Annotated in this window: 96 protein-coding genes and 6 pseudogenes (2 of these 102 cut by a window edge); 61 read left to right on the forward strand and 41 right to left on the reverse strand. The window is 53.6% G+C overall.

Translation table 11 applies throughout. From position 1 onward, the window contains the following. The 8 genes from sad to HWQ15_RS19465 form a co-directional block, all read left to right on the forward strand. Positions 1-786 carry the 3' portion of a succinate-semialdehyde dehydrogenase gene (gene sad / locus HWQ15_RS19430; RefSeq protein ID WP_063148879.1) on the forward strand. It extends 597 nt beyond the left edge of the window, so only the last 786 of its 1,383 coding nucleotides appear in the window; the start codon falls outside the window, past its left edge; it ends in the stop codon at positions 784-786. A 127-nt stretch (positions 787-913) separates the two neighbouring features. Further along, positions 914-2,503, forward strand: a complete 1,590-nt coding sequence (locus HWQ15_RS19435; RefSeq protein ID WP_063148880.1) for a methyl-accepting chemotaxis protein — start codon at positions 914-916, stop codon at positions 2,501-2,503. Between the two features lie 86 nt (positions 2,504-2,589). Beyond that, the gene (gene glsB, locus HWQ15_RS19440) at positions 2,590-3,492 is read left to right on the forward strand and encodes a glutaminase B (protein ID WP_015570529.1); all 903 of its coding nucleotides are present in this window, start codon (positions 2,590-2,592) and stop codon (positions 3,490-3,492) included. Beyond that, a complete protein-coding gene (locus tag HWQ15_RS19445) occupies positions 3,492-3,854 on the forward strand; it encodes a DUF4186 domain-containing protein (protein WP_048965757.1) in 363 nt (120 codons plus the stop codon). Before glsB ends, HWQ15_RS19445 begins: the two co-directional genes overlap by 1 nt. A 58-nt stretch (positions 3,855-3,912) precedes the next feature. Continuing rightward, positions 3,913-4,878, forward strand: a complete 966-nt coding sequence (locus HWQ15_RS19450) for a sensor domain-containing diguanylate cyclase (RefSeq protein ID WP_063148881.1) — start codon at positions 3,913-3,915, stop codon at positions 4,876-4,878. 82 nt (positions 4,879-4,960) lie between these two features. Further along, on the forward strand, positions 4,961-5,488 hold the full coding sequence (locus HWQ15_RS19455; RefSeq protein ID WP_063148882.1) for a GNAT family N-acetyltransferase: 528 nt from the start codon (positions 4,961-4,963) through the stop codon (positions 5,486-5,488). Between the two features lie 116 nt (positions 5,489-5,604). Continuing rightward, positions 5,605-7,056 carry a tagaturonate reductase gene (locus HWQ15_RS19460; protein WP_063148883.1) on the forward strand — a complete coding sequence of 484 codons (1,452 nt, stop codon included), beginning with the start codon at positions 5,605-5,607 and terminating at the stop codon, positions 7,054-7,056. Between the two features lie 201 nt (positions 7,057-7,257). Next, positions 7,258-8,172 carry a bestrophin family protein gene (locus tag HWQ15_RS19465; protein WP_063148884.1) on the forward strand — a complete coding sequence of 305 codons (915 nt, stop codon included), beginning with the start codon at positions 7,258-7,260 and terminating at the stop codon, positions 8,170-8,172. Here the strand turns inward: HWQ15_RS19465 and HWQ15_RS19470 are convergent. After that, the gene (locus tag HWQ15_RS19470; protein ID WP_058646625.1) at positions 8,160-8,708 is read right to left on the reverse strand and encodes a GNAT family N-acetyltransferase; all 549 of its coding nucleotides are present in this window, start codon (positions 8,706-8,708) and stop codon (positions 8,160-8,162) included. The genes HWQ15_RS19465 and HWQ15_RS19470 overlap by 13 nt on opposite strands. Positions 8,709-9,982: 1,274 nt before the next feature. Between HWQ15_RS19470 and HWQ15_RS19475 the strand changes: the two genes are divergently transcribed. The 8 genes and pseudogenes from HWQ15_RS19475 (at position 9,983) to HWQ15_RS19510 (ending at position 18,874) form a co-directional block, all read left to right on the forward strand. Next, a complete protein-coding gene (locus tag HWQ15_RS19475; RefSeq protein WP_023300106.1) occupies positions 9,983-10,627 on the forward strand; it encodes a CPBP family intramembrane glutamic endopeptidase in 645 nt (214 codons plus the stop codon). A 14-nt stretch (positions 10,628-10,641) separates the two neighbouring features. Then, on the forward strand, positions 10,642-11,895 hold the full coding sequence (locus tag HWQ15_RS19480) for an HlyD family secretion protein (protein ID WP_032624257.1): 1,254 nt from the start codon (positions 10,642-10,644) through the stop codon (positions 11,893-11,895). Then, positions 11,895-14,102 (forward strand): peptidase domain-containing ABC transporter, encoded by a 2,208-nt coding sequence (locus HWQ15_RS19485; RefSeq protein WP_017382355.1) that lies wholly within the window; start codon positions 11,895-11,897, stop codon positions 14,100-14,102. Before HWQ15_RS19480 ends, HWQ15_RS19485 begins: the two co-directional genes overlap by 1 nt. 38 nt (positions 14,103-14,140) lie before the next feature. Further along, positions 14,141-14,341 (forward strand): annotated as a pseudogene (locus HWQ15_RS19490) (GNAT family N-acetyltransferase); the annotation flags it as partial. 134 nt (positions 14,342-14,475) lie between these two features. Further along, on the forward strand, positions 14,476-15,471 hold the full coding sequence (locus HWQ15_RS19495) for an alpha/beta fold hydrolase (RefSeq protein WP_063148885.1): 996 nt from the start codon (positions 14,476-14,478) through the stop codon (positions 15,469-15,471). Between the two features lie 44 nt (positions 15,472-15,515). Next, entirely contained in the window at positions 15,516-16,256 is a 741-nt protein-coding gene (locus HWQ15_RS19500; protein WP_023300109.1) for a response regulator, read from the forward strand. Next, the gene (locus HWQ15_RS19505; RefSeq protein WP_032624255.1) at positions 16,253-17,548 is read left to right on the forward strand and encodes an ATP-binding protein; all 1,296 of its coding nucleotides are present in this window, start codon (positions 16,253-16,255) and stop codon (positions 17,546-17,548) included. Before HWQ15_RS19500 ends, HWQ15_RS19505 begins: the two co-directional genes overlap by 4 nt. A gap of 135 nt (positions 17,549-17,683) precedes the next feature. Continuing rightward, on the forward strand, positions 17,684-18,874 hold the full coding sequence (locus tag HWQ15_RS19510) for a cytochrome c biogenesis protein/redoxin (RefSeq protein ID WP_063148886.1): 1,191 nt from the start codon (positions 17,684-17,686) through the stop codon (positions 18,872-18,874). A gap of 6 nt (positions 18,875-18,880) precedes the next feature. Here HWQ15_RS19510 and tam read toward each other — a convergent pair whose 3' ends face one another. Both tam and HWQ15_RS19520 read right to left on the reverse strand, forming a co-directional pair. After that, a complete protein-coding gene (gene tam / locus HWQ15_RS19515; protein ID WP_032624253.1) occupies positions 18,881-19,639 on the reverse strand; it encodes a trans-aconitate 2-methyltransferase in 759 nt (252 codons plus the stop codon). 84 nt (positions 19,640-19,723) lie between these two features. Continuing rightward, positions 19,724-20,308, reverse strand: a complete 585-nt coding sequence (locus HWQ15_RS19520) for an NUDIX domain-containing protein (protein WP_022648128.1) — start codon at positions 20,306-20,308, stop codon at positions 19,724-19,726. Positions 20,309-20,394: 86 nt separating this feature from the next. Here HWQ15_RS19520 and HWQ15_RS19525 point away from each other — a divergent pair, with 86 nt between their 5' ends. The 3 genes and pseudogenes from HWQ15_RS19525 to HWQ15_RS23490 form a co-directional block, all read left to right on the forward strand. Then, positions 20,395-21,153 (forward strand): DeoR/GlpR family DNA-binding transcription regulator, encoded by a 759-nt coding sequence (locus HWQ15_RS19525; protein ID WP_022648129.1) that lies wholly within the window; start codon positions 20,395-20,397, stop codon positions 21,151-21,153. 104 nt (positions 21,154-21,257) lie between these two features. Further along, positions 21,258-22,550 carry a glycoside hydrolase family 28 protein gene (locus HWQ15_RS19530; protein WP_063148887.1) on the forward strand — a complete coding sequence of 431 codons (1,293 nt, stop codon included), beginning with the start codon at positions 21,258-21,260 and terminating at the stop codon, positions 22,548-22,550. A 204-nt stretch (positions 22,551-22,754) separates the two neighbouring features. After that, a pseudogene (locus HWQ15_RS23490) lies at positions 22,755-23,282 on the forward strand (hypothetical protein); the annotation flags it as partial. 123 nt (positions 23,283-23,405) lie between these two features. Here HWQ15_RS23490 and HWQ15_RS19535 read toward each other — a convergent pair. Together HWQ15_RS19535 and avs4 are read right to left on the reverse strand one after the other, a co-directional pair. Then, positions 23,406-23,585: pseudogene (locus tag HWQ15_RS19535) on the reverse strand (transposase); the annotation flags it as partial. Between the two features lie 179 nt (positions 23,586-23,764). Then, positions 23,765-28,486 carry an AVAST type 4 anti-phage nuclease Avs4 gene (gene avs4 / locus HWQ15_RS19540; protein WP_237765802.1) on the reverse strand — a complete coding sequence of 1,574 codons (4,722 nt, stop codon included), beginning with the start codon at positions 28,484-28,486 and terminating at the stop codon, positions 23,765-23,767. 333 nt (positions 28,487-28,819) lie between these two features. Between avs4 and HWQ15_RS19545 the strand changes: the two genes are divergently transcribed. Continuing rightward, complete coding sequence (locus HWQ15_RS19545) at positions 28,820-29,068, forward strand: antitoxin Xre/MbcA/ParS toxin-binding domain-containing protein (RefSeq protein WP_080454250.1); 249 nt, start codon at positions 28,820-28,822, stop codon at positions 29,066-29,068. 107 nt (positions 29,069-29,175) lie between these two features. On the opposite strand, the gene HWQ15_RS19550 is transcribed toward HWQ15_RS19545, so the two are convergent. Continuing rightward, positions 29,176-30,318 (reverse strand): helix-turn-helix domain-containing protein, encoded by a 1,143-nt coding sequence (locus HWQ15_RS19550; RefSeq protein ID WP_063148891.1) that lies wholly within the window; start codon positions 30,316-30,318, stop codon positions 29,176-29,178. Between the two features lie 127 nt (positions 30,319-30,445). Here HWQ15_RS19550 and HWQ15_RS19555 point away from each other — a divergent pair, with 127 nt between their 5' ends. The 4 genes and pseudogenes from HWQ15_RS19555 (at position 30,446) to HWQ15_RS19565 (ending at position 32,345) form a co-directional block, all read left to right on the forward strand. Further along, positions 30,446-30,982 (forward strand): hypothetical protein, encoded by a 537-nt coding sequence (locus HWQ15_RS19555; protein WP_063850159.1) that lies wholly within the window; start codon positions 30,446-30,448, stop codon positions 30,980-30,982. Between the two features lie 522 nt (positions 30,983-31,504). Beyond that, positions 31,505-31,645, forward strand: coding sequence for a hypothetical protein (locus tag HWQ15_RS19560; RefSeq protein ID WP_162269090.1), 141 nt, complete (start codon positions 31,505-31,507; stop codon positions 31,643-31,645). After that, a pseudogene (locus tag HWQ15_RS23320) lies at positions 31,638-31,886 on the forward strand (hypothetical protein); the annotation flags it as partial. The gene HWQ15_RS19560 and the pseudogene HWQ15_RS23320, both read left to right, overlap by 8 nt. 15 nt (positions 31,887-31,901) lie before the next feature. Beyond that, the gene (locus HWQ15_RS19565; protein ID WP_139153383.1) at positions 31,902-32,345 is read left to right on the forward strand and encodes a hypothetical protein; all 444 of its coding nucleotides are present in this window, start codon (positions 31,902-31,904) and stop codon (positions 32,343-32,345) included. A 170-nt stretch (positions 32,346-32,515) separates the two neighbouring features. Here HWQ15_RS19565 and HWQ15_RS19570 read toward each other — a convergent pair whose 3' ends face one another. The 3 genes from HWQ15_RS19570 to HWQ15_RS19580 form a co-directional block, all read right to left on the reverse strand. Further along, positions 32,516-33,007 (reverse strand): GNAT family N-acetyltransferase, encoded by a 492-nt coding sequence (locus HWQ15_RS19570; RefSeq protein WP_063148892.1) that lies wholly within the window; start codon positions 33,005-33,007, stop codon positions 32,516-32,518. After that, positions 32,995-33,261 (reverse strand): DUF1778 domain-containing protein, encoded by a 267-nt coding sequence (locus tag HWQ15_RS19575; protein ID WP_003857131.1) that lies wholly within the window; start codon positions 33,259-33,261, stop codon positions 32,995-32,997. The genes HWQ15_RS19570 and HWQ15_RS19575 overlap by 13 nt, the downstream gene beginning before the upstream one ends. Before the next feature lie 63 nt (positions 33,262-33,324). Next, the gene (locus tag HWQ15_RS19580) at positions 33,325-34,254 is read right to left on the reverse strand and encodes a LysR family transcriptional regulator (RefSeq protein WP_063148893.1); all 930 of its coding nucleotides are present in this window, start codon (positions 34,252-34,254) and stop codon (positions 33,325-33,327) included. A gap of 129 nt (positions 34,255-34,383) precedes the next feature. On the opposite strand from HWQ15_RS19580, the gene HWQ15_RS19585 reads away from it, so the two are divergent. Further along, a complete protein-coding gene (locus HWQ15_RS19585; protein ID WP_063148894.1) occupies positions 34,384-35,772 on the forward strand; it encodes an MFS transporter in 1,389 nt (462 codons plus the stop codon). Here the strand turns inward: HWQ15_RS19585 and HWQ15_RS19590 are convergent. From HWQ15_RS19590 to HWQ15_RS19615, 6 genes and pseudogenes are all read right to left on the reverse strand, one after another. Continuing rightward, on the reverse strand, positions 35,751-36,308 hold the full coding sequence (locus HWQ15_RS19590; RefSeq protein WP_023300131.1) for an OmpH family outer membrane protein: 558 nt from the start codon (positions 36,306-36,308) through the stop codon (positions 35,751-35,753). The genes HWQ15_RS19585 and HWQ15_RS19590 overlap by 22 nt on opposite strands. 120 nt (positions 36,309-36,428) lie before the next feature. Continuing rightward, on the reverse strand, positions 36,429-37,565 hold the full coding sequence (locus HWQ15_RS19595) for a type 1 fimbrial protein (RefSeq protein ID WP_063147317.1): 1,137 nt from the start codon (positions 37,563-37,565) through the stop codon (positions 36,429-36,431). Between the two features lie 23 nt (positions 37,566-37,588). Continuing rightward, positions 37,589-38,167, reverse strand: coding sequence for a fimbrial protein (locus HWQ15_RS19600; RefSeq protein ID WP_063215923.1), 579 nt, complete (start codon positions 38,165-38,167; stop codon positions 37,589-37,591). Then, positions 38,167-40,748 (reverse strand): annotated as a pseudogene (locus HWQ15_RS19605) (fimbria/pilus outer membrane usher protein). The gene HWQ15_RS19600 and the pseudogene HWQ15_RS19605 overlap by 1 nt, the downstream one beginning before the upstream one ends. 38 nt (positions 40,749-40,786) lie before the next feature. Then, a pseudogene (locus tag HWQ15_RS19610) lies at positions 40,787-41,469 on the reverse strand (fimbria/pilus periplasmic chaperone). Between the two features lie 44 nt (positions 41,470-41,513). Next, the gene (locus tag HWQ15_RS19615) at positions 41,514-42,041 is read right to left on the reverse strand and encodes a fimbrial protein (RefSeq protein WP_022648149.1); all 528 of its coding nucleotides are present in this window, start codon (positions 42,039-42,041) and stop codon (positions 41,514-41,516) included. 367 nt (positions 42,042-42,408) lie between these two features. Here HWQ15_RS19615 and HWQ15_RS19620 point away from each other — a divergent pair, with 367 nt between their 5' ends. From HWQ15_RS19620 to HWQ15_RS19635, 4 genes are read left to right on the forward strand one after another with little or no spacing between them, the layout of a single operon-like run. Further along, positions 42,409-43,020: a fimbrial protein gene (locus HWQ15_RS19620; protein WP_022648150.1), complete on the forward strand. Its 612-nt coding sequence runs from the start codon at positions 42,409-42,411 to the stop codon at positions 43,018-43,020. Positions 43,021-43,079: 59 nt separating this feature from the next. Next, positions 43,080-43,748, forward strand: a complete 669-nt coding sequence (locus tag HWQ15_RS19625; protein ID WP_063148895.1) for a molecular chaperone — start codon at positions 43,080-43,082, stop codon at positions 43,746-43,748. A gap of 41 nt (positions 43,749-43,789) precedes the next feature. Beyond that, a complete protein-coding gene (locus HWQ15_RS19630; protein ID WP_223862007.1) occupies positions 43,790-46,294 on the forward strand; it encodes a fimbria/pilus outer membrane usher protein in 2,505 nt (834 codons plus the stop codon). Between the two features lie 15 nt (positions 46,295-46,309). After that, positions 46,310-47,383: a fimbrial protein gene (locus tag HWQ15_RS19635; protein WP_022648153.1), complete on the forward strand. Its 1,074-nt coding sequence runs from the start codon at positions 46,310-46,312 to the stop codon at positions 47,381-47,383. A gap of 3 nt (positions 47,384-47,386) precedes the next feature. Here the strand turns inward: HWQ15_RS19635 and HWQ15_RS19640 are convergent, their stop codons facing one another. Genes HWQ15_RS19640 through HWQ15_RS19650 form a run of 3 tightly spaced genes read right to left on the reverse strand, consistent with a single transcriptional unit; the run spans position 47,387 to position 50,097 of the window. Then, positions 47,387-48,382, reverse strand: coding sequence for a DUF2891 domain-containing protein (locus tag HWQ15_RS19640; RefSeq protein ID WP_063215924.1), 996 nt, complete (start codon positions 48,380-48,382; stop codon positions 47,387-47,389). A gap of 9 nt (positions 48,383-48,391) precedes the next feature. Further along, the gene (locus HWQ15_RS19645) at positions 48,392-49,378 is read right to left on the reverse strand and encodes a DUF979 domain-containing protein (protein ID WP_063148897.1); all 987 of its coding nucleotides are present in this window, start codon (positions 49,376-49,378) and stop codon (positions 48,392-48,394) included. After that, the gene (locus tag HWQ15_RS19650) at positions 49,375-50,097 is read right to left on the reverse strand and encodes a DUF969 domain-containing protein (protein WP_023306222.1); all 723 of its coding nucleotides are present in this window, start codon (positions 50,095-50,097) and stop codon (positions 49,375-49,377) included. The genes HWQ15_RS19645 and HWQ15_RS19650 overlap by 4 nt, the downstream gene beginning before the upstream one ends. 223 nt (positions 50,098-50,320) lie before the next feature. Here HWQ15_RS19650 and HWQ15_RS19655 point away from each other — a divergent pair, with 223 nt between their 5' ends. Then, positions 50,321-50,869: a winged helix DNA-binding protein gene (locus HWQ15_RS19655; protein ID WP_022648157.1), complete on the forward strand. Its 549-nt coding sequence runs from the start codon at positions 50,321-50,323 to the stop codon at positions 50,867-50,869. Here the strand turns inward: HWQ15_RS19655 and glgX are convergent. The 3 genes from glgX to treZ are packed head-to-tail and all read right to left on the reverse strand — an operon-like array spanning position 50,866 to position 57,209. Next, on the reverse strand, positions 50,866-52,941 hold the full coding sequence (gene glgX / locus HWQ15_RS19660) for a glycogen debranching protein GlgX (RefSeq protein WP_063148898.1): 2,076 nt from the start codon (positions 52,939-52,941) through the stop codon (positions 50,866-50,868). The genes HWQ15_RS19655 and glgX overlap by 4 nt on opposite strands. Before the next feature lie 15 nt (positions 52,942-52,956). After that, positions 52,957-55,425 (reverse strand): malto-oligosyltrehalose synthase, encoded by a 2,469-nt coding sequence (gene treY / locus HWQ15_RS19665; RefSeq protein ID WP_063148899.1) that lies wholly within the window; start codon positions 55,423-55,425, stop codon positions 52,957-52,959. Further along, positions 55,422-57,209, reverse strand: a complete 1,788-nt coding sequence (gene treZ / locus HWQ15_RS19670) for a malto-oligosyltrehalose trehalohydrolase (protein ID WP_063148900.1) — start codon at positions 57,207-57,209, stop codon at positions 55,422-55,424. Before treZ ends, treY begins: the two co-directional genes overlap by 4 nt. 131 nt (positions 57,210-57,340) lie before the next feature. Here treZ and HWQ15_RS19675 point away from each other — a divergent pair, with 131 nt between their 5' ends. From HWQ15_RS19675 to HWQ15_RS19690, 4 genes are all read left to right on the forward strand, one after another. Continuing rightward, entirely contained in the window at positions 57,341-57,868 is a 528-nt protein-coding gene (locus HWQ15_RS19675; protein WP_022648161.1) for a GNAT family N-acetyltransferase, read from the forward strand. Positions 57,869-57,979: 111 nt separating this feature from the next. After that, the gene (locus tag HWQ15_RS19680) at positions 57,980-58,864 is read left to right on the forward strand and encodes an SDR family oxidoreductase (protein WP_063215925.1); all 885 of its coding nucleotides are present in this window, start codon (positions 57,980-57,982) and stop codon (positions 58,862-58,864) included. 107 nt (positions 58,865-58,971) lie between these two features. Continuing rightward, a complete protein-coding gene (locus tag HWQ15_RS19685) occupies positions 58,972-59,949 on the forward strand; it encodes an MBL fold metallo-hydrolase (protein WP_063148901.1) in 978 nt (325 codons plus the stop codon). Position 59,950: 1 nt separating this feature from the next. After that, positions 59,951-60,859: a LysR family transcriptional regulator gene (locus tag HWQ15_RS19690; protein ID WP_045622684.1), complete on the forward strand. Its 909-nt coding sequence runs from the start codon at positions 59,951-59,953 to the stop codon at positions 60,857-60,859. On the opposite strand, the gene HWQ15_RS19695 is transcribed toward HWQ15_RS19690, so the two are convergent. Next, a complete protein-coding gene (locus HWQ15_RS19695) occupies positions 60,850-61,734 on the reverse strand; it encodes a LysR substrate-binding domain-containing protein (RefSeq protein WP_063148902.1) in 885 nt (294 codons plus the stop codon). The genes HWQ15_RS19690 and HWQ15_RS19695 overlap by 10 nt on opposite strands. A gap of 111 nt (positions 61,735-61,845) precedes the next feature. On the opposite strand from HWQ15_RS19695, the gene HWQ15_RS19700 reads away from it, so the two are divergent. The 3 genes from HWQ15_RS19700 (at position 61,846) to HWQ15_RS19710 (ending at position 65,041) form a co-directional block, all read left to right on the forward strand. Continuing rightward, positions 61,846-63,327, forward strand: a complete 1,482-nt coding sequence (locus HWQ15_RS19700) for a UbiD family decarboxylase (RefSeq protein ID WP_063148903.1) — start codon at positions 61,846-61,848, stop codon at positions 63,325-63,327. A gap of 129 nt (positions 63,328-63,456) precedes the next feature. After that, the gene (locus HWQ15_RS19705) at positions 63,457-63,744 is read left to right on the forward strand and encodes a VF530 family DNA-binding protein (RefSeq protein WP_023300148.1); all 288 of its coding nucleotides are present in this window, start codon (positions 63,457-63,459) and stop codon (positions 63,742-63,744) included. A 7-nt stretch (positions 63,745-63,751) separates the two neighbouring features. Further along, complete coding sequence (locus HWQ15_RS19710) at positions 63,752-65,041, forward strand: glycoside hydrolase family 10 protein (protein ID WP_022648168.1); 1,290 nt, start codon at positions 63,752-63,754, stop codon at positions 65,039-65,041. Between the two features lie 37 nt (positions 65,042-65,078). Here HWQ15_RS19710 and dsbG read toward each other — a convergent pair whose 3' ends face one another. From dsbG to HWQ15_RS19765, 11 genes are all read right to left on the reverse strand, one after another. Then, entirely contained in the window at positions 65,079-65,855 is a 777-nt protein-coding gene (gene dsbG, locus HWQ15_RS19715; RefSeq protein WP_022648169.1) for a thiol:disulfide interchange protein DsbG, read from the reverse strand. A gap of 41 nt (positions 65,856-65,896) precedes the next feature. Beyond that, positions 65,897-66,463, reverse strand: coding sequence for an RNA polymerase sigma factor (locus HWQ15_RS19720; protein ID WP_058677847.1), 567 nt, complete (start codon positions 66,461-66,463; stop codon positions 65,897-65,899). Beyond that, positions 66,460-66,873: a hypothetical protein gene (locus tag HWQ15_RS19725; protein ID WP_063148904.1), complete on the reverse strand. Its 414-nt coding sequence runs from the start codon at positions 66,871-66,873 to the stop codon at positions 66,460-66,462. Before HWQ15_RS19725 ends, HWQ15_RS19720 begins: the two co-directional genes overlap by 4 nt. 191 nt (positions 66,874-67,064) lie before the next feature. Then, a complete protein-coding gene (locus tag HWQ15_RS19730; RefSeq protein ID WP_063148905.1) occupies positions 67,065-68,615 on the reverse strand; it encodes a methyl-accepting chemotaxis protein in 1,551 nt (516 codons plus the stop codon). A gap of 95 nt (positions 68,616-68,710) precedes the next feature. After that, positions 68,711-69,727, reverse strand: a complete 1,017-nt coding sequence (locus HWQ15_RS19735; RefSeq protein ID WP_017693400.1) for a LacI family DNA-binding transcriptional regulator — start codon at positions 69,725-69,727, stop codon at positions 68,711-68,713. A gap of 28 nt (positions 69,728-69,755) precedes the next feature. Then, positions 69,756-71,162: a sucrose-6-phosphate hydrolase gene (locus tag HWQ15_RS19740; RefSeq protein WP_063148906.1), complete on the reverse strand. Its 1,407-nt coding sequence runs from the start codon at positions 71,160-71,162 to the stop codon at positions 69,756-69,758. After that, positions 71,162-72,532: a sucrose-specific PTS transporter subunit IIBC gene (locus tag HWQ15_RS19745; protein ID WP_038416083.1), complete on the reverse strand. Its 1,371-nt coding sequence runs from the start codon at positions 72,530-72,532 to the stop codon at positions 71,162-71,164. The genes HWQ15_RS19740 and HWQ15_RS19745 overlap by 1 nt, the downstream gene beginning before the upstream one ends. A 66-nt stretch (positions 72,533-72,598) precedes the next feature. After that, a complete protein-coding gene (locus HWQ15_RS19750; protein ID WP_063148907.1) occupies positions 72,599-74,116 on the reverse strand; it encodes a carbohydrate porin in 1,518 nt (505 codons plus the stop codon). Between the two features lie 171 nt (positions 74,117-74,287). After that, entirely contained in the window at positions 74,288-75,184 is an 897-nt protein-coding gene (locus tag HWQ15_RS19755; protein WP_176587409.1) for an aminoimidazole riboside kinase, read from the reverse strand. An 88-nt stretch (positions 75,185-75,272) separates the two neighbouring features. Beyond that, entirely contained in the window at positions 75,273-76,484 is a 1,212-nt protein-coding gene (locus tag HWQ15_RS19760; RefSeq protein WP_063148909.1) for a diguanylate phosphodiesterase, read from the reverse strand. 66 nt (positions 76,485-76,550) lie between these two features. Further along, positions 76,551-78,047 carry a carboxylesterase gene (locus HWQ15_RS19765; RefSeq protein ID WP_063215927.1) on the reverse strand — a complete coding sequence of 499 codons (1,497 nt, stop codon included), beginning with the start codon at positions 78,045-78,047 and terminating at the stop codon, positions 76,551-76,553. Between the two features lie 267 nt (positions 78,048-78,314). Here HWQ15_RS19765 and HWQ15_RS19770 point away from each other — a divergent pair, with 267 nt between their 5' ends. The 7 genes from HWQ15_RS19770 to HWQ15_RS19800 are packed head-to-tail and all read left to right on the forward strand — an operon-like array spanning position 78,315 to position 85,143. Continuing rightward, a complete protein-coding gene (locus HWQ15_RS19770) occupies positions 78,315-79,169 on the forward strand; it encodes a MurR/RpiR family transcriptional regulator (RefSeq protein WP_023300159.1) in 855 nt (284 codons plus the stop codon). A gap of 12 nt (positions 79,170-79,181) precedes the next feature. Next, on the forward strand, positions 79,182-79,754 hold the full coding sequence (gene ddpX / locus HWQ15_RS19775) for a D-alanyl-D-alanine dipeptidase (protein ID WP_023306242.1): 573 nt from the start codon (positions 79,182-79,184) through the stop codon (positions 79,752-79,754). A gap of 15 nt (positions 79,755-79,769) precedes the next feature. Beyond that, the gene (locus HWQ15_RS19780) at positions 79,770-81,302 is read left to right on the forward strand and encodes an ABC transporter substrate-binding protein (protein ID WP_063148911.1); all 1,533 of its coding nucleotides are present in this window, start codon (positions 79,770-79,772) and stop codon (positions 81,300-81,302) included. A 23-nt stretch (positions 81,303-81,325) separates the two neighbouring features. After that, positions 81,326-82,348, forward strand: coding sequence for an ABC transporter permease (locus tag HWQ15_RS19785; RefSeq protein ID WP_155019801.1), 1,023 nt, complete (start codon positions 81,326-81,328; stop codon positions 82,346-82,348). Further along, the gene (ddpC, locus tag HWQ15_RS19790; RefSeq protein WP_022648185.1) at positions 82,345-83,241 is read left to right on the forward strand and encodes a D,D-dipeptide ABC transporter permease; all 897 of its coding nucleotides are present in this window, start codon (positions 82,345-82,347) and stop codon (positions 83,239-83,241) included. The genes HWQ15_RS19785 and ddpC overlap by 4 nt, the downstream gene beginning before the upstream one ends. After that, positions 83,238-84,224: an ABC transporter ATP-binding protein gene (locus tag HWQ15_RS19795; RefSeq protein ID WP_063148912.1), complete on the forward strand. Its 987-nt coding sequence runs from the start codon at positions 83,238-83,240 to the stop codon at positions 84,222-84,224. The genes ddpC and HWQ15_RS19795 overlap by 4 nt, the downstream gene beginning before the upstream one ends. Next, complete coding sequence (locus tag HWQ15_RS19800; protein WP_058646568.1) at positions 84,217-85,143, forward strand: ABC transporter ATP-binding protein; 927 nt, start codon at positions 84,217-84,219, stop codon at positions 85,141-85,143. The genes HWQ15_RS19795 and HWQ15_RS19800 overlap by 8 nt, the downstream gene beginning before the upstream one ends. 30 nt (positions 85,144-85,173) lie before the next feature. Here the strand turns inward: HWQ15_RS19800 and HWQ15_RS19805 are convergent, their stop codons facing one another. After that, positions 85,174-85,602: an OsmC family protein gene (locus tag HWQ15_RS19805; RefSeq protein WP_003857069.1), complete on the reverse strand. Its 429-nt coding sequence runs from the start codon at positions 85,600-85,602 to the stop codon at positions 85,174-85,176. A 69-nt stretch (positions 85,603-85,671) separates the two neighbouring features. Beyond that, the gene (locus HWQ15_RS19810) at positions 85,672-86,559 is read right to left on the reverse strand and encodes a LysR family transcriptional regulator (protein ID WP_023306246.1); all 888 of its coding nucleotides are present in this window, start codon (positions 86,557-86,559) and stop codon (positions 85,672-85,674) included. A 111-nt stretch (positions 86,560-86,670) separates the two neighbouring features. On the opposite strand from HWQ15_RS19810, the gene HWQ15_RS19815 reads away from it, so the two are divergent. The 9 genes from HWQ15_RS19815 to adhP all read left to right on the forward strand — a co-directional run bounded on the left by HWQ15_RS19815 (position 86,671) and on the right by adhP (position 95,337). After that, positions 86,671-87,522: a Vmh family MBL fold metallo-hydrolase gene (locus tag HWQ15_RS19815; RefSeq protein ID WP_063148913.1), complete on the forward strand. Its 852-nt coding sequence runs from the start codon at positions 86,671-86,673 to the stop codon at positions 87,520-87,522. 51 nt (positions 87,523-87,573) lie between these two features. Next, positions 87,574-88,095 carry a VOC family protein gene (locus HWQ15_RS19820; protein WP_063148914.1) on the forward strand — a complete coding sequence of 174 codons (522 nt, stop codon included), beginning with the start codon at positions 87,574-87,576 and terminating at the stop codon, positions 88,093-88,095. Between the two features lie 141 nt (positions 88,096-88,236). Next, positions 88,237-88,452: a biofilm-dependent modulation protein gene (bdm, locus tag HWQ15_RS19825; RefSeq protein WP_022648192.1), complete on the forward strand. Its 216-nt coding sequence runs from the start codon at positions 88,237-88,239 to the stop codon at positions 88,450-88,452. Positions 88,453-88,547: 95 nt separating this feature from the next. Then, on the forward strand, positions 88,548-88,685 hold the full coding sequence (gene sra / locus HWQ15_RS19830; protein ID WP_023300167.1) for a stationary-phase-induced ribosome-associated protein: 138 nt from the start codon (positions 88,548-88,550) through the stop codon (positions 88,683-88,685). 176 nt (positions 88,686-88,861) lie between these two features. Further along, on the forward strand, positions 88,862-90,559 hold the full coding sequence (locus tag HWQ15_RS19835; RefSeq protein WP_022648194.1) for an NAD-dependent malic enzyme: 1,698 nt from the start codon (positions 88,862-88,864) through the stop codon (positions 90,557-90,559). Positions 90,560-90,860: 301 nt separating this feature from the next. Next, positions 90,861-91,346: an Hcp family type VI secretion system effector gene (locus HWQ15_RS19840; RefSeq protein WP_063148916.1), complete on the forward strand. Its 486-nt coding sequence runs from the start codon at positions 90,861-90,863 to the stop codon at positions 91,344-91,346. Next, positions 91,343-91,825, forward strand: coding sequence for a DUF2778 domain-containing protein (locus tag HWQ15_RS19845; RefSeq protein ID WP_022648196.1), 483 nt, complete (start codon positions 91,343-91,345; stop codon positions 91,823-91,825). Before HWQ15_RS19840 ends, HWQ15_RS19845 begins: the two co-directional genes overlap by 4 nt. A gap of 586 nt (positions 91,826-92,411) precedes the next feature. After that, positions 92,412-94,121: an ABC-F family ATP-binding cassette domain-containing protein gene (locus tag HWQ15_RS19850; RefSeq protein WP_063148918.1), complete on the forward strand. Its 1,710-nt coding sequence runs from the start codon at positions 92,412-92,414 to the stop codon at positions 94,119-94,121. Positions 94,122-94,326: 205 nt separating this feature from the next. Next, positions 94,327-95,337 (forward strand): alcohol dehydrogenase AdhP, encoded by a 1,011-nt coding sequence (gene adhP / locus HWQ15_RS19855; RefSeq protein WP_022648199.1) that lies wholly within the window; start codon positions 94,327-94,329, stop codon positions 95,335-95,337. 39 nt (positions 95,338-95,376) lie between these two features. Here the strand turns inward: adhP and HWQ15_RS19860 are convergent, their stop codons facing one another. Then, positions 95,377-95,886, reverse strand: coding sequence for an Rrf2 family transcriptional regulator (locus HWQ15_RS19860; RefSeq protein WP_022648200.1), 510 nt, complete (start codon positions 95,884-95,886; stop codon positions 95,377-95,379). A gap of 130 nt (positions 95,887-96,016) precedes the next feature. Between HWQ15_RS19860 and HWQ15_RS19865 the strand changes: the two genes are divergently transcribed. Further along, positions 96,017-97,219 (forward strand): NAD(P)/FAD-dependent oxidoreductase, encoded by a 1,203-nt coding sequence (locus HWQ15_RS19865; RefSeq protein WP_063148919.1) that lies wholly within the window; start codon positions 96,017-96,019, stop codon positions 97,217-97,219. A 39-nt stretch (positions 97,220-97,258) separates the two neighbouring features. On the opposite strand, the gene araJ is transcribed toward HWQ15_RS19865, so the two are convergent. Next, on the reverse strand, positions 97,259-98,434 hold the full coding sequence (gene araJ / locus HWQ15_RS19870) for an MFS transporter AraJ (RefSeq protein WP_063148920.1): 1,176 nt from the start codon (positions 98,432-98,434) through the stop codon (positions 97,259-97,261). Positions 98,435-98,595: 161 nt separating this feature from the next. Between araJ and ppk2 the strand changes: the two genes are divergently transcribed. After that, a complete protein-coding gene (gene ppk2 / locus HWQ15_RS19875) occupies positions 98,596-99,414 on the forward strand; it encodes a polyphosphate kinase 2 (protein WP_022648203.1) in 819 nt (272 codons plus the stop codon). Between the two features lie 59 nt (positions 99,415-99,473). Here the strand turns inward: ppk2 and fdnI are convergent, their stop codons facing one another. Genes fdnI through fdnG form a run of 3 tightly spaced genes read right to left on the reverse strand, consistent with a single transcriptional unit; the run spans position 99,474 to position 104,066 of the window. Next, positions 99,474-100,130, reverse strand: coding sequence for a formate dehydrogenase-N subunit gamma (gene fdnI, locus HWQ15_RS19880; protein WP_023300174.1), 657 nt, complete (start codon positions 100,128-100,130; stop codon positions 99,474-99,476). After that, complete coding sequence (fdxH, locus tag HWQ15_RS19885; protein WP_063148921.1) at positions 100,123-101,007, reverse strand: formate dehydrogenase subunit beta; 885 nt, start codon at positions 101,005-101,007, stop codon at positions 100,123-100,125. Before fdxH ends, fdnI begins: the two co-directional genes overlap by 8 nt. 11 nt (positions 101,008-101,018) lie before the next feature. After that, positions 101,019-104,066, reverse strand: a complete 3,048-nt coding sequence (fdnG, locus tag HWQ15_RS19890) for a formate dehydrogenase-N subunit alpha (protein ID WP_139153384.1) — start codon at positions 104,064-104,066, stop codon at positions 101,019-101,021. 220 nt (positions 104,067-104,286) lie between these two features. On the opposite strand from fdnG, the gene yddG reads away from it, so the two are divergent. After that, entirely contained in the window at positions 104,287-105,165 is an 879-nt protein-coding gene (gene yddG / locus HWQ15_RS19895) for an aromatic amino acid DMT transporter YddG (RefSeq protein ID WP_063148923.1), read from the forward strand. Positions 105,166-105,789: 624 nt separating this feature from the next. Beyond that, positions 105,790-106,863 (forward strand): porin OmpC, encoded by a 1,074-nt coding sequence (gene ompC / locus HWQ15_RS19900; protein ID WP_063148924.1) that lies wholly within the window; start codon positions 105,790-105,792, stop codon positions 106,861-106,863. Between the two features lie 44 nt (positions 106,864-106,907). Here ompC and HWQ15_RS19905 read toward each other — a convergent pair whose 3' ends face one another. After that, entirely contained in the window at positions 106,908-108,398 is a 1,491-nt protein-coding gene (locus tag HWQ15_RS19905; RefSeq protein ID WP_063148925.1) for an MFS transporter, read from the reverse strand. Positions 108,399-108,514: 116 nt separating this feature from the next. Here HWQ15_RS19905 and HWQ15_RS19910 point away from each other — a divergent pair, with 116 nt between their 5' ends. The 4 genes from HWQ15_RS19910 to narH all read left to right on the forward strand — a co-directional run. Then, on the forward strand, positions 108,515-109,090 hold the full coding sequence (locus tag HWQ15_RS19910) for a TetR family transcriptional regulator (RefSeq protein WP_038416103.1): 576 nt from the start codon (positions 108,515-108,517) through the stop codon (positions 109,088-109,090). 210 nt (positions 109,091-109,300) lie between these two features. Then, on the forward strand, positions 109,301-110,686 hold the full coding sequence (locus HWQ15_RS19915; protein WP_023300179.1) for a NarK family nitrate/nitrite MFS transporter: 1,386 nt from the start codon (positions 109,301-109,303) through the stop codon (positions 110,684-110,686). A 67-nt stretch (positions 110,687-110,753) separates the two neighbouring features. After that, a complete protein-coding gene (locus HWQ15_RS19920; RefSeq protein WP_023306262.1) occupies positions 110,754-114,494 on the forward strand; it encodes a nitrate reductase subunit alpha in 3,741 nt (1,246 codons plus the stop codon). Next, positions 114,491-115,343, forward strand: partial view of a nitrate reductase subunit beta gene (narH, locus tag HWQ15_RS19925; protein ID WP_022648212.1) — the 5' portion only. It continues 692 nt past the right edge of the window; the window shows 853 of its 1,545 coding nt (coding positions 1-853); the start codon lies at positions 114,491-114,493; its stop codon lies off the right edge, out of view. The genes HWQ15_RS19920 and narH overlap by 4 nt, the downstream gene beginning before the upstream one ends.

Consider the following 115,343-nt stretch of genomic DNA (forward strand, 5'->3'; position numbering starts at 1 on the left):
GATCGGCGTATCGCGGCGGTGACTGTAACCGGCAGCGTTCGGGCTGGTGCGGCAATTGGCGCGCAGGCGGGCGCGGCGCTGAAGAAATGCGTGCTGGAGCTGGGCGGCTCCGATCCGTTTATCGTTCTGAATGATGCCGATCTGGATCTGGCTGTCAACGCGGCCGTGGCCGGACGTTATCAGAATACCGGACAAGTTTGCGCGGCGGCGAAACGCTTTATTGTGGAAGCGGGCGTGGCGGACACCTTTACCCAACGCTTTGTTGACGCGGTCAAGGCGCTGAAAATGGGCGCACCGGATGAGGAAGATAACTATATTGGCCCGATGGCGCGATTTGATCTTCGCGATGAACTGCATCAGCAGGTACAGGCTACGCTGGCGGAAGGGGCGACCCTGCTGCTCGGCGGCGAGAAGCTTGCCGGGACCGGTAACTTTTATGCGCCAACCGTACTCGGCGACGTCACCCCACAGATGACGGCCTTCCGTCAGGAGCTGTTTGGCCCGGTGGCTGCGATTACCGTCGCCAATGATGCGTCGCACGCGTTGCAGCTGGCTAACGACAGCGACTTTGGCTTATCAGCGACGGTCTTTACCGCGAACGATGCGCTGGCTGAAACCTTCTCTCGCGAGCTGGAGTGCGGCGGAGTCTTTATCAATGGCTACAGCGCAAGCGATGCGCGCGTTGCGTTTGGCGGAGTGAAGAAGAGCGGCTTCGGGCGAGAGCTTTCACATTTCGGTCTGCATGAGTTCTGTAACGTTCAGACGGTCTGGAAGGATCGCGTGTAATGTTGATGCCGGGTAGGGCAAGGCCGCTACCCGGCAATTCACGTTTCCTGTCATTATTTTGCAATGGTTCTGTCATTTTCGTTTCGTAGACTCGCTCGCGTCTAACGTATTGTTACAGAAGAAAATTATGAACCTAACGCAAATTTTTCGTCGTCTTGCGCAGCGCTTTTTTCCTCGTCAGTTTGGCCTGCTGACCGGCATCTTTTGTATTATCGGCCTTTTCTCCGCCCTGCAACTTTCATCCTCCTTCCTGCTTACCGCTTCCCTGAATCAAGCCCAGCGTAACGAACAGCGCAATCAGCTGGCCTGGCAGCAACAGAGCAGACTGGATCAGGCGCGTATTTCGCTGCTTGCGGCGAGCGATCTGCTCAACCGCTCCGGGGTGTACTTTATGCAGGATAAAGAGACCGGTTCGGAAGGGAGCTGGCATAGCCTGATGGACGAGGCGCAAAAATCCCTGGCGGCGTCTCAGCAGGCATGGCAAGCCTGGCTCGCGCTTAATCCTCCGCAGGACGAGGGGCTTGTTAATAGCTATCAGCTGTTCTTCGGTGCCATTAGCGAGCAGGCGGAAGGGCTGGTGAAAACCAACAGCATCGACCTCTTTTTCGCCGTACCCGCCCAGGCGTTTCAGACCGATTTTAATGACAACTTTGCACGTTATCAGCAAGGGAGTGAGAAGCAGGCGATACAGGGGCGTCAGTCGCTCATGGAACAACTCTCAGGCCTGCAACGGCTGTTCCTGTTTGCGCCGCTGGTGCTGCTGGCTATTGCCATTGCCGTCTGGTTTGCAATGGCGAAATGGGTGATATCCCCGCTACGCCGTCTGATTGTCCATATTAACCAGCTTGCGGCAGGGGATTTGTCGGGAATACCCCCTGACGTTGTGCGTTTTAACCGTGAAATCAGCCAGCTCAGCGGCAGTATTACCGCCATGCAGCGCGGGCTCCAGCAACTGGTGACTCAGGTCAGCGAGGCCACTACCTCTATGGTCGAAAATATCGGGTCACTTGCGCAGGGGAACCAGAAGCTTTATCAGCAGTCCACGCGACAGGCCAAAGAGCTGGAGGAGGTGACCGCGCATATCGCCGATCTCGAAACCCACGTTGAGGGGAACACGGGTTATGCAAAACTCGCCCGCTCGCGCGCGGATGAAGCCCGACAGGCTGCCGTCGGCGGGGAGCAAATGATGACAGCGGTAAATGGCTCAATGCAGACGATCGTCGACCGATCCTCAGAGATGCGTGGGATTGTCGCCATGATCGACAGCGTGGCGTTTCAGACCAATATTCTGGCCCTCAACGCTGCCATTGAAGCCGCCCATGCGGGAGAACAGGGGCGCGGGTTCGCGGTGGTCGCCCGTGAAGTGGGGCTGCTGGCCAGAAAAAGCAGTCACTCTACGCAAACCATCCAGTCGCTAATTAACCACTCGCTACAGGGCATTGAAGAAGGTTCTCAGGTGGTAAACCGTCTGGAAGAAAATCTCCAGCAGGTCACCGGGCTGGTGGCCAATCTGAGTAGCCTGCTCAATGATATTTCGCTGGCCACTCTAAATCAGGGGGAAAGCATTCATCAGATGACGCGCCAACTTCAGGCGCTGAATCAGGTATCGCGTCAGACAGATGTGCTGGTTAGCGAAGCGTCGAATGCCTCTGAGCGCCTGCATCGGGAGTCAGATCTTTTGTTGCAGGCCGTCTCGCGTTTTCGTCTCCCTGCCTGACGTGACGTATAAGCCTCTGTTATACTCGCAGCCCGTTTTAGCCTGAGGGCAAGGAGCAAAGTGTGGCTGCGGTCATCCATAATGAGATGCTGGACGAGATTCTGGCGCAGGTTCGTCCGTTACTGGGGCAGGGTAAGGTTGCCGATTACATTCCCGCGCTGGCCTCGATCAGCGGTAATAAGCTCGGCATCGCCATTTGTACTGTCGACGGGCAGCGTTTTCAGGCGGGAGATGCACTGGAGCGCTTTTCAATTCAGTCGATCTCAAAAGTGCTTAGCCTCGTTGCCGCCATGCGCCAGTATGACGAGCAGGAGATCTGGCAGCGGGTGGGCAAAGATCCCTCCGGTCAGCCCTTCAACTCCCTTCTCCAGCTTGAAATCGAACAGGGTAAGCCGCGCAACCCGTTTATCAACGCCGGGGCGCTGGTGGTGTGCGATATGCTGCAAAGCCGTCTGAGCGCGCCGCGCCAGCGTATGCTCCAGATTGTGCGGCAGCTTTCCGGCGTGCAGGACATCGCCTACGATCCGGTGGTAGCGCGCTCTGAGTTTGAACACTCTGCACGTAACGCCGCCATCGCCTGGCTGATGAAGTCCTTCGGCAACTTTCATAATGATGTCGCCACGGTTCTGCAAAACTATTTTCATTACTGCGCCCTGAAGATGAACTGCGTTGAACTGGCGCAGACTTTTCTGTTTCTGGCGCATCAGGGCCATGCCCCGCATCTGGGCGAGGACGTTGTCTCCCCGATGCAGGCCCGGCAGATCAACGCCTTAATGGCAACCAGCGGAATGTATCAGAACGCCGGGGAGTTTGCCTGGCGCGTGGGGCTGCCGGCTAAATCCGGCGTTGGCGGCGGCGTTGTGGCCATTGTTCCGCACGAGATGGCGATTGCCGTCTGGAGCCCGGAACTGGACGAGACCGGCAACTCACTGGCGGGCGTCGCGGCGCTGGAACAGCTGACCAAACGCCTTGGACGGTCCGTATACTGATGTCCACGTTAGATCCTCTGTTCACGCGCCTGGCTCGCTCCACGTTTCGTTCACGATTTCATTTAGGGATGAAAGAGCGGCAATACTGCTGGGATAAGGGCGCGGACACTATCGATAAGCATGCCGCTGATTTTATCGCCGCGCGGCTGGCGCCTGCACACCCGGTGAATGACGGTAAGCAGACGCCGATGCGCGGCCATCCGGTTTTTATCGCCCAGCATGCCACGGCAACCTGCTGCCGGGGCTGTCTGGCTAAGTGGCATGCTATCCCGCAGGGCGTGCCGCTGAGTGCGCAGCAGCAACAGTATATCGTCAACGTGATCCATCATTGGCTGGTCATTGAGGTAAATCGTGCCTCCTGAACTGACAATGTCTCTGTTTAAGCTACGCTTTTACTAATGCTCAGCGTCAGGAGACGTCATGAAAGCACCTCTAATTCCCGTGAATGAAACGGAGCGCATGAATGCGCTGCGCGAGTCCGGTCTGCTTGAGATCGACAATTATCCCGCGTTTGATCGTCTCACGCGGCTGGCAACACGCTTTTTCAGGGTGCCGCTGGCGATGATTACGCTGGTGGATGACCACGCTGCGATCGTGAAATCTGCCGACGGGCGGGCACTCGCCAGCCAGCCTCGCGATCTCTCGTTTTGTGGTCATACGATCCTGGGTGACGCGCCGCTGGTGGTGGCTGACACGCTGCTGGACGAACGCTTTGCGGATAATCCGCAGGTGGCGGGAGATCCGGGCGTGCGCTTTTATGCCGGTTTCCCGCTGCGTTTACGTGACGGGGCGTGCGTAGGATCGTTGTGTCTCATTGATTACGCACCGCGTGAGTTTACCGCTGCGGATTCCGCCGTACTGGCCGATCTCAGCGCGCTGGCAGAAGATGAATTTGCAGCCGTTAGCGCCGCCACGACCGATGAACTCACGGGCCTGTTTAACCGACGCGGGTTTAACCAGTTTGCGCAGTTTGCACTGTCGGTTTCGCAGCGTAGGGCAGAACCGTTAACGCTTAGCTGGCTGGATCTGGACCATTTCAAAACCATTAACGATCGCTTCGGGCATCAGGAGGGCGACAAAGCCCTGAAAGCGATGGCCGCCCTGATGCGCTCCTCATTCCGCGAGGCCGATATGCTGGTACGTTTCGGGGGAGATGAGTTCGCGGTGCTGTTTGCGGATACCGATGAACCTGGCGCCTGGATCGCCATGCAGTATCTTGTCGAACAAACGGAGAAGTATAACGCGCGTCAGCTGCATCCCTGGTCGTTACAGTTCTCCTGGGGGCTGAGCGAGTTCGATCATCACCGCAACGATATGCAGGCATGGTTAAAACACGCGGATGCGCAAATGTACGCCATGAAGCGGCAACATCACGGCGAAAAATGACATAACGAAATCCTATGTCATCGCTTATTGCGTAACAAAAATGTTAATAGCAAAGTGGAGAGATTCAACCTAAGGACGCGCAATGAACTCTCCCATGCTGATTAAACCTCTCTCCCGACAGGACATCCTCACCCACATTGATGCCCTGAGCGATATCCTCGTCAACTGTGTCAACGGCGGCGCCTCCGTCAGCTTTATGCTGCCTTTTTCTCCCGAGAAAGCCCAAACCTTCTGGCTCGGCGTCGCTGACAGCGTCGGGCGCGACGAGCGTACCGTCCTGGGCTGTTTTGACGCGGAGCAGGGGCTGGTTGGCACGGTCCAGCTGATCACCGACCAGCCGGAAAACCAGCCGCACCGCGCAGATGTCGCGAAACTTCTGGTACATGAGAAGGCGCGCCGTAAAGGTGCGGCAATGGCGCTGATGGAAGCCCTGGAGACGGTTGCGCGTGAAAAAGCGCTTACGGTGCTGGTGCTTGATACCTCGACCGGCAGCGGCGCGGAGACATTTTATCAGAGAGCGGGCTGGCAAAAGGCGGGGGAGATCCCACGCTACGCCCTGATGCCGAACGGGGACATGACGGCGACCTCGGTGTTCTATAAATTTCTTTAATATTTTTCACCATCGCGTCCTGAGTTGATCCAGACAGGGGTTCTGGTCCTGAAGTTTTGATAAGTTATCACACCAATCTTATCAGGCTGTATGACTAATCATAAAGGACCTCCATTGTGAACACACTCAACCGTCGTGATTTCCCCGGTGCGCGCTACCCTGAACGTATCATCCAGTTTGGCGAAGGTAACTTCCTCCGCGCGTTCGTTGACTGGCAAATCGACCTCTTAAACGAGCATACCGATCTCAATGCAGGTGTGGTGATTGTACGGCCGATCCAGAGTGATTTTCCGCCGTCGCTGAGCACCCAGGATGGTCTGTATACCACGATTATTCGTGGTCTGAATGAGGAGGGGGAAGCGGTAAGCGATGCGCGTCTTATTCGTTCCGTGAATCGTGAAATCAGCGTCTACAGCCAGTACGATGAATTCCTGAAACTCGCCCATAATCCGGAGATGCGGTTTGTCTTCTCTAATACCACGGAGGCGGGGATCGGCTATCACGCGGGCGATAAGTTTGACGATGCGCCAGCTGTCAGCTATCCGGCCAAACTGACGCGTCTGCTGTTCGAACGCTTTACCCACTTTAACGGGGCTGCGGATAAAGGCTGGATCATCATTCCTTGTGAGCTTATCGACTATAACGGCGATGCCCTGCGTGAACTGGTGCTGCGTTATGCACAGGAGTGGGCGCTGCCGGCGGCATTCATTGCGTGGCTGAATAACGCTAACACCTTCTGCTCGACGCTGGTTGACCGCATTGTTACCGGCTTTCCGCGTGATGAGGTGGCAGAGCTGGAAGCCGGGCTGGGCTATCACGACAGCTTCCTCGACACGGCAGAACATTTCTACCTGTTTGTTATTCAGGGGCCAAAATCACTTTCAGCTGAATTGCGCCTGGATAAATACCCGCTCAACGTCCTGATTGTTGACGATATCAAGCCTTATAAAGAGCGTAAGGTGGCGATCCTCAACGGCGCACACACGGCGCTGGTTCCGGTCGCTTTTCAGGCCGGGCTGGATACGGTAGGGGAAGCCATGAACGACGGGGAGATTTGCGCGTTCGTAGAGAAGGCTATTTATGAGGAGATTATTCCGGTCCTGGATCTGCCGCGCGATGAGCTGCACTCCTTCGCCAGTGCCGTAACGGGGCGTTTTCGTAATCCGTATATTAAGCATCAGCTGCTGTCGATTGCACTGAACGGGATGACCAAGTACCGCACCCGCATTCTGCCGCAACTGCTGGCAGGGCAGAAGGCGACCGGTGAACTGCCAGCACGTCTGACCTTTGCCCTGGCGGCGCTGATTGCATTTTACCGTGCCGAGCGCAACGGTGAGCGCTATCCGGTGCAGGACGATGCGCACTGGCTTGAACGTTACCAGCAGCTGTGGACGCAACATCACGACAAACAAGTCACTACCCGTGAACTGGTATCGTCGGTGTTAAGCGTGAGCGAGCACTGGGAACAGGATCTCACTCTGGTGAACGGACTGGTAGACCAGGTTGCCCAGGATCTGGATGCAATTTTAAGCAAAGGCATGCGCGAGGCGGTGAAACCGCTCTGCTAATCATAATGCCCGGCGTTTGCCGGGTTTTTTACAGACCATTATTAGTTACAACATACTATACGTCCTTTTTTTAAAAAGCTCAGGCAGCACCGTGCGGTCAGGGCTTAACAGGTCAGAAAATGCAATGAACTATTAACATGCTTGCAACCGTGATGAGGATCACGTTTAATAGCCGCGCTCTTTACTTTTCTGAAGCTGATTATGATTGTTCGTCCTCAACAGCACTGGCTGCAACTGATTTTTGTCTGGCATGGTTCGGTACTTCCCAAAATTTATACCCGACTGCTGCTTAACTTCCTGCTATCCATCGCCGTGATTGTCATGCTGCCGTGGTACACCTCGCTGGGTATCCGCTTTACCGTCGCGCCGTTCAGCATTCTGGGCGTGGCTATCGCCATCTTCCTGGGATTTCGCAATAACGCCTGTTATTCGCGCTACGTTGAGGCGCGTCTGCTTTGGGGGCAGTTGATGATAGCGGCGCGCTCGCTGTTTCGCGAGGTAAAAAACACCTTGCCGGATGATAAACATCTTGGAGAGTTTGTACGCCTGCAAATCGCGTTTGCTAACTGTCTGCGTATGACACTGCGCAGAGAAACCAATGCCGATCAGCTGTCCCGCTATCTGGCTCCAGACGATTTACGCAAAGTGATGGATGCCAACTCGCCGGCGAACCGTATCCTGCTGATCATGGGGGAGTGGCTGGCCGTACGGCGGCGCAGCGGGCACCTTTCAGACATCCTGTTTCACAGCCTCAACAACCGCCTGAACGATATGTCCATCGTGCTGGCAGGCTGTGAGCGTATCGCCAATACGCCAGTCCCGTTTGCCTATACGCTGATCCTGCACCGGACGGTGTATTTGTTCTGCATCATGCTGCCGTTTGCGCTGGTTGTTGATCTGCATTACATGACGCCCTTTGTCTCTGCGCTGATTTCCTACACTTTTATCTCGCTTGATACGCTGGCGGAAGAGCTGGAAGATCCGTTTGGGACGGAAGATAACGATCTGCCGCTGGACGCCATCTGCAACATGATGGAGCGCGATCTGTTGCAGATGAACGATGAAGAGAACATCCCTGAAAGGCTAATGCCGAATAAGCATTATCAGCTGACCTGACGGGCATTCCACTCGTCGCGGGTGATTTCCCACAGCTCCGAATCCAGCAGGCCGCTGACATAGGCTTTCTTCTCTGTCCTGATGAGTCGCATGCCGCTGCTGTCTGAAATACGTCGGGAGCGGCTGTTGGCCGCCGCTTTCGGCGCGCGTAACACCGCTTTGTTAAGCGTATTGAACCAGAAATCCGTTGCCGCGATACTCGCCTCACGCATATATCCCTGTCCCTGAAATTCCGGCGCGAGCCAGAAGCCCCGGTTGTTGTCTTCGACGTCGTACAGGCAAATTAACCCCATCAGTTCATCCGGCGCTTCACGGCTGCGAATCGTCCAGAACCACGCAATCCCTTTGGCCATATCGGGTAGTGCAACGTTATTAACATAATTTTCTGCACCGTTTTCCGGGTAGGGCCAGGGGACTGAAGCCACCATATAGCGGACAATTTCCCAGCGCGGATAGCGTTGCTGGATCTGGACGGCATCGGCGGCAACAAGGGGTTTAAGTAATAAGCGTTCTGTCGTAAGCGTGGGTATCGTCATCCGGTGATCTCCATATTTGAGCGTTATCATTTGTTTGGGTTCTGATATTTCATCAATATCACATTCCAGTTGGTCGTGCTTTTGTTATTCAGATTTATCCATAAAGGAGTATGTAATGCCAAGAAAAGCCAGGCCCGAAGAAGCCGAAACACTCTGGCACGTCCGTAACGAAGCGATGCGCCATGGCTGTAAAATCTGTTACGACGCAGAAGTGATTGCGCGCTGGACGTCAGAAAAGATGCCTGAACATTACCTTACCTCCAGGTCGATTTCGTGTTATAGGCCTGCCCATGCAGGAGCTGAACTGCTCCCAAATGGAGCTACGGTTTACGAAGTTCAATAGCATATTTACATTTGCTTACATAAATACACTTTCTTTACATTAAGTAATGTAAGATATTTTTTTAGCACAAAATGCAAAACTAAATTAAATGGAGATGATTTAAGTCGAATATAAGAGCATTAAGCCTTAATGAGATAGCATTAGTAAGTGGCGGCAATGGAAGCGGTAATTATGAAGGTGCCGGTAGTCGTAACACCAGCTCTAAATCTGGTAATTCAAAAGGAAACAATGGCTCTATTTACAAGGGCGTTGACTCATGCGGCGCAGGAATCATCGGTGGTCTAATCGCCGGCTCTCCTGGGGGGCCAGTGGGTATGACCGATGGGGTAATTGGTGGAGCTATAGCTGGCCAGTGCACAAAAGATAGTTTTTCAGATCGTGGTAGTAAAGATAAAAGTAATAATTACAACGGCCCCGGACAATGCCGTTGGTAAGTAATTTGAGTTGTGTGTGATAATAATTTAAAAGCTCATTATAACTGAATGTTATTCTAGGTGTTTCGATATTTAATGATTATTCGAAGTAGTCATGATGAGCTATTATTTTTGATAAAGTTAATGTAATCACAAGTATCGGGTTAAGCATGAAACAATTTTTAAATTTCCTAATTTACTTATTTTTTTTCATTATCGCATTTACCCTTTTGAAATACGCTGAAGTTCTTGAGTTTGACGAAGTATCACGGCCAGGGATTATATCAAGGTTTCTTATTGCGTTGATTGTATTAATAGCAGTAACTCGATGGGGCGTTAACTTGATGAATAGGTTTAAAAGTAAATAAAGTACACTCCGATAAAAATTGTTGTGTTGCAGAATGGAATCATTACAAATGTTCACTGAAGTTAAAGTGCATGATATCAAAAAATGATTACGATATCATAACCATATTTGTTGATTCTTATATAAAATATGAATTAATAATAGGTTGAACATGATAATCTTTAGGCATGTCTATCCATTCATTTATAGTAAGAAAAACGTAATTGTTCTTTTTATCGCGTCTGTTATCTCAATAATAATTACGTTATCGCCATCCATAACCCTCCGCTATCTTACTCTCGATGTGTCATTTTTCTTATTGTTTATTGCGGAATTTTCAATTGCATTTTTCTTGTATATTTTTTACTTAAGGAAGTTGGATGGTTTTAAATTACGCCCAAGTAGAGATTTAACTTCAATAAAATTTTCTATTGTTGTGTTGTTTGTCATTTTGCTGGTTCAGTATAATGTTTATCTTTACAGGGATAATTTATATCATTATGGACCTTCCCATATTAGTTTTATAGCATTTATAATAGCCACCTTCGTAGTCCCATATTATGAGGAGATTATATACAGGGGCTGTATCTTCGGTGTTTTCCACTCAATTTTTAATAAAAAGTATATTATCCCATGTATATTGACTTCATTGTCTTTTTGTCTGATGCATGGACAGTATTATAACATTTTAGATCAATCCATTCTTTTTTTGGTGTCAATATTGCTATTAATAGTTAGAATAAGAAGCAGAGGGCTTTTTTATCCTATTATAATTCATTCGTGCATGAATGCTTTTGTTTTGTCGTTAAATTTTTGAAGGGTATTTGGGATATGAATATCTTCAGGGAAGAGGCTTTAAATCATCAAACAGATTCTGATTATGGTGAGATTGTCTTACCTGCGTCATTCGGTTTATCAGTAAGCGCACTCACAACGTTATTCATATTTCTGTGCCTGATACTCTTTATTCTTTATGGTAGCTATACACGTAAGGCTCACCTTTCCGGAATCGTTATGCCCTCATCCGGGCTGGTAAAAATCACTCCTCAATATGCTGGCTACGTAACCAAATTGACCGCCTCAGAAGGTCAACACATTATTGCCGGTGAGACTCTTTATCATATCAGCGGTGAACATTTCAACGAACAGGGGGCAGGTACACTCGCTGCTATAAGACTTTCCCTACAAACTCAGTTTACAATGCTGACTTCTCAACAGACCCTGGAATTGCGTGACAACAGTCAGCAGCAGCATGCCATACAACAGCGAATAGTTTCCCTGAAACCTCAGGTTAAAAGTGCAGAAAAGCGTCTGTCACTTGCCGTGCATCAGGCTGCGCTGGCCGTGTCTGTTATGGAGCGCTATAAGAAACTTGCTGATACGCATTACGTATCAGATATCGAATACCAGCAGAAGCAGATTGACGTTTCAACGTCACAGCAAAACGTTGAGGATCAGCGTCAGGGGCTTCTGCAACTGCACACCGCGATGGAGGCTGCTAAAGACGACCTTGACCATCTCATCGTTCAGGGTGAAAGCCGGAAGGCTGAAATGGACAGGCAGTTGCAGGTTATCAGGCAACAGCAGGACGAACTGGCAGGTAAGGAAAATTTCACGCTGACTTCACCGGTATCCGGAACCGTTGCTGCCGTGCTGGTCAGACAGGGACAGTCTGTCAGGGCATCTGAACCTGTCATGACCCTCATTCCCGACAATGCCCGTTTGCAGATAGAACTCTATGCTACCAGTCAGAATGCTGGCTTTATTCAGGCGGGGCAGCGTGTTGCCCTGCGGTTCTCTGCCTTCCCCTATCAGAAGTTTGGTGTGCAGTACGGGACTATCCGTGAAATAAGCCATACAACGCTGACATCTTCTGATTTACTCTCCGTATCTCCTGTGACCTGGAAGGAGAATGAAGGTCATTACCGCGTCATCGTTGAACCTGAAAATACTTTTATTCTGGCTTATGGGAAACAGGAAGCCCTGCGCCCCGGCATGGTTCTTGAGGGGGATGTCAGCCTGGATACCCGCAATTTGTGGGAGTGGCTGACTGAGCCGCTCTGGAGCCTGAAAGGAAAGCTGTGATGGATACACTCAAATGGACCGGGAGAAAACAGCTTCCTCTCACCCGACAGACAGAGTCAGCGGAATGTGGTCTGGCATGCCTGGTCATGATGGCCTGCTGGCATGGTCTGCAAACAGACTTACCCACACTGCGCGAACGTTTCAGTATCAGCTCACAAGGGATGACCCTGCAGAGACTGACTGAATGTGCGGCCGGTATCGGATTATCCAGCCGGGCAGTTCGGCTGGAGCTTGAGGACCTAAGATCCCTTTCTCTCCCGTGTATTCTCCACTGGAACATGAATCATTTTGTTGTGCTACATAAAGTTCGCGGAAGCAGGCTGGTTATTCATGATCCGGAAAAGGGAAAAGTAACGCTCTCCCTACAGGATGCTGGAAAACATTTCACCGGCGTCGCGCTGGAGCTGATGCCAGCCAGTGATTTTACCGCTCGGGATGAAAGGAAAAAAATCCATCTGCGCCAACTGACAGGTAAAACACCGGGTCTGTTGTCGGCAATGTCGCGAATTATCGTTTTTGCCGTGGCACTCGAAATCCTGACACTGGGAAGCCCGCTTCTCAACCAGCTGGTGATTGATGAAGTCCTGGTGGCTGCCGACCAGAGTTTGTTGACCGTCATTATTATTGCGCTTCTGCTGATGTCACTGACCCAGATGCTGCTGTCACTGGCCCGCCAGTGGGCGAGTATTACACTGTCCGTCAATTTTAACATGCAGTGGACAGCACGGGTTTTCCATCATCTGGTCCATCTTCCTCTGGCCTGGTTTGATGCACGCAGTAAGGGGAGTATTAATGCTCGTTTTGAGGCGGTAGATACCATCCAGCAGGCGCTGACTACGCAAGTGCTGGAAGGTATTCTGGATGTGTTGCTCGTGGTGACTGCGCTTTGCATGATGCTGCTGTACAGTCCTGAAATGACATTGATCGCCGTACTTGCAGCCATTTTCTATGGTGTGTTGAGGGCACTGTGGTATCCGTCCCTTCGACAGTCGGCAGAAGATGCCTGGGATGCAGGTGCCAAGGAGTCCGGGCATTTTCTTGAAACACTCAACGGGATCCTCAGCCTGAGAATTAACGGTGTGACGGCACATCGTGAGGCCGCCTGGCTGAATCTCAACGTTGCCCGCAGAAATACGCAGTTGCGTCAGAGCCGTCTGCTGATGTGCTATGACATTGCTCACACTCTTACCGGCAGCGTGGTATCAGCAATCATTTTGTGGAAAGGCGCCGGGGAGGTATTGAATGGTACCTTCACCGTCGGCATGCTGGTTGCTTATTTATCCTATCAGACGCGTTTTTCTTCCAGTATCAGTAGCCTGACTGATAAGTTTTTTTCCTGGCGTATGCTCGATGTTTACAACGAACGACTGGCTGATATTGTACTGACCCCGACAGAAGGCCTTCAGCAACAGCCTTTTCGTGAGCATAACAACGCTTCGCACATTCCTTCTGTATCCCGCAGGGAGATGGATGAATATGCTCATGCTCCTCTAGTACTTGAGCACATTATCTTCAGCCACAAGGGAGGGGAAAATCCGATAATCGGCGGGGTGTCGCTGACACTCAATCCCGGAGAAGTCGTTGCCATTACAGGTAAATCCGGATGCGGGAAAACGACACTGGTGAAGCTTATCCTTGGGATCCACATCCCTGATGAGGGCAGGATCAGGGCATTTGGCATATTGCATACGCATCCGGATTATTTTCAGGTTCGTCAGCGTATCGGTACCGTACTGCAGGATGACCATCTTTTCAAAGGTTCTGTAGCAGATAACATTATTTTTTTCAGTGATGACCGAAATTATGAACGAATGATCCAGTGCGCAAGACTGGCACTTATCGACAGCGATGTTATGGCAATGCCGATGGGGTATCAGACGCTGATTGGTGAAACCGGCGGAGGGCTTTCCGGAGGACAAAAACAACGCATTCTGCTGGCAAGGGCGTTGTACAAGAAACCGGGATTCCTGTTACTGGATGAAGCGACCAGCCACCTTGATGTTGAGAGTGAAATCCGGATAAGCCAGACCTTACGTCAACTGGGGCTTCCTGTTCTGCTGATAGCCCATCGCCCGGAAACCATAGCCTCTGCAGACCGGGTTTTGTATCTGGCAGACGGCTACTTAACGGAGCTGAATCTCCAGCATACAGTCAATAATGGCGAGTCTGTTTGTGAATATACTAATGACGTGATGGCAAAAAATTAACCTTAACGTACATAATTTTCGATATCCAAACTTACCCCTATCTGGAAGATCTATTTGTTGACGCTGCCGAACGTGGCGCAGGGGCGGGTAAAGCGCTTATCGACGCCCTGATCGATGAAGGGAAGCGGGAAGGGTGGTCAAAACTCTACTGGGTAACCCGCATGAACAATCCGGCGCGTAAGCTGTATGATCACTATGGTGAAGCCGACGATTACGTCCGTTACCGAATCACCCTTTAACCGGATTTGTATCACACTGTATCTGCCTCTGTGATGCATACACAGGTATGCAATAAAACCGCCTCCGCACACATCCCCTATACAAACCCATGGTGTTATATCTCCGTCAACTGAACTCACCCGGAGATAACATCATGTTTAACAAACTCGCATATTCAGCAGTCGCACTGACCGTTTCGCTTGGCACCTTAATGTCCTGTCAGGCAGAAGCGACGGGTAAGGATTACGCGTCGGCTTTTAACCAGGTAAAACAAATTAACGCCGGCGATCTGAACGTCGGTTATGTCGATATCGGGCCGAAAGACGGGCAACCAGTGATCCTGCTGCATGGCTGGCCGTACGATATTCACAGCTACGCGGAAGTTGCCCCCGCGCTGGCCGCGAAGGGGTATCGTGTCATTGTGCCATCCCTGCGCGGGTACGGCACCACGCGCTTTATTTCTGATAAAACGCCGCGAAACGGCCAGCCTTCGGCAATGGCGAAAGACATCGTCAACCTGATGGACGCCCTGGATATCAAACAGGCGGTGTTTGCCGGTTATGACTGGGGTGCACGTACGGCGGATATCGTTGCGGCGCTCTGGCCGGAACGGGTGAAATCGCTGGTCTCGGTAAGTGGCTACCTGATCAGCAGCCAGGCGATTGGCAAACAGCCTTTACCGCCGAAGGCAGAAGTTCAGTGGTGGTATCAGTTCTATTTCGCCACGCCGCGCGGGGCGGAAGGCTATGCTAAAAATACACACGATTTTGCCCGGTTGATCTGGTCCCAGGCTTCGCCTGACTGGAAATTCAGCGATGCCACCTTCAATGCGAGCGCCAAATCCCTCGATAACCCGGACCACGTTGCCGTCACGCTCAGTAATTACCGCTGGCGTCTGGGGCTGGAGAAGGGTGAGCAGAAATATGACGCCTACGAACAGAAACTGGCTACGCTACCGAACATTACGGTGCCGACCATCACCATCGAGGGCGGTAACAACGGAGCACCACATCCTGCACCCGCAGCCTATGCGGGGAAATTCACCGGAAAATATGTGCACCGTACTTTCGGCGCAACAGTTGGCCACAACCCGCCGCAGGAAGATCCGCAGAACTTTGTTAAAGCCGTTGTCGACGCGGATAAGCTCTGATATGTGCTATTTTCAATCCGTTACCTCTTAATCAGGAGCCTGCGGTGGAGCATATTGATCACATCCTTGTCGTCGATGACGACAGGGATATTCGTGAACTGATTGTCGATTACCTCGTGAAATCCGGCTACCACGCCTCTGGCGCGGCGAACGGGAAAGAGATGCGCGTAGTGCTCGACAAACAGCATATCGACCTGGTGGTGCTGGACGTGATGATGCCCGGTGATGATGGCCTGACGGTGTGTCGACAGCTGCGCAGCAGCAGGCATAAGGATCTGCCGATCCTGATGCTCACCGCGCGCAACGAGGACATGGACCGGATCCTGGGACTGGAGATGGGCGCCGACGATTATGTGGTAAAACCGTTTGTGGCCCGCGAACTGCTGGCGCGTATCAAAACTATCCTGCGCCGTTTTCGTACTATGCCGCCTAATCTTCAGGTGACCGAGGCAGGGCGCCTGGTGGTGTTCGGTGAATGGCAGCTGGATACCGTGGCGCGTCATCTGATTGATAACGAGGGGATGGTTGTGGCGCTCAGCGGGGCGGAATATCGCCTTCTGCGTGTATTTCTCGATCATCCTCAACGGGTGCTGACCCGCGATCAACTGCTGAACCTGACGCAGGGACGTGATGCCGAGCTGTTTGAGCGTTCGATTGATCTCCTGGTGAGCCGCGTGCGACAGCGCCTGAATGAAGATGCCCGCTCGCCAGCCTACATTAAAACCGTTCGCAGCGAAGGCTACGTTTTTACTATGCCGGTGACCATCGTCGAGGCCAATGAATGACGCTGTGGCCCCGCACCTTACTGGCCCGGCTGCTGATCATTGTGCTGCTTGGACTCTTGCTGGCTAACGCGCTCAGCCTGACGCTGGTCATGGTTGAGCGAATGCACAGCGCGCGCACGGTTATGCTGGGCAATCTTGAGAATGACGTGGCGACCAGCGTGGCCATTCTCGACCGGCTTCCGGCCAAAGAGCGGCCAGAGTGGCTGGAACGGCTCGGTCGCGGTAATTATCGTTATATCCTTGGTCCCGGCGAGGCTGGCGCTGCGCCAACGGACAAGCGCTCGCGGGATGCGATTCGCACCCTGAAAGAGACGCTTTCAGTTCAATATCCGCTCCAGTTTACGGCAGTGCCGGGGCCTGTTTCCCACATTCAGGCCCATCTGACGCTCCGCGACGGCGCACCGCTTACTATCGATCTGATCCCGCGCATGCCGCCAGTCGCCAGCTGGTTACCCGTGGTGCTGGTTCTTCAGTTGTTACTTGTCGCGCTCTGCTCCTGGATTGCCGTGCGCCAGGTTGTCCGGCCTTTCCTGCAATTCACGCGCGCGGTTGATTCCCTCGATCCTGCGGCCCATTCTCCTATGACTGAAAAAGGTCCGGTTGAGGTGCGACAGGCGGCGCAGGCTTTTAATGAGATGCAGTCGCGGATACAAACTTATCTGCGTGAACGCGCGCAGATTCTGGCGTCCATTTCTCACGATCTTCAGACGCCCATCACGCGTATGAAGCTGCGGGTCGAAATGGCGGATCAGCCCGAACTCCACGATAAGTTGTTGAGCGACCTGGATAATATGTCGCGCCTGGTACGAGAAGGTATTGCCTATGCCCGGTCATCAGAATCACTGAAAGAGACCACGCTTAAGCTGGAGCTGAACGCGTGGGTTAACAGCATCGCCAGTGATTATCAGGACATTGGTAAAAACGTGCAGTTTCATGCACGCAGTACACGTCTGCCGATCGTCACCCGCCCCCAGGCATTGCGCCGGGTAATGACCAATCTGCTGGATAATGCGCTCAAGTTTGGCCATAGCGCGGTAATAGAGATTGATGAAGATGAAAGGCAGGTAGCGATCCGCATTATGGATAACGGCCCCGGCATCCCGGAGGCAGAACTGGGGGCGGTGTTACAGCCGTTCTACCGGGTTGAAACGTCGCGCAACCGCGAAACGGGCGGCACCGGGTTAGGCCTCGCCATTGCCGCGCAGCTCACCGCCCAGCTTGACGGGAAATTGCATCTTGCAAACCGGGCAGAGGGCGGGCTGGCCGTAAGCGTGACTCTTCCGCGCGTTTAATTGTACGCCTGTGTATCTGCGCGCCGTGCGGATACGAAGGCAGACAAAATTCAGTTTTTTGCACACGGCCTGAACACATTCGCAGGGTGAAATGACATCACTGCACCTTCGCAGCAACTGTATCGTGAGGTCGTTATGTTTCTGATAATCGCTTTTTTAGGCGGCATGATTAGCCTGCTCAGTCCGTGCACGCTTCCCGTTATTCCTCTGCTGTTCGCCGGCTTTCAGGGGCAGCGCAAACACATTCTGGCGCTTCTGGCGGGAATGATAGTGATGTTCACGTTTGTGGCGATGGTAGTAACGGTTGCCAGTGACTGGATCGCTGACGCCACCGTTATCGGTCGCTGGATTGCGCTGCTGGTACTGAGCATTGCCGCCCTGGCCCTGATCTTCCCGCAGTTCGCTCAGCGCATTGCCAGCCCGGCGGTCAGCGCGGGGAACGTTCTTAACACCCACAGCGTTCAGCGACACGGCATGTTTTCGGCTTTTCTGGCAGGGCTGGCCGTTGGACTTCTGTGGTCCCCCTGTGCAGGACCGATTCTCGGGGCGATCTTCGGCATTAACATTACTGGCCACTCGGCCATCGCAACCGGAGCGCTGTTAGCCGCTTACGGCAGTGGGTGCGCGTTGATGCTGGGGCTGCTTGTCGCGGGGGGCCGTAAGCTGATAACCCCTCTGAGAGCCAAATCCGCATTGATGGAGCGTCTGCGTCAGGGCGCAGGGGTGATGATGTTAGCCGCCGTGGCTTTCAACGCCTCAGGAATGACGTCGGTCCTGAAAGGCGCCAGCGGTATTACCGACCAGCTGGAAAACGCTCTCTTGAGCCTTGCGCAACCAACCTCCACGCAGGTGAAACTGCGACCGATCGCTGACGCAATGCCGAGCAGCCAGCTACCGACATTAAGCGGCGGTACGGGCTGGGTAAACGGTGACCCTGTCACGTCTAAGGCCTTGCGGGGGAAAGTTGTGCTTATCGATTTCTGGACCTGGGACTGTATCAACTGCCAGCATACCCTTCCGCATGTTCGAGACTGGGCGAAGAAATATGAGTCACAAGGTCTGGTGGTGATTGGCGTCCACACCCCTGAATACCCCTGGGAAAAGCCGTTATCATCGGTGAAAAACGCGGTCAACGAATGGCAGTTGCCGTACCGCGTAGTGACGGATAATAACTACAAAATCTGGAGCGCGTTCGGTAATCAGTACTGGCCAGCACATTACTATTACGATGCGAAAGGGCAACTGCGTTACACCTCGTTTGGCGAAGGCAACTACGACAAGCAGGAGGCTGTAATTCAGCATTTGCTCAAGGAAGCGCGTTCCTGATTCGGCTTACGGAACCCGCTGAGCAACCATAAACAGGCGCGGAAAAGCCAGCAGTATCTGCCCGTTCTCCTGGAGCGGATACTGCTCTTCCAGCAGCTCGAGGTAGCGTTTCAGAAAGTTTTGCTGCTCGCTCTCGTTGAGATCCTGCAGCCACGGCCGTAACCCCGTCGCGCTGACCCAGTCAATAATCGCCTGATGAGAACTCATCTGATGAAAGTAGGTGGTGCGCCAGATATCCACGTCGCATCCCGCGTCCGTCAGAATATCATAGTAGGCATGAATACCCGGCAGCTGCTCGCGGCCACGATCGGGGTAGCCCTGTTCCCAGGCAACTTCACGCATCAGGGCGTGCGTCGGCTCAAGCCAGTTGTCAGGCATTTGTATCGCCAGCACGCCGTTTAACTGGAGCAGTGAAACCAGATGCGGCAGAAGGTGGTAATGGTCCGGGATCCATTGCAGGGAAGCGTTGGCGTAGATCAGGCTGAGAGGCTGGTCAGGTTTGTAGTGACGGATATCCGATTCAACAAAGTGGCAGTCTGGCAGGGCCTGTCGGGCTTCCTCCAGCATCGCCGGGGAGTTATCCACACCGGCTATCTGCGCTGAAGGCCAGCGTTGTTTCAGCAGCGCGGTGCTGTTGCCTGGCCCGCAGCCCAAATCCACGCCAGAGGTTATGTCAGCAAGCGGCACCCGGGCCAGTAACTCAGCGGCGGGACGTGTGCGTTCTGCGCTGTATTGTAGATACAGAGAAGGATCCCAGTCGGCCATTTTCGCATCTCCATGTTGAGGTGTTCAGCAAGAATAGCACAGGCAAATACCTGCTCAGGGGCAGGTATCCGGATAAACGTGAGATTATAAAATGCCTTTCAGGGCCACGTGATAAAGCAGCATGATGGTTTTACCGTCGACGATCTGGCCATTCTCGATGCCACGAAGCGCGTCGTCCAGCGTCATTTCCAGCACGTCGATATCTTCCCCCTCTGCTTTAACGCCGCCGCCCGCGCTGGTCCGATCCTGCGGGTGATATTCCGCCAGATAGAAGTAGAGTTTTTCGGTAACGGAGCCCGGGCTCATATAGGCCTCAAAAATTTTCTCTACGCGCGTCACCTTATACCCGGTTTCCTCTTCCGCTTCGGCCTTAATCCGGCTTTCCGGGTCAAGGTTATCGAGCAACCCGGCAGCCGCCTCAATGAGATCCTCTTCGTGACCATTGATAAACACAGGGAAACGAAACTGACGTGTAAGAATGACTGTTTTGCTGTCGCGATTATAGAGCAGGATCGTCGCGCCATTCCCGCGGTCATACACTTCACGCTCTTGCCGCTGCCAGTCACCATCGCTGCGCTGGAGGTCAAAAGTGTATTTTTTCAGGTTATACCAGTTGTCGGACAACGTTTCGCTGTTGATGATGCGTATATCTGCACGTTTTGATTGCACGTTTGGCTCTCCTCTCGTAGAGTATGCATCATAAACAGCATTTTCGTGTAATTACAATAATTATCGTGCAACATCAGGAATAATTCATGCTCACAAGTCAGCGTAAACAGTTGATTCTGGAAAAGCTGGAGGCGGAAGGCCAGGTCCAGTCAACTGCGCTCAGCCTCTTTTTCTCGGTGTCTGAGGACACTATCCGCCGGGATCTACGTGAACTGGCGGCAGAAGGGCGTTTGCAGCGTGTCCACGGCGGCGCGCTTCCGGCATCTTCAGCGATTGCGCCTTTTGCCGAGCGTCAGTCCGTTAAAATGGATGCAAAAAAACGCGTGGCACGTCGGGGCGCGCAGCTCATTTCACCGGGGCAGGTGGTGATCATTGATGGCGGGACGACCACCTCAGAACTTATTACCTTCTTGCCGCCAGATTTGCGGGTAACCGTGGTGACGCACAGCCCGGGTATTGCATTGGGGCTGGTCAACCATCCGTGCATAGAGGTGATCCTGATTGGCGGTCGTTTGTATAAACACTCCATCGTCACGGTCGGCGCGGCCGCTATTGAAGGCATCAACAATATTCATGCGGATCTGTTTTTCATGGGTGTCACCGGCGTGCATCCTGAGGCCGGGCTGACCACCGGAGATTATGAAGAAGCATGCATCAAACGTGCATTTTCCGGCAGAGCGGCGGAAACGGTGGTATTGGCCTCACCGGAAAAGATCAACACGGCCTCAGCGTTTGTGATTGGCGATTTGTCGCTGGTGAATACGCTCGTTGTTGAAAACACAACGGATGAACGCTGGGTCAACGCTATGAAAGAAAAGGGCGTTGCGGTGATCGCCAGCCAGTAAATATCCGCTTTTTTGCCAGCCTGACTGCGTGGCTGTCAAACAGACAAAGGTTATCCATCACGCGGATTCCTAGACTAAGGCTTTCATCTGTTTAAGGAAAAGCCATGAAAGCGATCTCCATTCTGGCGTATGGCGCGGACCCAACCGCTCAACGCCTGGCAACGTCCGCCATTCAGCAGGCCATAAATAGTGCTCAACAGAACGATGTCATCGTTATTCCGCAAGGCCGTTTTCTGACCGGCGCGTTGTTTCTGAAAAGCGGTGTTTCACTTCGCCTGGACGCTGGCGCACAGCTCGTTGGAAGCCAGGATCTGGCTGATTATCCCCTGATAAATACCCGGGTGGCCGGCATTGATATGCGCTGGCCGGCAGGCATTATAAATATCATCGATTGTGAAAACGTCAGCATTACCGGTACAGGCACGATAGACGGGCAGGGTGCAATTTGGTGGCAGCGCTACTGGGGCGATGACGAGCGCAGCGGCATGGTCGGCGATTACAGCGCAAGAGGATTGCGCTGGGTTGTTGATTATGACTGTCAGCGCCCGCGCAATATTCTGGTCTTTGAAAGCCAGAGCATTCTGCTGCGTGATTTTACCAGTCGGGAGTCCGGATTCTGGAACATGCACCTCTGTTATTCGCGCCATATCGCGGTTGAGGGCGTGCAAATCAGCAATTCTGCGGGGCCGAGCACCGACGGGATTGACGTCGACTCCTGCGAACAGGTGCGGATTGAACGCTGCATTGTGTCCTGCAATGACGACAATATCTGCATCAAATCAGGACGAGGACGCGAAGCGGCGCAAAATGCACGTCCCGCGCGGGATATAGTGATTCGAGGATGTACGCTGAATAAGGGATCCGGGATCACACTGGGGAGTGAAACTTCAGGTGGCATTGAACGCGTCCTGATAGAAGATAACGCGTTTAACGGAACGGGCGTCGGGTTTCGCATTAAATCTGCTCGCAACCGGGGCGGATTTATCCGTGATATCACCGTACAAAATCTACGGCTTACGGACGTGCGTTTTCCGGTGCTGATCCAGCTGAACTGGTTTCCGCAGTATAGCTATGGCGACCAGAGCAATTTATCTGATAAACCAGAACACTGGCGCAAACTGGCTGAAGGTGTTGAGGGCGAAGCCGGTCTTACTGCGGTGAGCGGACTGACGATTAAAAATATGACGGCGCGTCGATCAGACAGCAAATGCTTTTCGCGGGCATTTTTCATCGAGGGATATCCGGAGCGTCCTGTGGTTGGGTTAACGCTGGAGGGGATTTTGATTGACGCGTCAGAGTTCGGGAAAATTTCTGGTGTGGATGGGCTGCGCTTTAAGGATGTACAGGTGACTGCCGTGGAGATCACGCAAGACCGTAACGACAGTTATGAACGTTGATGGCACAGAACAGAGGGACATGATGCGCGGAATGAGCAGAACAAGGATGGGTCTGAACTGGCTGGATTTACTCGCATTCAATCTAAGTGCGCATAATGTATATTATGTTAAATATAGTCCGCCATCCATTTAGTTCATAACCATCCGCGGACCAAGATTAATCATACACTTACCCTGCACTCCATCTTCTTCTTGCAGGACGTTATGTTTGCTGGTTACTTTCTTCATACTCATATGTGTCAGCCGCTTTTATACCCACTACAATATCTTGTAGACCAGCTGGCTTTGCGTTCATCAGCCACACAATCCGCTTCACTTCAAGCGCTCAAGTTTTTTTATGAATTCTGGCACCAGAAATATGGCGTGACGTTTTGCTTCAGTTTCTATTCCTCGTACCACAATCCATTGATCGCTATTGAAGAACTGACGGCCCTTTTTCATTATCTGGAAAATGGGTGTTCATGTGCACCAGTGTTAACCATCGGGTCTACACAGACCACGCCTCAACGTCGTACAAACATCCGGCATGCGCATGCGGTTATTCGATTTATCAGATATCTGATTAACACGTATATCTCATCGAGGCATATGGATGGCTCGCCTAAAGAACTTACACAGCTTGCCACACAGTTAATGAGTCGGTTATCGATACAAAAAGAAGAATTTCGCTCTCTTGCTCATTCTCGTCAAATGAACAATGGCATGACCTATAAGCGCTTTCGAAGTCTAACAACATTTAGCACTCGCCGAACGTCGAAAGGCGTCTTCGTTGATTCACCTGCAACCGGAATCAACGATACTCACCTCCGCACCTCATTCACCCCCCGTTGCTACGCCGCTGGATATCGTCAAACCCTCAAGGTCCTTGATCTTTTTAATATCAGAGGCCTCCATGCCGCCGTATCTGGACTTCCAGTTGTAGTATGTGGCTTCAGAGATACCAGCCTCCCTGCAGACATCTTTAACGGTTCGTCCGGCTTCAACCGACTTAATCACAGCGATGATCTGATTCTCAGTAAAACGGGCTTTACGCATCGCGATCTCCTTCGTTGGAAGATTGATTATGCCGGATGATCTCTAAATATGAATGGCACGATTATGCGGGATACTTACAACAATACCACATAGCTTCCCACTGATTTCTCCAACCAATGGTTGGAGAAATCGGGTAATTGAACTTCTCTGGGTAGAGGATTGTGCGGCAAGCATTCTCGCTAGGCTATATCTTCTCTAAGAAGGTAACCGGTAATGGAATATTGCTCGACTAGAAAATCCAGAACAACCATTGACTGTGCTTTTAGATTTGGTGTTCGTCTAACTTTGTCATGATTTTTGTATAGATATCTTCTCATATATCTTTCCAACAAAAATAGTGTATTCCCTGATTTATCTTGGGATAAATCGATATCAAAGGTCTTAATTGCATGACTGATCCAATAAATCCCGTCATCTAAAAATTCGCTTCCTATGCCACAAAGGAGTTTACAGATGCTATAAATAAAAGATGATTCACCACCTATCTTACCGCTTAAATCACTAAAAAATAATCTATTCTCCGGTGAAAATGTATGCCATGTTTTTGCTTCATCCTGCCAAGGGACTCTTGCAAATAAAAAGGATTCGATTATGCGATCTTTATCATGTTTCCAACCTTGATTGTTTATTGAATCAATGACGTGGCCTTTAAATATACTCCAAACATACCAAAATGAGTCCGGCATATTCAATGAGTCTTCAGCGCTAACAAATTCATTTAGCAAATCTGCCATACCTTCACTTAAGGTAAAATTAGCGGTAAAACACTTAAGGTATTTGTCCTTCTCGCTATTCTCTAGATGAAGGATAAAACGGGCATAGTGCTTTAAAAATTGAAGTCTGAAGGTATAATCAATCCGATCTTTTCTGTCTCGTGAAAGCAATTGTTGTGAAATTATCCCAATAATTTCCTCAGCAAATGGTACTGGTTTCTTGTGTTCGCCATCCACTAGTGCAAGCTGAAAAGCAGTTATCAATATATCATTATCTATGCTTTCAATATTGTCTATTGCGGATTCCGTGATGGTTTCATCTTCAATACTTCTCACTACACTCTCTAATTCATTAGATAACTCATGCTCAAAGTCTTTGTCGTTAATTTCATATCTGTGCTGCTTATATGCTTCTTGTTTTAAACGCTCCCGAACATCTCTATATTTTTGAGATATTACTAAATAACCAACGTACAGCGATTTCATGAACTGAGGGTCTTTATTCCACAGGTGCTGAACTGCTTGAATGGCTACTGAACTTATCCTGTCCATTCCCATCATAGATATTGAATCATGCCTCATTAGCGCTTTGATTAATAGCAGCTTGATAGTTAGTCGTTCGTCCGGAAAATCTTCTATTAATATTGGGAGCACAAATAAAGCAGGAACAAGGCCGTCGCCGATCTGGTGCATGTAATCATCATTGTTAACGATGTTTACATATTCAAATATGACTTCCCTACAAAATTCTAGTTCGGTTTTTGCTAATTTTTCCTTAAAGTCTCGCAATAACACAGCGCACACATACGATGGTGTGGCTCGACAAAATAGTAATTCCTCCCCCATGTTACCTTCTGAAAGTTGATTCCATATTTCTTTTGCCTCGCCCAAAGCAGTCAGTGGGTCATTTTCATAGGATTCATATTTTTTGTAATTATCTCTATTATAGAGTCTGCTATCAGCCCAAATATTTAAACCGGAATATGTAAACGGTTTGCTCGCTTCTCGCAGAGACGTTTCACTATATTCCTTAAGCTCTGAATCAATCTCTGGGTTGAAATCAATTGCTATGCCATTTTCTACTTCCTTCACTTCAGGTGACATTTTCCTTTTGTCCATACGGGCCAAATATAAACGCCATGTTTTATCTTGATAACTTTCTTGTTCTTTATCTGGTAAATCTGTGTAGTGAACATCAAGAATCTTCCAAATTTCCTGAAGCCTTTTCTCTGATTCTTCCTCGCTTACTTCCTCTGTTCTAAAAAACTGGTAGTGAAGCGCTATACTTTCTAATGATAGTTTCCGATGTTTTTGGTCACAGGCACTTATCCTTTCATTTTCGTGATGTTCATTTATTCGGTTGATGCTAAAATTTTTTAGCGAAGTAAGCTGAGTTTTATGTGTTTGATCCAGCATCATTCGAGATGTGTCAAAGAAGAAAAACTCTTTTGTCCTGAATAGTATTTTAGCTACATTAAATGTTTTCTCATGAAACGCACATACAATGCTTGCGACAACTGCCACGAGTGCAGAAGACTCAGATCTAGTTAAGATATAGTTTAGATAATATTCAAGTGTTTGAGCTTTGGTATTTTTTCCTCTCTCAAGAAAGAAACGTTCTAGTGACATTAATATTGATTCTAATAAATCAGGGTTTACCTGTGTACCTCGGTACATGCACCAAAGACGATTTGAAATAGGGAGATAAATTTTCTTCCCATCATCCAGTAACAGTTTCGCTGTTTCAATCTGGCCCTTATCAAGGCTCGATTCTGCATAATTTTTTGAAGCATAATTTATTAGTTCAGTAATGAAGTTTAATGTTAATCCTAAATTAGTTTGCAGTAAAGCGTATATGGGGGTTTGATAAGCACTGGCTGGATAATAGTCTTGATGTCCATTCTCAATGCCAAATTCATGATCTATCTCTAATCTTGAACTATAAAAATAATCATCGCTTTTTGGTGATTCATACATCCATAGAAATTTGGCAAGAGCGATCACTTTTTCCGGAATTACTATAGCAACATTAAAGCATTCCATTCTTGTTAAAATGAATTCACTCATTAAATGATATGGGTCGTTATGTTTCTTCCAATTATTTATAATTATTTCATCAATGATAGCTTCCAACTCGTTTTTAATTTCACCTACCCCATAAAGAATGGTGAGGATTAAATTCTTGGAAAAATCATTATCGCTATCACCAATATAGACATTATCTTCGATTGATGATTTGTAATACGATAATGCAATTATGCTGGAATGTTTAGTTGAATCTCCAGACTTGTTGTGACAGTTCCAATCGTAGAGAACAGGTAATACAAAATTAAGATTATTAACACCTATTTTTTCGAGATTGTCATTAATGAACTTGATAAGCGATTTCCATCCGTTTCCTTTCGGCTTGGTTATTACATATTCCATTGATAAAATATCTGGCGCTCTCACACCAAGTCTATCAAAAAAGCTATTATCTATCTCCTTGCACCCTATTCTTATCAACAAGCATATACGTTTGAGAAGCCGCAAGTCGTCTTCCAATAGTGAATCTTTATTAACGTTAAAAAAGTAATCGGAATAGTCGGATAGAAGCATGGAAACGAGAACTTCATCTTTCCACAAATTGGATATTTCATGAGATGACAAGGATTCAACAATAAGATGGCTAACTTCTTCATTAGCCGCACTAAGCTTTTCTGATAACCACCGCCTGAAAACTCTTCTTATGGGCAAAGATTGTTGTATTCTATCAAAAAATATTTCTGCATTTTCTGAGGATAAAAAGTTGCTCTCGACGAATTTATCGAGCGCCCATTCTTCATAAATATCATGAGTAATAAAATATCCACGAGTGGACTCATAGCTAATTATTCCATCTGAAACCAACGATTTTTCTACTGTTTCATTTGAGTAGCTAGCGTCTGGAATGACGAAAAATCTTCCGGAATTAGCTCTTTCTTCGGCAAGATGTATAAAAAATTGTTCTCGTTGTGGTGACCGTTTTGCAATGACTCTTGGCCATAAAGACTCTTTGAATTCAAAGTAGCTTGCAACTTTGTTTTCCTGATAATATCTCAAATACTCTCTGAGATAAAATGGGGTCAATATGAGAGCTTTGAGATTTTTATCATCAGGGATGACAAAATCATGTTTTTTAGCAAGCTCAAATAATGTATCTTCATTCAGATTTTCTAGGTGTATTGATTTAAAACTAATTTTGTACACTTCATATAGTTGAAATATTAAATCATCCAAGTAGATGTTTCTCGTGGTGAACCACACTCTCCATCCGGCTTTAATTAAACTGGATAGGTACTCTTTAATAGGATTGGTATTCTCTAGAGCAATTAAGTGTTCCGCAGAATCAATGACAACTGTTTTATTATCAGCACCTTCATGTGCTTCAATAAAATCATTTAAAAAAACACCCGGCAAAAACTCATTCAAGTTGCTAACAGAAAATTCCGTCGCCTTATGGACATAAAAGACCTCTCCCTGACCTTTATTGCCATAAAGCTCTTTTATTAGAGCCGTTTTTCCTGTGCCGCCTTCTCCACTTATAATTAACGCGCCAGTATCTGACCTTTCAATTTCGGATAAAATATTAGAGCGATTGATTGAAACATCTTTATCACTAAAGGTTATAGCAGTTTCAATATCGTCAAGAATTGAACGGGTATGAGATTCAAATGACGCCAAAAGTGTAAGTAAATTATCAGAACGACTGAAGAAGTACGAAGTGATCCGGCTACAATCATCGACAACAAACGGCGATTCGAAAAAGCTACAGCATCTCCATTCAATTTCTAAGTTGTTTGCTTTTGCCTTCGTTTCTACTTCTATTTTTCCTTGTGGTTCCTTTCCCTTATTTTGACCCCACTCTGAATTCGTATAAAAAATTATTTTATTTAAATCAGGGTAATCACGTTTCGCTTTTGTAATCGTTTCTAGTAATTCATTTTTGTGAGTGGATAATGCTGTTTCATAAAATTTAGCTTGCCAACCAACATTAACTCCATTTGAGGAAACTGGATTGGTTTCTATTGCCGATTGATTTTTATATCGAAAAATTCCAGTTTTCACTCGAAATTCATTGCAAAAAAGGAGATAACACATCCATTCAAAAGCGTCTTGTGGATTTGTTGAAAATTTTGCTTTAAATATATCCCAATCTGTCTTAATCAATTTTACTCTATCCTCTTTAAGTAATAACTGATATTGAAACGATATCATTTGCAATGACTATTGGAGGCTTTTGTAAAATAGTAAAGTCTCGCTTTGGTTCAAAATCAGCCCTTCTCTGCTTAACGCGACATAACTGAGTACATAGTTAATCATTTGCAAAAGTAGGTCAACTAATGTCGAAAGAAACAAGTCAAGATTGTTGAGCTAAGCAACTTCGGGACAGAACCTAGCTGGAGACTTCACTTATCCTTGCATCTGGTGCAGGCATGACAGCAAACGGTATACCCTGTCTAAATCCGACGCTAATCAAAATAGATAGTTACAGGTTTTTATATGCCATCTCAGAATCATTCCAGGAAACACGTTTTGGAGCGGGAAAGTAAATACGACGCCCAATTACAGCGAGTGACGAATGCCGCAATGTTGCTTTTCGGGGGCAGAAAACAGGATGCGCTTAATTGGCTGAACATGCCAGTCAAGGGGCTGGGCAATGTTGCTTCGGTTTCTCTTTTAACGACAGAGGATGGTGTGCAAGCCGTCATAGACCTGATTGGTCAGCTCGAATATGGCGTTTTTTCTTGATTCCTTTATGGCCCATGGTGAAGTTGAAAGCATATTTTCCTTTACCGTCAGACGATTTCTCGCACCATTGGTGCGAGTTTTTTTGCACGGCTGTTACTGGCTTCGGCTCAACGTATATGGTTAAAAACCCACCAGGAAAATTGTCTCTCTACTTCCATTCTTAGTTCCGGGTTAGTTTTCATCGAGGTTGTATCAGGCATGCCGTCCGGACAAAAATCAGCAAGCTGACTTTGAATTAACTTCAGCTTTTCTTCTTTTTCCACTGCGTTCTCAAACACCATGAATGGCAGCTCGATAATCGGCGGTTTGGTCTGGGTGGTTAACGGCATAGTTATGCCTGAATGACGGCCAGGCAGGGAGTGAAATTCTCTGATATGACTTAACAGATTGTACTGTAAGCTGTTTTTCACAAAGTAAAAAACGTCTGCATAATAAGCTGTCACGAATCCATCCCTTTTTTCTGGATAAGCCAGCGTGTCCATCTCTGGAAAGGGAAACTTTAAACCTTCATTTCTGTAATGTACGATTGGGACTCGCTCGAGTACTCGCCCACGATATTTGAGTATGTATTCGTACTGGAACGGTTGCTCAATACTAATTGTTGACCACCAATGCTGTCCTCCCATGTCTTCATCAATATCACCAATGTGAATGGCGTAATCCGGATCCAATCGATAATAGGCCTCGCTGATACCGTCGTATTCCCAGTTGTCGTAATCCAGAAGCAGTCTGACGATACGGTCGGCGGGTGCCAGGTCCAGGTTAAAGCGCTCTCTCCATATGGCCATGACATCTCCTGGGCTGGCGCAGCCATTTACGGGCGTATTGGCATCCTGTTGCCGGGTGTAAACGACACCGGCTCTGACAGTTTTTCCCTCTTTGCTATAGTCTTGGGTCAGATAATAAGGTTTCATTCTGACATTACGAATTTGTAGAATAGCCAGCACTTTATGCTGGAGTGTGATGTGGTGCAGCTGAATATCCGGACAATGGTGTTCTGCAAAACTCACTTTTCTTAACAGATCGATTAAATTTGCCTGGTTAAGTTGCTTACCATCTTCCGGCACGCCGACAATCAGCCCTTCATCAGTCACACCAAAAATCAGATACCGGTCACCGTCATGCAGGACGTTTGCCATACAGAGGATATCGTGAATAAGAGCGGCATTGTTTTGGTGGTAGGTTTGTTTAAAGTCCCACCATGGCCCTTCTTTTCCACTGGCAATCAGTTTTTCGATGGTTTCGTTCATAGTCCCCTCTATCCAATCTGGTGTACGTTTGCTTGCATCAAGTATTCCCCCAGTCTACTCAAATTGGTAGTGTTATATAGGTGGCAAGTCAGCTGAAAAATCGAAAAATCGAAAAATGGATTTGGATATGAAAATTGCAGACTTTCAAATTGGAATGCGCTTTCTGACATGCACTGCCCAGTTATGGCAATGCACAGATGTGGGAATACGGACGATTCTGGCAATTGAAATCGATCCATCGCGTGATGAACATTGGTATAACGGCCCACCATACGCGGTACCAGAAGAGGTTTTTGATGAAACCAGTATTCGCACCTGCTATCGAAGCGAGAAAGAAGCCATTCTGGAGTCGTTGACTGACGACTTTGAGCAAAACATTCATCCGGAGTATCCGAGCGAGGTGATAAAAACTTTTATCCGTTATTTATCAGAACAGCAGACATATCCTAATGAGCGTCTCTTTCGCATCGACCGGGTTGGCGAAGACGGTGAAATTCATCATCCTTACGCTGCAAGGGAAATCGATGATGAATGGCAAATCCTGGTATACCTGCCATTTACGCAGGCGTTTACTGATTTTTCTGAAGCCGCGTTTATTCGAATGCGTGTTGCCACTGAGCAGGATTTTTGGCAAAGGAAAACAGCATGGATAGTCTTAAATTAGTGGAGTGATGAAAAAAGTCAGGTTAAGTATTGGTCTATGTCCGGAATTGGAAAATTCTAAATCAGCTATCAAGATAACTAGAATAAAAATATTTTAGGGGACCCAAAGCGGTTTATAAGGACTTCTAAACCATGACACTATCTATTTTTTCGAACCGTTACGACTGGCAAAAATCAAAATATCCTCGGTTAGCAAAACGTCGATGTATGAGTTGTTCACCGGAGGTGGTCAGATAGGGAAAAAGTGACTAAAGATGCTTGTTTACTGTTAGTTCATGAAGTAAGCGTGGGAAAAATGGGCGATAGACGTTAAAAAAACCTTGCAGAACAACCGATAAGCTAACTTTTAATTTGTGAACCAAGTTTTACCCAACATAAGTTAAATGATCTGTGGTGATAATGAGTTTGTGATTTGATCGCTGAGTTAACGCTGCTATTATCTAAGTCTTAAGGTTGGAATCATAAATTTTTCAATAAATTACCCTGCTAATTCACAGTCCTCACGGGATGAAGGAGCTCTCTGATGAATATACCCGGTCAGCAGTCGCCTGACAGCACCCTTCCCTCTTATGATGTCTCTCGAAGCCTTGGCCTACAGGCCGGTACTGATATCGACTTTAAAAAGCTAGCCGCGCAGCTCGACTGTACACGTAACGATTATTAAAGCGCAGAATCCTGGCATCTCCAGTGCTGGCGTAAAGGCCGCGATCCGTGCAGGTGTTTATCCGAAACGTTTCCCCAGCGAATCGTTACAAAAATCACTGCAGCGCGAGTTAATGAGTGCGGTCAACAACGCATCGGCCTTTGTGGGGAGTTCACTCACAGGGACTATCCGCAACCCACAAAATACCGTCCAGTCAGGGCGTTATGTAGTTGGTGTGCTGCAGTCATTTTTACCTAACTAAACGCTGAGTATATAAATGTTTAAAGTTTTAACCCGTCGCCTGCAATATTGTAACGAGGTGTCCGCCAGCATAAAAAATGCCGCCCCGACACAGTTGCAGCAGCTTAAGACGCAGTTGGCTGAAGATATGGTTAAGCCTGTGGGGCTACATACCATGGGTATTCCGGCGGCGGTCAGTACGCTCGGGGTGATTGTCAGTTTCGCCATTCCGCAACTGTGGCTGGGGTATGGCGTACTCGCCGCACTCGGCCAGCCAGCAGAGCGCGTATTCGTGTGGGTCGTGCTGATCGCCCTGCTCTTCGCTGGCATCAACGGAGTGACGATGTTTATGATTGGCAAAGGTAGCATGCGTGCCGTGCGGATACAGATACCGCTAAGCCCAAGCATGACAATACTTACCAGTGCCGCGGTCAGACTGACGCCCGGAGAAGAACTACCGCTCAGCGCGGCCAGCAGATAGGCTGCCGTTAATACCAGGCTTAGCACCGCCAGCGTAAGATGTATCCTCTCTACCGCTTTCTATAAGATGCTGCTATTTACTTTGCATAACAGAGTCTGGCGCAAGCTTATCAGCCAGACGCGCTAAACATTCATTCCATTAAAATCCCGCCGCTACGTGCGGCGATCCGACTATCGCTCCTGAGGAAGCCTGAGAAACAGTGTCCGTTCCTGAGTCTGCGATGCTTTAAAACCATGGTGGATATAAAACGCTTTGGCGTCCTCAGTGAGTGCATGAACCATGATCGCCCGCACCCCAATATTCTCTGCTACCCGATAACAGCGTAAAACCGCATCCTGGAGTAAATCGGCTCCCAACCCATTTCCGCGTATTGAGACATCGACAGCCAGACGGGCAAGAATAATCACGGGAATGGGATCCGGCATGTTACGCCGCAAATTACCTGTCGCTTCCGTATGGTTAACGCTGCCGGTAGCCAGAGAGTAAAATCCCGCGACCTGCTTTGTGCCCGTTTTACAAACGACAAACGTTCGGGCTGCGCCAAGCGCCTGGTTTTTCAGACCTCTTTGTTTTAACCATTCGTCAAGCACGGCCTCTCCACTGACGAACTCCGCCAGTTGATGGACGCTGGATAAGGGCTCTGGGGGGGTTACACGTCCCACTGAGGTTTCCTTGCCAGCAGTTTTTCTATGGCAGGATCGTCGGCGACCGGGGCATCAAGCATATCAATGAACTCTGCATACTGTTCATCGTTAAAATTGAATACACGCCGATCGAGGATCACATTTTCGGCTGCCTGACAGGCCATCTCCAGAATGAAGTCAGTACGTGATTTATGGAGGATCTCTGCGGCGGCATCGATAAGCGCCCGCTGGGATTCTTTGGCTCTAAGATTGAGTTGAACATCTGATTTCATGGGTATACCTCTTGTATAGCAATTGCTTTACAAGCATAGCATAAGCGGCGCGTATAGCAATCGCTATACAGGTCCCTTAATCATGTCTGACTTCTTCACTCTGCATATCGCAAGAATTTGCTCTCTCAGCCAGCGGTGCGCGGGATCGCGTTCCATTCTTGGGTGCCACATCTGTGATACCGTAATTAGACGGCTTTTGAACGGCAGCTCGAAAACCTGTACCTGGTCCGTTACCTGCTGATTGAGTAAATAGAGAGCGGGTATCATGGCGATAAGATCCGATGCCACCGCCACGGACAGCGCCGTCGGAAATCCCGGTACGACGCTCGCGATTTTACGTTTTGTTCCGAGTTCGGCCAGCGCATCGTCAACGGATCCGTGCAGTGCACCCTCGGGTGACGCTACCACATGGCCCCAGGCGACATAATCCTTCACCCCTATTTCTGCCTGCTTAGCCAGCGGATGCCCCTTACGCACGACGCCCACAAACCGATCCTCAAACAGTCGTTGCAGCCGTATTTCAGGCCCCATATTACTCTGGACGCCAATCTCCAGATCAACCAGCCCTTCCCGAAGATAGCGCGACGTTTTTTCCGGCTTAGGCGCAAAGCGTATACAGACGTCCGGCGCGGCGTCGGCCACAGCCGCTATAAGCGCAGGCCCAAACGCCACCACAAAACCATCGTTTGCCCTGATGGTAAAAAGTCGCGCCAGGCTTCGCGCGCTGAACGTTTCAGTTGAGGGCTGTAATACCGCCCTGGCCTCGTGCACTGCACGCCTGGCATGGTCCCGGGTCGCTTCGGCCCACGGGGTCAGTACCATGTTACGTCCGGCGCGCACCAGAATCGGGTCGCCAGTGACGTCGCGTAACCTGCTTAATGTCCGGCTCATTGCCGAGGTGCTGAGGTTCAGACGACGTGCCGCGCCTGCCACGCTCGCTTCGCTCAGCAATATGTCGAGTGCTATCAACAAATTAAAATCGGGTTCGGACATCTCCTTCCTCCCTGCATATTCAGATAAGGCGTTTCATGCAACGATAAAGTGTAAATGGTGCGCCTTCCGCCCTGCAAAAGCCATCTTTATAGTTTTGTCATCCACACACTCTTCTCTAAGGACAACAAGATGATGCTTTTTTCCAGCCAACCCGGTGACGATGGACTGCCTGGCCCGACGCGCGCACGGGTGATGGCCGCGATAATGACCACCACGTTAATGGGCGTGTTTGATGGCACCATGATCAACATTGCCCTGCCCTCCATGGCTCAGGAGATGCAGGTGCCAGCCAGTTATGCCGTCTGGTTCGCCAACGGGTATCTGCTGGCGGCTGCAATGACGCTGGCGATATTCGCGGCGCTTGCGGCCCGCCTGGGTTATCGCCCCGTATTTCTGGCAGGCCTGACGACCTTTACCCTGACATCGCTGGGTTGCGCGCTGGCGAAAACGCCCGAAGTGCTTATCGGTATGCGCGTGCTTCAGGGGATCGGCGGCGCAGCGACGCTGAGTATTGCTCCCGCGATACTGCGGTCCGTATTTCCCGAACGATTGCTTGGCCGCATTCTGGGTTTGCACGCCCTGCTCATCGCCTCCAGCTCCGCTATCGGCCCGGTATTGGGCGGTACGATCCTTCACACCCTGAGCTGGCAATGGCTTTTTGCGATAAACGTTCTTCCCGGCACCCTCGCCTTGCTGCTGGCGGTCAAAGCGCTGCCGCGGGATGCGGTTCGAAAGCAAGCGCCCTTTGACACCCTGGGCGCCATATTGTCGGCGCTGCTGTTGGGTTCGACGATCGTGGCGGCGAACAGCCTCCAGGATGCTACTTATCACACAGGTAGTCTTTGCTGGACGGTTCTCGCTGCGCTGAGCGGCATGGCTTTTATCTGGCAGATCCGCCGCACGGATAACCCCTTACTGCCGCCAGCCATATTCAAAAATGAACGTTTTACCCTCGCGGCCTTAACGTCGATGATTGCTTTTGTCAGCCAGGGTATCACCTTTATTGCGCTGCCCTTCCTGTTTCAGAGCGAATACGGCTACAGTCCGGTGATTTCTGCCCTGCTATTTACGCCGTGGCCGCTCGGGATCGTGCTGATTGCGCCGCATGCAGGCCGGTGGGCGGACACGATTTCAGCCCCGGTGATTTCAACCCTGGGGCTGATGATTTTTGTCGTCGGTTTGATTCTGCTGGCAACGTTACCCGCCAGCCCTTCGATGTGGGATATCTGCCTGCGAAGCCTGGTTTGCGGGATGGGATTTGGCTGCTTTCAGAGTCCCAATAACCGGGAAATGCTCTCAAACGTTAGTCGTGACTATGCGAGCTATGCATCCGGTGTGTTATCCATTATGCGCACGTTCGGGCAGTGTCTGGGGGCCGCCGCTGTGGGCGTACTGCTGGCGACAAATGAGAGAGCAATTCATGCTGCACTGTGGATCGCTGCGGCGGCTTCTGCGGTAGCGGTCATCGTCAGCGCGAGCCGACTGCGTAAAATCACTCATCCTGCGGAAACAGGTTGAGCGAGCAAAAGCTCCCGGGTCGCATCTTCAAAATTAGGGCGCGGCCCGTACACCACTTTTACATGCTGTAATTCATTAATGATTTCATTACTGATGTCGTGACCATAATCCACTGTAGAGGCGCTATCTTTATTGAAAACGACCGAATAGTGATGATCTATTCTGTATTTTTCAACGGTATCAGATATGACTCGCTGGCTTATATGCCGCAGGCGACCCTGCTCTGCCCGCAGTTGCGTGTTTTTACTCATATCATCGATCGCTTTCATTTCACGGCGCAAGGGTTCTGGCAGAGCGTAATATTTTTTCTCAACTTCAAGCGCGGATTTTTTAGCTAATGCGAGAAGTATTTCGTTCTGCTTTTTTTCCTGTGCCAGTAACGGTGATTCACGCAGGATCCGCTTGTAAGAAATACATGCAACCCCTTTTTGTCCGGCGTGAGGCTTAAGGTGACCGTTAAAAGAATATAATCCTACAAGACACACAAAAATTAACAGAATGAATGAAAAGCGTGGCTCAGACCGTTTAGTAATCATTGTCAGTTCCACCGAATAAATAGGGTCGCAGAGGAAATGTACACGACAGAAACACATAACGGTAGCGCAGAGGTGTACAAAAATAAACCGCAGCGCTACCCCCTGTCATGATCAAAGGTATCAATTATATTTAAGGGTGATTGTCCCAGTGGCATTTGCTTGCCCTGGCGTGACAACGTCACTGGTTTTGTAATACCACGCTTTAAAACGTAAGGTTTCAGACTCTCCGGCCCCGCCTGTATTTGCCGGATCGCTATAGGTGGTTGCGGAGCCGATATCAGCAAGCGCGGTACCATCGGCAGCCAGCCCACTGCCTTGTGATGCGGCTTTTACACGACTGGAATTAAAAGCTTGTACCTCCTGACCAATGGCCCAGTAGGTAAAACTGCGTAGCGCCGGTTGATAGGCTGATATCACGACCCCCACACCGGTCGCCGTCGTACCCGATTCAGACTGGTCTAAAGCAATCACTGAACCATCATCGTTGTCGCCCTCGGCAAGCGGCCCGTTGATGGTCAAGGTCACGTTGGTGCCTGGCTGACAGCTCAGACCAACATCCTGTTCGGGTCCTTCCACCATCTTAAGATTATCAAACGCAGAGGTATCCACATCGCCCATATTAAACAGCAGGGAAGAAACGGATGCTGAGCATCCCATCGCATAGACTTCTATCTGTGTATTTGACAAATAGACTTCTGACGCATTATCACCGTTATCCGAACTGCTTTGCCCTTCACGAAATTCCACCGTCGCCAGTTTGCCGCTCTCGAGGGCCAGATTACCGCCCGGGATTGTACCCCCCGTCGCAATCAACTGCACACGATAGGCCGAGCCCGCCAGCGTATGGCTGCTCTCGCCATCGCCGGACTGCCATGAGTTATCAACCGCACGTTCATAATCATACGGACCGGCCTGGTTAAGCGTGTAGGTCTTAATGCCGATACCCGGTATCGTGGTCGGGTAGATATTATCTCCCACCGGCGACGCCGACGCTAAATGAGTCGGGTTATAATGAAATCCTACGTAATAATCCCTGCTACAGTTTTTAATCGTGACATCCCCATCCGTCCCGCTGATATATCCAGAATCGTATAACACTTCGCCAAAGGTATAATTTTTCGCACTGACCAACAGTTTCGAGGGTAATGGGATCGTCGTAACGGTAACATCATCGCCGTTATCCCGGTTACAGGCTGCATGACTTAATAGTGGGACTGGCCCCAGCAATAACACCAGATAATATAAATATTTTGACATGAAATTAGTCTGCTCACTTAAGCTCAGTTATAAACAACATTCAATGTAATCGCACTGCTGAATGCACCCGGTGTTGGGGTCCCATGTGGGGTATACATTCGGGCAGTAAAAGTCATCGCGCCGGTTTGGTTTTCGAGCGCAACCGGGTAGCTCACGCCGTTGGCCAGCGCGACACCGCTGATGGGATGTTCGTGATCACGGATAAACAACTGAAGGCCGACATCGGTCGCGCCGCCTGCATCTGCCGCCACCTGATTGGCGTAAATGACAGAAGCATAAGCCGGATCTTCAGCGTAAGGTGCGCCTGTAAAGGTAACCGTTGCCTGGCTTAACCCTGCGGTGCAGCTGTCAAACGCGATGGTCACTGGCACATTTCCTGTGTTCCCCCCCGCTACGGCAAAGTCTTTCCAGTAATATTTCCCGAGGTCGACTGCCTCCGGTTTGGTGACGTTACATGAGCCATCAATAATGTTTCCGGTGACATGGAACTCAATATCATTGCGATCGGTGTACGCCATTGCCGGCGACACGCTCAGCATGAATACCATTCCCGGGCCGATGAGCGATTTAAGGCCGGAACGGAGAATAATGAAGCGTGCCATTAATTTGCTCCCGATACGGGATGGCAAACCCCGTTGATGAATAAAATATCGGCCTCTGTTTTTGCGCCGGCAAGTGTGTAATCAACGGCGCACTGCTTGTTCGCCGCCTCCCCCCACTTAACAATTAACCGCCCTTTCCCGGCGAGCCCGACGAGATACACTTCCCCGCCGTGCCAACAATACTGCTGCGCGTGTCATCCGACTCGCCGCTGGTTTGTGTTACTACTGCGCCAAACGGCACCGGTTTACCGTTGTAGGTCAGCGTCATCATCGCCTTTTGTCCAATCCAGGTGTTGTACTTCACGCGTACTACCGCCCCTTTGGTCGGCACCACGGTTTTGGCGATGTTATCAATGGCCGCAGAAGTATCGCTGGCATCCACTGTGTTGAGTGAGATCGAATTGCTGTGATACGGACGAACGTACGGCACAATGGCGTTACCGAAATAATCGGTATGAACGTTCGTCTGCCCGTTGATCGGCATACCGGAAACACCCGGTGTTTCAACCAGCGCTACGCTATCGTTCAGCTGACGCGCCAGGGTGATACCGTCGCGATGCAGCACCACGCCCCCGCGCAGGCTGTAATTCACTCGTCGGCTGTAATCGTCGTAGCTATAGCCTGCGGACATATCGGCATAAGTACTTTGATAACCCACAGTGATATTGCCGTTAGTAGCTTCAGAATCGGCGTTATAGCCTTCTGAAACCTGCCAGTTCAGCTGGTTTTCCTGCATCGCGGTACCGGAAATTCCGATGTTGTGCGTGGTATCGCCGTTTTTACTACTGTTCATCGAATAGTTAGCCGAAACAGACCGGGCCGCTTCACTGTGGCTGAAGGCGCTGAACGGTACGCTCAGGTTAAGCGAGAAGACGTTATCGTCGTCGTAGTTATCGGAATCGTTATTGTAACCGCCATTGACGTTTTTAGAGTGGGCATAGTTCAGCGAGTACGACACCGGTCCAAGCGTGCTGCTGAAGCCCAGGTTCATGGAGTCCGCATGTTCACTGTTCCAGTAAGAGGCGTCGTACATGCTCAGTGACAGGGTGCCGAAAGGCAACGTCTGTGAGATTGTCACATCAAAACGGTTTCGCTCCCGGCCATTATCAATAGTGCTATTGCCCGGATCCCAGTCATTGAGGAAGTCCTGAAACGAAAGATAACCCCGGGTTGAAAATTTATAACCGGCGACGGCAATATCGGTGTTGGTCTGCTGAAGCGTCTTACTGTAGCGCACGCGATACGACTGGCCGCTATGGTGTTCCTGTTGTCGCATGTTGTCCGGCTGCGGGATATCCGCCCACGACTGGGAAATATCAAATGAGAGCGCTCCGGCGCTGCCCATATTAAAACCAGTTCCGGCAATCAGGTTGGAATAATTGTCTTCCGCCTGAATATAGCCGCCGTAAAGCGTGATCCCTTTTCCGACGCCCCAGGCCGCTGATCCCTGAATAAAGTTAAAATCCTCTGCACGTGAACCCGACCCGTCCTGACGGGTTTTGCCCGCCACCAGGCCATACTGTACCTGACCTTCACGTTGCAATACCGGCAGCGTGGCGTAAGGCACAATAAAGCTACTTTGCGTACCGTCGGACTCTTTGATCACCACCTGCAGATCGCCGGAGCTGCCGGTCGGATACATATCGCTGAATTCGAACGGCCCCGGCGGCACGGTAGCCTTATAAATGCTGTGACCGTTCTGGTATACCGTCACTTCGGCATTGCTGCGGGCTATACCGCGTATTACCGGGGCGAAGCCTTGCATGCTGTCCGGCTTCATATCGTTATCCGAGTACATTTGTACACCGGTAAAACCGACGCTATCAAAAATGCCGCCGCGCGTGGTTCCTTGTCCCAGCACCAGCTGGCTTTTGAGAGATTTAATATCCCGTGAGGCGTAGGTATACACGGAATCCCAGTCATTTTCGGATTCGGAATGGGTATAGGTGGAATAGTTGCGAAAGCGCCAGGCGCCTACGTTCAGCCCCGGTTGCAGGCTAAGAAACTGATTACTGCTGTCGGTGCCGTTGCGCTGATGCAGATCCTGTTGACCTGAGACGCTGTAATTAAGTAAACCCGCCGTGATCCCTTCATCCCAGCGCTCCGGTGAAACATAACCCCTTGCGGTGTTAAATAAAGCAACCTGCGGCAGGATCAGGTCGAAACGCTGCTGCGCCAGATCGATTTTTTCGTCCGCGCCTGGGATGGCATACAGATCCACACATTCGCTGGCTTTTTCCTGTTCGCCAAAATAGTTATCGACACGAACGTTCCAGGCTTTCAGCTGAGTGACGTTTAAGCATGCCCCTGTGCGGTCTGACGTAGGGGCACTTTTCAACCGTCGAAAAGAGAGGGTTTTACTGTCTACCAGATTGCCGTTGATAAAAATGTCGACGTTATAGTCCCCGGGCGGCACCTCATCTTTGGCAAACAGACTGAGATCCATTGCTGGCACTTCTGCGCTGTCTGTTTCCAAAAGATGAGGGTTGAAATGTTCCTGCGCACGTGCGCTGAAAGAACTAAAGACAACACTGAGCCCGAGCCCTAAAGAAAGGACGTAGGTTTGTTTCACTTTTTCCATTGTAACCCTGTATCCGTGCGGGAGACTTACGGTGTCGATTAATATGAGGTGACTTTGTCCGGGCCTTTCACGCCATAATCATTAATAAGCGACCAGGTTACTTTGCCGTGAGGTGACATAACACCTTCAGAAATACTCAACGTGGAGAATGGCGCGACAAAATACTGCCCGCTTAACGCCTGGTGATTAATTTCAATTCGTGAGAAGTTCATATAAAAAGGTGTCGGGTTATTGACCTGTAAACCCTTCGCGGTCAGGTTCCACTTAAGCTTTTCCGCACTGGATTCTGGCGTCTGCCCCTGTAATGCTGCCGGACGGTAGATCAGCTTAATCTTTGAGTTGATGGCAATTTGCATCGTATTTTTACCTTCACTACCGTCGGTAGCGGGGATCCCTTTCACGTTCAGCCATAACAGCGATTCACGATCTTCCGGAACAGGTAAACCTGAACGCACAATACGAATTGACGCTTTTTTCCCGGCTTCCAGACGGAATAGCGGTGGCGTAATAATCATATTTTCTTTTTTAACGGGCTGCCTTTAGCCGGGCTAATCCACGACTGTACCAGGTTAGTAACCTTGTCAGAGTTTTCAACGGACAAAGAGGCGGCCTGGCGGGAGCCGTCAAAAATAACCCGCGTACTCCCGGTAACAATACTGGCGGACGCGTTCAGGCTGGCGGCGCTGGCCACGCAAAAAATAACAGCGGCGATGGGTTTCATAATGCACTCACAAACTAAAAAGGAGGGTTTCCCCTCCTGCGGAATCAGTTATAACGGACGTTGTAGGTAATAACAGCGTTAACATCGCCGGCAACGGCCTGCCCGGTGGCAATCATCTGCGCGGTATAGGTTTGACTCGCTGTGCCATCGGTGAAAGTAATAGGATCGTTATCTGCATTATTTTTGACGATGGTACCATTTGAGCCGCCCTGCTTGAGCTGAACGGCCACGTTGGTTGCCGCACCCAGCGTAGCAGTGTTTGCAAAATAGGATGGATCGGCTGCAACAGCATCAACAGGGCCTGAGAAGACAATATTTGCAGTCGTGCTGGTTGGGCAGTTATTCAGGTCGAACACAAACTGTTTTGGCGCGCCAAGGTCGCCTTTTGTAGCGAGGTCGGTTGCCGCCGTTGAGCCCAGATCAACGGTCGCATTTGCCGTGCCGCCATCAACGGCAATATCACAACCCTGATCGAGCACCGTTCCATTAAATGTGATAGTGTTAGAAGCCGTCGCCGCGCTCGCGCCACAGAAAGTCAGAATAAGCGTCGCACCAATTTTAGTCAGTTTCATTCGTTGATATCCCAATAGAAATAATAAATATCTTCATTTTTATTCCTGCCAGGACGAGACAATAACAAAGTAGCTCCACTGAGCTCACAATGAATAATGCACCGTTTGTGACAAGGCAAATATAAACCCTCAGGCAGGAATTAGATTCGCAACATCAATAAACGACATCAGCAAACCCGAAGTAAGGTTACAAGAAAGTTACGGAGTTTCGTAAAATAAAGTAATTTAATTTTAGACAACCTTTTGTTATGGCCTGGATTGGCATTTTGTTAGCATTCGCGCTGTTTTTTCTGAGCAATAACGCCACCGGCAGTGTTGCTAGCAGCATATCCAGACTGACATATTTGAGCGAATGAGAACAATAGGCATGATCAACAAAAAAAACATGATCGCATTAACCCTTTGTGGCCTGATGATGGCAAGTGGCAGTGCGCTGGCGGGCCTTCCTTCTGGTGACAGCGACAATAATATTAATACCAACCCAGAGAACGATGCGGGGACTCAGGGCACGGGCGGCGTAGTCCATTTTACCGGTAAGATTACCGATGCATCCTGTAATATCACCACCGACTCAGCAGGGCAAACCGTTGAATTAGGCACCTGGGCTGCAAGCTACTTTGCCACCCAAAAAGAGACCACGCGCACGCCTTTCCAGATCTCAGTTGAAGGTTGCCCGGATTCCGTTAAAACCGTTGCCGTGTTGTTTGATGGTAACAAAGATGCGAATGATAATACCCTGCTGGGTTTAAATTCCTCCGTGGACAGCGATGGCAATACGGCGACTGGCGTTGCCGTTAAACTCTATGAAAGCGACCGTAACACGCAGATTAAAATTGGTGATATTTCTCAGAGTATCGACCTTGCCGAAGGGGAAGATTCAAAAACACTCAATTTCTACGCCAATTATAATGCCACCACCGATGTCGTCAGCACCGGAGAAGCCGACGCAGATGCCAATTTCCTGATGGTTTATAACTGATCGACTGATGATAAGCAGAGCTTTCTCTGCTTATCTTTTTCCTCTACGGGGATCTGAAAATGAAGAAACTCACCGCGGCCCTGTTCTTTTATTCGCTCGGCATGAGTCTGTCAGCACACGCGGGGGTTGTGATGGGCGGTACGCGTGTTGTTTACCTTGAGGGGCAAAGAGAAGTGGCAATTTCCATTACCAATATGGAAAAAGAAACCCCTTATCTTATTCAGTCGTGGATTGAAAATATTGACAGTAAGAATAAAACCGCTCCGCCCTTTATCGTGACGCCTACGTTATTTCGTTTAGATGCGGAACAGAAAAACTCGCTGCGCATCAATTATCTTGGAACGCCATTACCCACTGACCGGGAATCTGTTTTTTGGCTTAACATCAAAAATATTGCCCCGAGCAAAAAAGCAAACAGCAACAAATTGCAGATTAACGTGAAGTCAAAATTCAAGTTATTTTTCCGTCCCGCAGGGTTGAAAGGCAATGCCGAACTTGCCTACAAAAAATTAAAATTTACCTGTCGTAATAATACGCTTAGCGCACACAACCCCTCGCCCTGGTTTGTATCGTTTTACAAGGTCAGCGTTGGGAACACCGACGTTGAAATGCCGGGAATGATTGACCCCTTCTCCGATCGTCAATGGCACATTCCCTGCTCGGGGACCATTCGCTGGCAGGCGATCAACGATTACGGCGGGCTGACGAGAGTCGCCACGCAATCCTGACGCTGTGACAACACGCCTTTGGCGAAAGCCAACGACCGCACATGCATTCTCTCGGCCCACGCAATTTACCCCGCATTTATACGCTCGCGATGCTTGCGGGTGCGGTCACGTCTGGCATTCATGTGCGCCGGGCACAGGCCGATGAGTACTTCGATCCTCAGGCGCTGGAGATCACCGCAGATCAGCAGCAGGCTAGCGACTTAAGCTATTTTTCCCGACAAGGCGGTCAGCAGCCGGGACATTATCGTGTCGCGGTTGTTGTTAACCAGACGCAGCGGGATGAGCGCGAAATTGCATTTGTCGATACCGGGGGAACGCTCTCACCGGTCCTCAACCTGGCGTACCTCAAGAGACTTGGGGTAAACATCGCGGCCTTCTCTTCGTTCGATGCGCTGCATGACGAGGAGACATTTACGGACATCGGCAAATATATTCCCGATGCGTCGACGCATTTTGACTTCACCCATCATCGGCTGGTTTTCAGCATTCCGCAGGCAGCCATGTTGCAAAAAAGTGCCGATTATATTCCTCCCGAACAGTGGGACGACGGCATCCCCGCTGCTTTTGTCGATTACAATCTTACGGGCTCGACAACCAACATCGACAATATTCATGACAACAGCAGCTATCTGAGCCTGCGATCCGGTATCAACCTGGGGGCGTGGCGTTTACGCAATTACGCCACGTTTGAATATGGTAATACCCATCACTGGCAGTCTCAGGGAACATCACTCCAGCGGGCCATTACGCCGCTGAAGAGCGCGTTAACAATAGGGAATGCCTACACGTCTGGCGAGGTTTTTGACAGTTTTCAGTTTACGGGGCTTCAGCTTGCCTCGGATGAGAATATGCTGCCGGACAGCCAGCGCGGTTTCGCGCCCACGATCCGCGGGGTCGCTCACAGCAATGCCCGCGTCAGCGTTCGCCAGCACGGTTACACCATCTATGAAACCTATGTTGCTCCTGGCGCATTTGTCATTAGCGATCTCTTCCCTACTTCGCAAAGCGGCGATCTTGAGATCACGGTCCATGAAAGTGATGGCAGCGAACGCACGTTCACCCAACCCTACTCCTCGGTGGCCTTCATGCTACGGGAGAAACGACTGAAATTCAGCGCCAGCGCCGGACGGTATAACAGCCCTGACGCCGAGGGCGACACCCCGCCGTTTGTTCAGGCCTCCGCCTTTTACGGATTGTCTTCAAGCCTGACGCTGTACGGCGGAGCGGAGCTTTCCGGCCACTATCAGGCTCTCGCGCTGGGATTAGGTAAAGATTTTGGCCGGTTTGGGGCACTGGGTGTGGACACCGTTGCGGCGAAAGCACACCTCAGTGATGACAGGCTGGCCCTCGGGCAGCAAATACGCGCTCAGTACCAAAAAAATCTCGCTGAAACGAACACGTCGCTCACCCTTTCGACCAGCCATTATACGACGCATGACTTTTACAGTTTCAGTGAAGCAAATGATGACAGCGATCCAGACCAGCACGTGCATAACCGGCGTAACCGCACACAGTTCAGTTTGACGCAGGATCTCGGTGCGCTGGGCAATATCAGCGCATCCTTTTACCGTCAGGATTACTGGAACGCCTCGGCGGTCGATCAAACCGTCCATCTTGGCTATTACGCTAACTACAAAGGGGTGTCGTTGAGTGTTGGGTATTATCTCACCCGCTCAAGCGCTGATGATAGCGACAACGAACGGGCGATAAACCTTAGCATCAGCGTCCCACTCAGCCGCTGGCTACCCGGCGCAACAACCAGCTACAGCCTCAACAATAACCTTGATGGCCATACTACCCGGCAGGTTTCGCTGTATGGTACGGCGCTGGCCCACGATCGCCTGAACTATAACCTCCAGCAGGGCTTCGACAACCAGGCCAATACCGCGAACAGCAACCTTGCGCTGGCTTATCACGGCGGTTATGGCAGCGCCAGTCTCGGGTACAGCCACGATCGCTATAGCAACCGCGTGAACTACGGCGCGGCAGGCGGCATTGTGGCAACACAGTATGGGGTGACGTTGAGCCAAAGCCTTGGGGATACCCTGGCGCTGCTCCGCGCTGACGAGGCGTCGGACGTTCAGGTTGAAGGGGCGACCAATGTTCACACCGACTCCCGAGGTTATGCCGTGATGCCAACCTTATCGGCGTATCACAAAAACACCATTTCGCTGGATACCGAAACGCTGGCAGAAAATGTCGATCTGGACCAGAACAGCAGAACGATTGTGCCGACCAGCGGCGCGGTCGTCCTGGCGAATTACCATACCCACGTGGGCATCAGAACGCTCATCACCCTTACGGCACACGGGCGCCCGCTTCCATTTGGCGCCAGCGCGTATGTCTCGAACGGGACGTCTGCGAAATCAAGCGTCGGCATCGTTGGCGAAGCAGGACAGGTCTATCTCAGCGGCGTGCCGCTACGCGGGACCTTGCATGCCAGCTGGCGGCAGAAAGGCCAGGATATGCGCTGTAGCGCCCCATTACGCCTTCCGGATACCGCTGGCCGCACTCCGGTCACGCTTATGAACCTTCAGTGCCAATAACTTACTGAGATACCTGTGAACAATATCAACCGTTTAATCAATCTCCTGATGCTCGCTTTTTTGCTGATTCACGCTACGGCAAGGGCGTCTCAGACCTGCCCGCCGACCATGGGCGATGCGGTCATTAACTTTCAAAACTACTCGATCACTGATAACCCCTCGATCCCTCCGGGGTCGATGCTTTCAGGCGCTATCCTGGGCCAGGAAAACCGCTCGTTTTATAACTGTCCTGAGGGAACCGGCCCGGTAACGATGCGCTTTGTGGCCAATAACGCCTTAACCGTAGCGCCCGTCAGCGGCGTGGCGCCGAACGGTACGGGCGCCCCGGCCTCCGTTTATGACGTGCCAGATATTCCCGGCGTCGGGTTTGCGGTGGGCATTCGCGAAACCACGCACTGTGCAGCTGAACCCGTGCATTACATCGCCTCGGGGGATGACAGCGTTGCGATTTGCAGCACAAACGATCCCTCGCAAATGGCGACCCAGTTCTTCGTCGTGTTTTATAAAACCGCGCAGGAGATTGTCTATGAACAGCCGAACAGCGGGCAAATTCGCGCAGGAACGCTGATTCTGGAGGATGCTAACGGCGCGGTGATATCTGAAGCTGGCGTGACGGTGGAAGTCGCTGCCGCCGACCTGAAAGTGCATAAATCGAGCTGTTATATCTCGGATAACAACATCACCGTCAATATGGGACAAAGTAGCGTAAGCGATCTCAACAAAGGAATGGATGGGGATAAACACCGCTTCATCATCCCTCTGGTCTGTGACGCATCCCAAACGGCAGCGGTGAAGATCGGGTTCTTTGGTCCGACTGAAAAAGACGCGCAGAATCACGATGTGCTGGCGCTAAGTCAACAGGAGAGCGCCGCTACCGGCGTGGGGATCCGCATTCTGTATGGCGATAACTACGGTGCCGCCAGAGGGACAACCGTTCCTCTCAACAGCACCGGTGTCGAACCTTTTGCCAACGCTGCCCGGCAGACCGCGTTTTCCCTGGATTACGACGCACAATATGTGCGCACCGAAACCCAGGCCACCGCGGGGCTGGCAGACAGCCTGGCAACATTTAGTCTGATATACAACTAAGCGCTACTCCAGTGCCAGCAGCGCAAAACTCGCCAGCCAGTGCCCGCCGCTGTAGTGACTGCCGACAACATGCTCCACGCTCGCCGAGAGATGGCGCGCAACGGCATCGCGCAATGGCTTCCGGGCGTGATGATTTTCCGGCAGGGCGCGGGCAATGTGCTTCATACACCAGGCACGGCTGAGGTTGAGACCGTCCAGATGCGCGATTTTCGGGTCGGTGCGATCGCTCACCTCAGCCGGGTTCATGAGCGCAGAAACGGCGCCCACTTCAGGCAGAAACGCATCGAACCAGGCCGGGAAATCCTCCACCACCTTACTCATCAGCAGGGCCTCGGTCAGCGCTCCGGAGATATACTCGTCGCCACCCGGCTCATAATGCGCAGGATAATGCGTGTCCGCGAGGTAATACCGCGTTGCCGCGTCCAGGATGGCGCGCTCAAGCGTGTCATCGTTCACCGCCCGGGCATAATCCAGCCCCAGAGCGAGTGCAAACGCCGTGTTGTAGTGCGTCCCGACGCGGATCGGATAGGTAAGCTTGCTGAGGTAATCCACCAGCCGCTGGCGAATATCCCGCGTTAACGGTTGCAGCGTCTGGTACCAGCGCTCCGCCTGCGGCAGTGACGATTGTTTCAGCTCCTGGGCCAGCGCCAGCAGCCAGCCGTAGCCATAAGGTCGCTCAAACGACGCGCGGAACGGCGCGGTAAAATAGGCCAGCTCCTTCGCCACCTTCTCGTCGGTCAGGTGTTCTTCGAAGAGAGTGATGATCTCTTCCCGACACGGCAGTTCGGGCCAGAGACGCAGGCAGCGCAGCAGCAGCCAGTAGCCGTGCACCGCAGAGTGCCAGTCAAAACAGCCGTAAAAGATCGGGTGCAGTTCGCGAGGCGGCAGAACGTCGCCGTCATCGTTGAGCAGATGCATAATGTGGTTCGGATATTCCTGACGTAAATAGGTCAACGGCATTCTGGCGAAGGCGTCAGCCTGATGTTGCGTTAATTCCATTGCAGCTCCTTAGCGAAACACGAGGAAATACATTAAGAACACGTTCACCAACAGCAAGGTTAACGCGGTCGGGATCTGGATCTTGATAACCTGATATTTGTCTTTTAGCTCCAGCAGCGCGGCGGGCACGATGTTGAAGTTGGCGGCCATCGGGGTCATCAGCGTGCCGCAATAGCCTGCGTACATGCCGATAGCCAGCAATGGTGCCGGGTTACCGTGATGGACGTTAATCAGGAATGGCAGAGCGATACCGGCGCTTAACACCGGGAAGGCAGCGAAGGCGTTGCCCATAATCATGGTAAACAGCGCCATTCCCACGCAATAAATGACCACCAGCATGAAGCGGCTGTCCGGGTTCACAAACAGGCTGACCACCTTTTGTACCGATTCGCCAGTATTCGCCACCACAAACACCCCGCCGAGCATGGCGAGCATCTGCGGCAGGATCACCGCCCAGCCAATGGTATCGACCAGCCGACGCGACTGACGAACCGCATGCAGCGGCGTACCTTTTGTCAGCCACCAGCCGGTGAGGATAGCCGCCACGCAGGCCACGCACAGCGCCGCCAGCGTAAGCTGCTTCTGGTCGAGCAGATAGACACCGCCAATCGACACGCCTTTCATAAACAGCGTCCCGATGACCGTCACCACCGGGATCATCAGCGCGGGCAAGAATAGCCAGTTTTTCAGCCGGTGTGATGAGGCAACCCGCTCCTCCTCGGTGGACATTTTATAATGCCCCTTCCCGACCAGCCCGAAACCGGCCAGTAGCGCAATCACGATAACGGCGCCGCCAATAATGCGATACGCCAGCGACTTACCCAGCTCCTGCACCATCAGATCGCCAAACAGGAAGATCCCGCCAAACAGAAACCAGAACAGCGCGGTGGTATAGCGTTTCGGGTTAGCGCGATCGCGAAGGGTCATCACAACCAGCAGCATCACGACAAAGCCGATCAGGTAGTACACGCGGTTAATGGTGATAAAGGTCATCATGGTGCGATCTCCTGCGTACCCTGCTCTGCTCTCCAGGCCATCACGTCGCGACGAATGCTGGCGTCGAGGCGCAGCAGACGCGTCATATGGATGACCAGTGCCGCAATAGCGGTCGGAATGGCCCACAGGCCGATATGCAGCGGTTCGATCCCCTCGATCCCGTTCTCTTTCAGGAACGCATCAATCAGCAGTACCGCGCCAAAGGCGATAAAGATATCTTCCCCAAAGAAAACCGCGATATTGTCACAGGCGGCGGCATGGGCTTTGATTTTGTCGCGGATAGTCTGCGGCAGTTCGCCGTATTCATTCAGGGCCGCCCCTTCGGCCATCGGCGCCAGCAGAGGACGCACCGTTTGTGCGTGGCCGCCAAGCGACATCAGGCCCAGCGCAGCCGTCCCTTCGCGGGCAACAAAGTAGAGCATCAGGATACGCGCCGAGGTAGCGCTGGCGATCTTCGCGACCCAGGCCTGGGCGCGCTCTTTCAGCCCGTAATACTCCAGCAGGCCAATCACCGGCAGGATCAGAATGAAAGTGGCGAGCGATCGGCTATTCACGAACTTTTCGCCAAAGGTTTCCAGCAGCATACCGAAATCCATGCCAACCAGCAGGCCCGTTGCCAGCCCCGCCACCACGACAACCAGCAGCGGGTTGAAACGCAGTGCAAAACCAATAACCACCACCGGAATCCCGATAAGTGGCAACAGTGTAGAACTGTCCATAAACGTTACCCTATCCAAAGTGAGCGTTGCGCGCCGACGGCTATTTTTATACTTCGCAGCAGAGCGAAGCCGGTGCATTACGGCGCGCGATGTTGTGTTTTGCGTCAGGCTCCACAGAACCTGCACTAAAAAGCTATATCTGAACGTCAAAAACATGTAAACAATTTATCAATAAAATGTTCTTGTTTTATCGACGGGTTTACATTCTGGAGAAAGGATCGGTATGACGACAAAGAAAACGAAAACAGCGTTAAACCACGACGATATTGCGGACGGGCGTATCGTCTCCTCCCGCCATCTCGTCTCAGAGCGATGTGCCGAACTGTCGGAGCTGGAATATGCGCTGATCATGACCAGCAATGCGTTTAACAAATGGATGGTGCGCTGCATGACCGCAGCAGGTGAACCGGATATGGGCGCTTTCGACGTCTCGCTTCTGCACCACGTAAACCACCGCAACCGCAAGAAAAAGCTGGCCGACATCTGCTTTGTGCTGAACGTGGAAGATACCCACGTGGTGACGTATGCGCTGAAAAAGCTGGTAAAGGCGGGTTACGTCACCAGTGAAAAAGCGGGGAAAGAGCTCTTTTTCTCGACGACGGAGGAAGGCAAAGCGCTGTGCATGAAGTACCGGGAGGTACGGGAAGCCTGCCTGATCAACATTCATGCGGAAAGCGGCATTCCGGGCGCGTCGATTGGTGAGACCGCGCAGTTACTCCGCGCGATCTCCTCCCTGTATGATACCGCCGCACGCGCGGCGGCCTCGCTTTAAGGACGGCGGAAAAGCGTTATGCTCCGCCCGACCAGTTCATAATCGACGGATTCCGTGATGATTTCCCCTGTGGGGGCATCATCCGCCGTCGAAAGCTCCAGCACCCAGCCCCCTTCGCCAAACTGCGGGATCTGAAATGGCACCGTGCCTTCAAACGGGTTAAACAGCATCAGCACGTCGTGCCAGATGCCCTCTTCCTGCTCAAGATCCGGACGGCTGATGGCAAGACCAAGGGTGGAACCCTCGTCCCACTGCTCAGACTGCTGCGGTCCGCCACCGGCGTTAAACCAGCGGATCTCAAGCCCGTCGCGCCAGTTTTCACGGCGCAGCAGCGGCTGCTCAGCGCGCAGAGCAATCAACCGACGGGTAAAGTCGCGCAGCTTCTCGTCGTTTTCAGAGAGTCCTTCCCAGTTTATCCAGGAGATCTCGCTGTCCTGGCAATAGCCGTTATTATTGCCCTTTTGCGTCCGGCCAAACTCATCACCTGCCAGCAGCATCGGCGTGCCGTGGGAGAAGAAGAGCGTGGTGAGGAAGTTGCGCTTTTGCCGCTCGCGGGTGGCGATGATATCGGGGTTCTCCGTCGGCCCTTCTTCACCGTAGTTATACGACCGGTTATCGTTATGTCCGTCGTTATTATCTTCCCCGTTATCGGCGTTATGCTTCTCGTTGTAGGATACCAGGTCGTTCAGCGTAAAGCCGTCATGCGCGGTGATAAAATTGACGCTGGCCCACGGACGACGTCCGCGCAGATCGTACAAATCACCGGACCCTAACAGACGGGCGGCAAAATCGTTAGAAACGTTATCTCCCTTCCAGTATTCACGTACCGTGTCGCGGTATTTGTCGTTCCACTCGCCCCAGCCTGGCGGGAAGCCCCCCACCTGATACCCCCCTGGGCCGATATCCCACGGTTCACCGATAAGCTTCAGCTTCGACAGCACCGGATCCTGGGTCACGGCATCAAAGAAGCCGCCGCGCGGGTCAAATCCCTCCGGCTCGCGTCCGAGAATGGTTCCGAGGTCAAAGCGGAAACCGTCAATCTGCATCGATTCCGCCCAGTAACGCAGGGAGTCCATGACCATCTGCAACACGCGCGGGTGCGAGGTGTTTACGGTGTTCCCGGTGCCAGTGTCATTAATGTAATACCGGTGCTGATCCGGCATGGTGCGGTAATAGCAGAAGTTATCAATCCCCTTAAACGACAGGGTTGGTCCCAGCTCGTTGCCCTCCGCCGTGTGGTTATAGACCACGTCTAGGATCACCTCGATGCCCGCGTCATGATAAGCACGCACCATGTCGCGGAAACCCTGGATCCCCGCCGGGCCGTAATAGCGGGACGCTGGCGCAAAGAAACCGAGCGAGTTATAGCCCCAGAAGTTTTTCAGGCCGCGATCGAGCAGGTGCTGATCGTCCGGGAACCAGTGAACCGGTAGCAGCTCGACCGAGGTAATGCCGAGGCTTTTGATGTACTCCACCGAGGCTTTATGCCCCATCCCCTCAAACGTACCGCGCAGTTCAGGCGGAATAGCCGGGTTAAGCTGGGTAAAGCCTTTAACGTGGCTTTCATAGACCACGGTATGCGGCCACGGGATATCGGGCCGGCGTGAGTCCTGCCAGTCAACGGCATTGGGGTCGATGACCTTACATTTGGGCGTAAACGGCGCGCTGTCTCGCGTGTCAAAACTGAGATCCAGCTCGTCGTGTCCCAGCTCATAGCCGAAGTGGGCATCGTTCCACTCAATTTCACCTACCAGTTCACGGGCATAGGGGTCAATAAGCAGCTTATTGGGGTTGAAGCGGTGACCGTTCTCCGGATCGTAGGGGCCGTAAACGCGGTAGCCATACAGCGCCCCCGGTTTCAGGTCCGGCACATAGCCGTGCCAGACCTCATGGGTATATTCCGGCAGTTCCAGACGGGCGATTTCTGTTTTTCCCGAAGGATCAAACAGACACAGCTCCACCCGCTCCGCGTGGGCAGAAAACAGGGCGAAGTTCACCCCTTTTCCGTCATAATTTGCGCCCAACTGTTGGCCATGACCGGCCCGAATTTCAAACGTTGTATCCTTTGGCATTTTTGTTCTCCTCGATTATTCGCAGGTAAGCAGAACCAACAAACATCCCTTTTCAGACGTTAAATCCAGCGTCTCTGGCAGAAGGCGACGCTCACCGGTAAACAGATCCCGGTAGTGCTTCCCGGCCAGCGCCTGGGGTATGGCCACGGTAGTATTGGCCCACAGCATCGCATTATCGGTGACGTCAAACACCAGGCGCGGCACGGCGACGATCAGCGCCTCGTCATCTTTGATGCGGGCATAAACGATCAGATTCTCCTCCCGCTCGCCGGTTACCTTCAGCGGCAGCCAGTCGCCGTAGCGGAAAAGCGCGGGGTAATGTGGCCGAAGCCGTAACAGCGTGGCGGTGACGTACTGCTTCACGCTGCCGTCTCGCCAGCGTTGCGCATCGTTAAAAACGGTGCCATCCGTTACGCTGAGGTTTTCCGTCAGTGCGGCAAAATCCGGTTCGCGGCGGTTATCCGGGTCGACGAGGCTGAAGTTAAGCCCCTCGCTGCCCTGGTAGATGTCCGGTACGCCAGGCGCAGTCAGTTTGATCACCGTCTGGCTCAGGCTGTTCATTAACCCAGCCCGAATAAACGGCTGGAGTGCGGCACTGAAATCACGCAGGAACAGGGTGTTATCCGGGGAAAGCAGATGGCGCACGTAGTCCAGGACCACGCTCTCGTAACCTTCGTTGCTGTCGATCCAGTCGGTACGCTGCTTGGCCTCGCGCAGGGCTTTCTCGATAAAGCCGAGGAAACGCTCTTCCAGTGACTTAAGGCCATCACGATCCTCAGGCGACAGGGTTGCTGGCCAGACGCCCGCCAGCGCCTGGAAGATCATCCAGGTGTCGGCGGCGTTCGGCGCGGTGCCATCGTTGAGGAATCGGACCTGCGTCTGGTTCATCTGCCGCCAGCGCGCCAGATTTTCTCCCCACAGATCTGGCGCTTCCGTCAGCGTATACAGACGAGCTCGTGCATCCTCGCCGCGTTTGGTGTCGTGGGTGGAAGTTCCCAGCAGCGCATCGGGCTGGCGGGCAAGTCGAATGCGCATCTCCTGATGAAAACGGGAAAGTGAAAACGCGCGCGGCGTCGGGTCGGCGCCGACTTCGTTCAGGGCCAGCTCCAGGTTATGGCGGAAGAACAGCGTATCCTCTACCGATTTCGCCATCAGCGGCCCGGTCAGCTGCTGAAAACGGGTGCGGAAAAGCGAGGCCAGCGCGTGGTCATGCTCCGGCAGATCGCCGGAAAGAATACGCACAATCAGACTCAGAGCGGGTTCAGAGGTGTTGACGCTGGCGACCACGCGACTGAGCAGCGCCACATCCGGTGGCGTCAGCCCCTGTGCGGTGCCGTAGGTGCGATACACCGGAAACGCGATAAGCAGCTCGCGCAGGGCATGGCGGATATCCTCATGCTCCACTTCGGCACCGTTATGCCCGGCCAGCTCGCTGGCTATTTTGAGCAGCGTGGTAAATTCACCTTCAAAATTACGATCGGTCATCAGGCCTTTGGCGTTGCGAAGTTCCGCCTGCCTGTCAACGGTCGTACCCAGCGTCTCGTCGTAGAGCGTCTCCAGCCGCGAGAGGTTGGTATCATCCACCAGCACTTCCGCCAGGGAGGCGATAAACTCATAGCCCGTAGTACCTGAGATGGGCCACTCCGGAGGAAGCTGTTCCCCTTTGGCGAGGATCTTCTCTACCGTGATGTAGCAATCCGGTCCGGTCGCCGCACGTAGTCGCTGCAAATAGCCCAGCGGATCGGCAAGCCCGTCCACATGGTCAATGCGCAGGCCGTCGACAACCCCGGCGTGGACAAGCTCAAGGATGAGGCGGTGCGTGTCTGCGAATACCGCCTCATCCTCTACCCGCACGCCGACCAGCCCGGTGATTTCAAAAAAGCGCCGCCATGAAAGCTGTTTCGGCGCTTCCCGCCAGGACATCAGCCGCCAGCTTTGCGCCTCGTGGATCTCAGCGATGCTCTTGCCTTCGGCATACGTGCCGGGATTAAGCGGATAGGCGGTATCATAGTAAACCAACGCCGCGCTGTCAGTGACACTGTCACGTTTCAGGGTGATAGCCCCCCGCTCCAGCTCGGCTTCAAAGGTGTCGCCAAGAAACGGCAACGTCAGCGGTCGGGACCAGTCGATATCAAAATATGCCGCATAGCGGCTCTGCCGACCATGCTCGATAACATCGCGCCACCAGCGGTTTTCCAGCGAGGTCGACATATGGTTAGGAACGATATCCAGAATCAGGCCCATTCCCGCATGCTTTAATGCTGCCGCCATGCGGTCAAACCCTTCCCGCCCGCCAATCGCCGGGTCGATTTCGTTGGGGTCGGTCACGTCATAGCCGTGGGTGGAATCCGTGGTTGCGGTGAAAACAGGCGACGCGTAAAGATGGCTAATTCCGAGGTCTTTCATATACGGAATCAGGTCCACCACGCGATCGAAGGTCATGCCGTTGCGAAACTGAATTCGGTAAGTAGAGGAAGGGATCATAGCGCTGCTTCTCCATCAGCAAAGCGAACAACAATGCTGTTCGGCGGCAGGTTTTCGACTGCCTCCGGCCAGCTAAAGATCGTTTTTCCGGGCAGGTCCGCTAAGGCGAGGGGCTTTTTGCCGATATTCAGCGCCAGCGACAGCGTACCGGACGGAAAACGCCAGCTCACGGCAACCATGCCGAGCGCCGTTTGCAGGACGTTACCCTCCACGGCGCCTCGCTGTTTCAGTAACGGGACGATAAAGCGTTGACGCAGCGCAATCAGTTCGCGCGTAACGTGCAGCCACGCCCTGCCTTCCTCTGTGTCTGCCTTGTTCCAGTCAAGCTTCGACCGCATAAAGGTATTTACGTCATTGGGATCCGGTACGGTTTCATCGTGCCCGGCATGGCCGGTAAACTCTTTCGCGCGACCCTCCCGCACGGCTTTCGCCAGGTCGCCGTGGAAGTCGGTGAAAAAGAGGAACGGATGCGTTTCGCCATACTCCTCACCCATAAACAGCAGCGGGATATGTGGCGACAGGAGCAGCGCCGCGAATAGCACGCGCGTTTTCTCCGCCCCAGCCAGAGAGATAAGCCTCTCCCCCTGGGCACGGTTGCCGACCTGGTCGTGATTCTGAATAAAATCGACAAAAAACTGCGGTGGTTGCTCGCGACACTCTACCCCGCGCGATTTCCCGGTCTGAAGCGAGATTTCCCCCTGGTAGACAAAGCCCTCTGCCAGCGCCCGCGCCAGCTTTTTCTCCGGCTCAAAGGCAAAATCCTGAAAATAGGCGTGTGATTCCCCGGTCGCGAAGACATGCGCGGCGTTGTGAAAATCATCATTCCATTCGGCGGTGAAAAGCGGCGTCTGACCATGTTCATCGCGCGGATGCAGGAAAATCACGTTGCGACTGTCTTCGGTGGTCAGATGGATATGCCGATCCGGAAAGGCGTCGCGGATCCGTTGCGCTATCTCGGGAAGAATATGGGTCTCAGCGTTGTCATGGATCTGGTCGATGGCGTCGAAGCGCAGACCGTCAAGATGATACTCCGAGAGCCAGAATAACGGCGCCTCAGCGATGTATTGCCGGACGGCTTCAACCTCATAGGCAATACCGTTGCCCCACGGGGTCATACGATCCTGATGGAAAAACGCCGGCGAGAGCAACGGCAGGTAGTTCCCTTCCGGGCCAAAGTGGTTGAGTACAATATCCAGCACCACGGAAAGCCCGAGCGCGTGGGCGGCATCGATGAAGGCATGAAAATCATCCGGTGTGCCATAAGCTGAGTGCGGGGCATACAGCAGTACGCCATCATACCCCCATCCGCGCGCGCCCCCGAACTGGGACACGGGCAACACTTCCAGTTGCGTAATACCCAGTTCGGCCAGATAAGGCAATTTATCGATGGCCGCCCTGAAGGTTCCTTCCCCGGTGAAGGTGCCGATATGCATCTCGTAGATCACCGTCTCTTCCCATGGCCGCCCTTGCCATTCCCGCTGTGCGGGCAGGTTGTGACGCGGGTCGATTACCACCGACGGGCCGTTGACGTCAGCCTGTTGCGCGCGCGAGGCCGGATCCGGCACCGCCATTCCATCCTGTAAAACAAACTGATACGGCGTACCGTGTCTGACGCCGGGCACGTCAACCTGAAACCAGCCGTCGCCCACCGCCGCCATCGGAATGTCGGTGTCGGTTAAACGCAACGTGAGATCTTTCTGCCCTTCTGCCCAGACGCGAAAACGTACAACGTCATCGGATATAAACTCAGCACCCCAGTGCCTGCGACATGTTCTGAATTCCATTCATTGTCCTCGAATGACCACATTTTACGCGGAACGAAATACAAGCTTAGACCAGGATGAACAGAGTGTTATGCCAGCAGGGTATGCCGCTTCGTCTATTATCTATTTATAACTCCCACTTAAGGAATACTATGCATATTCGAAAAGGATTAAGCACCGACCTCGCCCGTCTTGAATGTTGTGATTTTTCTTTTACGGTCGATGAGATTGCCAGAGAACCTTTTCTCAATGGTGATTTGCATATCGAGGCGCTAACCGATCCTTATCATAAAACCTATGAACTGGATCTCCAGACGCTGGAAAATCATTGCGTTAATCCCGATTCAATATTTCTTATCGCCGAAACGGATGACGGTGAAATCGCCGGTTTTATTACCGCGTCCTGCAACTGGAATAAATTTATTTCGGTGGATTACATTGCCGTGGAGCGTTCAAAACGCCGAACGGGCGCGGCGCACAAGCTGATGTCTGCCACCCACGTCTGGGCGCGAAGCCTCAACGCTCCCGGTTTACGGCTGGAGACGCAGAACGTTAATGTTTCTGCCTGCCTTTTCTATCGTCACTATGGGTTTATTCTGGGCGGTTACGATCGTTACCTTTACAACGCCCTGCCGGAAAAAGATGAGGTCGCCCTTTTCTGGTATTACATGCTGGCTTGAGAAAATATTTTATATCCGCCACTGGAATATAGATTTGTCTGAATTTGTCAATTTTGCCCGCTTACGTTTAATTAACGACTAATCTTGGAATTCACTATTAAGGAGGCCGGTATGTCTACAGGAAATAATCACACGCTGCATTACCCTCGTCCACCGTTTGCAGAACAACCGCAAAGGGCTCCCGGGCTGGCATCGGAAATGAAGCCAATACCGGATCATGGTGAAACAAGTTATATCGGGTCAGGAAAACTGGCAGGAAAAAAAGCGCTGATTACCGGCGGTGATTCCGGCATAGGTCGCGCGGTAGCCATCGCCTATGCCCGTGAAGGTGCAGATGTCGCTATTGGCTATCTGCCGGAAGAGGAGTCCGATGCGGCATCGGTCATTGCGCTGATTCAGGCCGAAGGCCGTAAAGCGGTCGCCATTCCCGGCGACATTCGCGTGGAGTCCTTCTGCGACACGCTGGTGGAAATAGCCGTTGCCGAACTGGGCGGCCTGGATATTCTGGTGAATAACGCCGGACGCCAGCAGTACTGTGAATCTATCGACGATCTCACCACGGCAGATTTTGACGCGACGTTTAAGACCAACGTCTATGCCCCCTTCTGGATCACCAAAGCTGCGCTGCGCCATTTGCAGGAAGGTGCCGTGATCATCAACACCACTTCCGTTCAGGCGTTTAAACCGAGCGCGATCCTGGTGGACTATGCGCAGACCAAAGCCTGTAACGTGGCCTTTACCAAGTCTCTGGCCCAGCAGCTGGGACCGCGTGGTATTCGGGTAAATGCCGTCGCGCCAGGTCCATACTGGACGCCTCTTCAGTCCAGCGGCGGTCAGCCTCAGTCTAAAGTTCAGAAGTTCGGGGAAGATACGCCCCTGGGGAGACCGGGTCAGCCGGTTGAAATCGCACCGCTGTATGTGCTGTTTGCCTCCGATTCCTGCTCATACGCTTCCGGGCAAGTGTGGTGCTCTGATGGCGGTACCGGCGTGCTGTAAAGCATCCTCTCAGACCTATCCATTTCATGGATAGGTCACATTCACTCCCCTGCTGTTCTCAAAAATCGCAGTTGAACTATGATGAACTTACTATTAAGGAGCCCATCATGTTTACTGTGAAAAAACTTGCGATATCAACCCTGTTGACCGGTTCAGTTTTATTCTTTCCAGCGATCCACGCGGTGGCCAGCGTTCCGCAGCATGTAGTGAAACAGCAGGCTGGCGGCTACAGCGTTCAGGTTGGCGACAGGATTATCACCGCCTTTACGGACGGCAGCGTGCCGCAGGATCTGCACGCCTTACTGCGCCGGACGACGGCGGAAAATACCGATGCGTTACTGGCCAAAAACTTCCAGGCCAATCCGGTGGAAGCATCGATTAACGCGTTTTATATCGCCTTGCCCGGTCACAAAATCCTGGTGGATACCGGTTCCGGTCAGCTCTTTGGCCCCGGCAAAGGCGGGCGGCTAATTGAAAGCCTGGCGACCCAGGGCATCAAACCCGAAGATATTACCGATGTTCTAATCACCCATGCGCACTCCGATCACGCCGGTGGTCTGGTCAAAGACGGTCAGCGCGTGTTTACCCACGCGCAGGTCTATGTCGGCAAACCGGATATCGATTTCTTCTTTAACGTCGAGAACCAGAAAAAATCGGGCTATGACCAGAACTACTTCGATGTCGCGCACAAGACATTAAAGCCTTATCTGGATGCCGGAAAAGTGAAGACTTTCTCAGGCACCGAACAGCTTCTGCCGGGCATCAGCGGTACGGTTCACCCGGGCCACACCCCAGGTTCCGCGTTTTACACGCTGGAGAGCAAAGGTGAAAAAATTACCTTTGTCGGCGACATCATCCACGTCGCCGCAGTTCAGTTCCCGCAGCCCAACGTGACGATTGCTTACGATGAGGATCAGGACGGCGCCGCCCGGGTGCGCAACGCAGCTTTCGCTGAGTTTGTGAAAAACAAAGATCTGATTGCGGCGCCACATCTGCCTTTCCCCGGGATCGGCTATGTGACGAAAGGTGAGCGGGAAGGCTACGCGTGGGTCCCGGTGACCTATACCAACCGTGCCGCAAAATAAGATGTCCCCCTCCGATATGGATATGGACCTGATCCTGACGCTGGATGCGTTACTCAGGGACCAGAATATCACCCATGCGGCCGCGCGGCTGGGCATCAGCCAGCCAGCAATGTCTGCCCGCCTGGCACGCCTGCGCGTGTTGTTTGGTGAGCCGCTGTTTGTCCCTTCCCCACACGGACGTGGGGTGTTACCGACGCCGCGCGCCGAAGCGTTAAGGCCGCAAGTCGCGACGGTTTTGCAGGGCATAGCGGCGATGCTTGAACCCACCACGTTCAACGCGCAGAACAGCAACCGCACCTTTGTTATTGCCCTGCACGAAAACCCGGCGCTAATGCTGGGGGCAGAGTTGCAGAATCAGATTAGCAGTGCGGCACCAGGTATCCGCCTGCGTTTTGCGCTCCCGGAAACCCAGCTGCTGTCAGCGCAGATGGAAAATGGCGATGTGGATATTTATATCGGCGTTAACGCGGGGGCGCACGATGCATGGGTGAGACGCAAACTGTTTGACGATGAATATGCCACAGCCCAGCGGAAAGGCCATCCGCGCGGTACGGGGCCGGTGGATCTGGAAAGCTATTGTAGTCTTTCACACCTGGTGGTTTCATCCGAGGGCGACCCGTTCGCGGGCTTTGTCGATCAGCATCTGGCGGGGCTTGGCCACCAGCGTAACGTGGTGATGTCGACGCAAAGCTATGCGATGGCGCCTGCGATTGTTGCCGGTACCGATTTACTCTGCACCCTACCCAGGCGCATGTTGCTACGCTTTACGCAAACGCTTGATATTTTTCCGCCGCCGCTGGATCTCCCGCCGATCGTCATCGGTATGTACTGGCATCCGAAAAACAGTCAGGATCCGGCTAATCGCTGGCTACGTGAACAGCTTCTTCAGGCCGCCGGACGTCAGGTATGATCGAGGATACTCAGCAATTTTTTCAGGACCTCAGAGCGAATAATCCGGTGGCAAACCAGCGTCAGCTCGCTCTCCCGGAGTCGGTCAAGAATATCCACAAAGACGACGTTTTGTACGCATATCGCCTTCGCTGAAGCTGGCAGCATGGCGATGCCAAACCCTGCCGAGACGAGGCTTATCACCGTGGGGACATCGGTGGCATTTTGCACAACGTCAGGCTGTACGCCCGCGCTGTGGCAGGCATCATAGAAATATTGCTCCAGCCCCATCCCCTCCGGGTCGCGCAGGGCGATCCACTTCTCCTCTTTCACCGACGCAAGCGTCAGCGCGGCGGAGCCCGCCAGACTGTGTTGACGAGGTAAGGCCAGCACGGCTTTTTCCGTTGTGAATGGACGGCTTTGCAGATCGTCAGGCAGCAGCGGTAACGGGGCACGAATAATGGCCACATCCAGCTGGTTGCTTTGCACGCCGGTATAAAGTGTTTGCACGTTTCCCGTCATCATGGAAAGGCTGATGGCTGCCCATTTCTCATGTAAAAGCCGCAGCGCGTCGGGCAGCTTACTGTCGAATATCGCGCTTGAAACGCATCCGAGATTCAGCACGCCCTGTTCCCCTCTGGCCGTCTGTCTGGCATCCAGAATCGCCTGATCGGTCATAAAAATCGCCACTCTGGCTTTACTGAGAAACGCCTCACCGGCTGGCGTCAGCGTCAGGCGACGATTCGCCCGGCTAAAGAGCACTACCCCCAGACGATCTTCAAGCGTTTTGATTTGCTGGCTTAGTGCCGGTTGCGCCATGTTAAGGCGCTCCGCCGCACGATGCATGTGAAGCTCTTCCGCCACCACGATAAAATTGCGCATCAGTCGAAACTGCATAGTGTGCCTTCATTATTGATAATAAAATTCATATTAAAATAGCATGAATGATGCAATTGATAGCCTTCTTCGTCCGGTTAAGAATGGATGCAATCATCCGAGGGGGAAAATATGGAAAACCACATCAACGATCTCAGAAGTGCTATCGAACTGCTCAAACGCCATGAAGGTCAATACCTTGAAACCAACCATCCGGTCGATCCTGACGCGGAGCTGGCGGGTGTGTACCGGCATATTGGTGCTGGCGGCACGGTAAAACGTCCGACGCGCATCGGCCCGGCCATGATGTTTAACGCTATTAAGGGGTATCCCGACTCCCGTATTCTGGTCGGTATGCACGCCAGCCGCGAGCGGGCGGCGCTCCTGTTGGGCTGCGAGCCCTCTGAACTGGCAAAACATGTCGGCCAGGCGGTGAAAAACCCGATTGCTCCCGTTGTCGTCCCGGCGGCCCAGGCGCCGTGTCAGGAGCAGGTGTTTTATGCCGACGATCCGGACTTCGATCTGCGTAAATTGCTTCCGGCACCGACCAACACGCCGATAGATGCCGGTCCGTTCTTCTGTCTGGGGCTGGTGCTGGCAAGCGATCCGGAAGACGCCTCGCTGACCGATGTCACTATTCACCGTCTTTGCGTTCAGGAGCGCGATGAGCTCTCCATGTTCCTTGCCGCGGGCCGCCATATTGAAGTGTTCCGTAAGAAAGCCGAAGAGGCGGGCAAACCCTTGCCGGTCACGATCAATATGGGTCTCGATCCCGCTATCTATATTGGCGCCTGTTTCGAAGCCCCTACCACGCCCTTCGGCTACAACGAGCTGGGTGTCGCCGGCGCGTTACGTCAGGCCCCCGTCGAGCTGGTGCAGGGTGTGGCCGTAAATGAAAAAGCGATTGCGCGTGCGGAAATCATCATCGAAGGCGAACTGCTGCCGGGCGTGCGCGTAGAAGAAGATCAGCATACCCACACCGGGCACGCGATGCCGGAATTTCCCGGCTACTGCGGGGAGGCTAACCCCTCCTTACCGGTAATCAAAGTGAAGGCCGTCACGATGCGTCATCAGGCGATCCTGCAAACCCTGGTAGGACCGGGCGAAGAGCACACCACGCTGGCCGGTTTGCCAACGGAGGCCAGCATCCGGAATGCGGTGGAAGAAGCCATCCCCGGTTTCCTGCAAAACGTCTATGCGCATACCGCTGGCGGGGGCAAATTCCTTGGGGTATTGCAGGTTAAAAAACGCCAGCCTTCTGACGAAGGGCGTCAGGGTCAGGCGGCCCTCATCGCGTTAGCCACCTATTCCGAGCTTAAAAATATTATTCTCGTCGACGAAGACGTGGATATTTTCGACAGCGACGACATTTTGTGGGCGATGACGACCCGTATGCAGGGCGATGTCAGTATCACCCATCTGCCGGGGATCCGCGGTCACCAGCTCGATCCGTCTCAGGCGCCGGACTACAGTCCCTCCATTCGTGGCAACGGGATCACCTGCAAAACGATTTTCGACTGTACGGTGCCCTGGGCGCTAAAATCCCGCTTTGAGCGTGCGCCTTTTATGGAGGTAGACCCGACGCCGTGGGCACCTGAACAGTTTAAAAAATAGTATTAACCGGAAATCCTCTTCACCCTTTACGGGTGAAGAACCTCACGCTGAAATTGCCGCGTCCCCTGCTTTCTTGTAACCTTTGAGCGTTTATCACATCCCCATAAAAAATGAGACTACCGGACGCCTATGACAGCACATATTTCCAACGATCCTTTGCATGGCGTAACGCTTGAAATGCAGGTTAACGCGCTGGTTGCGCGATATGGCTGGAATGAACTGGGCAACCGAATCAAAATCAACTGTTTTCGCAAGGACCCGAGTGTTAAATCGAGTCTGAAGTTCCTGCGCCGGACCCCATGGGCGCGGGCGGAAGTTGAAGCCCTCTACCTCGACTCCCTTCACGATGACGGTAACGAGGAACAGGACGAACCGGCGTTTAATCCCTGGACGGATGGCCGGACACCCAGGAGCTAACACGCAAATGATGCGACACGTAAAACGGACTGGCGCGCTGCTTGGCTGCGCGCTTTTACTGGTAAGTTGCACTTCCAAACCACCCAAATCACTCGTTACCCCGCTGCCGCAGGCGAAACCTGTACAGCAGACTAACGAACCCATGCGCGGGATCTGGCTGGCGACCGTCTCCCGTCTCGACTGGCCCCCCGTGTCATCGGTGAATGGCCGCAGCGCGGACCAGCGTATCGCCCAGCAACAGAAGGCGCTGACGGACAAGCTCGATAAGCTGAAAAAGCTTGGGATCAACACCGTCTTCTTTCAGGTAAAACCGGACAGTACGGCGCTGTGGGCCTCTGAAATACTGCCGTGGTCAGATACCCTGACCGGGACTATCGGGGAAGACCCCGGTTACGATCCGCTCCAGTTTATGCTGGATGAAGCGCACAAGCGCGGGATGAAGGTTCACGCCTGGTTTAACCCTTACCGCGTCTCCACCAATACGAAGCCGTCGACCATCGCCGCGCTTAACCGTACCTCATCGCTTCATCCCTCCAGCGTCTACGTCCAGCATCCGGAGTGGATCCGCACCTCGGGGGATCGTTTTGTTCTCGACCCGGGCATTCCCGAGGTGCGGGACTGGATAACCCAGGTGGTGATGGAAGTGGTGAATCGCTACCCTGTCGACGGCGTTCAGTTCGATGACTATTTTTACACCGAGACGCCGGGCTCAACCCTGAACGATGCCTGGACCTTCAGGCGCTACGGCGAGGGATTTGCGTCGAAAGCTGACTGGCGTCGGCACAATACGCAGCAGCTGATTGTGCAGGTATCAAGGGCGATCAAGCAGGCAAAGCCTGAGGTTGAATTTGGCGTCAGCCCGGCGGGTGTATGGCGCAACCGCTCCTTCGACCCGGCAGGATCGGACACGCGCGGTGCCGCAGCCTACGATGAATCCTACGCTGACACGCGTAAGTGGGTACAGCAGGGTTTACTGGATTACATTGCGCCGCAGATCTACTGGCCCTTCGCCCGCGACGCGGCACGATACGATGTGCTGACAAAATGGTGGGCTGACGTGGTGAAACCGACCCATACCCGCCTGTATATCGGGATCGCGTTCTACAAAGTGGGCGCGCCTTCCAGAAACGAACCGGACTGGACGGTGAACGGCGGCGTACCGGAGCTGAAAAAACAGCTCGACCTCAACGATTCACTGCCAGACGTAAAAGGCACCATCCTGTTCCGTGAAGACTATCTTAACCAGCCGCAGACGCAGGAGGCCGTAAATTACCTCCGGGGGCGCTGGGGTAGTTGACTGACAAAAGGCAGAAACGTCATGTTTCTGCCTTTTTTTACGGCTTCGGCCCGAACATCGCCTCAAGCTGTTTTGCGTCTGGCATGCCCACGACCTGCTGCAGTTCGTTTTGCTCATTCAGGTAATAAATAGCCGGTGTGGCATTCGCGCCGAGACTGTCCATAAGCGTCTGGTGATTTTGCAGGATCTCAACGGTTTCCCGTGAAGCCGCCCCTTCAGGTTTAGGCAGCTTTTTACCGCCGGACAGCTCGTACTCTTTCCAGGCCGACACCGGATCTTTGGCATTCAGGATCGCGGAGGCGTTACGCCCGCTGTTCGGGTTAAGAAACGCAACCAGCAGCGTGTTGAGCTGGACCTTGCCGGCCTTCACCCACGGCTGCGCTTCAGCCCAGAACTGCTTGCAGTACGGGCAGAACGGGTCGGCAAAAACAAAGACTTTGCGCGGGGCGCTCTCCGCGCCCTCTTTCAGCGGATGCGCCGCATTGAGCTTTTTCCACATCTCGCGGCCCATCGGGGCGTAGATCTCTTTCTGGAAAAAGGCCTCGCTGAGGTTGGTTCCCTTCTCATCATACAGATAGCCAGACACCACGTGCTTTCCGTCAGGGGTCAGAAAGAGCGTCACGCCCATGTCCTGATACTGCCCCAGCCACGCTGGCGCGCCGCCGGGGGCATCAATTTTCTTAATGATTTTGATATCCTGCTGCTCACTGAAGTGCTTTACCACATCCGGAAGCGACTCCTCTGCCCTGACCAGCCCTGAAAACAGCAGAGCAGAGAGTAACAGCATCTTTTTCTTTGCTAACAGTTGAAGCATAACGACCCCTCTAAGATATTGTTTTTCAGAGTGGTCGAACTTTATTGCCCTGTCAACGCTTCATAAATATCCTTGAGGCGACTACGCAAAAATCGCACAGCTTTGTGTTTGCGGGATAATAACGCCTGCACGCTGTCGCCCGTTTCCTCCGCCAGCACCTTCATGGTGTATCCCTCAAATTCCGTTTTTTCAAACACCTCGCGCTGTGGTGGCGGCAGTTCCGACAGGGCTTGCCCCAACTCTTCCCACAGCAGCATGTTGAGATACTCCTCCTCCGGCGTTTGCGGTACGCCGAATAACGTTTCTGCAATCTCCTGCTCCGGAAAGTCCTCATCATCTGCCGTCAGGTACCCCGGCAGTGAAACCTCATGCTTTTTTCGCGCCCGGTCGATCATCTCATTTCGCGCGGCGCGAAACAGCCAGGCGGCGACGTTCTCGACCGGTTGTTCCACTTTCATCAACTGCCAGGTCACTTCCTGAAGAATATCATCGACATCATCACGAACCGCAGTCCGTCCGCGAATGAAGGCTTTTAGCCGTGCGCGGCAGGCATTGAGTGCCGAGATAAGTAATGATTCCCCCGCCTCACCGGCTTTCATATCGCTCATTCGGCTTCCGGCGCTTTCGCAGCGTTATCATCTCGCTTCTCATCCCGGTCATCGTGCCACCGGCAATGACCGTGACGACCAAATCCTGCCCGACGCTGCTGAATGAAGGCCTCCCGTTGTTCGGGGGTCATATTCATCCATTGTGCGTGCATACGGCGGTGTGCACCGAACCTGCCTGGACGAAAACCCAGCCCACCGAAAAGAATGCGGCTCAGCAGCAGGATCCCCAGCGCCTGCCAGAAGCCAATGGCTTTAACCCCCAGGATGGCCGGGAGCAACGCGTTCCACAGGGACATGACCAGCAGGCCAAGCACCACGAACAGGACTGCGCCTATCACGATGCCCTTGTACATACGATGGCGGCCCAAACCACGCCCGTGACCTTTTCCGTGCATATCGAAATTTCTCATATGTACCTCGTTTATGTTGAATGATTATGGTCTCTGATGAGGTAGACGGATGAGGAACAGAAATATTGCCGGGGAAAGATAAAATTTATGTGATAGCGGCTTTGTACGGATAACAGTAATGGCTGAAGGAGATTGTGCAGCGGCTGAATGCAGACATTAAAAAGGCTCCAACAGGAGCCTTCCTCATTTAATCACGCAATTGCCGGCAGACGAAAACTCGAAATACTCTGCGACAACTGCTGCGCCTGCTCCTCCAGCGAGGCCGCGGCTGCGGCGGATTGCTGCACCAGCGCCGCGTTCTGCTGGGTCACACCGTCCATCTCCGTTACGGCCTGCCCAACCTGACCAATTCCACGGCTCTGCTCTTCTGAGGCAACCGAAATCTGTTCCATCAGCGTATGCACTTTATTCACAGAGCTGATAATAGAATCAATCACCTCTCCCGAACGATTCACCAGTTCCGCACCGTTTTTCACGCTGGAAACAGACTGGGCGATAAGGCTTTCGATATCCTTCGCCGCCACCGCGCTTTTCTGGGCCAGGGTGCGCACTTCACTTGCCACCACGGCAAATCCTCGCCCCTGCGTACCGGCACGCGCCGCTTCAACGGCCGCGTTCAGCGCCAGAATATTAGTCTGGAAAGCAATACTGTTGATGACACTGGTGATGTCCTCAATACGCTTCGAGTTGGACGCGATAGTATTCATCGTTTCGATGACTTCACGGGTTACCGCTTCACCGGTATGGGCATTTTTCACGGCATCCTGCACCAGCTTACCGGCCTGGAACACGTTATCGGTGTTATTCGCCACCGTCGCGCTCAGCTCTTCCATGCTGGCGGCCGTCTGGGTCAGGGCAGAAGCCTGTTGCTCGGTACGGGAGGCCAGGTCGATATTGCCGGAAGCAATTTCCTGCGCCGCATGCGTTACGGTGTGGCTGGCATCGCGCACCTGAGAAATGGTGGAGAGCAGCGCCTGGCGCATCTGCTCCATCGAGGACATCAGGTGATCGATTTCATTCCCGGAATCACGCTTGATCGGTACCGGTACGTCCAGCTTCCCGGCCGCAATCTGTCGACAGTGCTCGCGCGCCAGGTTCACTGGCGCAAAGACCACGCGTTTCATCAGCAGGCTGACGACGAAGATCACCACCACGAACAGCACCGCAATGCAGGCGATAATAATCAGACCCGACACAAAATTATGGCTCGCATCCTCGTTCAGCGTTTTGGCGTACTTCTGGTGAACGGAGAGAACCTGATCGAGCACAATTTCATATTGGCGATCGAGTTGAGACACCACGGGAATAAGAGCGTTGAACCGCGACACATCGTGAGCGGCGGCAGCGGCAATCAGTGGTGCCAGTCCCTGGTTACGGTAGTTTTGCCACGCCTGCTGGTAGGCAGTGACCAGCGGGGCTTCGTCCTGCAAACGCGGCGAGGCCATAAACGCCGAAAATGCACTATCGGCTTTGGTCAGCGCCTCTTTAACCGAGGCCAGTTTCGCAGACGAGTCGGTGGCGCCCCCCGCTTCCACCATTTTTACATACTCCATAACCCTGACGCGCAGGGTTCGGCTATGGTTAATGGGATCAATAATGGACAGGACCACCTGAATTTCTTTGTTCACATTATCCAGCGAAGTATTACTTTTAATGATGAGCCCAACGCTGGTGATGGTGCTGGCCACAAAGAAAAAAAGCAGGGAAAACAGGATAATCAGGGATGATTTTTTCAACGACATAACACACCTCAGGGATATAATTTCCCTTTGGTTATCGGCTGAATCCGATCTTTAATTAATTAAAGTTATTGATATATCCTTCAGACGATACCCTGTCACTCCACGGCCTTGTATCGCCGTTGCAGTGTGGCATCCAGTTTACGCTGGATCGGCTCCGGCGTTTCCCCTTCAATCAGTTTGCCAATCAGATCAAAGCAGTGCCAGGCGAGCTGGCGGTTATCCTGACGAACGGTATCGACAGGAATGGTCAGAGAATCATAGAGATAGTGATCATCAAAGCTGGCCAGACGCATATCGCTTTGCAGCAGATTATGTTGCCCCATATAGCGCAACACCCCTTCCAGCAGACCGCAGGCGGCGGTAAAAAGGGCTTTTGGCGGGCGGCCCAGGCGCGCGCAAAGTTCGGCAAACATTTCGTAGCCGGAGCTGGGATGGTAATTACCATGAATAATCCACTCCGGACGTAGCTCGACGCCAGCGTCACGCAGCCCCTGCTTAAACCCTTCCAGACGGTCACGCGTCGGGGAAAGCCGCGGCTGGCCGCCGAGGAAGTAGAACTCATCCGGATGCTGGCGCGCAATGTCGGCCACCAGCGTGGCGGTCGGGGTAATTGAATCGGTGAGGACCAGCGGCAGAGAACTGTCGTTCATATGACGGTCAAAGAGCACAACGGGCAACTGCTCGCTCAGCTTTTGATAATCCGCGTCGTTGAGCATGCTGGAGGCGACAATCAGCCCGTCCACCTGGCGGGCCACCATGTTATTGACCACCACCGTCTCCTGCCCCGGATTTTCATCGCTACAGGAGATCAGCAGCTGAACACCCGCCTCGCGGCAGAGGGTCTCCAGCTCATGAGAAAAAACGGCAAACCCGTAGTTGGTGATTTCCGGCACCACCAGACCAATGGTGTGGCTGCGGTTGTCCCGCAGCGAACGGGCGTGAATACTGGGCTGATAATGATGTTCTTTGGCAATCGCCAGCACACGCTCGCGTGTCTCCTCCGCCACCCGAAGCTCTTTGCTGCGGCCGTTCAGAACCAGACTGGCGGTGGCTTTTGATACCCCCGCCAGCTCCGCGATATCTTTAATGGTGACGCGTTTTGTTTTTCTCACAACGACTTAGATCCGGCTGCCAAAACCCCTATTCTATCATGCAGCTGCGCAGCGACCAGTAGCGTAATGTGATGTCGGACGCACCTTCTAAGCGAACCTGGGCCGGATGGTCAGGAAAATAGCGGCTGCTCATGACGCCTTCACCGTAATTGATGAAAATTTCGACGCTGGAACGGTCACACAGCACGCGTAAATGATGAACAGAGCCCTGCCAGTAGCGGGTCAACGTCTCTCCGGTTTCCAGGCTGGCGCGTTCCAGACGGATCCCCGCATCATCCACAATCAGCCGCAACGCGCCGGCAAAATCCACGTTTACGCACGATGCGCTCAGTTCGAACTCAAGACGCGTTCCCTCCAGCACCGGGGCATCGCTGGCGCGTCCCTGCCAGTGATGTTCATCCTCGCGCAGTGTTTCCAGCTCACGGACCGGCGTTTGCCAGAGCTTACCGTTGCGGTAGCGCAGCTCGCGCGGACAGGTCATCTGGTGGATCCAGCCGTGCCCCCGTGTAGGCTGGAGCATCTCTTCGCCGTCCGGCACGCCCATCCAGCCGATGAGGATGCAGCGGCCGTCTTCTGCCACCGTGGTTTGCGGCGCGTAAAATTCGAAACCGGCATCAAGCTCATGCAATTCGTCGTGCGCAAATGCAGGCGTTTGATAATCAAATGCTCCACTCATCCAGACGGCCGGATAGGTGTTGAGATAGCGATGCGGTTCGCGCGCCAGCCCCTGTGGGCAGCAGATCAAGACGTGTGTGCCATCAAGCGCAAACAGATCCGGGCACTCCCACATATAGCCCGCGTCCGTGAGTCCATTGACGCCGTGACCGGCGATTTCGCCGCAGGACGCCCAGGTGTGCAAATCGGCTGACGTAAACAGCAGCACCTTACCGCGCTTATGCTGATCCTGCGCCCCGAGCACCATGTACCACTGCCCGTCATGGCGCCACACTTTCGGGTCGCGGACGTGCCCGGTATACCCGTCCGGCAGGGGCAACACCGGTCCCAGTTTGGCAAACGTGCCGTCGTCATTTTGCACCGCCAGACACTGCCAGGCGGTGCGGCCGCCATCGTCAAACTTAACGTTGCCGGTATAGCACAGGGTCAGCACGCCGTTGTTATCCACGGCGCTGCCGGAGTAACAGCCATTGCGGTCATACTCTTCGTCAGGCATCAGCGCCATTGGCTCGTGCTGCCAGTGCACCAGATCTGCTGAGCTCCAGTGTCCCCAGCACTTGTAGCGATGATCGCAGCCCAGCGGGTTCCACTGATAAAACAGATGGTAACGTCCGGCAAACCAGATAAAGCCGTTCGGATCGTTCATCAGCCCTGTCACCGGTGCGGGATGCCACTGCGGATAGTGGCTGTCCGCCAGCGCACGCGGCTGGCCTTGCATAACGGCCTGCAACACGGCAGGCCAGCGGGAAGGTAAGGTCATTATTCAGAGTCCGTCTTATATTTCAGCAGCAGAGAAACGGTGAACGCCACGCCAAAGGCAATCACCATGCCGATAATATAGTTGAGCAGCGAGCTGGCCTGAACGATCGCCATACCGGGAAGCGCCGTCAGGCCAACGGCGGTCATGTAGACATGCACCGACACCACCCAGGCACCGCCCGCCGCACCACCGATCAGCGCCGCGATAAACGGCTTCACGAAACGCAGGTTGATGCCAAAAATTGCCGCTTCGGTGATGCCCAGCATCGCGGAAAACGCCGACGGTAAGGTAATGGCTTTGATTTTGGCATCACGGGTTTTGAACCACACCGCCAGACATGCCCCGCCCTGCGCCACGTTCGCCATCGCCCAGATCGGCAGCAGGAAGTTCACGCCAATCGACGGGTTACCCAGCAGTCCGGCCTCAATAGCGTGGAAGCTGTGGTGAATGCCGGTAATGACAATCACCGAATAGAGCCCACCAAACAACAGCCCGGCCAGCCAGCCCGCGTGGGCAATCAGGGTGCTAAGAATAAAGGAGATCCCGTCGCCCAGCGCGCGTCCCGCCGGGCCAATAATCAACAGCGCGATAAAGCCGGAGATAATGACGGTCAGGAACGGCGTCAGGATCAGATCTAACGCATCCGGGATCGCCCGGCGAAGCTGTTTTTCCACAATGCTCATAAACCACACCGCCAGCAGTACCGGGAAGACGGTTCCCTGATAGCCAATCATGGCGATTTCAAGACCGAAGAAGTTCATGGTGTGGAAGCCGGATGCTACGCCCCAGGCGTTGGTCAGCGCCGGATGAGTCAGGATGCCGCCGAGCGTTGCGCCCAGATACGGGTTGCCGCCAAACTCCCGCGCGGCGGTGAAGCCAATCAGGATCGGCAGAATAATAAACGCCGCCGAGCTGCACATATCCAGCATGATATAGAGCGCGTTATCCGGATTAACCCAGCCGTAGGTTTTAACCATCCCGAGCAGGCCCATCAGCAGACCCGAGGCCACGATCGCCGGAATAATCGGCACGAAGATGTTGGAGAGCAGACGCGCGATGCGCTGGAACGGGTTCAGCTTGCGGGCTGCAATATCCGCCGCTTCCGATTTACTGGACTCGCTAATCCCTGCCGCCTGAATAAACGCGGTGTAAACCTTATTCACCACCCCTGTGCCGAAGATCACCTGCATCTGCCCGGCATTTCGAAAACAGCCTTTCACGCCTTCAACCTTGCCGATAGCCTGCTGGTCGGCAAGCGCATCATCGACCAGCACCAGACGAAGGCGCGTGGCGCAATGTGCCGCGCTGGCAATGTTCTCTTTGCCACCGAGCAGCGGAATCAGCTCGCGCGCAATATGATTAAAATCCATAGATACCTCTTCCTGACCTCTTTTTATGATGTTCGAAACGCCCCCGCAATGCGGGAGCGTGAAGGGTTAAAACCAGGTTTCCATCTGCACCCCAAAGTTCCATTCCCCACCCGCGTTGAAGCCGCTACTGCCAAAGGCGTCATCGCTGGCGTAGTTATCCAGCTTGCTGCTCCAGTCCATCCAGGTGGCGAACAGGCGCAGCTCCGGACGGCTGAAGAAATCGCCAATCTTGCCCGCCTTTAACGTCGGGGCAAAGGTCAGCTTGTAGAAGCTACCGTTAACCGCATTGCGATCCTTGTAGCCTTCCGGGTTTAAATCCATGTACTGATAGCTGCCCTCGAACGCGAGGGCGAAATTCTGGGTCACCTCTTTGATCAGACGCGTATTGAGCGTGACCCACTCATAGCTGTCGCCCTTCACGTAGCGGTCCTTACTGCTTTGCGCGAGTACGGCGGGCGCAATGTGCCAGCCACCGCCCAGCGGCGTGACACCGTAACTTGCAAAACGCCAGGTATCGGCTTCTGACAGCAATGCGCCGTCTGCACCAATGCTTTTCACCTCGGCGCCCAGACCGTGGCCGTAAAGCAGCGCCGTTTTGGCGGAACCTTCCCGCAGGCCGTAGAAGCTCTCGTTATGCAGACCCACCAACGCATGCACCCCGTTATTCGCCGCGTCGGTTTTAATCAGATCGCCGTTGCTGTCCTTACGGTCGTCATTATCTTTTGCCCGTAAGCCGCTGACCATCATCTGCACCGGCCCGGCAAAGTGGTTCATGCTTAAGATGTAGTTCTGAACGTTGTTGTCGATCTCCTCTTCACTGCCGAAGTTACGGCCATAAAGGGAGAAGTTACTGCGCAGCGTATCGTTCCACTTCACGTCGTAGACGCCGCCACCGGTCCCGGCGAGAAATACCACGTCGGAGTCCAGCCAGTGAATGTCGAAGTTGTCGCGGTCAAAACGCTTACCCGCCCAGAAGGTGCTGCCTTTCAGCGCGCCGGTAACGTCCGGCAAAGTGCCCAGCTCGGCAAAGGCCTGACGAATGTTCAGGTCGCTGCTGTCTGCCGACCAGTCGTTATAGGTTTTCTGACCGTCGGCCAGCATCGCCTTAAAGCGCGTCGTCGCGCCATTTTCCAGCGTCTGTTTGTGCTCAACATTCAGCTCAACGTAGGTATCCGCTTCGTTCCCCAGACGCCCGATGGCCCCACCCGTTTCCCCTGCGGGTGTCAGATAAGGACCGCTTTTGCTGCTGGAGGCCGCGTCGTTCATCAGCAGCCCGGAACGGGCGTAACCGTGAAACTCAAAACCGCCTGTCCGATCGGCTTTCTCTTCCAGCGCCGTGGTACGTTGCGCCACCGCCTGTGTGGAGGTTTGCGCTTCCTGCTGCGCAGCCACCAGTTGCTGCGTTTTCTGTTCCGCTGCCGTGGCGCGTTTTTCAGCAATCTGCGCACGGGTTTCCGCCTCATGCAAACGCTGCTCCAGCGCTGCCAGGCGCGCTTCGATACGGGTCATGTCCGTCTGGGCAAAAACAGAGGTACTGCCGGCCAGCATGCCTATCATCACGGCAAGTCTGCGTTTTTTATACATTTTGTCGCATCCCTAATAACTATCGGTAAAAGTGCTAAATTGCTAAACCGGTTTAGGCGAGTGATACTAAACCGTTAAATTTTGAATCGGCAACGTTTTTTGCTAAACCGTTTTAGTAAGTGTGATCGAGGCGACAATTCAGGCCCCCGACCGGAGGCCTGGCGACGTGAATTACAGTTCGTGATGATAAGGCAGCGCGGTCATTGCCCCTTTTGCGGTTGTCGCCAGCGCTCCGCAGCGCTGCGCTAACGTGATGACCTCTGAGAGACGGGCCTGGCCATGACATGCCAGACCGAACAGCAGCCCGGCGACGAAAGCATCCCCCGCACCGGTGGTATCAATGCATTCCACGGGTGATGCAGGATAGTGCGTCAACGCGCCTCCCTGCCAGGCGGTCACGCCCTCTTTTCCCTGCGTCACCAGCACCAGCCTGGCCGGACAGGTGCGCATTAGCTCCGCCAGACCCTCATGAACCTGCGCATTTCCGGTCAAGAACGCCAGCTCTTCCACCGAGATTTTCACCACATCTGCACAGGCTAATGCCCGCTCAAGGCACTGGCGCAGCTCGACTTCATCGTACCAGAGATCGGCGCGGATATTGGGGTCAAAGCTGACGAAACCGCCCGCCTGTCTGATAGCGGCCATCGCCTGAAACGTCGCGGAACGGCTGGGTTCGGCGCTAAGCGCGATAGAGCAGACGTGCAGCCACTCCCCGGCGCGGAATGGCGGGAGATCGGCGGCGTCGAGGAACAGATCAGCACTCGGGCGAACCATAAAGGTAAATGAACGTTCCCCGTCGTCATCGAGATCCACCACCACCGTGGAGGTGCGATGCCGCGGATCCCGTCTCAGCCATTCTGTATTAACCTGCTCATCCACAAGCGTTTTTTGCATAAAGCGCCCGAAGGGGTCGTCGCCCACCCGGCCTATAAAGGCGCTTCTGCCGCCCAGACGCGCAATCCCAACCGCGACGTTGGCCGGTGCGCCGCCCGGACATTGCAGCAGTTTGCCCTCTCCGTCGGGCAACAGATCCACCACTGCATCGCCAAGTACCCAGATCGTCTCCATATCACCTTCTTAGCTAAATCATGTTAAACCGGTTTAGCTATTTAAGCACAGGCAGGGTGTCGGGGAAATATGGCGAGGGAAAATTTGCTTAACCTACCCGTTGGGGCCAGTGGATATCCCCCACGCCATTGAGCTGCGGGCGGGCGAACAAAAAGCCCTGGAAGCGGCGAATACCGGCGGATTCAAGCCAGCACCACTCTTCTATCTTCTCAATGCCTTCTGCGACCAGCGTAATCTCCAGATCGGTGCAGCAGCTGATTATCGACTTCACAATCGCCTGCTTGGGTCCGCTCTGGTGGATATCGCTGACGATCTCCCTGTCGATTTTGAGCTTATCCGGCTGGAACCGCGTGAGCAGTGAAAGACCGGCATAGCCGGAACCAAAATCATCTATTGCCAGCCCAACCCCTTCCCCCCGCAGCTGTTTAATGGCGCTATTAAACTGGTTAAAGCCGGATATCATCTCGTTCTCAGTGACTTCAATGACCACCTGCTCTGGCTGTAGACCGTGCTTTTTGATCTGCGTTACCAGGAACTCTACCGCACCCGGCACGTTAACCAGCGACATTGGCAGCAGGTTCACCGCCAGTTTGTGGCTGCCGATGCCCAGCTTTTGCGCCAGCGCAAAGGTCCAGGCTTTGGTATGCAGATCGACTTCGTATATCTTTTCACGATCGAGACTACGGAAAAAATGCTCCGGGCTGCCGCCGTCGTTTCCGCGTATAAGCGCTTCGAGAGAACTGATTTTGCCTTCGGACGGCTCGACAATGGGTTGCAGCGCAAACTGGCAGGGCTGTCCCGCCAACAGACCTAACCCTTTACCAAACGGCGCGCGCTCTCGCGAAAGCGTCCATTTATCAGGCTCATAGTCCAAAGCGGGTGGGATAGCGGTTTTGCCGGCGATAAAGGTCTGAATAAATTTGAAGACCCGATCCTCAGAAGTCAGGTAGCTTTCCAGCTTGCTGTAATGCAGAACCGATGCCAGAACCGCTTTCGGGGTCTGAACGTCCATGTTAAACAGCAGCATTCCCACGTCTTCGAAACGTCGGCGCGGACCGTAATCGCGCATCAGCTCCACCACGCCGGTATGCCGGTTGTCCGCACGGATGATGTTAAAAAGCGCGACGACGTTCTGTTCCGTGCCTTCGAGAATTTGCAGAACGTCACGTCCACGGGAGAGAAGAATGCCTGAGATGCCCTGCTCCGTATTACGGATCCTGGCCTTTTCAACCAGCGAGCTTAACGCTGCGGAGGTGCAGGTTAAGCTCAGCTGGCTTCGATAAATGAGAGTTGTCAGCACAGAAACGGGGTCCGGTATGGGGTATACGCCTGAACGGTACTGTTTAACATAGTTCCCTGGGGTGGCCTAGTCTATTCCACTTCGGGGTTGATTCTCCCCAAGACGGCTGTCGATCCGCGTCTGCATATAGTCGTAGAAAGGATTCGACGTTACGCGCATTAACGCATCTTTACCGACGCTCAGAACTGAGGTTTCTCCCCACAGGGCTATCGTCCCGAGACTGATTCCATAGCGGTTTTTCACCTCAGGATGGCGGCCATACAGATCGTCTTCAGGCGGGAACGGAATGGCAATATGCGACAGGGAATAAACCTCCTGCGGATACGAGACCGACAGCGGCATCACCGTTTCCCGGGTGCTGCCCGCAGGCGTTGTCTTTGCCACCATATCAAACCTGTCAGGGCTGGCATTGGTCACGATTGTGACACTGTAACGTCTTTTCGCCTCGGGCAGCAGGTCAGCCACCGCCGTCCAGGATGATGGCCTGAACAGTGGACGGAAACTCCCGGCCTGATTGATGTCAAATACCACCAGTTCGCTGCCATTTGCCGGAAGCTGGTCAAACAGCCCGCTGACTACGGCGCGGGTACTGACCGTTGAATCCATGACCGACTGAAACGCCAGTACCGGCGGGAGCTGCGCCAGTTTGTGATTATGAACATCGCGGTTTATCTGCTCATGCAGCGCCCGGGTAAGCAGCCAGGACTGACGTGCCGCATTCACCGGGAACGAATTGTATTTATAAGGATTATATTCCGGCGAAATGTTGAGCCACGCGGCTTTGGCAAACGCCGGTAACATAGCCGGTAGCCCGGCGAATCCGGCAAAGCGCGCAAACGCCGTGACGCCAATCATCGGTGAGAGCAAAACGATCTGCTGAGGTTTACGCAGTTCAGGCGCATCAAGGGCGTCGAGGGCGTATTTCATCGCCAGCGCGCCGCCGTTGGAATAGCCCACCAGGTGCAGGGGGAGATCGTTCCCTGTCAGGCGTGTTGCTTCACGAACCGCAAGGCGCGTAGCTGCCAGCCACGCCTCCCAGTCAACGTCTGTCAACGCGCCCGGCGCCGTGCCATGTCCGGGCAAACGAGGCACTACGGCCACAAAGCCGTGCTTTTGATAATTCACAGCCAGACGCCTGACGCTGTAGGGCGAATCCGTCAGACCGTGCAACAACACTACCGCCCCGCGCGGCTTTCCGGCAGGCATCAGCACAAACGACCGGTTTGCATCCGGAGTAAAGTGTCCTGGCCACACCAGGCTCTGACGGTAATAGCGGTTCAGCGGCGTGCGCTCTGCGGGGGTGACTTTCGCCGTCACCTCAGCATCAAGAGCGGTGAAGATGGCGTTTTCCCGCGCGACATAGGCTGCGAAGGTCGCGTTATCCATCTCCTGCACGGACATTTCGTCAGCCCGCCAGGTATGCCAGTGATGCAGAGCCGGCCCCTGCTGCGAAAGATAAACCCGCACCGCCAGCAGAACGAGCACAATGATCCCGATGACCATCGCTATTTTTTTTGCGAGAGCCATCAGGCGCACGCTGACCCGCCAGGGCAAATTCGCCATGTAAGGCTCCCTCTCTTATCCACAGAGCTTTCATCTTACCAAAAAATGTGAAGAGGCTGTCGTATTCACCAAATAGATACCGCTCAGGCCGGACACTGCACCAAAAGTGAACTACGCTGCACAAATGTTGAGCATCTGTTAAACAAATATTGCATTAACTTTGCTGCACAGTGCGTTTTCGCCGCAATGTGAACATGGCACGCGTCCTGCATTGTTAATCTGATAACAGAAACCCGGCCTTTGACAGCCAGTTAACAGCGAGGCGGTATGACGACCAAACCAGAGGTGTTGAGCCGTATCGAAGCGACCTTTAGCCAGCTCACCCCGAGCGAAAAGCGGGTGGCAAGCTGGATGCTGGCGCACGTCGGGCAGATCCCCTTTGAAACGGCTGAGAGCGTGGCGCTGGCCACGGCCACCAGCGGGATCACCGTCGGACGCTTTCTGCGCAAGCTGGGCTATCGCAACCTTGATGACGCCAAAAAAAGCCTGCGCGATCCCCATCAGCCCTGGGGCATTAACGAGCGTCTGGACTCCTGGAAACAGCAACAGCCGCTGTCGGATCGCCTTCAGCACTCCCTGTCACTGGAGGTGGACGCCATTGCCCATGTCTACCAGCTGGCGCAAAGCGAAACGTTCAGGCAGGTGGTCCAGCAACTTTCCCATGCCGACGCCGTCTTCGTGCTGGGGATCCAGTCCACGCGCGGGATCGCCAATGCGTTCTTCAGCCATCTGGAGTATCTGCGCCCGCGGGTAAGCTATTCCGAAGGGCTCTCCGGTAGCTGGGTGGAGTCGCTTAACTCCGGCTTTGCTAACCCGTATATCGTGCTGACCGATACCCGCGCCTACTCCGCCATTGCCCGCCAGTACTGCCGCGTGGCGAGCGAAAAAGGCCTGGCGATGGCGCTGATCACCGATATCTGGTGCCCGTGGGCGCGGGATTACCCGATTGATTTACTCCAGGTGAAGACCGATACCGGCCATTTCTGGGACTCGCTGGCGCCGGTGAGCTGTCTGTTCAACCTGCTGCTGTCGGGCGTCGTGGAGGCGCTGGGGGAAGCGCTGCCGGAACGTCTGGCAATCAACCGACAACTACAACAAGAATTTGGTCAATTTGAACGCTAAAGGAGCGGAGCTATGCCTGAAGAGAGTCAACTGATTGATGTGGCGAAAACTTTTCCCACGCTGCATATCGATCTGAAATACGCGACCGCCGATAACATTACCGGCCGCCCGATCTATCAGCACGCCGCGTGCCTGCTGCACACGGATGCCGCCACCGCGCTGGCGAAATCGATCAGTATCGCCGCGCTGGCCGGTCTGAAGCTGGTGGTCTACGACGCCTATCGCCCGCAGCAGGCACAGGCGCAACTCTGGGATGCCTGCCCCAATCCGGAATACGTGGTGGATGTCGCGATTGGCTCGAACCACAGCCGGGGCACTGCCATTGACGTCACGCTGATGGATGAACACGACAACGTGCTGGATATGGGCGCCGGGTTTGACGAAATGCACGACCGTTCTCATGCCTGGCACCCTTCCGTTCCGCCCGAGGCGCAGCGAAATCGTCTGCTCCTGAACGCCGTTATGTACGGCGGCGGGTTTGTGGGCATCAGCAGCGAGTGGTGGCATTTCGAGCTGCCGAACGCCGCCAGCTATCCGCTGTTAGATGACCAGTTCGCCTGTTATCCGATCACACACTCACTGTAATTCTGGAGCCCGGCCATGAAAACAACGCTGCTTACTACCCTGATTGCCGCTACGCTCGCCCTGAGCGCCCCTCTCGCGCTGGCGGCGGTGCCAAAAGATATGCTGGTGATAGGGAAAGCTGCCGATCCGCAAACGCTGGATCCGGCGGTCACTATCGATAACAACGACTGGACGGTGACCTACCCCTCGTACCAGCGTCTGGTGAAATACAAGCCTGGCACCACGGAGGTGGAAGGCGATCTGTCGACGGGCTGGAAGGCGTCAGACGACCAGAAAGTGTGGACGTTCACCCTGGCAGATAATGCAAAATTCTCCGACGGCACGCCGGTGACCGCCGAAGCGGTCAAGCTGTCGTTTGAACGTCTGCTTAAAATCAACCAGGGACCTTCCGAAGCGTTCCCGAAAGATTTGAAAGTGGACACGGTGGATGAGCATACGGTGAAATTCACCCTCAGCCAGCCGTTTGCCCCGTTCCTCTACACGCTGGCCAATGACGGCGCGTCGATCGTCAACCCGGCGGTGCTGAAGGCCAATGCCGCCGACGACGCACGCGGTTTCCTGGCGCAAAACACCGCGGGTTCCGGACCGTTTATGCTGAAAAGCTGGCGGAAAGGTCAACAGCTGGTGATGGTGCCCAACCCACACTGGCCAGGTGAAAAGCCGCACTTTAAGCGCGTCTCGGTGAAGATTATCGGTGAAAGCGCCTCGCGTCGCCTGCAACTTTCCCGTGGCGATCTGGATATCGCCGACGCCCTGCCGGTGGATCAGCTTGCTGCTCTGAAGCAGGAAGGCAAAGTGGCCGTGGCGGAATACCCGTCCCTGCGGGTGACCTACCTCTATCTGAACAACAGTAAGCCTCCAATGAATCAGGTGGATTTGCGCCGCGCGGTCTCCTGGGCGACCGATTACCAGGGGATGGTGAAAGGCATTCTCAGCGGGAACGGCAAGCAGATGCGCGGCCCGATCCCGGAGGGCATGTGGGGCTTCGATGCGAACGCCATGCAGTACAGCTTTGACGAGGCCAAAGCCAAAGCGGCGCTGGAGAAAGTCAAAGATAAACCTGCCAGCCTGACTTTCCTCTATTCCGATAACGACCCGAACTGGGAGCCTATCGCCCTCTCCACGCAGGCGAGCCTGGGCAAGCTGGGGATTAACGTCAAGCTCGAGAAACTGGCGAACGCCACCATGCGCGACCGCGTCGGCAAAGGTGATTATGACATTGCGATTGGTAACTGGAGCCCGGACTTCGCTGACCCGTACATGTTCATGAACTACTGGTTCGAATCGGACAAAAAAGGGCTGCCGGGTAACCGCTCATTCTATGAGAACAAAGAGGTCGATGCGCTGTTGCAGGCGGCACTGAAAACCACCGATCAGGCGGAACGCACCAAAGATTACCAGCAGGCGCAGAAAGTGGTGATTGACGAGGCGGCTTACGTTTATCTGTTCCAGAAGAACTACCAGCTGGCGATGAACAAAGAGGTCAAAGGCTTCACCTTTAATCCGATGCTTGAGCAGGTCTTTAACATCGCCACCATGAGTAAGTAACGGCCCACGCCGGGGGGAAGTGTATGACGTTCTGGAGCATTGTGCGCCAGCGCTGCTGGGGATTAATCCTGGTGGTAGCCGGTGTCTGTATTATTACTTTTATTATTTCACACCTGATCCCCGGCGATCCGGCCCGCCTGCTGGCCGGTGATCGCGCCAGCGATGAAATCGTGCAGGGCATCCGCCAGCAGCTGGGGCTGGATCAACCACTCTATATTCAGTTTGGCCGCTACGTTGAGGCGCTGGCACATGGCGATCTGGGCACGTCTATTCGCACCGGTCGCCCCGTTGCGGAAGATTTGAAAGCTTTTTTCCCCGCCACGCTGGAGCTTGCCTTTTGCTCCCTGCTGCTGGCGCTGGTGATTGGCGTGCCGCTGGGCATTTTATCGGCGGTGTACCGTAACCGCTGGCTGGATCACCTGGTGCGACTGATGGCGATGACGGGCATCTCGACGCCTGCCTTCTGGCTGGGACTGGGAGTTATCGTTCTGTTCTACGGTCAACTGCAAATTCTGCCCGGCGGCGGCAGGCTGGACGACTGGCTCGATCCGCCCACCCACGTTACCGGTTTTTATCTGCTGGACGCTCTGCTGGAAGGCAACGGCGAGGTGTTTTTCAATGCCCTGCAGCACCTGATTTTACCCTCCCTGACCCTGGCCTTTGTGCATCTGGGTATTGTGGCGCGTCAGGTACGTTCCGCGATGCTGGAGCAACTGAGCGAGGATTATATTCGTACCGCCCGCGCGAGCGGGTTGCCGGGCTGGTACATCGTCCTGCGCTACGCCTTACCCAACGCCATGATCCCCTCCATTACCGTGCTCGGGCTGGCGCTGGGCGATCTGCTGTACGGGGCCGTCCTTACCGAAACCGTGTTTGCCTGGCCGGGAATGGGAGCCTGGGTGGTGACCTCCATTCAGGCGCTGGACTTCCCCGCCGTCATGGGCTTCGCGGTCGTGGTATCGCTGGCCTATGTCTTCGTCAATCTGGTGGTGGATCTGCTGTATCTGTGGATCGACCCGCGAATCGGGCGCGGAGGTGCCGAATGATGTTAACTCAGGAAACGCCCGTCCCTGTCAGCACCGCTAAACAGCGCATCAACTGGGCAAAGCTGTTCTGGATGTTACGCAAAAGCCCGCTCACGCTGATCGGCGGGGTCATTATGATCGTGATGCTGCTGATGATGGTGGTCTCGCCGTGGATAGTCCCGCACGATCCGAACGCGCTGGATCTGACCGCGCGCTTGCAGGCACCGTCAGCCCAGCACTGGTTCGGCACCGATGAGGTGGGCCGGGATCTGTTCAGCCGCGTGCTGGTGGGCAGCCAGCAGTCCATCACAGCGGGGCTGGCGGTGGTGGTGATTGCGGGCGGCATCGGTTCGCTGCTCGGCTGTTTGTCCGGCGTACTTGGCGGGCGCGGCGACGCCATCATTATGCGCATCATGGACATTATGCTCTCCATCCCCTCGCTGGTGCTGACGATGGCCCTGGCCGCCGCGCTCGGCCCAAGCCTGTTTAACGCGATGCTGGCGATTGCGATTGTACGCATTCCGTTTTACGTGCGGCTGGCACGCGGGCAAACGCTGGTGGTGCGCCAGTTCACCTACGTGCTGGCCGCCCGTACCTTTGGCGCATCGCGCTGGCACCTGATCAGCTGGCATATCCTGCGTAACGCCCTGCCGCCGCTGATCGTACAAGCGTCGCTGGATATCGGCAGCGCCATTCTGATGGCCGCCACGCTGGGCTTTATTGGATTAGGCGCGCAGCAGCCGACCGCCGAATGGGGGGCAATGGTGGCCGTGGGGCGTAACTACGTGCTTGACCAGTGGTGGTACTGCGCGTTTCCGGGGGCGGCAATTCTGATCACGGCGGTTGGCTTTAATCTGTTTGGCGATGGTCTTCGCGACCTGCTGGATCCCAAATCAGGAGGGAAGCAGTCATGAGTGATTCCGTATTATCGATTGAAGATTTGCACCTGAGCTTCCCCATTTTTCGCGGTGACGTCCACGCGCTCAACCACGTCTCGCTGGAGATTGGCCGGGGTGAAATTGTCGGCGTGGTGGGCGAATCCGGCTCGGGAAAATCGGTCACCGCGATGCTGGCGATGCGCCTGCTGCCGGAAGGCAGTTACCATGTTCACCATGGCCGGGTCACGCTGCTCGGGGAAGATGTGCTGAACGCGTCGGAAAAACAGCTTCGTCAGTGGCGCGGCGCCAGGGTGGCGATGATTTTTCAGGAGCCGATGACGGCGCTTAACCCCACGCGCCGGATTGGCAGGCAGATGGTGGAGGTGATCCGCCAGCATCAGTCGCTTTCCCGCCGCGACGCGCAGCAGAAGGCGATCTCCCTGCTGGGCGAGATGCAAGTCCCGGATGCGGCGCAGGTAATGGATCGCTATCCGTTTGAGCTTTCCGGCGGTATGCGCCAGCGGGTAATGATCGCCCTTGCCTTCTCCTGCGAGCCGGAGCTGATCATCGCTGATGAACCCACTACCGCGCTGGATGTGACCGTCCAGCTTCAGGTGCTGCGTCTGCTGAAACATAAAGCGCGCGCCAGCGGAACGTCGGTGCTGTTTATCAGTCACGATATGGCGGTGGTGTCGCAGCTTTGTGACCGGATGTACGTTATGTACGCGGGCAGCGTGATCGAAAGCGGCAGCACGCAGACCTTGATCCACCATCCTGTGCACCCCTATTCGATTGGCCTGCTGCGGTGTGCCCCGGAAAATGGTAAACCGCGCGAGATCCTCCCGGCCATTCCCGGCACGGTACCTAACCTCAGCCACCTCCCGCGCGGATGTGCTTTTCGCGAACGATGTTTTGCTGCCGGGGCGAAATGCAGCGAAACGCCGCGCTTAATTTCCACGGGCGCAGAAGGCCAGCAGGCTGCCTGCTGGTACCCACAACAGGAGAGACGCCATGTCTGAGGTACTGCTGGAACTGGATAGCGTGCATGTGAATTTTCCTGCGCGCAAAAACTGGCTGGGGCGCGTGACGGAACAGGTACACGCCCTTAACGGCATGGATCTCCGGATCCATCGCGGCGAAACGCTGGGCGTTGTGGGGGAATCCGGCTGTGGAAAGAGCACGCTGGCGCAGCTGCTGATGGGCATGCTCAAACCGAGTACCGGTGCCTGTCAGCGCGCGAATGCGGCGGGTGGTATGCAGATGGTATTTCAGGACCCGCTCTCGTCCCTCGATCCGCGTTTACCCGTCTGGCGCACCATCACCGAGCCGGTGTGGATACAGCAACGTCGCGGCGAACGGGAGCGTCGTCAGTTGGCTGAAACGCTGGCGCAGCAGGTTGGGATTCGAGCGGAATATCTTGACCGCCTGCCGCATGCGTTTTCGGGCGGACAGCGCCAGCGCATCGCTATTGCCCGGGCGCTCTCTTCGGATCCGGACATCATCGTGCTGGATGAACCCACCAGCGCGCTGGATATTTCCGTCCAGGCACAGATCCTCAATTTGCTGGTTGCCCTGCAACAGCAGCGAAATCTGACCTACGTGCTGATCTCGCACAACGTCTCGGTGGTCCGGCACATGAGCGACCGGGTGGCGGTAATGTATCTGGGGCAAATCGTGGAACTGGGTCCGGCGGACCAGGTGCTGGGTCAGCCGCGCCATCCTTATACGCAGCTGCTACTTGACTCCGTTCCCCGGACCGGAGAACCGCTGGATGAGGATCTGGCGTTGCGAAAAACCGATCTTCCGGGTAATCGCCACCTGCCCGTTGGGTGCTATTTCCGCGACCGCTGTTCGCTGGCGACGCAGGGATGTGAACAGCCGCAACAGCTCCAGCCCTCTTCCGCAAGCCGAAGCGTGCGCTGCTGGCGTAACCGTTAAAAATGAGCCGGGCATGCGCCCGGCCCGATATCAGTTCAGTTTGTAATCCAGCGTGATTTCCGCTTTCAACAGCTGCGAGACCGGGCAACCGGCCTTGGCTTTCTGGATAATGCCGTCGAACTGCTGCGGATCGATACCCGGTACCGTCACCTTGCTTTGCAGCGCGACTTTGCTGATGGCAAAACCGCTGTCGGTTTTATCCAGCGAGACATCCGCCGTGGTATCGATGGAATCGGCGGTATAACCCGCTTCGCCCAGCATTAGCGACAGGGCCATAGAGAAACAGGCCGCGTGCGCTGCGCCAATCAGCTCTTCCGGGTTAGTCCCTTTCTCGCCCTCGAAGCGGGTGTTAAAGCCGTAAGGTTGCTGGTTAAGGACGCCACTTTCGGTCGATACCGTCCCTTTGCCGCGTTTGATGTCGCCAGACCAGTGTGCTGAACCGTGCTTATGAATCGTCATTCTTGCTCTCCTTTTGGCTTACAAAGGGATAAGTATAGGACGCATAATCTATTTTGCAGGGAAGACAGACTAGTCCGATCGCGTGGCAAGGTGGTTTGCCAGCGCGTCGAGGAACACACGCTGCGCCGCAGGCTGATAGTCTCGCGACTGATAAATACCAAAAATGCCGATCGGTTTTGGCGTATAGGCGCTGAGCACCGGCACCAGGCTTCCCTGCCGTAGCGCCGCGTCGGCCTCGCGCTCGGGCAGCATGGCAATACCACAGTGATTTATCGCCGCCTCCATCAGCAGAGATGAGATGCTGGCGCTGAGATTGCCGCTGACCGCCGTCGTGACCGGCTCCCCTGCCGGCGTTAAAAAACGCCACGACTGACCGGCAAAAAAGCTGTAATGCAGGCAGTTGTGCCGGGCTAAGTCTTCCAGCTCCTCTGGAACGCCCCGGCTTGCAAGGTAGTGCGGCGAGGCGCAAAGCACGGACCGACACTCTCCCAATCGGCGAGCGATCATACCCGGTTCGGGGTTATCGGTAATGCGGATCGCCACGTCAATTCGCTCGCCCACCAGGCTCACCGGATGGTTGTTAACATCCAGCTCAATGCGCAGTTGAGGGTAACGCTGCAACAGATCGGGCAGCACCGGAGCGATAATCTGCATCGCGGTAAAATGCGCGCAGGCGACACGAAGCGTGCCTGAGGGTAAATCCTTCACTGACTGATCTTCAATTTCCTGAGAAATTTGCGATAGCGTGCGCGTCTTTTGCAGGACCTTCTCCCCCGCCGCCGTCAGCGTCAGCTTGCGGGTGGAGCGGTTAACCAGCCGCGCCCCGGCCCACTTCTCCATCTGCTCCAGATAACGGCTCACCATCGGACGGGAGATCCCCAGCGCCCGCGCCGCCGCGCTTAAACTCCCCAGCTCACAGATGCGGTTGTACACCTGGGCGGCAATAACGCGATCCATTTTGACCTCCATTTGCTCGATCTACGAAACTAAGCATCTCCTGTTTCAGGAATTCTGGCAAATGTAGAGATCCGTACAATAGAGACTTTCCTGAAGAACAGAGACCTGACCATGACAATCGCCCGCCTTGCTTTACTGACAACCCTTTTCACTCCGGCCGTCTTTGCCGCGCCGTTGGCCGTTGATACGTATAACCCGCAGGAAAAAGGCATTTTTGCCGTTTCTTCCACGCTGGTATCTGGTCCGAAAGAGGCGGTACTGTTTGACGCCCAGTTCAGCGTGAAAGATGGCGAAGCGCTGGTAGAAAAAATTCGCCACAGCGGTAAAACGCTGAACAAAATCGTGATTACTTCCGGCGATCCGGATTTCTATTTCGGCCTGCAACCGCTGATGAAAGCCTTCCCTAATGCCAAAGTTGTCGCCACGCAACAGGTGGTGGACCATATCAGGGCCACAAAAGACGCGAAGCTCGCCTTCTGGGGGCCACAGATGAAAGATGGCGCGCCGACGCAGCTCTACGTGCCGCAAGTGCTTGCCTCAACCACCTTTATGATTGACGGTGAGAGAGTAAGCATTGAAGAGCCTGAAAGCTATGCGGCGTACGTCTGGATCCCATCCGCCAAAACCATCCTCGGCGGCACGGGCGTCTCATGGGGCATTCACGTCTGGACGGCGGATACCCAAACGCCGGAAAGCCGTAAACAGTGGCAGAAGACACTGGATAGCATGGCTGCCCTTAAGCCCGAACGCGTTATTCCGGGCCACTACCTTGGGACACCGCCAGCGGGTACCGGCGCTATCGACTTTACCCGTCGCTATCTACAGCAGTTTGAACAGGCCCTCACGACGCATAAAGAATCAACTGGCGTCATCAACGCGATGAAAAAACAGTGGCCGAACCTTGCGGAAGAAAGTTCGCTGGAACTGAGTGCCAAAGTGAATACCGGCGAAATGAAGTGGTAATAGCCTGATTATCTCCTGCTATATTTAAATTTTTTATAGCAGGAGTTTACTATGACATCGTCAGTAAGGGGTATTGACCATATCGGTATTACGGTGCCCGACATTGAAAAAGCCACCCTATTTTTTGAACGCGCTTTCGGCGCACAGGTTTTATATCATTCTGTCGATGCAGAAACCGATAATATCGATCAGTCCGCCCAGCAACACACCTTAAAATTATTTCCCGGCACTAAAATTCATGCCATTCGCATGCTTGTTATGCCGCACGGACCCGGCATAGAACTTTTCGAAATGCATGGCCCTGAACAGGGAATGCCCGCTCGCGCCAGCGACTTTGGACTTCAGCATTTTGCTGTTTATGTTGATGATTTTGATAGTGCCATCGCGGCTTTCACCGCCGCCGGCGGCGAGATGTTCACCGCGCCGAAGCCGCTTAGCTTTCCGGATGAGCAAGGTGAAGGCAATGCTTTCTGCTATGGTCAAACCCCCTGGGGCAGCATTGTGGAATTGATCTCCTGGCCGACGCCCATGCCTTATGAAAAAACCACGAATTTACGCCGCTGGAAACCCTGAGTTTTATTTCTGTGCTACGGGAGATGTTATTTTTAATTCCAGGACGAATCTGAACCACAACGGCAAAAATATTTGCCAATCTGAATGTGAATTACGATTTTGCACGCCGTAACATTAAACAGACAACGACACGGAGGCAGCATGTTTACTTATTACCCGGCACATACCACAGCAGCACAACCGGAACTTGTTAACGCGATCGCACAAGGTCTTCACGCCGAGCACGGTGTTGTTACTGAAGATGACATTTTGATGGAACTGACCAAGTGGGTGGAAGCCACGGACAATGACATCCTCAGTGACATCTACCAGCAAACCATCAACTATGTGGTTAGTGGGCGAAACGCACCTCTGTAAAAACCTGCTAAGCTGGATCTGCAACCTAAGGGGTTACATTTCGTTTGCGTAAGCAAGCTTGTCCTTAAAACTATCAACAGGATTGAGGAGTTAACATGAAATCGAACCGTCAGGCACGCCATATTCTGGGACTGAACTACAAGCTCTCTAACCAACGTAAAGTGGTTATTGAGGAGGGGAGCGAAACGCAGGTTACCCACGCTACCGGCAGAAAACGCCCTTCCGGCAAGTAAGTTCCGGCACGATATTCACAACACCATCGGTCACCCCGGTGGTGTTTTTCTTTATGTGTTGCGGTAATTAATATTCAGCTCCTTTATAATACCAACCGACCGCACCCCATAGCACAGGCCAGAAAGATGACAAACAGCAGTGTCAGGGACGGATCTTCTTAAAAAGAGTGAGTGACATGGACAACAAACTGAAAAAACATCGTTCCCTTTATATTCCTTACGCCGGTCCGGTTTTACTGGAGTTCCCCCTTCTGAACAAAGGCAGCGCCTTTAGCATGGAAGAGCGCAGCAGCTTTAACCTGCTGGGCCTGCTGCCTGAAGTGGTTGAGACCATTGAAGAACAGGCAGAACGTGCCTGGATCCAGTATCAGGGCTTTAAAACCGAAATCGATAAACACATCTACCTGCGTAATATTCAGGACACCAACGAAACCCTCTTCTACCGCCTCGTGCAGAACCATCTTGAAGAGATGATGCCCGTCATTTACACCCCCACCGTCGGCGCGGCGTGTGAACGCTTCTCAGAGATCTACCGTCGTTCCCGCGGTGTGTTCATCTCTTATCAGAACCGTCACAACATGGATGACATTCTGCAAAACGTGCCTAACCACAACATCAAGGTGATCGTGGTGACCGATGGCGAACGTATTCTGGGCCTCGGTGACCAGGGCATTGGCGGGATGGGGATCCCCATCGGTAAGCTCTCGCTGTATACCGCCTGCGGCGGGATCAGCCCGGCCTACACCCTGCCGGTGGTACTTGACGTGGGGACCAATAACCAACAACTGTTGAACGATCCGCTGTACATGGGCTGGCGTCACCCGCGCATTACCGACGACGAGTACTATCAGTTTGTGGATGATTTCATCCAGGCCGTGAAGCACCGCTGGCCTGACGTGCTGTTGCAGTTCGAAGACTTCGCACAGAAAAACGCCATGCCGCTGCTGAACCGCTACCGCGATGAGATCTGCTCGTTCAACGATGACATTCAGGGCACTGCGGCAGTGACCGTCGGTACGCTGATTGCTGCGAGCCGTGCGGCAGGCAGCCAGCTCAGCTATCAGAAAATTGTCTTCCTGGGTGCAGGCTCCGCGGGCTGCGGCATCGCCGAGCAAATTATTGCCCAGACCCAGCGCGAAGGCTTAAGCGAAGAGCTGGCCCGCTCCCGCGTCTTTATGGTGGACCGTTTTGGCCTGCTGACCGACGGCATGCCAAACTTACTCCCGTTCCAGACCAAACTGGTGCAGAAACGCGAAAACCTGAAAAACTGGGATACGGATAACGAAGTGCTCTCGCTTCTTGACGTGGTGCGCAACGTTAAGCCGGACATTCTGATCGGCGTGTCCGGGCAGACCGGCCTCTTCACGGAGGAGATTATTCGCGAGATGCACAAGCACTGCGAACGCCCTATCGTGATGCCGCTATCTAACCCGACTTCACGCGTGGAGGCAACGCCGCAGGACATCATCGCATGGACCGAAGGTAAGGCACTGGTCGCAACCGGCAGTCCGTTTGATCCGGTGGTGTGGAAGGACAAACTCTACCCCATCGCGCAGTGCAATAACTCCTATATCTTCCCGGGTATTGGTCTGGGAGTCATTGCTTCCGGCGCGTCCCGCATCACCGACGAAATGCTGATGTCCGCGAGCGAAACGCTGGCAGGTCACTCTCCGCTGGTGAATAACGGTGAAGGCCTGGTACTGCCGGAACTGAAAGACATTCACAAAGTGTCCCGCGCAATTGCCTTCGCGGTAGGCAAAATGGCGCAGCAGCAAGGCGTCGCGGTGAAAACCTCTGCCGATGCGTTGCAGCAGGCGATTGATGATAACTTCTGGATGCCGGAATACCGTAGCTATCGTCGTACTTCGATTTAAATCGGAGTTTTGAACGTTCCCTCTCTTCACAAGGGAGAGGGAACGTGAAGTCCCTTCTCCCTTTTTCCTCTAATTCCCTTAATCCTGCCTATAAATGCTTTGTTGAAAGTCACTCATGATAATTTGGCTTTAAAAATGCAGCAGGATCGATCATTTGAAAAATGCATACCTAATCAAAAATCTATATCCTTTTAAAATATATAAATTTTACATAACACTTCTTGCCTAACAAATAGTTTTTCTTAAGAGTTTAGTAACGTTTTGCATCACTAAATTCATTTATTGAAAAAGGAGTTTTGAAATGGCAATCCCAGCATATCTATGGCTGAAAGATGACGGCGGCGCAGATATCAAAGGCGCGGTTGATGTGCAATATCGCGAGGGCAGTATTGAAGTATTAGGATTCGGTCATGGACTGCATCTACCGACAGATAATATGACAGGAAAAATCACGGGTACGCGCATGCATAGCGCTCTGGTTTTTGAAAAGGAGTTCGACAGTTCCAGCCCTTACTTATACAAGGCTGTAGCAAAAGGCCAAACGCTAAAAAGTGCCGAGTTTAAGTGGTACAAAATCAATGATGCTGGTCAAGAGGTCGAATACTTCAACATGTTCCTTGAGAACGTTAAAGTGGTCTCAATATGCCCGGTGATGCATGACGTAAAAAATGCAGCAATGGAAAAACATAATCATTTAGAAAATATTTCCCTCCGTTACGAGAAGATCACATGGCGACACTGTGACGGTAATATCATCTTTGCTGATTCCTGGAATGACAGATCATGAATCTCCTACAGTGCTTTTTCCACCTCAACGGAGGTACGTACGCTACTTTGTCTGTGCCCGGAGTTGGCTTTTTTCCTGCATTTTCAGGGAATGGTGACGCGACGAACCGTGCAGAAAGCGCAAATATACCTGATATCGGCCCACTCCCACCTGGTCGCTATTACATACTTTTACGTGGATTAGGGGGTTGGTATACTCAAACTAAGGATAGTGTTAACGCATTTTTCACCGGTTCGAATCGGAACGAATGGTTTGCATTATATCGCGATGACGGATTGATAAATGATGAGACTTTTGTGAAAGGCGTAAGGCGAGGTGAATTCCGGTTACACCCTATCGGGCCATCTGGCATAAGTAAGGGTTGTATTACACTTTATAGTCAGAGCGATTTTAAGATTCTGGCATCAGCCTTACTTCGAACTGGAGGGCAGCAATTGGGAAACTACATGATTGCACATGGCGTTGTGCAGGTCTATTAATGAAGGCGGCATTCCTTATGTTGTTGTGGTGTATAGCCGTGTTTCTATCAATGTTCACACTCTACAAGATTGTTCCACCAGAAACGCAGTACGATTTTGTGGAGCTTTTTGGAATATATGGCGACGAAAGGATAATGGATTTTGTTTTGTATGTTTTCTTCGGCATGGCCATATTCATTGCGTCTGTAATCACGCTATCCCTGTATTTGCTTATACGAAAAAGATGATTCTGGGCAGCGACGCTGCCCTTCCTTTTATCACATCACGCGCTTAGTTCTGTATCCGCAACCGAAGATATCGCTTTTTGCCGCAGTAGTATGTTCATTCTATGAAAATGTTGTATAGTGATGGTTACTAATAATCACTTAACTTATAAGGAGGCCAATTATGCTGTACTGTGAAATTTTCAATGTTTCACATACATTTGGTGATCGCACCAGCTCAAGCGTTATCGGTATCGTGCTGCGATAACTTCCGCTTGAGCGAAGACACCAACCCCTGAAATCCCTTCTCTCGGGCTTACTGAGTTATCGTCAGCGATGTTTGACGAGGCATAAACATGCCTGTAACTCTTGGGTAAGCAACAATGAGCACTTTACTCACTGCACAATCTTTACGTGTTGACACGGCGTTTGGCACGCTATTCGACTCCCTCTCCTTTACGCTGAAAAAAGGCGACCGTATTGGCCTGCTGGGCGACAACGGCTGCGGCAAAAGTACGTTGCTGAAGGTGTTGGACGGCACAGACTCCCCTGCTGCCGGAACCGTCGCATTGGCCGGATACTGTCTGATGGCGCGCGTTGAGCAACACCTGCCAGAAGCCATTTATCCCCTGACCATGCTGGATGCCGTGCTGGCGCAACTGCCCGCGACTGAACGCGAGAGTCTGCACTGGAAAGCTGAAACGCTGCTGGCGGGTATGGGCTTTACACCGCAGGACATGGCCTTAACGTCGGCAACGCTGAGCGGCGGGCAGCACACGCGTCTCCTGCTGGCGCGGGCGCTGATCGGCGATCCAGATCTGTTACTGCTGGACGAACCGAGTAACCACCTCGATTTGCCGACCCTGCTCTGGCTGGAACAGTTTTTACAGAACTGGTCCGGCAGCTTTGTGCTGGTCTCACACGACAGGCAACTATTGGATGCCGTCACCAACGGCAGCTGGATCCTGCGCGATAAGATGTTGCACTACTTCGCCCTTCCCTGCACCGCCGCGCGTCAGGCGCTGGTAGCCAAAGACGAAAGTGATGCGCTGCGGCATAAGGCGGAGCAAAAGGAGATTGACCGCGTAACCGCCAGTGCCAGACGGCTGGCCACCTGGGGCAAGGTCTACGATAACGAAGATCTGGCCCGCAAAGCCAAACAGATGGAAAAGCAGGTCGAACGGCTTAAGGAGAGTCAGACAGAGCTCACCGCAGGCAGTCCGTGGACATTAACCCTGCGCGGTGACGCCCTGCGGGCAGACCGGCTACTGGAGATGGAAAACCTAAGCGTAGCGCCTGAGCCTGGCCTGTCTGAGCTGTTTCACGTCGACATTGCGCGGCTTAGAAGTGGCGATCGCGTGGCTATCGTCGGGCGTAATGGCTGCGGAAAATCATCACTGATGAAGCTTATCTGGCGGCATTTCTCAGGTGAACCTTCAGAGGCTGGCCTGAAACTTCATCCTCGCGTGTCGCCAGGCTATTACGATCAGACGCTGAATCAGCTTTCGGAGGAGGCAACAATCTTTGACGCGCTGGAGCCTTTCGCGCCAGATCCGCAGACCCGTAAAATGGCCCTCATCAGTGCCGGGTTCCCGTGGGCGCGTCACGGACAAAAAGTCAGTACGCTGAGCGGTGGGGAACGTTCGCGCCTGCTGTTCATCGGCCTGACGCTTGCTCGCTATAGCCTTCTGATGCTGGATGAGCCAACCAACCACCTGGACATGGAAGGCAAAGAGGCGCTGGCGGAAACACTGCAACAGTTTGAAGGCGGAGTGCTGCTGGTGAGCCACGATCGTCAGTTAATTAGCCAGAGCTGTAACCGCTACTGGCTGATTGAGGACGGCAGGCTTAACGAATGGCACGATGCGGAGGCGGTGTTTGAGCGCCTGCGTGCGGGCACCGGTCCGGTGGTGCCTGGGGCATCGAAGACTGCATCGAAGGCACCACCTTCAGCGTCTGACGATCTGCTCGAACGCCTGGTTGCCCTGGAAACGCTGCTGGAAGAGGATTTGGCGCGCAAGCCAAAACACCAAAAACCGCAGTTGCAGGCGCAATGGCGAAGAGAGATTGAGGAGATAGAAGCCCAACTATAAATCTGTACCCGGCGGTCATTACGCCGGGTTTTTTACGTTAGCGTTTTCCCCTACTGATTATTAGAGGATCACCGTATTCTTAATCTGAAACTGAATTAATTGATGACATTATGTTGCGGTTGCCTTGCATTACAGCGCCAAAGTATTAATCCTTAATGGGTATTACACCTGCTATGCAGATACTCATTAGTAAAAGGAGAAACACATGAAGGCTGCTGTTGTCACTCAGGATCATCAGGTTAACGTTACAGAGAAAACCTTACGCGCGCTCAAACATGGTGAAGCGCTGCTGAAGATGGAGTGCTGTGGCGTTTGCCATACCGATCTCCATGTTAAAAATGGCGATTTTGGCGACAAGACCGGGGTGATCCTCGGCCATGAAGGGATTGGTATTGTCAAAGAGATTGGTCCGGGCGTCACGTCACTGAAAGTTGGCGATCGTGCAAGCGTGGCGTGGTTCTTCGAAGGCTGTGGCCACTGTGAATATTGTAATACCGGCAACGAAACTCTGTGCCGTGACGTAAAAAACGCGGGTTACTCCGTCGACGGCGGCATGGCGGAAGAGTGCATCGTGACCGCGGATTACGCGGTTAAAGTCCCGGAGGGGCTGGACTCTGCGGCGGCCAGCAGCATCACCTGCGCCGGTGTCACCACCTACAAAGCGGTAAAAGTCTCTGAGATCAAACCCGGCCAGTGGATTGCGATCTATGGCCTTGGCGGTCTGGGCAACCTCGCACTGCAATACGCCAAAAATGTCTTTAATGCGAAAGTTATCGCCATTGACGTGAATGACGAGCAGTTAAAGCTCGCTGCCAGCATGGGCGCAGACTTAACCGTGAACTCCCGCAGTGAAGATGCGGCAAAAGTGATTCAGGAGAAAACCGGCGGCGCACATGCGGCAGTGGTGACGGCGGTGGCGAAAGCGGCCTTCAACTCTGCCGTTGACGCGGTTCGCGCCGGAGGCCGCGTGGTGGCTGTTGGCCTGCCGCCGGAAGCGATGAGCCTGGATATTCCACGTCTGGTCCTGGATGGGATTCAGGTGGTGGGCTCTCTGGTGGGTACTCGTCAGGATCTGCTCGAAGCCTTCCAGTTTGCGGCTGAAGGTAAGGTGGTTCCGAAAGTCACGCTGCGCCCACTGGAAGATATCAACGCCATCTTTAAAGAGATGGAACAGGGCCAGATCCGTGGCCGTATGGTGATTGATTTACGTTCTTAACCGCGGTGGCCGGGTAGCGGGTTTGCCCTGCCCGGCCTGTCACGTAGACGAACGGCGATCGGAAATCCACTCCTGAACCTCGATCTGGAACGTGTCCGGCGCTTTTCGATACATCTTCCGCGCCAGATCCAGGATGGTATGGCGTCCTAACTCCTCTTCCATCCGCTGCTGCGCGCTGTCCATAACCGATCGCACCCCGCACGGTCCGTCACAGACCCAGGCCGGTGGCGTTTCATCAAATACCGCCAGGCGCTGACGCACTTCCCGACATTCGAACATATTCTTATCGCCGTCGATGGCGTGCGCCACGTCCAGCACGCTGATCAGCTCTGCCGGACGCGCCAGCCGGAATCCTCCCCCCTTGCCTTCGGTGCTGATAACCAGCCCCGCGCGTGACAAACGAGTGAAAATCTTCCCAAGATAGTCGTACGGTACGCCCTGCAAGGCCGCCATCTCCCGGACGCTCATCTCACGCTCATTGCCTTTTGCATCCACCATACACATCAGGCTATGAATGCCATATTCCACACCAGAACTGTAAAACGCCATGGCTCACTCCGCGTCATTGTTCGCTGCATTATAACGAATTTTAACTCAGAAAGAAGTTGTCGCAGTTAACTCCGACAAGTATAGTGGTAGTTATGTCAGACACACAGCCTGACGAACAAAAGGATCGAGAATGAAAAAGCAGATTTTAATTGTGGGTAGTGGGTTTTCCGGTATGTGGGCTGCGGTCAGCGCCGCGCGTCTTTCTGCTCTGGAAGGTAATAATAGCCTCAGCATTGCCGTGCTGGCCCCGGTGCCGGAACTGCGCGTTCGTCCACGTTTTTATGAAGAGAACGTGTCGACGATGGTCGCGCTACTGACCGAACTGTTTGCTGAACTGGGTATTGCCTTTATTTCGGGCGAAGCACAACGTATTGATACCTCATCTAAAACCGTTTTGTATCGCGATTCAAACGGCGCCATTGCCGAAGTCAACTGGGAACGTCTGATCCTCGCAACCGGTAGCCAGACTAAACGTCCGCCGATTGCCGGTCTGACTGAATACGCATTTGATATCGACCAACTCGACTCCGCCAGGCTGTTCGAGCAACATCTTGATACGCTGGTTTCGCGCCCCTCCACCCCAGAACGCAATACCGTGGTCGTGTGTGGCGGCGGTTTTACCGGCATTGAGCTGGCAACGGAACTCCCTGCTCGTCTTCGCACCCGCTTCGGCGCCGATACAAAGACTAAAGTAATCGTAGTTGAAAGAGGTGCAACCATTGGCGGGCGTTACAGCGAAGCGCTGCGTAACACCATTGAAGAAGCAAGCAACGCGCTGGACGTTGAATGGCGTTTAAACAGTGAAATTGAAGCTATTGATGCCAGCGGCGTGACGCTGAAAAACGGAGAGCGCATTGCCAGCGCGACTGTAGTGTGGACGGCAGGTGTAGAAGCTAACCCCCTCAGCCTGCAAATTGACGGGGAACGCGACACTCAGGGACGCCTTATCGTCACCGACACGTTGCAGGTCCCTGCGCATCCGGAGGTTTACGCGACGGGTGATATGGCGCACGCCAAAACGGACGATGCGGGCAACACGGCACTGATGACCTGCCAGCACGCGATCCAGCTGGGGAAATTCGCCGGACATAACGCAGCTGCCAGCCTGTTAAATCTGGAGCCGTATCCTTACCGTCAGGTGAATTACGTCACCTGTCTGGATCTGGGTGGCTGGGGCGCGGTGTACACCGAGGGCTGGGAACAGTGTGTTAAATCCGTGCGCGAGGAAGGCAAAAAGATCAAAGTCGCCATCACCAACGAACTGATTTACCCGCCAGCAGCAGACAAAGCAGTCGCATTTGCCGCCGCTGACCCACTGGCGAAATTCGTGTAGTCCCCTCCTGTGCCCGCGACCAGCGGGCAAAGCGTGAAATCAGGCCAGCGCTCCTGCGTTGGCCTGACGCTTTTTGGCACATAAAAAACCGTACATCAACAGAGAGGTCATTGCTGAGAAGGATAAGATCGCTGCCGGAAGCGTGACATAGCTCCAGCTAAAGCCGAGCGTAATCATCATTCCACCGAAATACGCGCCTATTGCGCTGCCGAGGTTAAACGCCATTTGCCCGCCTGCGGCTCCCAGCATCTCGCCGCCTTTCGCATTTTGCAGCAGCAGTATTTGCAGCGGCGCAGAGAGTGCAAACAGCCCGGCGCAGCAGACGAACCCCATTACCAGTGAAGCTGTTTTAAGCTCGCCAAACGCGAACAGTAACAGCAGCGAAGCCACAATCACCATGTCGGTGGTGGCAGCAATGCGCAGCGGGCTAAAGCGCGACGACAGCTTGCCGCTGAAGACATTACCCAGCACCATGCCCAGCCCCATCAGCATCATGATCGCGGTCATGACGCCCTCGGAAAAGCCTGACACGTTGACCATAAACGGCTTCACGAAGCTAAACCAGGCAAACACCCCGGCATTGCCAAACATCGTAGCGGCAAAAATCAGCCACGGTTCCGGTTTTTTCAGGAAGTGGAATTGTTCTGTCAGCCGGGTGGTTGTCGTGTCGTGAATGTCTGGCACCCACAGCAGAACAGAGAGGATCACCAGCGCATCAAAGACGGCAATCAAAAAGAAGGTGTAACGCCAGTTAAATTCATGTCCCAGCCAGGTCCCGAGCGGGACGCCAAGCAAATTGGCAACGGTCATCCCGGCAATCATCCCTGCTACAGCAACCGTCACCTTACCCGGTGGCGCAATTTTTGACAGGATTATCGCCCCCACACCGAAAATCGCGCCATGCGGGAAACCAGAGATTAAGCGCCCCGCCGCTAGCCCCATGTAGGTGTCAGAGAAGGTAAAGAGCGCGTTACCGACGACGCACATCGCCACCAGAAACAGCAGCGTTGTTTTCAGCGAAAATTTACTGGAGAACAGCGCCACAATTGGCGCGCCGATCACCACGCCAAAAGCGTAAAACGAAATCATATTTCCGGCGGAGGGAATCGAAATGCCCGTATCATGAGCCAGTTCTGTCAGCACGCCCATAATGCCAAATTCAGCCATCCCCAGGCCAAAGGTAGCCAGTGCTAACGAAAAAATTGTTTTTTTCATACCGCGACCACTGTTAAAAAATACGCAGCGTGCATTATTGATTAAACTTGTATGGTGAACCAGTTCAAATCAGTTTTCTGACACATTAATCCATTCATTCAGGCCGATTACACGCTTAGTACGGCCTCGATCCCGCGACCGGACCCATAGGGAGACCCGCCATGGTCAGTAAGAAGAAAACCCGTGTTGTTGATGATGTCGTTAAAAACGCGCCGCTCAAAACCAAAGCGTACGAGCAAGAGCTTCGCCGCCTCCATGTTGAACTGGTTAAGCTCCAGCAATGGGTGGTCGCCAAAGGGTTAAAGGTCTGTATTGTTTTTGAAGGGCGAGACGGCGCGGGTAAAGGCGGCGCCATCAAAGCCATCACCGAACGCGTCAGCCCCCGGGTGTTTCGCGTTGTTGCGTTACCGGCCCCCACCGATAAAGAGAAAAGTCAGCTCTATTTTCAGCGTTACGTTCCCCATCTGCCCTCTGCCGGTGAAATCGTCATTTTTGACCGCAGCTGGTACAACCGCGCAGGCGTGGAAAGAGTAATGGGTTTCTGTACCGAAGAGCAGGCCGACAAATTTCTTGATGGAACGCCGGTGATGGAAAAAGCGATGGTCGATGCCGGGATCATATTGTTGAAATACTGGCTTGAAGTAACGCCAAAAGAGCAGGAACGCCGCCTGCGCGATCGCATTAATGATGGTCGCAAGATCTGGAAGCTGTCTCCAATGGACATAAAATCTTTCAATCTGTGGGATGAATATACCCTCGCCCGTGATGCGATGTTTAAAGCAACCGACACCGCCTGGGCGCCGTGGTTTGTGGCGCGCTCAGAAGATAAAAAACGGGTTCGGTTGAATATTATTTCGCATCTGCTTTCACAGATCCCCTATAAAGAAATTCACGTTGACAAGGTGGATTTACCGAAACGCAAGATCGGCAAAGTGAAGCCAACAAAATATCCCTTCCGGTATATTGCAGAGCGGTTTTGATACAGGGAAGCAGACCAGCACAAGCGCAGCGCCGCCGGACAATGCCGACGGCGCGAGGTTTACTTCAACCCTTCCGAACTCTCTTTTTGCGCTTCAAGACGCTCAATGTCGCGGTACCAGCGCGGATGGTGCTTCTGCGCCCAGCGGCGGCTCACCTTCCCTTCAATCATGCCTTTAATCGATCCTTTCACCCAGAATGCCATATACATATGGATCAGAATGGCGTGGATCAGAATAATGGCCGAGGTCGCGTGGATCAGCAGCGCATAACGCACTACCTGAATCGGGAAATAGTGCGCAAAATACGGACGCCAGATGATCACCCCGGTCACCAGCAGCACAAAAATCATGCTCATGATGGTCCAGAACATCATCTTCTGCCCGGCGTTATATTTGCCCACCTTCGCGACTTTATGCTCGTTGCCTTTCAGAACCTCAACAATCCCTTTTAGCCACGGAATATCCTGCTTGTCAGGGATGTTGTGATGAACGAAACGTACAAACATAAACATCAGCACCACGAAAATCAGTACGCCGAAGAACGGATGCAGTATGCGCCCCATCTGCGGTGTCCCGAAGGTTTCCGTTAGCCACTGTAGCGTCGGGAAGAAGAACGAAATGCCGGATACCGCCACCAGGAAGAAGCAGATGACCACCGTCCAGTGACAGGCGCGATCGACAAATTTTGTGCGCACTATCATTTTCGACTTACTCATGATGCTCCTCCTCGTCGTCATCCACCTCTTTATTCGGCCCGATACCGATGTAGTGATAAATCAGCCCGGCAAAGGTGGCGATAAAGCCCGCCGCTGAGAGCGGCTTAAGCGCCCCTTTCCAGAGGTTGATTGAGGTATCGATCGCCGGATCCTTCGGCAGATTGTGATACAGCTCCGGCTGGTCATTGTGGTGCAGAACATACATGACGTGCGTACCGCCCACGCCCTGCGGGTTATAAATCCCGGCCTTGTCATAGCCGCGCGCTTTGAGCTTATCCACCCGCTGCTGCGCCACTTCCAGCATCTCTTTTTTGGTGCCGAAGTGGATAGCCCCGGTAGGACAGGTCTTCACGCAGGCAGGCTCCTGTCCGACGCTGACGCGATCGACACACAGCGTGCATTTATAGACCCGGTTATCTTCTTTATTGAGGCGCGGGATATTAAACGGACAGCCTGCGATGCAGTAGCCGCAGCCGATACAGTTATCCTGCTGGAAGTCGACGATCCCGTTGGCGTACTGAATAATTGCACCCGCAGACGGGCATGCCTTCAGGCAGCCCGGATCTTCACAGTGCATACAGCCGTCTTTACGGATTAGCCACTCCAGCTTGCCGTTCTGGTCGGTTTCGCTAAAGCGCATCACCGTCCAGGACTTGGCGCTCAGATCAGTCGGGTTATCGTAAACGCCAACGCAGTGCCCCACCTCGTCGCGGATATCGTTCCACTCCGAGCAGGCCACCTGGCATGCCTTACAGCCCACGCAGGAGGAGACATCGATCAGCTTGGCGACTTCTACCTTGTAGTCCCGCGCGCGAGGCGCGGGCGTTATCGGGTTGGTCGCGGAGCGTTTAATAATGTCTTGTGTTTCCATCGCCATTTAATCGCTCCTTACGCTTTCTCGATGTTGACCAGAAACGCTTTATACTCCGGCGTTTGCGAGTTGGAATCGCCGACGTTTGGCGTCAGGGTATTGGCGATGTAACCTTTCTGCGCCACCCCTTCAAAGCCCCAGTGCAGCGGGATGCCGACGGTTTCTACCTGCTGGCCGTGTACGTTCAGACTTTGCAGACGACGGGTGACCACCGCTACCGCGCGAATAAAGCCGCGCTTGCTGCTCACCGTCACGCGATCGCCATTGGCAATGCCTTTCGCCTTCGCCAGCGTTTCGCTTATCTCCACAAACTGTTCCGGCTGCGCGATGGCGTTAAGCCGCGCATGTTTGGTCCAGGTATGGAAATGCTCGGTCAGGCGGTAGGTAGTTCCGACATACGGAAACTTGTCCTTTTTACCTAAACGCAGCACGTCATCTTCATAGATACGCACTACCGGGCTGGAAACTACGTTCGGGTGCAGCGGGTTAGTGCCGAGCGGCGTTTCCATCGGCTCGTAATGTTCCGGGAACGGCCCTTCCGCCAGCTTGTCGATGGCAAACAGACGCCCCAACCCTTCCGGCTGCATGATAAACGGCCCGGTGTTGCTGCCCGGCGCGGCGGTGTTGAAGTCCGGGATATCGTTCCCCGTCCACTTCGTGCCGTTCCACTCGATCAGCATGCGTTTCGGATCCCACGGCTTACCGTTCACGTCTGCGGAGGCACGGTTGTACAGTACGCGGCGGTTCAACGGCCACGCCCATGCCCAGCCCAGCGTGTTGCCCAGGCCTGACGGATCGGCGTTATCACGGTTGGCCATCTGGTTACCCTGCTCCGTCCAGCTGCCGGTGTAGATCCAGCAGGACGAGGCCGTGGTGCCGTCGTCACGCAACAGCGCGAAGCTATTGAGCAACTGGCCTTTCTTCGCCACCAGATTGCCGTTGGCATCGTACAGGTCGGCCAGCGCCACGCCGTTGTTCTCTTTTGCCACCTCTTCGGACTCAGGATGATCCGGCTGCTTGTAGTTCCAGCTCATCTTCAGCAGCGGCTCAGCGCCTTTGCCGCCTTCGGTGCGGTACATTTCGCGCAGGCGATGGTAAATGCCGGCCAGAATTTCGCCGTCATTACGCGCTTCACCCGGCGCATCCTGACCTTTCCAGTGCCACTGTAGCCAGCGGCCAGAATTGGCAATAGAACCGTCCTCTTCCGCAAAGCAGGTCGATGGCAGGCGGAACACCTCGGTCTGAATGGATGCCGGATCGACATCGTTAGACTCGCCGTGGTTCTGCCAGAACGTAGACGTTTCGGTGACCAGCGGATCGATAACCACCATGTACTTCAGCTTGCTCAGGCTGCGAACGACTTTGTTTTTATCCGGGAATGACGCCACCGGGTTAAAGCCCTGGCAGATATACCCGGTGACGTCGCCCTTATCCATCATGTTGAAATACTTGATGACATCGTAAGCCTGATCCCATTTCGGCAACCACTCAAAGCCCCAGTCATTCTCTTTCTGCGCCGCATCGCCGTAGAACGATTTCATCAGACTGACGGCAAACTTCGGATAGTTACTCCAGTAGTTCACCTGGTCCGGACGCGTCGCTTTTGGCGTGTTGGCGTCAAGCCAGCTTTGCCAGTCGGTCTGCTTCTCCGACGGCAGGGTCAGGTAACCCGGCAGGCTGGTCGACAGCAGGCCGAGATCGGTTAAGCCCTGAATGTTGGAGTGTCCGCGCAGGGCGTTCACACCACCACCGGCCATCCCCATGTTGCCGAGCAGCAGCTGGATCATCGCCATGGTACGGATGTTCTGCGCGCCCACGGTATGCTGCGTCCAGCCCAGCGCGTACAGGAAGGTGGTTGTTCTGTCGGCGGCACTGGTGGAGGCCAGCACTTCACATACTTTCAGGAAGTCTGCTTTCGGCGTACCGCAGATGTTTTCCACCACGTCTGGCGTATAACGGGAAACATGCTGTTTCAGCAAGTTCCACACGCAGCGCGGATCGGTCAGGGTCTCATCGCGTTTCGCGTAGCCGTTTTCGTCGAATTGATAGTTCCAGGACGATTTATCGTACTGACGTTTCTCTGCGTCATAGCCGCTGAACAGGCCATCTTCGAAGGCGAAATCTTCCCGCACCAGCAGGCCGGCATTGGTGTAATGCTTAACGTATTCCGCGTTAATCTTATTGTTTTCGATCAGGTACAACAGCACGCCGGAAAGGAACGTAATATCCGTACCGGAGCGTATCGGCGCATAAATATCAGCCACCGATGCCGTACGCGTAAAGCGTGGATCGACGACAATCAGCGTCGCATCGTTGTTGTTTTTCGCTTCCATCGCCCAGCGGAATCCCACCGGATGGGCTTCAGCGGCGTTACCGCCCATCACCACCACGACGTTTGCGTTTTTGATATCAACCCAGTGGTTGGTCATCGCACCGCGACCAAATGTTGGAGCAAGACTTGCTACCGTTGGTCCGTGTCAGACGCGCGCCTGGTTATCAACCGCCAGCATGCCGAGGGAGCGCACAAATTTTTGCGTCAGCATGCCGGTCTCATTACTTGCCGCAGATGCACACAGCATCCCGGTGGAGGTCCAGCGGTTTACCGTAACGCCCTGCTCGTTCTTTTCAATAAAGTTGGCGTCGCGATCCGCTTTCATCAGTTTTGCAATACGTGAGAAGGCCTCGTCCCAGGAGATGCGCTGCCATTTATCAGAGCCCGGCGCACGATATTCCGGATAGCGCAGACGGTTTTCACTATGGACGTAGTCCAGCAGCCCCGCCCCTTTCGGGCAAAGCGCCCCGCGGCTCACCGGATGGTCCGGGTCCCCTTCAATATGATAAATCGCTTCTTTGGCGTTCTTCGCGCCATCACCCAGGCTATACATTAATAGCCCACAACCCACGGAGCAGTATGTGCAGGTGTTACGGATCTCTTTCGCGCGCAGCAGTTTATAGTTGCGTGCCTGAGCCAGCGCCATTTTGGGAGCGAATCCCAGCATTGCGGCTGTTGTTCCGGCCATACCGCCCGCGCAGATTTTAAAAAATTGTCTGCGGCTGACGTCCATTGCTGTCCTCGTTATCTGATAAGACTTCGCGCCGCAAACTAACAGCAAAGCCCCTGTTTTTTTTGCGTCAAATCAAGGTCGCCGAACTTCGCCCCCTTAATAGTCACCGCCGGTATGATTTATTACTCCTTTCGGGTTAACCGCGAAACAGAAAATTCGCCTGGTGAATGGGTTAGATGCTATAAGTTTACACTTTGATTTTTATGAGACTGGCAGGGTAATGGACAGAAAAAGAGCAACGCTGATTGGTCTGGTGGCCATACTGCTGTGGAGCACCATGGTGGGTCTCATCCGCAGCGTCAGTGAGGGACTTGGCCCGGTGGGGGGCGCAGCGATGATCTACACCGTCAGCGGATTATTGTGTCTGGCGACGGTAGGTTTCCCTGATATTAAACGGTTTTCGAAAGGCTATCTCATTGCGGGCAGCGTCCTGTTTGTCAGCTATGAAATGTGCCTTGCCCTGTCGCTTGGCTTTGCCGCGACGCGCTCGCAGGCAATTGAGGTGGGCATGGTCAATTATCTCTGGCCAAGCCTGACGATTGTGTTCGCCATTTTTTTCAACGGACAAAAATCCACCCTGTGGGTGATCCCCGGCTTAGCGATCTCCCTGTTGGGCGTGGGCTGGGTCTTAGGCGGCGAAAACGGGCTGCACGTTCACGACATCATGCAAAACATCGTTTCCAGCCCGCTGAGCTACGGGCTGGCATTTGCCGGTGCCTTTATCTGGGCCGCCTACTGCACCGTCACCAGCAGGTATGCCAGAGGGCAAAATGGCATTACTCTTTTCGTCCTGCTGACCGCCCTGAGCCTGTGGGTCAAATATGCCGTCAGCGATCAGCCCGAAATGGTATTCAGCGTGCCGGTAGTCGTGAAGCTGTTGATGTGTGGTGTTGCCCTTGGCTTTGGCTACGCCGCCTGGAACATTGGGATCCTCCACGGTAACGTCACGGTGCTTGCGGCCGTCTCCTACTTCACCCCGGTACTCTCTGCCGCGCTGGCGGCTATTATGCTGAGCTCTCCGCTTTCATTCTCATTCTGGCAAGGTGCATTAATGGTTTGCGCAGGATCATTACTTTGCTGGTATGCCACCCGAAAATAGCATTTTAATTTTACCGGGCACGAATTATGCCCGGTAAAAATTAACATTATTTTAATATGTGATCACAGTAAAGAATATTATTTATAACATTCGTATGTATTTCTATTTCTGTATAGAGTACTCATAAAAAGTCAGATCCGTTGTGGAAATTGACATAAACTGACAACGCAGGTAATTAATTCAACCCCAATATTCCCGCACTATATAGCACATAGTGCAATAGTTTATTTCTGGATGTTTCTTTTAAAAAACAGTTGCAGGCTCCAAGATAAATCCACAAGCCACTGTTTTAAAAGTCAATAACGCGCCCCATTCCTTGACATTACCTGCCAAGCCCTTTTATCTCTCTCTAAAAACAAAAACGCATGGCAACTATTTCCAGCCTTATTATCGTGTTTTGTTAATAATCAATTTATGTATATAAATTAACCTTATTGAGCGATTTAAGGGAAATTTATCGGATCAGGATCACACTAATTGAAATTATCTTTAATATTTTGAAACTTATTATTGAAAGCAGTCTACGGAATTTTAAAAATAGTCTGCCATTGACGATAAGCCTCGTTTAAAAATCGCTCAGGTGGCTTAGGAAATACCTAAATAAAATTATAAGGGTTAGTTAAGATGAAACTTAAATTAGTTGCAGTGGCAGTGACTTCCATGTTGGCGGCTGGCGTTGTTAACGCGGCTGAAGTTTTTAACAAAGACGGTAACAAACTGGATCTGTACGGCAAAGTTACTGGTCTGCACTATTTTTCTGATGATGCTGGTAGCGACGGCGACAAAACGTACGTTCGTCTGGGCTTCAAAGGTGAAACTCAGATCAACGATCAACTGACCGGATACGGCCAGTGGGAATATGAGTTCAAGGGCAACCGCTCTGAAGCTCAGGGTTCCGACGGCAACAAAACCCGTCTGGCCTTCGCTGGTCTGAAATTCGATGAATTCGGTTCCTTCGACTACGGTCGTAACTACGGTGTTGCTTATGACATCGGCGCATGGACTGACGTTCTGCCAGAGTTCGGTGGCGATACCTGGACGCAGACTGACGGCTTCATGACCGGTCGTACCACTGGCGTTGCCACCTACCGTAACACCGACTTCTTTGGTCTGGTTGACGGCCTGAACGTGGCTGCCCAGTACCAGGGTAAAAACGACCGTACAGAGATCACCGAATCCAACGGTGACGGCTGGGGTCTGTCTTCTACCTATGAATTCGACGGCTTCGGTGTGGGTGCGACCTACGCGAAATCTGACCGTACTGACCGTCAGGTTCGTGCTGCAAGCAACCTGAACGCCGGTGGCGAAAACGCAGAAGTCTGGGCTGCTGGCCTGAAGTACGATGCGAACAACATCTACCTGGCAACCACCTACTCTGAAACCCGCAACATGACGGCGTTCGGTAGCGGTCACATTGCCAACAAAGCACAGAACTTCGAAGTTGTGGCTCAGTACCAGTTTGACTTCGGTCTGCGTCCATCCATCGCTTACCTGAAATCCAAAGGTAAAGACATCGGTTCTTATGGCGACCAGGACCTGGTTGAATACGTTGACGTTGGCGCGAGCTACTACTTCAACAAAAACATGTCCACCTACGTTGATTACAAAATCAACCTCGTGGATGACAGCCAGTTCACCAAAGATGCCAAAGTGGCTACCGACAACATCGTGGCTGTAGGTCTGACCTACCAGTTCTAAGATGTGTTAGTTCAAAAGGCCAGCCCTCGCGGCTGGCCTTTTTTTTACTGCTGCCCTCCGACCTTCGCCAGACTAAACCAGATCCCGATCGCCAGAATCATCAGCATGGCTCCCGCACTGCCCAGGGCCACGCTGTGCGAGGTGATGAACGCGGTTTTCGCCGCCGTCATCACCGGCTCGGCCAGTGACGGCGTCAGCTCCTGCGCGACCTTCATCGCTTCACCAATGGACGACGAGGCTTTATCGGTCAGCGACGCGCTCAGCCCCTGCGGCAGTACAATTGACGCCGAAAAGCTGCGGGTTAACAGCAGACCGAAAATGGCGATCCCGAGACCAGCGCCCAGCTCGTAGGACATGGTTTCGATCGCGCCTGCGGCGGCCGCTTTCTCTTTCGGCGCGGCAGCCATGATCGCTGACGTCGATGCCAGCAGTGCGCTGGCGGCACTGAAGCCCAGCAGCACCATCAGGCTCCACGCCTGCCACTGTTGGGTGCTGAAATCGAGCGTCGACAGGCCGATAAAACTGATCGCGCTTAGCCCCATGCCTCCGGTCGCGACAATGCGCAGCCCCAGACGCCCGACCAGCACACCCGCGATCGGCCCGCTAAATCCGCTCGCCACCATCACCGGCAGCATAAATATCCCTGCTTCAAACGGCGTAAAACCATGCACGAACTGCAACTCCTGCGCCATCAGCAGTTCAAAGCCCACCAGCGCAATCATGGCGGTCATCGCCATGACCACGCCGCTTAAAATAATGCGATGGCAAAACAGACGCATGTCGATCATTGGCACGCGCGCGCGCAGCTGGATACGGACGAAAATAAACAGCATCACCGCCCCGGTAAGCAGCGTAGAGGCCACCATCCACGGCGACAGCACCCCTTTCAGGGCGGTTTTGGCGCTGTAGACCAGCAGTAAAATGGCGACAATCAGCATAATGGCATGGCTGATATTGAGCGGCTGCTCGGGCCGCCCCTGCTGAGCAGGCACAAAGTGCGCAGCAAGCGAAACCACGATCAGCACGATCGGCACGTTAATCAGGAAGACCGAACCCCAGTAAAAGTGCTCCAGCAGCATGCCGCCAATCAGCGGGCCAAACGCCGCGCCGCCCGACCCAACGGCAGCCCAGACGCCAAGGGCGATGTTACGGTGCCGCACGTCAATAAACAGCGTGCGGATCCCTGCAAGCGTAGCCGGAATGATCATCGCCGCGCCAATCGCCAGCGACGCGCGGGCGGCAATCAGCCAGCCCGCGGACGGCGCAAAAGCCGCCGCTAACGATGACAGGCCAAACAGCACGCTGCCGATCATCAGCAGGCGCTTAAAACCTATGCGATCGCCCAGCGCCCCCATCGGCAGCACCATCCCCGCCATCACCAGCGAGTAAATATCAATAATCCACAGCAATTCGTTGCCGCTGGCACCCAGCGTCATGCTCAATGTTGGCGCCGCCACGTGCAGCACCGTCGCGTCAATCGCCACCGGGATATACACCAGCACGATAATCACTAACGCTAACCACTGACGAAACATAAATTTCCTTTTCATTTAAAAACTGGACACATGTCCAGATTGCGATCCTACGTAAAGTTGAACACTTGTCCAGCTCTTTGTTACACTCGTTTCGTTGCCATTGAGAGTGAGAAATTATGCGTTATCTGAGCAAGGACGAGCGGCGGGAAGAGATCCTACAGGCCGCAATGCGCGTGGCGCTGACCGAAGGATTCGCTGCGATGACCGTGCGCCGAATCGCTACCGAAGCGGGCGTCGCCACCGGGCAGGTGCATCACCACTTTGCGTCGGCGGGCGAGCTTAAATCGCTGGCGTTTGTCAGGCTGATCCGCAATTTGCTGGATGCTGAAATCGTTGGCGAAAACGCAGGCTGGCGCGAGCGCCTGCATGCCATGCTCGGCAGCGATGACGGCGGGTTTGAGCCCTACATTCGACTGTGGCGGGAGGCGCAAATTCTCGCCAGCCGGGATAGCGATATCAAAGGCGCCTACGTTTTGACCATGGAGATGTGGCACCAGGAAACGGTCGCAATTATCCGCGCCGGGGCGGAGGCCAACGCCTTTACGCTTGCTGATCAGCCGGAAAATATCGCCTGGCGTTTAATTGGTCTGGTATGTGGCCTGGATGGCATATACGTCTTAAATATGCCTGAAATGGACGACGCGGCATTTAATAAGCATCTGGATAAACTTATCTCCCTCGAATTGTTTTAATACTCCCATCGGAGTATTAATTTCCGCAAAGAGTTACAATTAGTAACACATAAAGCGAACCCTGATTCCCATTCCAAACTCAGGGATTCGCTTTTTTATCTATCCTTTCAGATGTATCCCATAACATCCTATAAATTTCATACGCCACTGACAGGTATCTTTCTGTTTTTCCTTCTTTTTTCTCTCCACTTCGGTAAGCAAGAGGGTGATATGTCACATCAAAGCGAGAAGAGTAATCAGCATCTGTTGAGTAACTGGAAACCGGAAAACGCGCAATTTTGGGAGAATAAAGGGAAACATATCGCACGAAGAAACCTGTGGATTTCCGTGGGGTGTTTGCTGCTCGCGTTTTGCGTCTGGATGTTGTTTAGCGCTATTGCGGTAAATCTTAATAAGGTCGGATTTAATTTCAGCACCGATCAGCTTTTTATGCTAACGGCATTACCTTCTCTCTCCGGCGCGATATTGCGTGTCCCCTACTCTTTTATGGTACCGATATTTGGCGGACGTTACTGGACCGTGTTAAGTACCGTTATCCTGGTCGTACCCTGTGTCTGGCTTGGGATCGCCATCCAGAATACCGCCACGCCCTATTGGATCTTCATCATCATCGCACTGCTGTGCGGTTTTGCCGGTGCCAACTTCGCTTCCAGTATGGGAAACATCAGCTTCTTCTTCCCGAAAGCCAGACAGGGCAGCGCACTGGGCATTAACGGCGGGCTGGGTAACTTGGGCGTGAGTGTGATGCAGCTGGTTGCGCCGCTGGTGATTTTCCTGCCGATGTTTACCTTCCTCGGCGTGCACGGCGTACCGCAGGAGGATGGCTCGACGATGTGGCTGGCGAACGCGGCGTGGATCTGGGCGCCGCTGCTGATTCTGGCCACCATTGCGGCGTTTTTTGGCATGAATGACATCGCCAGCTCGAAAGCGTCCATTGCCAGCCAGCTTCCGGTGCTTAAGCGCTTTCATCTCTGGCTGCTGAGCCTGCTTTATCTGGCAACCTTCGGCTCGTTTATCGGTTTCTCGGCAGGCTTTGCCATGCTGTCGAAAACCCAGTTTCCCGACGTTAATATCCTCCACCTCGCCTTCTTTGGCCCACTGATCGGCGCCCTGGCGCGTTCGGCTGGCGGGATGATTTCAGACAGGCTGGGCGGCGTAAGGGTGACGCTGATCAACTTCGTCTTTATGGCCATCTTTAGCGCCCTGATTTTCCTGACGCTCCCCGGGTCTGGTTCAGGCAGCTTTATCGCCTTCTATCTGGTCTTTATGGGCCTGTTTCTGACCGCAGGCCTGGGTAGCGGCTCGACCTTCCAGATGATCGCGATTATCTTTCGCCAAATCACCCTCGACCGCGTGAAAAAACAGGGCGGGAGCGATGAACAGGCACAGCATGAAGCGGTGACCGAAACGGCTGCGGCGCTGGGCTTTATCTCTGCCATCGGTGCGGTGGGCGGGTTCTTTATTCCCAAAGCCTTTGGCACCTCCCTGGCGATGACCGGTTCCCCGGTGGGTGCCATGAAAGTCTTCCTCGTGTTTTACATCGTCTGCGTGCTCGTCACTTGGCTGGTGTACGGCCGCAAATCCTCACAAAAATAATAACTACCTCTTCGCCGGAGCGTGATGCCTCACCCTCCGGCCATGTTATCGAAGCAGGAGAAATGTCATGAGCAAACTGTTGGACCGCTTCCGTTACTTCAAAACAAAAGGCGACAGTTTCGCCGATGGGCACGGCCAGGTGTACCACACCAACCGCGACTGGGAGGACAGCTACCGTCAGCGCTGGCAGTTCGACAAGATTGTGCGATCCACCCACGGCGTTAACTGCACCGGCTCCTGTAGCTGGAAGATTTATGTCAAAAATGGCCTGGTGACATGGGAAACCCAGCAGACCGACTACCCGCGTACCCGCCCTGACCTGCCTAACCACGAACCGCGCGGCTGCCCGCGTGGCGCAAGCTACTCCTGGTATCTCTACAGCGCCAACCGTCTCAAGTACCCGCTGGTACGCCGCAGGCTGATCGAGCTCTGGCGCGAGGCGCTGGCGCAGCATACCGATCCGGTGCTGGCCTGGGATGCCATTCAGAACGATCCACAGAAAGCGCAAAGCTACAGAAAGGCGCGCGGTAAAGGCGGGTTTATCCGCTCAAACTGGAAAGAGCTTAACCAGCTGATTGCTGCCGCCAACGTCTGGACCATCAAAAACTACGGCCCGGATCGGGTAGCCGGTTTTTCCCCCATCCCGGCCATGTCGATGGTCTCTTATGCCGCCGGTACGCGCTATCTCTCCCTGCTCGGCGGCACCTGCCTGAGCTTCTATGACTGGTACTGCGATCTGCCTCCGGCATCGCCGATGACCTGGGGCGAGCAGACCGACGTGCCGGAATCGGCGGACTGGTACAACTCCAGCTATATCATTGCCTGGGGCTCGAACGTGCCGCAGACGCGTACCCCGGACGCCCACTTCTTTACCGAAGTGCGTTACAAAGGCACCAAGACCGTCGCCATTACGCCGGACTTCTCGGAGGTGGCGAAGCTCAGCGACCAGTGGCTGGCCCCAAAACAGGGTACCGACAGCGCCCTCGCCATGGCGATGGGGCATGTGATCCTCAAAGAGTTCCACCTTGATAACCCGAGCGATTACTTCCTCAACTATTGCCGCCGCTACACCGACATGCCGATGCTGGTCCTGCTGGATGAACAGGCTGACGGTCGCGTGGTGCCGGGCCGCATGCTGCGCGCGTCGGATCTGGCCGACGGGCTGGGTGAAACCAATAATCCGGAGTGGAAAACCATCGCCTTTGACGTAGCCGGAAATCTGGTGGCGCCGAACGGCTCTATCGGTTTCCGCTGGGGCGAAAAAGGCAAATGGAACCTGGAGTCGCTGGCCGCGGGACAGGAGACCGAGCTGACGCTTTCCCTGCTCATCACCCACGACAGTGTGGCAGACGTGGCCTTCCCTTACTTCGGGGGCAACGAGAACCCGCATTTCCGCAGCGTGAAGCAGGAGCCGGTGCTGACTCGCCGCGTACCGAGTAAAACCCTGACGCTGGCCGACGGCAGCCAGAGACGCGTGGTCAGCGTGTACGATCTGGTGCTCGCAAACTACGGCCTCGATCGCGGTCTGGAAGACAGTAACGCGGCGGCAAACTACGCCGAGATCAAAGCCTACACCCCGGCCTGGGGCGAACAAATTACCGGCGTCCCCGCTTACCTGATAGAAAAAATCGCCCGTGAATTTGCCGACACGGCGCACAAGACCCATGGTCGTTCGATGATCATCCTCGGGGCCGGTGTGAACCACTGGTACCACATGGACATGAACTACCGGGGGATGATCAACATGCTGGTCTTCTGCGGCTGCGTCGGGCAGAGCGGCGGCGGCTGGTCGCACTATGTCGGCCAGGAGAAACTGCGTCCGCAAACCGGCTGGCTGCCGCTGGCCTTCGCGCTGGACTGGAACCGTCCGCCGCGCCAGATGAACAGCACCTCTTACTTCTACAACCACGCCAGCCAGTGGCGCTATGAGAAGCTCACCGCACAGGAGCTGCTTTCTCCTCTTGCAGACGCGTCGAAATTCACCGGTCACCTGATTGATTTCAACGTCCGCGCCGAGCGCATGGGCTGGCTCCCTTCCGCGCCGCAGCTCAACCTCAACCCGCTGCACGTTAAGGCCCGCGCCGACGCCGCCGGGATGTCGCCGCAGGATTACACCGTGCAGGCGTTAAAATCGGGCGATATTCGCTTTGCCTGCGAACAGCCGGACAACGGCAAGAACCACCCGCGCAACCTGTTTGTCTGGCGTTCTAACCTGCTTGGCTCGTCCGGAAAAGGCCATGAGTACATGCTCAAATACCTGCTTGGCACCGAGAGCGGGATTCAGGGCGAGGATTTAGGCTCAACGGATGATGTCAAACCTGAAGAGGTTGAATGGCAAACCGCCGCCATTGAGGGCAAGCTGGATCTGCTGGTGACGCTCGATTTCCGTATGTCCAGCACCTGCCTGTTCTCCGATATCGTCCTGCCGACCGCCACCTGGTATGAAAAAGACGATATGAATACCTCGGACATGCATCCGTTTATTCACCCGCTCTCTGCCGCCGTTGACCCCGCGTGGGAGTCCCGCAGCGACTGGGAGATCTACAAAGGCATCGCCAAAGTCTTCTCTGAAGTGTGCGTCGGGCATCTCGGCACCGAAACTGACGTGGTGCTACAGCCGCTACAGCATGACTCCCCGGGGGAACTGTCGCAGCCTTTTGATATTCTGGACTGGCGCAAAGGCGAGTGCGATCTCATCCCCGGTAAAACCGCGCCAAACATTGCGGTCGTCGAGCGCAACTATCCGGAAACCTACGAGCGCTTCACTTCTCTCGGTCCGCTGCTGGACAAACTCGGCAACGGCGGAAAAGGCATATCGTGGAACACGCAAAACGAAGTCGATTTCCTCGGCAAGCTCAATTACGTCAAGCTCGACGGACCGGCCAAAGGCCGACCACGCATTGAAACCGCCATTGATGCTTCAGAGGTGATCCTCGCTCTTGCGCCGGAAACCAACGGTCAGGTCGCGGTCAAAGCCTGGGAGGCCCTCGGCGAACTGACCGGGCGCGATCACACCCATCTGGCGCTGAACAAAGAAGACGAGAAAATTCGCTTCCGCGATATTCAGGCGCAGCCGCGCAAAATTATCTCCAGCCCAACGTGGTCCGGCCTTGAGAGCGAGCATGTCTCGTATAACGCAGGCTATACCAACGTTCACGAGCTGATCCCGTGGCGCACGATTTCCGGCCGCCAGCAGCTGTATCAGGATCACACCTGGATGCGCGCCTTCGGTGAAAGTCTGGTGGCCTATCGTCCACCGATTGATACCCGCAGCGTCACCCATATGCGCGAGATCCCGCCGAACGGCTTCCCGGAAAAAGCGCTTAACTTCCTGACGCCGCACCAGAAATGGGGCATTCACTCCACCTACAGCGAAAACCTGCTGATGCAGACCCTGTCACGCGGGGGGCCAATCGTCTGGATCAGCGAAACCGACGCGCGCGAGCTGGGGATTGAGGACAACGACTGGATCGAAGCCTTCAACGCCAACGGCGCCCTCACCGCCCGCGCGGTGGTTAGCCAGCGCGTGCCGCCGGGCATGACCATGATGTACCACGCTCAGGAGCGCATTCTGAACATTCCGGGGTCAGAAGTGACCGGACGGCGCGGCGGGATCCACAACTCGGTCACCCGCGTCTGTCCGAAACCGACCCACATGATTGGCGGCTACGCGCAGCTGGCGTACAGCTTTAACTATTACGGCACCGTCGGCTCGAATCGCGACGAGTTCATTATGATCCGCAAAATGAAAAACATTAACTGGCTGGACGGCGAAGGTCGGGATCAGGTTCAGGAGGCGAAAAAATGAAAATACGCTCACAGGTTGGCATGGTACTGAATCTCGATAAATGCATTGGCTGCCACACCTGCTCGGTCACCTGTAAGAACGTCTGGACCGGGCGCGAAGGGATGGAGTATGCGTGGTTTAATAACGTCGAAACCAAACCGGGTATCGGCTATCCGAAAAACTGGGAAGATCAGGATGAGTGGCAAGGCGGATGGATCCGCAGTATTCACGGCAAGCTGACCCCGCGCCTCGGCGGAAAAATGGGCGTCCTGTCGAAAATTTTCGCCAACCCCGTGTTGCCGCAGATTGACGATTACTATGAACCTTTCACCTTCGATTACCAGGATCTGCACCGCGCCCCGGAGGGGGATCACCTCCCTACCGCCCGCCCCCGCTCGCTGATTGACGGTAAGCGGATGGATAAGATCGTCTGGGGACCAAACTGGGAGGAGCTGCTGGGCGGCGAGTTCGAAAAACGCGCCCGCGACCGAAACTTTCAGAAGATCCAGAAAGAGATGTACGGCCAGTTCGAAAACACCTTCATGATGTACCTGCCGCGCCTGTGCGAGCATTGCCTCAACCCGAGTTGCGTTGCCACCTGCCCGAGCGGTGCGATTTACAAACGCGAAGAGGACGGCATTGTGCTGATCGACCAGGACAAATGCCGCGGCTGGCGACTGTGCATCAGCGGCTGTCCGTACAAGAAAATCTACTTCAACTGGAAAAGCGGCAAGTCAGAGAAGTGCATCTTCTGCTATCCGCGCATCGAGTCCGGCCAGCCGACCGTCTGCTCAGAAACCTGCGTTGGACGCATCCGCTACCTTGGCGTGCTGTTGTATGACGCGGACCGTATTGAAGAGGCGGCCAGCA

Origin of the sequence: Enterobacter sp. DSM 30060, assembly GCF_013375955.1 — a bacterium.
Classification (GTDB): domain Bacteria; phylum Pseudomonadota; class Gammaproteobacteria; order Enterobacterales; family Enterobacteriaceae; genus Enterobacter; species Enterobacter intestinihominis.

Excerpts from the sequence above, each read along its gene's own strand:
- HWQ15_RS19435 (WP_063148880.1), top strand. The coding sequence starts at position 914 with ATGAACCTAACGCAAATTTTTCGTCGTCTTGCGCAGCGCTTTTTTCCT.
- glsB (WP_015570529.1), top strand. The coding sequence starts at position 2,590 with ATGCTGGACGAGATTCTGGCGCAGGTTCGTCCGTTACTGGGGCAGGGT.
- HWQ15_RS19445 (WP_048965757.1), top strand. The coding sequence starts at position 3,492 with ATGTCCACGTTAGATCCTCTGTTCACGCGCCTGGCTCGCTCCACGTTT.
- HWQ15_RS19450 (WP_063148881.1), top strand. The coding sequence starts at position 3,913 with ATGAAAGCACCTCTAATTCCCGTGAATGAAACGGAGCGCATGAATGCG.
- HWQ15_RS19455 (WP_063148882.1), top strand. The coding sequence starts at position 4,961 with ATGAACTCTCCCATGCTGATTAAACCTCTCTCCCGACAGGACATCCTC.
- HWQ15_RS19465 (WP_063148884.1), top strand. The coding sequence starts at position 7,258 with ATGATTGTTCGTCCTCAACAGCACTGGCTGCAACTGATTTTTGTCTGG.
- HWQ15_RS19470 (WP_058646625.1), bottom strand. The coding sequence starts at position 8,708 with ATGACGATACCCACGCTTACGACAGAACGCTTATTACTTAAACCCCTT.
- HWQ15_RS19475 (WP_023300106.1), top strand. The coding sequence starts at position 9,983 with ATGATAATCTTTAGGCATGTCTATCCATTCATTTATAGTAAGAAAAAC.
- HWQ15_RS19480 (WP_032624257.1), top strand. The coding sequence starts at position 10,642 with ATGAATATCTTCAGGGAAGAGGCTTTAAATCATCAAACAGATTCTGAT.
- HWQ15_RS19485 (WP_017382355.1), top strand. The coding sequence starts at position 11,895 with ATGGATACACTCAAATGGACCGGGAGAAAACAGCTTCCTCTCACCCGA.
- HWQ15_RS19495 (WP_063148885.1), top strand. The coding sequence starts at position 14,476 with ATGTTTAACAAACTCGCATATTCAGCAGTCGCACTGACCGTTTCGCTT.
- HWQ15_RS19505 (WP_032624255.1), top strand. The coding sequence starts at position 16,253 with ATGACGCTGTGGCCCCGCACCTTACTGGCCCGGCTGCTGATCATTGTG.
- HWQ15_RS19510 (WP_063148886.1), top strand. The coding sequence starts at position 17,684 with ATGTTTCTGATAATCGCTTTTTTAGGCGGCATGATTAGCCTGCTCAGT.
- tam (WP_032624253.1), bottom strand. The coding sequence starts at position 19,639 with ATGGCCGACTGGGATCCTTCTCTGTATCTACAATACAGCGCAGAACGC.
- HWQ15_RS19525 (WP_022648129.1), top strand. The coding sequence starts at position 20,395 with ATGCTCACAAGTCAGCGTAAACAGTTGATTCTGGAAAAGCTGGAGGCG.
- HWQ15_RS19530 (WP_063148887.1), top strand. The coding sequence starts at position 21,258 with ATGAAAGCGATCTCCATTCTGGCGTATGGCGCGGACCCAACCGCTCAA.
- HWQ15_RS19545 (WP_080454250.1), top strand. The coding sequence starts at position 28,820 with ATGCCATCTCAGAATCATTCCAGGAAACACGTTTTGGAGCGGGAAAGT.
- HWQ15_RS19550 (WP_063148891.1), bottom strand. The coding sequence starts at position 30,318 with ATGAACGAAACCATCGAAAAACTGATTGCCAGTGGAAAAGAAGGGCCA.
- HWQ15_RS19555 (WP_063850159.1), top strand. The coding sequence starts at position 30,446 with ATGAAAATTGCAGACTTTCAAATTGGAATGCGCTTTCTGACATGCACT.
- HWQ15_RS19560 (WP_162269090.1), top strand. The coding sequence starts at position 31,505 with ATGAATATACCCGGTCAGCAGTCGCCTGACAGCACCCTTCCCTCTTAT.
- HWQ15_RS19565 (WP_139153383.1), top strand. The coding sequence starts at position 31,902 with ATGTTTAAAGTTTTAACCCGTCGCCTGCAATATTGTAACGAGGTGTCC.
- HWQ15_RS19575 (WP_003857131.1), bottom strand. The coding sequence starts at position 33,261 with ATGAAATCAGATGTTCAACTCAATCTTAGAGCCAAAGAATCCCAGCGG.
- HWQ15_RS19580 (WP_063148893.1), bottom strand. The coding sequence starts at position 34,254 with ATGTCCGAACCCGATTTTAATTTGTTGATAGCACTCGACATATTGCTG.
- HWQ15_RS19585 (WP_063148894.1), top strand. The coding sequence starts at position 34,384 with ATGATGCTTTTTTCCAGCCAACCCGGTGACGATGGACTGCCTGGCCCG.
- HWQ15_RS19590 (WP_023300131.1), bottom strand. The coding sequence starts at position 36,308 with ATGATTACTAAACGGTCTGAGCCACGCTTTTCATTCATTCTGTTAATT.
- HWQ15_RS19595 (WP_063147317.1), bottom strand. The coding sequence starts at position 37,565 with ATGTCAAAATATTTATATTATCTGGTGTTATTGCTGGGGCCAGTCCCA.
- HWQ15_RS19600 (WP_063215923.1), bottom strand. The coding sequence starts at position 38,167 with ATGGCACGCTTCATTATTCTCCGTTCCGGCCTTAAATCGCTCATCGGC.
- HWQ15_RS19615 (WP_022648149.1), bottom strand. The coding sequence starts at position 42,041 with ATGAAACTGACTAAAATTGGTGCGACGCTTATTCTGACTTTCTGTGGC.
- HWQ15_RS19620 (WP_022648150.1), top strand. The coding sequence starts at position 42,409 with ATGATCAACAAAAAAAACATGATCGCATTAACCCTTTGTGGCCTGATG.
- HWQ15_RS19625 (WP_063148895.1), top strand. The coding sequence starts at position 43,080 with ATGAAGAAACTCACCGCGGCCCTGTTCTTTTATTCGCTCGGCATGAGT.
- HWQ15_RS19630 (WP_223862007.1), top strand. The coding sequence starts at position 43,790 with ATGCATTCTCTCGGCCCACGCAATTTACCCCGCATTTATACGCTCGCG.
- HWQ15_RS19640 (WP_063215924.1), bottom strand. The coding sequence starts at position 48,382 with ATGGAATTAACGCAACATCAGGCTGACGCCTTCGCCAGAATGCCGTTG.
- HWQ15_RS19645 (WP_063148897.1), bottom strand. The coding sequence starts at position 49,378 with ATGATGACCTTTATCACCATTAACCGCGTGTACTACCTGATCGGCTTT.
- HWQ15_RS19650 (WP_023306222.1), bottom strand. The coding sequence starts at position 50,097 with ATGGACAGTTCTACACTGTTGCCACTTATCGGGATTCCGGTGGTGGTT.
- HWQ15_RS19655 (WP_022648157.1), top strand. The coding sequence starts at position 50,321 with ATGACGACAAAGAAAACGAAAACAGCGTTAAACCACGACGATATTGCG.
- glgX (WP_063148898.1), bottom strand. The coding sequence starts at position 52,941 with ATGCCAAAGGATACAACGTTTGAAATTCGGGCCGGTCATGGCCAACAG.
- treY (WP_063148899.1), bottom strand. The coding sequence starts at position 55,425 with ATGATCCCTTCCTCTACTTACCGAATTCAGTTTCGCAACGGCATGACC.
- treZ (WP_063148900.1), bottom strand. The coding sequence starts at position 57,209 with ATGGAATTCAGAACATGTCGCAGGCACTGGGGTGCTGAGTTTATATCC.
- HWQ15_RS19675 (WP_022648161.1), top strand. The coding sequence starts at position 57,341 with ATGCATATTCGAAAAGGATTAAGCACCGACCTCGCCCGTCTTGAATGT.
- HWQ15_RS19680 (WP_063215925.1), top strand. The coding sequence starts at position 57,980 with ATGTCTACAGGAAATAATCACACGCTGCATTACCCTCGTCCACCGTTT.
- HWQ15_RS19685 (WP_063148901.1), top strand. The coding sequence starts at position 58,972 with ATGTTTACTGTGAAAAAACTTGCGATATCAACCCTGTTGACCGGTTCA.
- HWQ15_RS19690 (WP_045622684.1), top strand. The coding sequence starts at position 59,951 with ATGTCCCCCTCCGATATGGATATGGACCTGATCCTGACGCTGGATGCG.
- HWQ15_RS19695 (WP_063148902.1), bottom strand. The coding sequence starts at position 61,734 with ATGCAGTTTCGACTGATGCGCAATTTTATCGTGGTGGCGGAAGAGCTT.
- HWQ15_RS19700 (WP_063148903.1), top strand. The coding sequence starts at position 61,846 with ATGGAAAACCACATCAACGATCTCAGAAGTGCTATCGAACTGCTCAAA.
- HWQ15_RS19705 (WP_023300148.1), top strand. The coding sequence starts at position 63,457 with ATGACAGCACATATTTCCAACGATCCTTTGCATGGCGTAACGCTTGAA.
- HWQ15_RS19710 (WP_022648168.1), top strand. The coding sequence starts at position 63,752 with ATGATGCGACACGTAAAACGGACTGGCGCGCTGCTTGGCTGCGCGCTT.
- dsbG (WP_022648169.1), bottom strand. The coding sequence starts at position 65,855 with ATGCTTCAACTGTTAGCAAAGAAAAAGATGCTGTTACTCTCTGCTCTG.
- HWQ15_RS19720 (WP_058677847.1), bottom strand. The coding sequence starts at position 66,463 with ATGAGCGATATGAAAGCCGGTGAGGCGGGGGAATCATTACTTATCTCG.
- HWQ15_RS19725 (WP_063148904.1), bottom strand. The coding sequence starts at position 66,873 with ATGAGAAATTTCGATATGCACGGAAAAGGTCACGGGCGTGGTTTGGGC.
- HWQ15_RS19730 (WP_063148905.1), bottom strand. The coding sequence starts at position 68,615 with ATGTCGTTGAAAAAATCATCCCTGATTATCCTGTTTTCCCTGCTTTTT.
- HWQ15_RS19740 (WP_063148906.1), bottom strand. The coding sequence starts at position 71,162 with ATGACCTTACCTTCCCGCTGGCCTGCCGTGTTGCAGGCCGTTATGCAA.
- HWQ15_RS19745 (WP_038416083.1), bottom strand. The coding sequence starts at position 72,532 with ATGGATTTTAATCATATTGCGCGCGAGCTGATTCCGCTGCTCGGTGGC.
- HWQ15_RS19750 (WP_063148907.1), bottom strand. The coding sequence starts at position 74,116 with ATGTATAAAAAACGCAGACTTGCCGTGATGATAGGCATGCTGGCCGGC.
- HWQ15_RS19755 (WP_176587409.1), bottom strand. The coding sequence starts at position 75,184 with ATGGAGACGATCTGGGTACTTGGCGATGCAGTGGTGGATCTGTTGCCC.
- HWQ15_RS19765 (WP_063215927.1), bottom strand. The coding sequence starts at position 78,047 with ATGGCGAATTTGCCCTGGCGGGTCAGCGTGCGCCTGATGGCTCTCGCA.
- HWQ15_RS19770 (WP_023300159.1), top strand. The coding sequence starts at position 78,315 with ATGACGACCAAACCAGAGGTGTTGAGCCGTATCGAAGCGACCTTTAGC.
- ddpX (WP_023306242.1), top strand. The coding sequence starts at position 79,182 with ATGCCTGAAGAGAGTCAACTGATTGATGTGGCGAAAACTTTTCCCACG.
- HWQ15_RS19780 (WP_063148911.1), top strand. The coding sequence starts at position 79,770 with ATGAAAACAACGCTGCTTACTACCCTGATTGCCGCTACGCTCGCCCTG.
- HWQ15_RS19785 (WP_155019801.1), top strand. The coding sequence starts at position 81,326 with ATGACGTTCTGGAGCATTGTGCGCCAGCGCTGCTGGGGATTAATCCTG.
- ddpC (WP_022648185.1), top strand. The coding sequence starts at position 82,345 with ATGATGTTAACTCAGGAAACGCCCGTCCCTGTCAGCACCGCTAAACAG.
- HWQ15_RS19795 (WP_063148912.1), top strand. The coding sequence starts at position 83,238 with ATGAGTGATTCCGTATTATCGATTGAAGATTTGCACCTGAGCTTCCCC.
- HWQ15_RS19800 (WP_058646568.1), top strand. The coding sequence starts at position 84,217 with ATGTCTGAGGTACTGCTGGAACTGGATAGCGTGCATGTGAATTTTCCT.
- HWQ15_RS19805 (WP_003857069.1), bottom strand. The coding sequence starts at position 85,602 with ATGACGATTCATAAGCACGGTTCAGCACACTGGTCTGGCGACATCAAA.
- HWQ15_RS19810 (WP_023306246.1), bottom strand. The coding sequence starts at position 86,559 with ATGGATCGCGTTATTGCCGCCCAGGTGTACAACCGCATCTGTGAGCTG.
- HWQ15_RS19815 (WP_063148913.1), top strand. The coding sequence starts at position 86,671 with ATGACAATCGCCCGCCTTGCTTTACTGACAACCCTTTTCACTCCGGCC.
- HWQ15_RS19820 (WP_063148914.1), top strand. The coding sequence starts at position 87,574 with ATGACATCGTCAGTAAGGGGTATTGACCATATCGGTATTACGGTGCCC.
- bdm (WP_022648192.1), top strand. The coding sequence starts at position 88,237 with ATGTTTACTTATTACCCGGCACATACCACAGCAGCACAACCGGAACTT.
- sra (WP_023300167.1), top strand. The coding sequence starts at position 88,548 with ATGAAATCGAACCGTCAGGCACGCCATATTCTGGGACTGAACTACAAG.
- HWQ15_RS19835 (WP_022648194.1), top strand. The coding sequence starts at position 88,862 with ATGGACAACAAACTGAAAAAACATCGTTCCCTTTATATTCCTTACGCC.
- HWQ15_RS19840 (WP_063148916.1), top strand. The coding sequence starts at position 90,861 with ATGGCAATCCCAGCATATCTATGGCTGAAAGATGACGGCGGCGCAGAT.
- HWQ15_RS19845 (WP_022648196.1), top strand. The coding sequence starts at position 91,343 with ATGAATCTCCTACAGTGCTTTTTCCACCTCAACGGAGGTACGTACGCT.
- HWQ15_RS19850 (WP_063148918.1), top strand. The coding sequence starts at position 92,412 with ATGAGCACTTTACTCACTGCACAATCTTTACGTGTTGACACGGCGTTT.
- adhP (WP_022648199.1), top strand. The coding sequence starts at position 94,327 with ATGAAGGCTGCTGTTGTCACTCAGGATCATCAGGTTAACGTTACAGAG.
- HWQ15_RS19860 (WP_022648200.1), bottom strand. The coding sequence starts at position 95,886 with ATGGCGTTTTACAGTTCTGGTGTGGAATATGGCATTCATAGCCTGATG.
- HWQ15_RS19865 (WP_063148919.1), top strand. The coding sequence starts at position 96,017 with ATGAAAAAGCAGATTTTAATTGTGGGTAGTGGGTTTTCCGGTATGTGG.
- araJ (WP_063148920.1), bottom strand. The coding sequence starts at position 98,434 with ATGAAAAAAACAATTTTTTCGTTAGCACTGGCTACCTTTGGCCTGGGG.
- ppk2 (WP_022648203.1), top strand. The coding sequence starts at position 98,596 with ATGGTCAGTAAGAAGAAAACCCGTGTTGTTGATGATGTCGTTAAAAAC.
- fdnI (WP_023300174.1), bottom strand. The coding sequence starts at position 100,130 with ATGAGTAAGTCGAAAATGATAGTGCGCACAAAATTTGTCGATCGCGCC.
- fdxH (WP_063148921.1), bottom strand. The coding sequence starts at position 101,007 with ATGGCGATGGAAACACAAGACATTATTAAACGCTCCGCGACCAACCCG.
- yddG (WP_063148923.1), top strand. The coding sequence starts at position 104,287 with ATGGACAGAAAAAGAGCAACGCTGATTGGTCTGGTGGCCATACTGCTG.
- ompC (WP_063148924.1), top strand. The coding sequence starts at position 105,790 with ATGAAACTTAAATTAGTTGCAGTGGCAGTGACTTCCATGTTGGCGGCT.
- HWQ15_RS19905 (WP_063148925.1), bottom strand. The coding sequence starts at position 108,398 with ATGTTTCGTCAGTGGTTAGCGTTAGTGATTATCGTGCTGGTGTATATC.
- HWQ15_RS19910 (WP_038416103.1), top strand. The coding sequence starts at position 108,515 with ATGCGTTATCTGAGCAAGGACGAGCGGCGGGAAGAGATCCTACAGGCC.
- HWQ15_RS19915 (WP_023300179.1), top strand. The coding sequence starts at position 109,301 with ATGTCACATCAAAGCGAGAAGAGTAATCAGCATCTGTTGAGTAACTGG.
- HWQ15_RS19920 (WP_023306262.1), top strand. The coding sequence starts at position 110,754 with ATGAGCAAACTGTTGGACCGCTTCCGTTACTTCAAAACAAAAGGCGAC.